Raw genomic sequence first — 111,557 nt, forward strand, 5'->3', positions numbered from 1 at the left:
CTACTGCATTCTCGCTGAAATCCGCATCGTTTGCGGATAACGACGCTACGATCTGCTGTTTGGTCACGACCTTACCTACTTTACCCATTAACATTTCCAGAACGGAAAGCTCTCGCACGGATAAGGCCAAACGCTGGTTATGTACGCGTAGTTCGCGACTTACCATATCAAACACCAACGGCCCTACTTCTAGCACCGACTGCGCTTGGCCTACGCTGCGTCTAGCAAAAGCACGTATACGCGCAGCCAATTCAGCCAGCTCAAAGGGTTTGACTACATAATCATCAGCACCTGCATCTAAACCGGCTACCCTATCCTCCAACTCATCACGTGCAGTCAGAATCAATACCGGCACTGTCATGCCTTGTTGACGTATGTTGCGCAACCAATCCAAACCACTAATGTCTGGCAAATTTAGATCCAGAATCACCAGCTCGTACTCTACCGCAGACAATGCACTCAAACCACCTGCGCCATCCGCATGCAAATCGACGGCATAACCTTGGCTCATCAAGTACTCCTGCAAGGCAGGCCCCAAACTGACATCATCTTCTATAAGTAATAGACGCATACGCAGATTTCACAGTGATTCGTTGGTGCAAAAAAAGAAAACCCCGCTGAGGCGTAAGCTTCAACGGGGTGAATGCTGCCGCTGCTCTGCGGCTTAACAGCATAACGGATTTTACGGCGCAGCGGTATTACCTGCTGGCTTATCCGTGGCATCTGCAGGTGCTGGTGTAGCGGCACCTTGCTCTGCACCAGGACGAGTCACAAAGCCCAAACGCACCATACCAGCGGCTTTGGCTTTACTCATCACCTGAGCCAAAATTTCATAACGTGTTTCTTGATCAGCACGAATACGAATTTCTGGCTGAGGCTTTTCTTGAGCATAAATAGCTAAGGTTTGCGTCAGGTCTTCCATTGCCACAGGGTCATTGTTTAAGAACAATGCACCATCTAACGTGACCGCTAAATCTAGGGATTTAGCGTCTTTTTCCACGGGCTGAGCAGTAGCCTGAGGCAATTGCACTTTGATGCTATGCGTTAGCAACGGTGCGGTAATCAGAAAAATCACCAGCAGCACCAACATCACGTCGATCAGCGGCACCATGTTAATTTCGGCTGCTGTCTGTGATGAGGAACGGCTATCAAAGCTTCCAAAAGACATGATTACTCACCCCCTGCAGGTACAGGTGCTACCGATGCCCCTACGCCTACAGGTTCATCAACGCGTGGAGCTGTACCGATTGGACCACGACCATTACCATTTGAATCAGGTACTTGTTGACCTGTAGTCAAGAAAGTAAACAAGTCATGAGCAAAGGCATCCAGCTTAGCTAAGTACACACGGTTTGTACGCACAAACGCGTTATACGCCAATACCGCAGGAATCGCTACAGCCAGACCCAAACCGGTCATGATCAGCGCCTCACCCACTGGGCCAGCAATTTTATTCAATGCCACTTCTTCGGACAGACCGATATTGATCAGTGCATGGTATACCCCCCACACTGTACCGAACAGACCCACAAATGGTGCCGTAGAACCCACGGACGCCAACAGCGTTAAGCCATTTTCCAAGCGAGCGGTTTCTTCATCGATGACTTTACGCATAATGCGCATCACAAATGAGTCTGTGGAGCCTTTTTCTTCCAGCTTCAACGCGCCATAACGGGCATGATGATTGCGGGAGTGAATAGCGTGGCTAGCTAGGTGAGCGAACGGCTCATTCGCGCCATGTGTAGCGATTTCGTTCTCTACTTGCTCTAACGAACTTGCTGCCCAGAACTCGCGCAGGAAATTGTTAGAACGACGCTTCAAGCGATAAGACACAAAGGCTTTGGCAAAAATCAAATACCAACTCGCCAATGACATCACCAGCAAAATCACAAATAGGCTTTTACCTACCATGTCACTTTGCGCGATGAAGTGCAGCATACCGGTAGAAGCGGCTTCTTGCGTCATCACGGGAACGTCACCAGCACCAGCCAAAGCGGGGGCAAGCATTTCTGTTGTTTGAGACAACTCCACAGCCGCACCAATCAGCGGTTGTGCAGCCTGGGCTGCAGCATCTACTGCAGGCTGGGCTACATTCTGGGTCTGTATTGCCGCATCAACAAGGGGTTGAGCATCTGCTGTCGCTGCGCTCACCTGCGCCAGTCCTAGCAGAGCAGCCTCAAGAAGCTCCTGCATCATATTTACGTCCTATAAAACAAAGTCAAATGGGATATCGGCCATAGCACGATATGCCACGCCATTTTCAGTATAAGGTTTGAATTTCGCACGACGTACCGCACTAATCGCGGCATCATCCAATCGGCTATGCCCCGATGATGTACGTACACTGACATCAATCACCGAACCTTCGGTAGAAATCAGTACGCGCACAATCACACGCCCCTGCTCACGCCTACGCTCTGATGCACGTGGGTATACAGGTTGTGGAGGCGGCCCTAAGTAATTCACTTGGCTAATTACTCTAGGTCTGTTCGGGTCTACACTCTGTGCCGCTTGCTGACCACCGGCTTGCGTTGTGCTGGGGTTTTCAGTTGCGACATTACGTGTAGCGGGTGCAGCTGGCTGCTCCGCAGGCTCGGGCCTTGGTGTAGGCTCAGGACGAGGCTGTGGTTTTGGTTTAGGTTTTGGCTTGGGTTTAGGCTGAACAACCGGCTCAGGAATCACTGGATCTTCTACCACTGGTTCTGGCTCAGGTTCCGGCTCGACTTCTTCTTCGGGCTCGGGCTCAGGTTCTTCCTCTACGATTTCTTCAGGCTCTGGCGGCTGTTCAATTTCCGCTTGTGCCAATTGAGGCTCGCCGGGATCAGGATCAGGAAACTCCAATAAATCCACACCAACGATTTGTTCCATGGCTGGCTCACCAACCATTTTAGGCTCATCACTCATGAAGACGGTGGCCAATACACCTGCATGTAAACCCAGTGCTATAGCGAGCGCTGTGCCTTTGAGGATCCAGCGTGAGCTACCGGTATAAGAGGTGTGAAGCTGCTGCATAATCAATTCAGGAAATGTTAGCCCACAAAATTGGGGGACCAGCTTAAAAGCAAAACGCCATAGTAACAGTAATGCTAATTATTCTCAATAACAGATTAAAGAAAAGCGAGATAAGAAATTACTCATCTCGCTTAACTAAAACTATTAGGCTGGGAACACTTTAAACTTCCGTGGTCTAGCCACGGCTTGCATACCTTCTTTCAATGCCAAGCCAGCCCACGTTAATTGATCAAACTCGGCTTCCCATGATTGATCTTGATGTGGCAACTTTAATTCTGCTCGCACCATACCACCTAAAGGAATCACGCGATCTATCTGTACCGATACCCCTGGTGCAGAAGTGGTATTTAATAAATCAATATCATGCGGACGCACAAAGCCAATCACATTACCTTCTTTCTGAGCAGAACCAAAATCCATAGAGAACTGCCCCAGATCAGGATTCGCTTTAAAGGTACCGGATTGCACAATGCCAGGCAGACGGTTAGCAGCGCCTAAGAATTCATAAACAAATGGCGAGGCAGGATGCTCATAAACATCTTGCGGATTACCTTGCTGTTCTACATGACCTTTATTCAGCACCACGATACGATCAGCAACCTCTATGGCCTCTTCCTGATCGTGCGTCACAAATAAGGTACTAATGTGTAACTCATCGTGTAATCGTCGTAACCAACTGCGCAGCTCTTTACGAACTTTGGCATCCAAAGCGCCAAAAGGCTCATCCAGTAAAAGCACCTTAGGCTCAACCGCTAGTGCTCTAGCCAAGGCGATACGCTGACGTTGCCCACCCGACAATGCCGCCGGGTAACGATCACCCAACCAGTCCAGTTGCACCAGCTCAAGCAATGCCTTTACGCGACGTTTAATTTCAGCTTCATCCAGACGTTCTTTACGCGGTTTAACACGCAACCCAAACGCCACATTATCAAACACCGTCATATGCCTGAACAACGCATAGTGCTGGAATACAAAACCCACTTGGCGTTCACGCGTGCCCACAGAAGCCATATTCTGACCATTGATGACCACCTGCCCTGCATCGGCGTGTTCCAAACCCGCCACAATGCGCAACAAGGTAGTTTTGCCGCAACCAGAGGGGCCCAACAAAGCCACTAATTCGCCATCAGGAAAATCCAGCGTTACGTCATGTAGCGCCGTAAATGAACCAAACTGTTTGCGTAAATTCCGTACTTCTATACTCATGAGTACATCTCGGTGAGCGTGATGAAAAGCCAAGTCTATCAAGCCGCTTCATATACAAGAACGAATAAATAAATTTTTGCTTATTACTTTTGATTATTTAAGAATATACAAAACAGTCTTTTACAAAGAAAAAAAACCTTAACACAACAAAGCGAATTGCAAGTCGCTTTGCTGTATAAAACACGGTAAGATAAGGCCACTACGATCAGGGCGCGGCAACCCTATAGGCATGCCCCCTGTCCATATTCATTGACCGTATTCGTTATCTATCATGTCTGTACTCTCCTCTGCACGCAAAACTCTGCTGTGCTCTACCGCAGCAATTACCTTAGGTTTACTTTCAACGGGGCTATACGCCAAAAACACCATTGGTGTAGGTGTAGGTTTTATCCCTAAATACGAAGGCTCTGAAGACTACCGCGCCCTACCCTCCCCCATCATCAATTACAAAAGTGGCAATTTCTTTATCTCCCCTCGCGCTGGTCTTCCTAGCGCAGGCTGGGAGACTGAAATCACCCACGACTGGAGTGCTGGTGTATTTCTAGGTATGGGGCTTGGCCGTCGTTCCAGCATGTCTTCCCACCTAACAGGTACAGACCGCATCAAGTTTCATGGCAATGCTGGTGTATTCACTGAATGGCGTCCAGGCAACTGGGCTCTAGGCGCCGCTTATTACCAAGCCTTGCACAACGGTTACGGCGGTGTCGCTGAGTTCCGTGGCTCATACCAAGTATGGTCCGTGGCTGGTACGACTTTCCGCGTAGGCGCAAACACCGAATGGGCCAGTGGCGATTCCATGAAAACATTCTTTGGCGTGAAACAGCACGAAGCCAATGCTAGCGGTGGTCGCCTGACTCGCTACAACCCTTCATCCGGCTTCAAATCCGCCTCCTTGTTTGGCACATGGAACCAAGAGCTGAGCCAAAACTGGAATCTGGTTGGCGTATTGGGCTTTAAGCGCTTGCTAGGCGATGCTGCAGATAGCCCAATCGTAGAAGACAAAACCAGCGTGTTTGGTAGCGTAGGTGTGACCTATTCGTTCTAAGGCATTAGCTGCTTTTCTGTAGCACAGGGAAGTAGGTTAGGCAGCCAGAATAAAAAAGGGCCTCTTTATGAGGCTCTTTTTTTTGTGCCCTCGGTGACACAGAAGAATGGCTAGTACTCATACCGCTCTAATTATGGCAGCGATTGCCGCAAACCCTTGGGGATCACTCACCCTGCCCTTGTACGCACATCTTGTTGTTAAAGCATGTTGCATGCATCGATTGTTTGCCACTGTTGAGACGCCATATATTGAATCCCATTGATGGGACTCAGTTACAGACGTTCGTCACTCACACTGCTTATATCCCGAACCACAACTAGAAATGTGTATAACGACTCAGAAAAGCATGCCTATGAACGGGCCACCCACACCAAGGCTGAACGTCGGCTCGACGCAGGCGTATGATTCTGATGCTTTACATGGCGAGGTACTGTTCTTGTCATCTATAGCATCACCATGAATAGCTAGAGCCATCTCTTACACAAAAGAATGCTCAGGCAGATGAATAAGCGACAGAAAACAAAAAAGCCCTGACGCTTTCACGTTAGGGCTTCTTGCTGCAAGGTTTGTCACATCAAACAAATGGTGGGTGCTGAGGGGATCGAACCCCCGACCTACGCCTTGTAAGGGCGCCGCTCTACCAGCTGAGCTAAGCACCCATTTGGTTTGCTGTGTACCGAACCAAGAACATAAGTATAAGATGCTTTTGTAAATTCTGTCAACAGTTAATTGATAAATTTACTAACACTTATCTATGCGCTCGCGTTTTTAAGTGAGGCGGCAGATATCGTACGCGTTACAGTGATTTCAGAACCATCACCACCCTACACATAGGGCAACGATCAGCGAACCACGATAAGTACGCACGGATTTTATTGCTGGTTAAATGCAGAAAGCCGCGTTAACGCCTTTACATCACCCCAAAACCATAGAAAAAAAAGCCCTGACGCTTTCACGTTAGGGCTTCATTTTGCTTGGTTTTCACTTCAAATCAAATGGTGGGTGCTGAGGGGATCGAACCCCCGACCTACGCCTTGTAAGGGCGCCGCTCTACCAGCTGAGCTAAGCACCCATTTGGTTTTTTGTGTTCCGAACCAGAAACAGAAGTATAGGATCGTTTTTAAAACCTTGCAAGTACTTTCTGAAAGATTTATTAATTTACTGCATCTTTCAGTGCTTTACCTGGACGGAACTTAGGCACAACGGCTTTTTCGATCTCGATTGTTTCGCCTGTACGTGGGTTACGGCCTGTGCGAGCAGCGCGCTCGGACACAGCAAAAGTACCGAAACCTACCAGCGTTACGGTGTCCTTTTCTTTTAATGTGGTGGTAACCGCATCGATGAACGCATCCAATGCGCGTCCAGCATCTGCTTTGGACAGGTCAGCCTTGTTAGAAATGAAGTCGATAAGCTCGGTTTTGTTCATTTAAGGAATACCCCTGATATTTGTAATTGCCGCCCACAAAATTCGGAACAGCTTAAGCTAAAAAATAGCCACGCCTTTCAAGTGCACATAGCGCTCTAATTTATTGAGCGCTGTACCTGACGGTTCATGATGTGTCTCGTAGCGAGCTAAGCCGTATTAAGCCTTTGAATCAGTACCCTGTCAAGCAATTAATGCTCTGTAACCCGCATATTTACTGATGTTTTCACTTTTCTCATATTCATGGAACGATTTTTTAGCCTAACCCTTAACTCGCATCCAAAAATATGCTAAAAGCCCTATCGCTGCTCTAAAGCTTGTGAAAAATCACCCTCTAGATCAGCATAATCCTCAATACCAATGGAAATTCGCAAAAGATTATCGGCGATTCCCATCAAAGCACGTTGCTCTGCACCCATCTCATAATAGATAGTATGAGCCACAGGAAGGGTTAGACTACGCGTATCACCCAAGTGCGTAGCCAAGGCCACTACCTGCAAGCGATTCAAGAAATCGAATACATCGATGTCTGCCGCCAACTCTACTGCCAACAACGCACCAAACCGCCCATCAAAGAGCTGCTGAGCACGTTGATGTTGAGGATGCGAATTCAAACCAGGATACTTCACAGCCGTCACACGAGGATGCTGCGCTAAGAAGTGCGCCAAACGATTGGCGTTATCACAGGCCTTTTGCATACGTAATGGCAAGGTTTCTGCTCCCACAGAGATACGATGTGCAGCGTCTGAGGACAAGGTTGCCCCCATATCGCGCAAACCTTTTTTCTTGATCTGGGTAAGCCCCCAAGACTGCGGATTGCCCTGCCTATAGGCCGGAGAAATATTCGGATAATCAGACCAATCAAAAAGGCCCGTATCAGTCACCATACCGCCTAGCGCTTGCCCATGCCCTGCTATGTACTTAGACAGCGAATTCATCACCAGAGACGCCCCCACACGACGCCCAGTGAGCAGCCACGGCGTAGAGAGCGTGTTATCCAAGACATACAGCAAGCCCTCTTGGTTACACCACTCACCTATACCCTGCAGGTCAGCAATTTGCGTACCGGGATTAGCGATGGTTTCCGTAAATACCATGCGAGTGTTTGCTTGACGTGCCGCCCGAACATTTTCCACATCAGTAGCATCTACCAATGTAACTTCCACACCAAAGCCCTGTAGCGTAAGCAGCAAGCTGTTGGTATTACCGAAAATATATTTACTGGAAATCAGGTGATCGCCGGCTTTAAGCAGGGTCAAAAAAATGGCGCTAAGCGCAGCCATGCCAGACGCAAAACTGACGCTTGCCGTGCCCTGCTCCATTTTGGTGACTTGTTTTTCTAGCGCCGCTGTAGTGGGCGTGCCTTGGCGAGCATAACTAAACCCCGCCTTTCCTTGAAATACCGCCGCCAATTCTCGTGCATCAGAAAACGCATATTCGGTAGAGGGATGCAGCGGTTGATGTACTGCACCGCACTCACTTCCTTGGCGGCGATCGGAATGTATTACTTCGGTTGTAAACCCATTTGCAGACATATATGTACTCAACAAGTACATGTAGGCACACCCTATGCCTACATGTGGACGTCATCAAACTATTCATTATGACGGCTTATCTGCATAGGGGAGGTTAGTTACTTATACATTATGGCTATATATGTATATAACCGGTTAGGCTCCTACCTGACGCTGACGTACCGTCTCATACAAGCATACCGCACTGGCTACACTCACGTTTAAGCTCTCTACAGAACCTAACATAGGGATGGAAACCAGCTCGTCACAGGTCTCACGCACCAAGCGACGCATACCCTCGCCTTCCGCACCCATCACCCAAGCCATTGCGGCACGAGCATCAACAGCATGCAAACTGTGCGTAGCTTCGTCATCTGTACCCACCAACCAAATATCACGATCTTTAAGCTCACGCATGGTGCGCGCCAAGTTCGTCACAGTCAGATACGGTACTGTTTCCGCTGCCCCGCAGGCCACACGACGCACCGTAGCATTCAAGCCCACAGCGCGATCACGCGGCGCGATCACGGCATGACAACCTGCGGCGTCTGCCGTACGTAGGCAAGCACCCAAGTTATGCGGATCCGTTACGCCATCCAACAACAACAAAAAGGGCTTCTCTTTGCGGTCTTCTACTTGATCCAGCAACTCGTCTAGATCCAACGCCAGTGCTACTTCTTTGGCCAATGCCACAACGCCTTGATGGCGCACGCCCTGACTAATACCATCTAGGCGTTTTTTATCCACGAACATGACACGAATGCCACGCCCTTGAGCCTGATCTACAAAGGCCTGCATGCGTTTGTCACGCCTACCCTCTTCCACATAGAGTTCTTGAATAGACTCAAGCGCATGGCGCATGCGCGATTGTATGGCATGAAAACCCGCCAATACCTGCAATGACATACTGTTCCTTCAACTAGCGTTTAACCCGCTTTTTTGCTGCACGGGCTTTAATGTTTTTATCGCGCGCTGCCGCCTTGGCCGCTTTACGCGCTGTAGCACGTCGCTCACTGGACGTACCTTTTAAGGCTTTAGGTTTGGCTGGCGCTGCTTTCTTTTGCGGCTTACCACGTGCATTTTCGTTTGCTGGCGACATCAAGGCTTCATAGCCTGTGCCTTTTACCAAGCGGAAATCAATGCGGCGGGCCTCTAGATCCACACGCGCAACCTGCACTTGCACCGCATCTGTCAGCTTATAGCGAATACCTGTGCGCTCACCACGCAAATCATGGCTAGCCTCGTTAAAGACAAAGTAATCTGCCCCTAACTCAGAAATATGCACCAAACCTTCTACGTACAGAGAGTCCAGCGTGATAAACAAACCGAAGTTCGCCACACCGGTAATCTTGCCACTGAACTCTTCACCTATATGCTCTTTCACAAAGTAGCATTTCAGCCAAGCCTGCACATCGTAAGAGGCTTCATCAGCACGTCGCTCACGCGCAGAGAGCATTACGCCTAAGCGCTCCCACTTAGCAAGCTGACGTTTGCTTGCGCTGAGTGATGCATCGCCAGCTTCATCTGGCAAATCAGGCTCATATGGCTTGCCTTGCAAAATGCTTTTAATGACACGGTGTGTCAACAAGTCAGGGTAACGTCGAATGGGTGATGTGAAGTGAGTGTACGACTTATACGCCAACCCAAAGTGCCCCAATCGCTCAGGGCTATATACCGCCTGCTGCATAGAGCGCAAACACATAGTCTGAATGATTTCAAAATCACTGCGACCACGCACACTCTGTATGAGCTTGGCATAATCTTCGGTACCTGGCTCATCCCCACCTTCCAAGTACAAGCCTAAGGTGCGCAAGAAATCGCGCAGCTTTTGCAGTTTCTCGGGCGTAGGGCCTTCGTGTATGCGGTATAGACCTTGTCGGCGACTACGCCCCATGAAGTCAGCCGCACATGTGTTAGCCGCCAACATAAACTCTTCGATCAACTTATGCGCGTCATTACGCACCATAGGCTCAATACGTTCGATACGACCCAATGGGTTGCACACTATCTTGGTCTCTACCGTATCAAACTCGATGGCACCACGTACTCGGCGTTGCTCTGCCAGTTTGCGATACAGCTCATAAGCCGTATGCAACTGCGGCACAATCGCTGCCATTTCTTGCGCAGCAGGACCATCTGGCTGCTGTAATGCCCCCCACACGCCGGTGTACGTTGTACGCGCATGCGAGTGAATCACCGCTTCATAAAATTGATAAGCCGTAACCGTACCTGCTGTGGCACCTTCGGCTGGAATAATCATGTCGCACACCAGCACTAAACGGTCTACGCCAGGATTCAACGAACAAATACCGTTAGATAAGGACTCGGGCAACATGGGAATCACGCGGCGCGGAAAGTACACACTGGTACCACGCTCTAGCGCATCGCCATCCAAACCATCGCCGGGACGCACATAGTGGCTCACATCGGCAATAGCCACCAACAAACGCCACCCTGCACGCGGACGCTTACCTACGCCTATATCAATAGACTCGCAGTACACCGCATCATCAAAGTCGCGAGCATCTTCACCGTCAATCGTGATAAACGGCAGATCGCGTAAATCTACCCTACCTTTAAGGTCGTTAGGTCGCACATCATCAGGCAAGCGATCAGCTTGACGTTGCGCAGCATCGCTAAACTCAAAGGGCACATTGAACTTGCGCACTGCAATTTCAATTTCCATGCCGGGGTCATCCACGCCACCTAACACTTCCACCACTTTCGCCATAGGCTGTGTGTGGCGAGCAGGCTGCCTAGTGATTTCCACCACCACAACCTGCCCAGGCTTGGCGTTCGCCAAATCTGCAGGAGACACATAAATATCGTGCTTGATACGCTGATCTTCAGGCACGACGGTGTAATTACCGTGCTCCATGACCAAGCGCCCCACCAATCTATTGGTATGACGCTCTAGCACCTCAACAATCACAGCCTCAGGCTTGCCACGGTACTCACCATCGGCACGCACCAACACACGGTCGCCATGCAGCACACGCAGCATTTCTCGTTGCGACAAATAAAGATCCGGGCCGCCGTCGTCTCGAATGAGGAAACCAAAACCATCTCGATGCCCCTGTACTACGCCCTCAATAAACTGTGAGCGTGTATTCAGAGAAATATGACCTGAATCATCAATCATAATCTGCTCATCACGTTGCATAGCCGCCAAACGCCGCTCTGCACCTACAGGTAAAGGGAAAGACATGCCCAGTTTCTTTGCCAATGCATTGACAGCAATACCTTTGGGACATGTACGCAAGAACTGCAAGAATTGTTCCCGGCTGGGAATCTGGGGGTCGAAATCAGGCGGTGGCGCGTAGGCACCTTGCTCTGACACAGTCTCAGGGGCTTTGCCCCGTTGAGGAGTTTTTTGATTTTTTTTCAGCAAAAGGCTTCCCGTTCAAATTAAGCACTGGAAGGCGGATGCAGCGTATGACTCACCCAGCTTCCTCGCGTTGAAGTCGCTCATCAAAGTGATAGCATACAATGGTTACCCAGCCTAGTCGGTGAAATTTGCATGGCAATCACCCACCCACGGGATTTTAAATGCAAAAAAGCCGACTGTTATTTCAACAATCGGCTCTTTTTGGAATTTGGTGCCCAGAAGAGGACTCGAACCTCCACACCTTGCGGCACATGGACCTGAACCATGCGCGTCTACCAATTCCGCCACCTGGGCATTTTTACTACACTATCTCTTTGAAACTAAGCAAATAACATAACTATGTTATGCGGCCAAAAGATTACTCTTTTGATTGGTGCCCAGGAGAGGACTCGAACCTCCACACCTCGCGGCACATGGACCTGAACCATGCGCGTCTACCAATTCCGCCACCTGGGCTTATCTTTGCTTTCTCAAAGAAAAAAGATTATAGCAATGCAATCTAGCTAAAGCAAGAACTATCCGTGAGGGCATTCACAAATCTGTCACATCTTTTAAAATGGGGAATGCTTACAAAAGACCACCCTCTTGCTCAGGCTTTACTAACTCAAATAGAGCCCTTAGTACCCCAAAAGCCTATAAGGCCTGTCGTACTACATCACGGCGATATGACGTATGTCGTCAAATTTGCGCGCAAAGAACCTGGCCGTAAGCTGCGCGAAGTAAGTAGTGCTTTGTGCTGTTCACTACTCTTTAAAGTATGGATCAACCCACGCCAACTACGCTTGGGCGGCATTGCCTACGAAGCCAAACGCTTAATAACGCTGAAACAACACGGCATTGCTGTGCCTGAAGTCTTGTTACTAACCCCTGAGTATTTGGTGATGACACACACAGGCGAGTCCGTACAAAGCAGGCTGTCCCATTCACCTAAAAATGCTGAGCTATTACAAAGCGTGGTGGACTCTTTGGTTGAGTTACACACCCGCCATCAATGGCACGGTGGTGCACAAATACGCAACCTTACTGTTAAAGACAACACAATTTACCGCATCGATTTTGAGGAAAACACCGGCAATGCTATGCCGCTGCATCTAGCGCAAGCCTATGATGTGTTGCTTTGTTTTAACTCTTTACTGCACTACCTAAAAGACGATATAAAAATGGGCAGCGACTTATTAGCCTGTTATCTACGCAAAGCGCCAAACGCGCAGGTTTTGCAAGCACTACAACAAGTAAACCGCCACCTACAGCGATTACAACGCATCCTTCTACCACTTATGACGCGCAAACTGCGCCAAGGCAAAGACGTACGCCGCACTGTATTTTTCGCACAAATACTGCAACAAGCGCTATCCCTCTAGCCCCTCCTTCCTATACACTTAGCAGATCTTATTTATACTCAAAGTGAGTTTATATGTCTGTAGCGGCTTTTTTACGTTCACGGAACATTGAGTTCTCCCTGCAACGATACGGTATTCAAACCCTGAATTACATGACCCTAGGGTTGTTCAGTTCGCTAGTTATTGGGTTGATTTTAAAGACCGTAGGCAATTGGATGGATTTACCTTGGCTGATAGAAGTAGGTGCCATGGCTCAATCCGGTATGGGTGCTGCTATTGGTGTAGGGATCGCCTACGGCTTGCAAGCACCGCCTATGGTGTTATTTGCCAGCGCTATTGTTGGCACTTTAGCCGTCAAAGTGGGCGGCGGCCCCGTGGGATGTTTTGTTGCCGTAGCAATTAGCACCGAGCTCAGCAAGCTGGTACATAAAAGCACGCCCATAGATATTATTGCCACCCCAGCCAGTGCGCTGATCAGTGGCGCACTCATTGCATCATGGGTTGCTCCGTGGCTAGGCGATATGATGCGCACCACAGGCGAAACCATTGAATGGGCCATTACCCTGCAACCCTTCTTTATGAGCATCATTATTGCGGTAGTCATGGGCATTATCCTGACCAGCCCCATGTCTAGCGCCGCACTCGCTATCTCGCTACAGCTAGGGGGATTAGCTGGCGGCGCTGCCACCATTGGTTGCTGCGCCCAAATGATAGGCTTTGCCGCAATGAGCTATAAAGAAAACGGCACATCAGGCTTATTGGGTATTGGCTTAGGCACCAGCATGTTGCAGTTACCTAATATAGTACGCAACCCATTTATTTTGATCCCACCCGTTTTAGCATCGGCTATTCTGGCCCCAATAGGCGCATTAGTTTTTGACATGCGCAATATTCCCACTGGTTCAGGAATGGGCACCAGTGGCTTGGTAGGTCAGGTAGGTACATTAGAAGCAATGGGCTACAGCAGTTCGGTATGGGTATCCATCGCATTGCTGCACTTCATTTTACCTGCAGCGCTGTGCTTGTTGTTTGCCTGGGTAGGCAGGCGCTTAGGCTGGATTAAAGCAGGTGACTTAACACTGCACACAGATAAATAAGTCACCCACTCTAGGCTGGCGTTGCGTTATTCGTCGCGACGCCAGTAGCTAGACACTTTTACTCGGGATGCATCCAAACCAAAGTGCTGCATCAAGGCCTCACGCACTGGCCCAACTTGGGAATACTCCACAGCACCCCACGCAAAACCTTCGCCTTGATTAGCTGCTGTCAACGATTGCACGGTAGAAAGTACTTTTTGACGCACAGCATCACCGTTAGGCTCCACTACCCAATGCACATCAATATCCGCTGCACTAGATAAAGGCATACGGGCGTCATCATGATTGATCGCCACCACAACACTCACCTTGGTACCTTGCTTAAGCTCGCGTAGTCGGCGAGTGATGGCTGGCAAAGCGGTCTCATCACCAACTAAAACCTGCCAATCAAAAACAGTAGGGATCAACATAGAGCCACGCGGCCCTGCCATCAACAATCTATCGCCCTCTTTGGCCTGCTCTGCCCAAGTAGAAGCTACGCCTGTGCCATGCAACACAAAATCAATCACCATTTCGCAGCTTTGATTGTCATATGCCAGCGGCGTGTAATCGCGCATAACAGGCTTAGCTTGCCCTTCTTCAAACACCAAACCGCGCTCGCCCACATGCGGCACCGCCAACTCTTGCCCGGCTTGCTCTGAAAACAGCAATTTGACGTGATCATCAAAGCCTGGGGAGTAAAAATCTTGCAGGTCATCACCCTTCAATGTGATACGCGCCATATGCGGTGTAGGTCTAGTAATAGACTTTACCCATGCACTGCGTACCTTAATAGGATGGATCTGTTTTTCTATGTGATACGATGATTCTTGCACAATAACTTTCCTTACAAATCGCAGCACACACAATCTGCATGCTGCTGTCTCTTTCTAGTCCTTGATCGTGATCACAAATAGTAAACTATTCTCATTCTCGACTCAAACTTACCCCTACTTTGCGGAGACTCACTCATGCTAGCGCTGGTACAACGCGTTAAGTCGGCCAGCGTCACTATCTCTGATACCGAGGTAGCCCGCATTCAAGCAGGCATGATGGTGTTAGTTTGCGCTGAACCCTCTGACACCCCAGAAACCGCAGATAACTTGCTCAATAAACTACTCAAATTGCGCATCTTCGATGACGAGGATGGCAAAATGAATCTTAGCTTGCAGCAAACTCAAGGCGGTCTCTTATTAGTGAGTCAGTTTACGCTTGCCGCAGACACGAGCCGAGGGAATCGCCCTAGCTTTATGCGCGCAGCGCCACCTGAATTAGGACGCTTCCTTTTTACCTACTTGGTAGACAAAGCCAAAACCATGCATCACACCGTAGGTGCAGGCGTCTTTGGTGCCGACATGCAGGTAGCATTAGTCAATAACGGTCCCGTCACCCTTCCTTTGCATATTCAATAGGGCTTCCATTCATGTTTACGTTACACCCCACACTGGCCGCAGACACACTAGAAATTGGAGACCTGCCGCTGTGCAAAGTACTGCTCATGAATGATCAACACTACCCTTGGGTCATTCTGGTACCTAGGCAAGCTGATATACGCGAGACCTTTGATCTTTCTAGCGCTGATCAACAACGCCTATGGGAAGAGACCAATCGCGTCGCGCAGCGTATGCACACCTACTACCAAGCCAGCAAAATGAATGTGGCCACGCTGGGCAACATGGTCCCCCAACTGCACATGCATGTTATTGCTAGACACCACCAGGATCCTGCTTGGCCTAGCCCTGTGTGGGGCAAACAGCCTGCCCTGCCTTACCCACCCTCGAATCACCAAACCTTACTCGACACGCTGCGCAATCTTTTACTGAAATCATAATTTTTTGCTGCATCGCAATAATAGATTCTGTAATTATTTTTATAATCTCATAACTTTTTTTCCTGATTAGAGAAAAGAGCCACTTTATAAAAATTGCACAGAACCAGTGTCGTTTTAACGCTCTTCATACAGCGTAAGGACGCCTCACAACCGTAGAAGTTTGCTTGGCTTTCACAAAACCCATAAAATTCATTGATAACAACTAGTTATACAGGAAGCCTGCAACTTATCCGCATCGCTTTTGTCTATGCTTTACGTTGTACCGGCATTGCCAAGGGTAGACCCGCTGTCTTCCCTTAATCATTCCTGTATATACTTTATTTTCTGTACTTTAGTCTCACCAAAACCGCTGTAAATTTACTAGGAAGCTTGGAGCTTTTTTCATGCATCGCTTACTGACGCGCTACACCGCCCTTTACGTCGTATTCCTGGGCACCGTCGTGTTCACTATTTTGTCTATCACCAATACGGCATGGTGGCTTATTTTGGCCCTGCCTTTTATTGGTCTATCTATCCTAGGTCTAGTCGACCTAAAACAAACGCGTCACGCCATCCGCAGAAACTATCCTGTGATTGGTAACTTGCGCTTCCTATTCGAATTCATCCGTCCAGAAATCCGCCAGTACTTTATTGAGGGTGACAACCAAGAGTCACCTTTCTCTCGTGCTGAACGCTCTCTGGTGTACCAACGTGCCAAGCAACAAGAAGATAAGTTGCCCTTTGGTACGCAACAAGAAATCTACGGCAGCGGCTACGAGTGGATTAACCACTCCATGCAACCCTGTCAGATCGCAGACAGCAACTTCCGCACACTGGTGGGCGGCCCTGATTGCACCAAACCCTACTCCATGTCGGTATTTAATATCTCTGCCATGAGTTTTGGGGCGCTATCTGCCAACGCCGTGATGGCACTGAACAAAGGTGCCGTGATTGGTAACTTTGCTCACGACACAGGTGAAGGTGGTATCAGCCGTTACCACACCATGTACGGCGGTGACTTAGTATGGAACATTGGTTCTGGCTACTTTGGCTGTAGGGACGACAAAGGCAATTTCTCGCCAGAGCGTTTTGCCGAGCGTGCTCGCCAAGACAACGTCAAAATGATTGAGATTAAGCTGTCTCAAGGTGCTAAACCTGGTCAAGGCGGTATTTTGCCTGGCGCTAAGGTTACCCCCGAGATTGCTGCTGCACGTGAAGTACCGGTATGGCAAGATTGCTTGTCACCAGCCAAACATAGCGCCTTCTCTACACCTATTGAACTGCTAGAGTTCGTCGCTAAACTGCGCGAACTGTCAGGCGGTAAACCTGTGGGCTTTAAGCTGACGATTGGCCACCCATGGGAATGGTTTGCTATTGCTAAAGCCATGCTAAAAACAGGCATCACCCCTGACTTCATCGTGGTTGACGGAGCAGAAGGCGGTACAGGTGCTGCACCCGTAGAGTTTATTGACCACGTAGGTACGCCGCTGCGCGAATCCCTGCGTTTGGTACACAACACGCTGGTAGGTATTGGTCTGCGTGAACGTATCCGTATTGGTGCATCCGGCAAGATCATCAGTGCCTTTGATATGGCTCGTATCATGTCCCTGGGTGCTGACTGGTGTAACAGTGCCCGTGGCTTTATGTTTGCGATTGGCTGTATCCAAGCCCTAACCTGCCACACTGGTCGTTGCCCAGTGGGTGTGACTACCCAAGATCCACGCAGACAAGAAGCGCTGGTGGTATCTGATAAATCACGCCGTGCCGCTAACTACCATAACAACACACTGAAAGCGTTGGCAGACTTGCTGAAAGCCGCTGGTTTGCACCACCCTAACGAACTACGCCCGCACCACATTGCTAAGCGTATTCCTAACGGTGAGATTCGCGTGTTGTCCGCCATGTTCCCGGACCTAGAAAAAGGCGAGCTGCTAGAAGGCAATTACCGACAAACTATTTTCCGTGTGGGTTGGCCTATGGCCCAAGCCGAGTCCTTTGAGCCCCTGTACAGCTTGAGTGCTGCATTGTCCGGCCTAGGTACAAAGCACCGCCCTGCTAGCATGAATAGCAACGCAGAAGGCCCAACAGTAAAGCCTAGAGATGTAGACGATAGCGCTAAAACTGAACAAGCCTAAGCAGTCAAAAAGCCCCTTCACCTAATCGAAGGGGCTTTTTTTATATCTTTTTTCATCTTTTGTAATATTTCTTCAAAAAGTGCTTGCCAAGATGAAAGTCATGGTGCTATATTAACGTTCTTGGCTCATTAGCTCAGCCGGTTAGAGCGACGGAATCATAATCCGCAGGTCCCCTGTTCGAATCAGGGATGAGCCACCAAGATTACCCTGTTAAATCAGGACATTAAAGCCACCCTTGAGGTGGCTTTTTTGTTTTCTGCACTTTGAGTGTCAACTAAACGTCAACATATGATTGAATAACAGTTAAGTAGGGAAATATACCTCTCAGCATCCCTGATCCCCGAGCTCCTTAACGCCATGAGAGGAATACTCCATAAGGCCTGTCAATTATTACGGCTCTGTCGTATCATCAATCTTACTGACTTGCTCAAAATCTTATTTAAATGGAAAGGCATATGGATAACAGCTTTGTAGTTGGTGATATCGTAAAGTTAAAGTCTGGCGGTCCTGAAATGACAGTTAAAATCGTGTCAGAAGAACATCAGATTTACACTTGCCAATGGTTTGCAGGAAAAAAACTTGAACAAGGCCAATTCCCCGGTGATTCACTTGTAGAAGTAACGACCACATGACACCCGAGAAAGTTGCTTTCTGGATGTTGTCCGAGGCTGAAAAGCACGGCTGTATCTACCAAGACGACGTTGTTGATTACCTAGTTAAATCTAACGCTACAACATTACTTCGTGAAAATAGCGAAGGAAATTTAGTTCTTGGGCTAGCCACATTGAATGCTTTTAAAAAAATAACTGAGACAACAGTTGTCTGGGTAAAGCCTGATCGTTATTGGCGATTTCGTGTTGCTGAAGATGAACCAGGTAGAGAAGCTCGCGGATAGTCAGCTATAAAGCACAAACCAGAGGGTTGAGCACTCTAACTGAATCCAAGTGATCTGGCGCAAGGTGCGCATACCTCATCGTAGTCTTTAAGTCCTGATGACCCAAGATTCGCTGTAGTGTCAAAATATTGCCTCCATTGATCATGAAATGGCTAGCAAAGGTATGACGCAACACATGAGTCAACTGCCCTAGAGGCAACTGAATATTAGCCCTCTCTATCGCTTCCTTGAATGCCCCTGTACACCTCATAAAAATAGCACCCATATTTCGGTACTCTGCATGATGAGCAAAAATCTCGTCCTGCATTTCCTGACTAATAGGAACTGCTCTTGCTTTACCTGTTTTCGTCCGTGCAAACTGAATTAATCTCTGTCGGACTTGCTGCGGTTGCAGTTGCTCTGACTCGCTCCACCTCGCACCAGTAGCAAGACAAATACGTGACACTAGATCGACATGCGGGTTAGTAGATTTTCTCAACTCAACGAGGAGCACTGCTATCTGCTCTCTAGTCAAGTAAGATAGTTCATTTTCTTGTACTTTGAACTGTCGCAAGTCTTTCAACGGGTTATCTCGTTTCCAGACCTTAAGCCTTATCAACTCGTTGAACATAGCTCTCACATAGGCATGTTCACGGTTCACAGTATTCAACGAAATACCCGCATCTAAGCGCTGCGTACGGTAAGCAGCAAAACTCTGCGCATTGAACTCACTAGCGACAGGATTCTTTAGAGCAACAATTGCAGCTTTGATTCGCTTATAAGTATCTTCTGCCGCACGCAGCTCTTTACCATGATGATCAAACCAAATAGTGGCCAACTCATCCAATCGCCTCAAGTCTTTCTTTTCAGGCATCCAATCTGCCTGACTATTGGCGTTAGACTTAACCCATACCTCCCAATTTTTGGCCTCTGCCTGAGTGCGGAACGTCTTTCGCATACGCCTCGCACCTCGGCCACCTGGTTGGATATCAACCAACCATCCTCCTTCAGTCTTTCGTATCGCCATTCTGTATTTCATAGAAAAGATAAAACGGATTTTGGTGAGCTGTCCTTGGGTCTTCCCCCAAGACAGGATCACCTCTTTTCGCTGACTTCTCCTGCCTCATGAGTAATTTTTTATGTTGCTCGCGGTGGCTTTCACGTTCATTCCAAAGCTCCATTAATAAGCGGTATGACTCAGTATCCGAGTGCTTATAGGCCAAACCAGCAATGGCTCCCTCCCAGTAATGAGTAAACGGCCGCGTACGCTCAATAAGATCAATCGGGTCATCAAACCCAATTTTCTCGACCCCTTCGTCGTTAAACAATTGTTCATTTAAAGCGATAGATGCTCGAAAGTAATTTATGGAGCATTGATCTCTCACATGAGCTCTTTCTGGGTATGTTGTTGCTGTATCAGGAGCTACGTGCCCATTTGCTGCATCCGTTACACCTGTCATCACCCAAAACGCATGATGCGGCCATTGCTGCCCGATTGCCCCCAAAATATCTGTGGTCGGTCGCTGTTTGCGCTCAAAAACTTTTCGCCAACGATCTGCTGAAATTCCTGTTTGCTCAGCCAGAACCTTCCAAAACCCCCTGCTTCCCTGTAAGACACTCAGCATCTCCTCTGCACTATTGCTAGCTGGCAATAGCCTTTCCAGCAACGAGGATCTCACTTCACGCGCCTTTACGGACTCTCGGCGAGTCATTTGGTCTTTGATCAGTAACACAACGCGATCATCAATAGTCGAACTTGACATATGCAGTAAACCTACCGATAATTTTCCTTGTTGGATATATTTTCCAATAAGGAATAAATAGTAAACGAAACCCAACCCTTGACCAACCCACAATCCAAAACGGACAAAAAAGCCAAGAGGGAAAATATGAACAGTTTACCTGTCTCGAATCGCATTGCCATAGCAATGGCTATGCCTTTAATGACACCAGCAGCGTTTTCGCATGCTCTTGGCATTGAACTTTCTGTCTTTCAAGCGCAGTGCAACCGTGGCTATTGGCCCACGATTAAGGTTGGTAAGCGTGTGTTTATCAATGTTGAAGTTGTACGCATCAAAGCTGCGGAGCGCGCAGCAGAGTTTGCATTATGAGAAAGCAATACAGCTCACGCCGAGAACTCATACACCGCGTGATCTGTCCACAAACTCTACCAGGGCTTCAAGCCTTCGCCGCAGCCCCCGCAGCGGTGCGAGGAGGTGCGGCGAAGGCTTGGAGTGTCGAAGCGCTTTACGTACCAGCCTCACGTAAAGTTAGTCTCGCTGAAGCTGTATCGGAGTCCGCAGTATGACGACCTCACATGCTTCCCCCCGTCCGGTAATACGGGGGGAAAGTCTCCCAAAACAACAAGCACGAGTTGACTGGCTCAACGTTACATTTTTGCCCAATGAAATCACTCAAGATCAAGTGATTTTTCAACTATCGGAAATTATGCGCCGTCCTGTTTCAGGGCTAGATGAAGGCAAAGGGATCAGGGGTTATGCCAGTTCTGTCGCTTTGTTTGCTCATGTGGGGTCTCGTAAGCAGGCAATGGGATTTCTTGGCTATGGTGGGGAAGCACAACGTGGCACATGGATGCTCTCAATTTCTGGTGTTGGCTGCGCCCTTATTGATGCTTGGTGCAAGATGCGTCGCTGGCTGGAATCCCTTAAAGCGAAAATCACACGCTTGGATTTGTGCGTGGATTTCTTGCACGGCGAATATACGGTAGATGATGCAGTGTCATTCTATGAGTCAGGCCGTTTCAACTGCTCAGGTCGTCAGCCTTCGACAGACTGTGCCGGTGACTGGCTAAACGGCAAGTCGCGCACTTTATACGTTGGAAAAGCAAAAAATGGAAAGCTCTTACGAGCGTATGAAAAAGGTCATCAGCTAGGGCATGTAGACAGTCCATGGACACGATATGAAGTGCAGTTTGGAAGCCGTGATCGTGTCATTCCCCTAGAGGCCCTGACCGAGAGAGACAAGTATTTCGCTGGAGCATATCCGGTCCTAGCTGACCTGCTTGACAACGAATGTGGAGCCAAGAAGATTCCCACGACACGTACCGAAGGAGAGGTGACGCTGTCGCATCTACTCACTCATTTGCGCCGCACATACGGCAAGGCAATTGATGCAATGAGTGCAACAGAAGGTTTTGAAATCGCAAGCCTCGTCGAGGAAGTTCGAGTATTCGGCATACCTCGACGGGTCAATATCTCCGCACTTGCGAGCGGCCCCAATTGGTCGGGGGTTTGTGACCTTTCCAAGCAAGAGAGAAAACATGTCAGTTGATCGTAAAGAAGTCTGCGGCTTTGAAATTACTGAAGGCGTAAGCAAGAAAAGCGGCGCAGCTTACAGCATCGGTACATTACACACTTTAACCAAACTTGCACCGCCTATGGGCGCTGACAACATCGCTAGCGGTTATATGGGCGATCAATATCGTGTAGACGCCGAGGTATTGCGCCGCATAGCCCATCTACCTACTCCCTTTATTGCGGATGTAGTGACCGAAGATCTGATGCGTTTTGGCAAACGCGAAACCATTGTGACTGATGTACGCCCGGTTGAGTCCGCGAAGAAAACAGCTTAACCCTCACCCTCCTAATGACACATATCTATATCCAATACTGCGACATTAGCACTGAAGCTGGATCAGATTGCCCTGTACAGCATCGCCAGAAAATCGCGATTGAACGCGAAATCCTAGAGGCATCAGGCAATCCCATTCCGACACTCAACTCTGCCGAGCTTGCCCAGGTGTTCAGCCTAGGTTTTTCAGTAGTGTTGCTGTTCTTTCTGTTGGGACGTGGCGTTGGAACAGTATTGAACCTGATCCGCAGGGGTTAGGTACATCCGACAGGCAGGCGGCTTCCTGCCTAACTTACGAAAAGGAAATTTACATGAAAAAGCTGAAACTGAGCTTCAAGCCTGTGACTGCTGCTGTAGGTGCTACAGCCTTGAGCCTGACATCTGGTGCCGCCATGGCTCAGGAAGCCGGGATTGACCTTACTGCAATTACTGGTGCGTTTAACGCTTCCGACATCATCACGGCTGTGATGGCTGTTGCTGCTGTACTGGCAGCTATCTACGCCACCATGACCGCAGCCAAGATGGCGCTGCGCTGGATTCGTGGTGGTTGATCCCGCCGAATAACGGACCTAGGCAGGACTGGCCATCCTGCCTTTTTCTTTAGAGGGAAAACCATGTCAACTGGAAATCTTGTCTATCTGATCTATTTAGCGCTGTTTGGCTCTTTTGGAATATATGAGCTTATGCGTACCCGTCGCTCCTCAGTCGTTAAGTCTCATGACAAGTACAAAAAACCTTGGCTTTGGAAAGTAACGGAGTCCTTTTTGTTATGCACCAATGCGGCTTGCATCATTTTATTTATCGTGTGTTTTTTCTGCCTTTTCTTGTATTTCTCATCTCTAAATAACGTCTCCTACTCATATGAGCTAATAGCACTCTGTGGTGATGCACTCTTTTTCAGCATGGGCCTTTTTGCTGTAGCTATGGTCTCTGAATTTACATTTATCTCTGCGTTACGAGTGTTTTGGATGACATGCCCAAACAGTAAGGATCTGCAATGATCAGTCTCTGGTACTTGATTACATTTTTTTGGGGCATCACCTGCGCTTGGGCCTTGATCAAGGGGTTAGAGTAATGAGCCTCTACCGTTTCATGATCGCGTTTTTTGCATGGCTGCTGATTTCCACTCAGCCGGTCTTTGCCCAGGCTCTCCCAAATCCCATACCAGAGCCGGAACGAGTAACCCGTGCGATATCTGGAACGTTACAGTTGGGGATGCAGCGACGCGGCTTTGCTGCAAATGATCATCGTTTTATGAACACGGTAGCTAGAGTCGGCCCCAAGCTATCTAGTGCAGCAATAGGCGGTACTGCGGCAGCGGTAACGCTAGGAGCAGTAACAGCTCCAGCGTGGGCCACTGTGGCTATTGTTGCTGGTATCGGCACTGTCGTCACTTATGCCGTGAGTCTAGGTATAGATGCTTTGGTCGATTGGTGGTTTCGTGATGATGGCCTAATTGACCAATCAAGTGCTGAAAACAGTGCCTACCCATCCCACGCATTCAACGCAGGGGATCGAGTCTGGACATACAAGGATTGGCAAGGTGAGTGGCACTATGGCGCAAATGCTGATGCTCTAGCGCGTGAATACCGTTATACCGACATGAAGAGGCTCGGTTATACCGACATTTCTGAGCCGACTTGCTTTGCTGACGGAACAACAAACTATTGGTGCGGGAACTACAAGGTCTCATTGTCCGGAACAGCTCCGGTAAGTTGTGGTGCTGGCATGCAGGCCATAGGCAGTAACTGTGCATCGTTCTCCTACCCTTTGCCTTCCTCGTTTCCTGATATGGATGGTTTGACGGCGCAGCAGGCAATCAGCAACCTAAGCGATGAGGAACTGAATAAACCATTGAATCCGGTTTTGGTGGCTGCCTTGGCAAATTTGGCGTGGCAGCAAGCCGCACAAGATCCTGATTATGACGGCTTACCATATCCACAAGCCGACCCAATCACAAAAGCAGAAGCATCGACCTGGACACAAGCTAATCCAGAGTTTACACCTACCGTGCGTGATTTCGTAGCTCCTAACCCTACCACCAATTCTGTATCGAACCCTTGGTCGCTGCCATCCAACCCAATCGCACCTGACTTCAACCCAGCAACACCGAACACAGGAACAACCAATCCAGCCACTGATCAGCCATTGCAAAACTTAGGGCCTGATCCTGGCATCGGTGCTCCGACGCTTGAGGCCATCCCTACAGCACAGCAAATAATGCAGCCTATTCTCGATCTGATGTCTGACTTCCGAGGGTATACGCCATCCCCACATGCTGGAGAATGCCCACGCCCGACTATCGAGCTATACGGCACGCATGTGCTTGATGCGCACTGCATCTTGATCGACGACAACAAAGCCATCATCCAAGCCGCCATGCTGCTGGCTTGGGCGCTGATCGCGCTGTTCATCATCCTATCAGCGTGAGGTCGCCATGTTTGGAATTCTACTCTCTGCGCTGAACAGTGTTCTGGCCTGGGTGTTCCGTTCCCTCCTTGTCAAGTTCGTGTTGTTCTTCGCTCTGTACTTCATTACTTCGGAGTTCGTTGGTTTCATCGTGGCATTGCTGCCAGGAACAGGAGCCGTCGATAGCGCACTGTCTGGCATTAGTACCGCCACTTGGTACTTTCTAGACGTATTCCAAATCCAGACTGGTATCGCAATGGTTGTGTCGGCCTACGCCACCCGCTTTGCTATCCGGCGTCTGCCAATCTTAGGATAAAAATTATGCCAATAAATGTCTATACCGGCTTAATGGGGTCGGGCAAAAGCTATGAGTGCGTGTCCTCGGTCATCGTGCCAGCAGTTAAAGCAGGTCGTCGTGTTGTCACGAATGTAGACGGCATCGACAATGATGCCATTCGTGCATATTGCCAAGACAAGTACGATATCGCACCAGAACAACTGGGATCGGTTGTGCATTGTAAGAACGAGGACGTAGGCAAAGCCGACTTCCTACCTCACGGCGAGAATGTCGATACTTTTTGTCAGCCAGGTGACATCATCTGCATTGATGAGGCATGGCGCTTCTGGGGTACTGACTGCAAGCTCCTGACTGAACACAAGGTTTTCTTCCGTGAGCATCGTCACTTCGTTCATCCCGATACTAAGGTGTGCTGCGACCTAGTGTTGATGGTGCAGGATATTTCCGACCTGCACCGCATCCTCAAGGTTGTGGTGGAGGTCACTTTCAAAACCACCAAGATCAAGACGTTGGGATTGAACAAGACCTACCGCGTCGAAATGTGGGAGAGCTACAAACTGACGCTGAAAGGCCGTGTAGCTGTAGAGAATAAGCGATATGACCCGCAAATCTTCCCGCTCTACAGCAGCTATACCGGCGGTGCAGGCAAAGAGCTACAAGTCGATGGTCGCCAAAACATCCTAAAAAACCCCTGGCTTTGGATTAAGGTGTTGTTTTTCTTAGGTTTGGCCACCTTTGGTATCTATAATTCGCTTTCCTTTTTCAGCAGTAAGGCCATATCAAAAAAACCAGCAAATTCAATTACTTACACCGATTTCAAGACAAATTCAGCGTTACCAGATTCTGCATCAGTAGCACTTCCCCAACCCCGACAAACTGTATCCACTTCTTGGAGGCTAGTCGGAACCATGCAATCAGGCAAAACCGCCTACACAGTCATCCAATCTAATGATGGTCGTATGCGACTTGAGCACCCTTCCAATTTCCAAAATAGCGGCTCAACAGCAATTGGGGAGGTTGATGGCGAACGTATCACCTCCTGGAGCGGTCACAAACCTACATCTAAAGGCAAATAAATGAAACTTCGAATCCTAGCTTCTATCTTATCTTTAGCTGTAACAGGAACAGCTCAGGCTAAGCTGGTTAATCTCGATTTGCAAGGCGCAAGCATAGCTGAAACAGTACAGCTTATTTACAGGGAATCTACTAATACCCCATATGTACTGGCCCCCGATGTTCTTGAGGATGAGCGATTAATCTCATTCAGGTACAAGGATAGTCAGGGTAAATTCCCACTTTTCATGCAGTATTTTTTAGATAGCTTGGGCTATACAGTAGAGCGTAAGTCTGGGGTGGATTTTGTGCGTAAACGTGTCGACGGTGAGCCTCCAATTCAGGCCGAACACATCTACATTTATCAACCACGTTACCGCGAAGTATCTTACCTATCTCGTACCCTGACACCTTTATTCAAGGGGTCATTTGTTACAAACCGCACTGTCCGGGCCACACCTGGAGCAAGCCCCAAAAGTGATGTCCCTGTTTCCTCGGCAGCCTCATTGATTGATCAATCTTCGGACGTATTAGTGTTTGCAGGTGCAGAAGAAGAAATTCAACGTTTGCGTGAACTATTGCCCCAAGTTGATCAACGAATTGGAGAAGTAGCAGTACGTGGGCTGGTATATGAAGTGAGCAACACAGACCGTCAAGGGTCAGCCTTTGGACTATTGGCAAACTTACTAGGAGGAAATGTAGGCATTGGTATAGGTTCTACTGCTACAAACCTAGGTAACTTCATCCAAATCAAAAATACCAGTCTGGATGCTGTTTACTCTGTTCTATCAAGTGATAGTCGTTTCAAGGTAGTGTCATCACCCGCCCTTCGTATCCAGTCAGGTTCACAAGGCATTTTCTCGGTTGGTCAGGAGGTCCCTGTACTTGGAGCCCTATCGTATCCACAAGGCGCAGGTCAAGCCGTTCAGTCTGTTGAGTACCGGAGTTCCGGCGTGATATTTGATGTCCGACCTGTAGTGAAGGAAAGCATTATTGATTTAGATATCACACAGCAGCTTTCCAACTTTGTAAAAACAACGACTGGGGTCAATAACTCGCCAACATTAACCAAACGAGAACTAAAGACAAAAGTAGGTATGGAGGATGGTGATGTCATTGTTTTAGGTGGACTCACTGAAAGCAAAGACTCTAATACCCGTGACGGCCTCAGTTTTCTTCCTAGGTTCCTGCACACCACTGGATATGAGCAATCCAGTAGTGAAATTCTTTTAGTGCTTCAGGTGCAGAGAGTACCTGGACCTAACTCATAGCCCTTGGTCATGACCAAGGTTTTGATGCGAGTTGACCATATAAGCTGAAGCAAGGAGAATTGTTCTTAAATTAATTAAACATATTCTGGAACGGCGGCTTTTTGAAATGAAAAAATCACTAATTTCTGCGTTGTTGTTTTCTGTGACAGTTCTCGCTGGCTGTGGCGAGAGTGAAGTAACACAAACTGTTGACTACTATAAAACTCACGATGTTGAGCGTAAAGAAATGCTTGAAAAATGCAGAAATGAAATGGGTGCAAAAGCCGCCACATCCAACAACTGCATCAATGCAACCAAAGCCAATACCGCACTTGAAGTTAGTCCCAGCAGAAACACTTATACTGAACTGGAGGTTCTTAAGCCTTCTGATTTGAGTGACCTAGGAAAATAATCAAAAATATACAGGTGATTTATGAGCTCAAACCAGATCGAACGTAGAGCTGCTGCTGAGTCTGCCCTGGCCTCAGTACGACTTGAGGGGTTTTCTGTTCCAGAGGACACGTTAGTTGAGTCTGAAAGATATATTTCTGGCGAAATTGATTTTCAAGAGTTTATAAATCGACTCTACCAACAAGCCAAAAAAGAGGGTTAATTAGGTTTTTTACAATTTAGCCTGTGCTTTAACTTAAATGGTGACAGGTCCTCTACCTGGTCAGCTGATCTGTGTCACCAAACCTGCACTCTGAGGCTATGTTGCCATGTCAAGGACGGGCACGGAAGCCGCAGCCCGGAATGCCCGGGACCGGGTGAGTACCCGGCGTAGCGAATCCTTGACACAATCCTGATAAAACACGCTTTAGGTTGGGTTGCTGGGTGCTTTTTTGCCCTGCAACCCTGCCTAGCGGCGAGCGTGAGACGTGTGGTAATGCTCCATTTATTTACATTTAGTACCGGAAATGTTACCTTTCAGCATTCCACAAGTGCTAGTTAATACATTTGCATAGATATGGTGGTGTATGGATATAAATATTGAAAATATAGCTAAGCTTCTAGCGCCGATTCTCACCGCTATTATTGGTTTTATTCTAAAAAAATATTTTGAAGCTCGTCCAAAGCTAATAAATTTTTTAATACATGCCTCTGCAATTCCACTTGGGGATGGAACAGGAAATGAGGTTAATACTCATAGTATTGTTATAAGGAATGCGGGAAAGAAAACAGCTCATAATGTCCGCTTGGGCCATAATTTCCTTCCGGCGTTTAACGTTTTCCCAGCAGTGGCATATAGCACAGTGCCTGGACCAAACAATTCGGTGGAGTTGATTTTTCCTACGCTAGTTCCTTCTGAACAAATTTTTATTTCATATTTGTATTTTCCACCAAATTTGTGGAGCCATGTGAATACTTATTGCAAGTCTGATGAAATGAATTCCAAGTATGTGAATGTAACCCCAACCATACAGCCAAGTAAAATTCAGTTATTTGTTTTTTGGGCTCTTATTTTTATTGGGGCATCAACGCTAGCATATTGGCTGATTTTTCTTTTTTTGGCATGGGTCGGTGCTTAGTCCTGTAAAAAATGTCAACATACTGTCAACCGCATAGCAAAACACAGAGTACCTATAGCAACGGATTAATTATCTAACCACTTGATTGCAAAGACAAAGCAACATCAATGCTTTGCCGTAAAACTGAATCATAATCCGCAGGTCCCCTGTTCGAATCAGGGATGAGCCACCAAGATAAAGAAAAACGGCCTACAGCAATGTAGGCCGTTTTTTTATGCCTGTTTAGTATTACTAGAACAATGAAGCCACCCAAACCACAGGGTGGCTTTTTTGTTTTCTGCAGCATGGGGAAAAAACTTCATTGGCAACGCAAAGCCGTAGCAGATTAGAATCTGCCTACAGCACCAGCGGCCTTCGCACAAAAGCCCTGCATCATCACACATACAAAACCAAACTTATCCAGCACAACCACCATGCCCCTCTCATTCAAACAACGATTCTGCGCCGGACTGCCGCAGATGCCGCCAGAGTTAGATCTTCAACTTGATGCGTTTATTGTTTTCGAGAGCGAGTCTTTGCCGGATGATATGGGTGCCGATGCCAAACAACTACTGTTAGCCGAAGGCTTACCGGAAAGTGCCCCACCCTTTCTGAGTTTTTCTACCTACTCTACTGACGACATAGAAAGTCTGCGCGCATTTGGCGATATCCCTGCATCATTCTTCCCACTTGGGCAAACGGCCTATGGTGACCTGCTAGGCATAGATACTGACACCAAAGAGATCGTCTACTTCAATCATGACAACAATAATCAGCGGGTTTTTATTAACACCAGCTTGGCACAATTTTTAGAATGCTTGTGCGTCTATCAGGAACACCTGCATGCTGAAACGCAAACCTCCCCACTGAATGCCATTGAACAAGTCGACCCGCCCGCCGTACAACCAGACACTATGTGGCATACCGAGGCGCTATCTGATTAACAACTTAGAAATGCAGCCCTCTAACCAATACCATCACAACACACTATGCTCAAAATCGTGTTGAAGTTTATTCCCTACTTGGTAGCGCTACTCTGTGGCCTGCTTATTATTCCTTGGGTACTAGGCGTGCCAGGCAATTTCACGCCTAGAACGCAGTTAGGGTGGACGACGGGATTAATTGCGATGGTCGTCTATTTAGTGCTATACCAAATCGCCAAATCCACCGCCAAGTTTTCCTCGCCCAACAAAACAAAACCAGGTACAAAAATAGATAGCTTATTGGTCATTGCCGCCTGCTGCGTACTTCCTGTTATGGCATTTGCTGCAGTGCTTTTAGTGTGTGAGTAGGCGCAGCGGCTTTTACTTATCCCCTTACAAGCACTCACACCCGCAACGAACCTCCGCTCATAACCACCCTACACATCTACGCTAGGTAAACAGCTCAGCTCCCACCATCGCCATTTGCGATAGCACGTTGACCGAATGGCGCTTTACCCCTCTGCCCCACCCTCGCAAAATAGATGCATAACTATTCATCTAGTCGAGGACACAACATGAAAACCTACCGCATTGGACAAGTCGTTCCCAGTTCTAACACCACCATGGAAACTGAAATTCCAGCTATGCTGCAAGCACGCTATGCTGAGTTTCCTGACGAGCGTTTTACTTTCCACTCATCGCGTATGCGCATGATGAAAGTAACACCTGAAGAACTCAAAGCCATGGACATTGCCAGCGACCGCTGCGTGTTAGAGCTTAGCGATGCCCGCATGGATGTGATGGCCTACGCGTGCTTGGTTGCCATCATGGCTCAAGGTGATGGTTACCACCGCGTATCCCAAGAGCGTCTACAAAAAGTCGTTACCGACAACGGCGTGGATATTCCTGTGCTGAGTTCTGCGGGCGCCTTGGTTGAAACCTTGAAAGAATTCAACTTCAACAAAGTGTCCATCATCACCCCTTACATGAAACCCCTGACGCAGCGTGTAGCGGACTACATCCGCGCGGAAGGCGTTGAAGTGCTAGACACCATCAGCCTAGAAGTTGCAGATAACCTGGAAGTTGGTTTGCTGAACCCTGAAAATCTGCTGGAACACGTTAAACGCTTGGATTACAAAGATGCAGATGCCGTCGTGTTATCAGCTTGCGTACAAATGCCATCACTAGCAGCCATTCAACGTGCGCAAGATATGATTGGCAAACCTGTACTGTCAGCCGCGGTATGTACGGTTTACCAAATGCTGAAAACACTAGGTCTGGAAACACGTGTACCTAATGCTGGCCACATTTTGTCTGGCGTTAAACCCTAATCTCTGCCACTGAATACGGCGAAAAAACGCTATGATGTCATGCATGAAACTGGACTTGCTGACATTAAAGCTATTCGTTCGTGTTTTAGAGGAAGGGACCATCAGTAAGGCGGCAGAGCTGGAACATATAGCCAGCGCCGCTGTTAGTCGCCGTCTTGCTGATCTTGAGCATCACCTAGATACTCCCCTGCTTCATCGCACCAACAAAGGTATTAGCCCCACCCCTGCCGGGGTAGAGCTGTTGTACCGTGCGCGTGCGTTACTGAACAATGCTTATGATCTGGAAACGCGCTTACACGCCTACGCCAAGGGCCAACACGGCCAAGTACACATCATGGCGAACACCTCGGCGGTCACGCAATTTCTACCTGCTGTTCTGGGGAAATTTGCGCAGCAGTTTCCTCAAGTGCAATTGCAGCTAGAAGAAAAAAGTAGCCTGGATATTATCAATGCGCTGTCTGAAGGTAAAACCGAGATAGGCATCTTCACACGCCTACCCTTTCAGGCCAGCATTGAAACTTTCACCTTTAGGCATGACGAGCTGGTAGCACTGGTGCCGCAATCGCACCCATTGGCTCAGTTCACTGAAATAGACTTTATCCAAACGCTGGATTATGCCCATATTTCGCTGTTCGCCGGCACACACATTCATTATCAAATCAGTAAGATTGCGATGGAACACAATCGTGCGTTGTCCATCCAAACCGAAGTGTCTGGCTACGATGCCATGTGCTTGCTGATTAATGCCGGTATAGGGATTGGAATTTTGCCGCGTGAAAGTACGCAGATCTACCATATACCCAATACCCGCACCATTGCGTTACGCGATACTTGGCGCTCACGTGAGTTACTTGTAGGCGTACGTAAACAAAGTGAGCTATCGCCCAGCGCGGCCAGTCTTCTGGCGCTACTCTTAGCTGAAGCGCCCACTCAAGCGCAGTAACCTGACGCAGCAGCACGTCTTGTAAATAATTCCAACACCTTTGTTTCTTATCAACGATTAGTCACACCTTCAGCTTGTCCGCTTATTTCCTCAATACAACGGATCAATCTATACTGTAGGTATTGTTAAATAAATCATCGTTTTGGAGCGTATATGCAAGGCCACCCGGAAATCATCGCATGTTTGAATGAGCTGCTGCGTGGCGAGCTAGCTGCTCGCGATCAGTATTTTGTGCACTCTCGTCAGTACGAGGATCAGGGTTTCCTGAAGCTCTACGAGCGTATTAACCACGAAATGGAAGAAGAAACGCAACACGCCGATGCGATTTTGCGCCGTATTCTGTTCCTGGGTGGCAAAGCCGACATGCGCCCTCACGCTTTCACTCCTGGTGATACCGTAGAGCAGATGCTACAAAAGGATCTGGACACCGAATACAGCGTGCGTGACAACCTGAAAGCCGCCATGGCTCTGTGCGAAAGCCTAGGTGACTTCAACAGCCGCGACATTTTGTTGGCTCAATTGCGTGACACTGAAGAAGACCACACCTACTGGTTGGAAAAACAACTGAACCTGATCAAGCAAGTAGGTTTGCAAAACTACCTGCAAGCCAAAATGGGAACAGATGACGCACAAGGCTAACTGCCACATGGGGCTTGTATACCAAGCCCCTACGCGCTCACAGGCCACACCCACTTAAGTTGCGTGTGGCCTAGTTTTTTGTCCCTTCCACACTAATGAGTTCGTCGCTGCTTTGTGGTGCACGACCATATTCGTAACCACCTGAAACCACGACGTTGACGAAGCCTGCCAGTTTCAGTGCCATGCTGATTTCGCTAGGACTCCACCAACGCAATACAAACTCTTCCAACTCGGTGCGTTGTAACTGACCATTTTCCCATAGTTCGTAACGGTGTAGCTCTGTGCTGCGTTGATTGGCATAGTCCATGCTCAACGGCGTGCTAGCCAGTGTCACCATGCTGTGCTCACCCACCTGCCATTTGCGCAAAGATGGCTGGCTAGTGAAGATAGCTTGAGCCGCATCCAGATCCAGCATCAATCTACCGCCTACATTCAATTGCTGGTAGAAGTTGCTCAACACGGTACATGCCGTCTCAAAAGAGTCTATAAGCTGAAACGTGCCTGCAGGGATAACGATGGCATCAAATCGCGGCTCAGACTGATAGCTGGCAAAATCACTCTGTACTAGCTCGGCTTGCAATTGATGTTCTTGCAATGCCAAACGAGCCACCTCTAACATGTGCGGCGACGCATCGTAGCCCACCACCGTTTTATTCGCTCTCAACAAAGGAATAAGGAACCTGCCGTTACCTACACCAGGCTCCAAGATAGGGCCATTCACATCACGTAACCGCTCTAGGTAATATTCCACATCACCAAAAGACACGCCTACTGGTTTATCCGTTTCATAGACTAGCGTAGACAACTGACCGTACTTGTTCTTCATTGTTTTTTACACCTAAAGCTCACGCCGACATCACTGCCGACGTGATCGCTACTTCATAGAAAGCGGGGATTATATCCCTTCTGCGTTTTATCGCCCACGCATCAACGATCTGCCAATGAGCATGCGTTGGATATCGTTTGCCCCTTCGTAAATCTGCGATACCCGTACATCACGGTAGATTCTCTCTACAGCGTAGCTCTTGGTGTAACCACTACCACCATGAATTTGTATTGCGTCCGAACAGATTTTGGCGGCAGCCTCTGATGCAAACACTTTTGCCATGGAAGCCTCTGTTAAACATGGCCTACCGGCGTCTTTCAACTGAGCGGCTCGCCACACCATTAAGCGCGCCGCATCCAGCTGGATAGCCATATCAGCCAGACGAAAGTTCACGGCTTGATGTTCGATGATAGGTTTGCCAAAAGTGATACGTTCGCGTGCGTAAGCCGTGGCGGCATCAAGCGCAGCACGGGCCATACCGACGGATTGTGCTGCAATCCCTATTCTGCCCTCTTCCAAATTCGACAATGCAATGCGATAACCATCACCTTCTTTACCTACTAAGGCATCTACAGGCACGCGGCAGTTCTCTAAGACTATCTGCGCCGTATCGGATGCGTTTTGGCCCATCTTTTCTTCAATGCTAGACACAATATAGCCAGGCGTAGAAGTAGGCACTAAAAAGCAGGAAATACCTTTTTTACCCGCAGCTTTATCTGTCACCGCAAAGACAATTGCCACATCGGCATTTTTCCCCGAGGTAATAAACTGCTTCACGCCGTTCAATACCCAGCTATCACCTTCTTTGACTGCTGTAGTCAGCAGTGCCGAGGCATCTGAACCGGCTTGCGGTTCGGTCAAACAAAAGCAACCTAGTTTTTGTCCGCTGGCTAAAGGCCTGAGCCACGTTCTTTTTTGTTCGTCTGAACCATACTTATACGGTATGCCGCACACCAGCGAATTCTGTACAGACACAATGGTAGAAGTAGAACCATCGCCCGCTGCTATTTCTTCTAACACCAGCACTAAGGTCATGTAGTCCATACCCGCACCGCCCAGCTCTTCAGGAATAGCTACCCCAAATGCCCCTAATGCTCCTAATCCCTCCAGAGCAGATTTGGGAAACGTATGATCACGATCCCACTGTGCTGCAAACGGGGTGATTTTCTGGTGTACAAACTCACGAATAGAATCTCGAACCATTTCATGTTCGGGCGTTAGAAGCATAATTTAACCTTTACTCTGTATTCAAAATTAAAAAACACCGGCGCAATTTCTTGCTGAACAACGTCATAGTGTTGCATTAACAAAGTAACGAATCTAGCTAGTAGATACCACAAGGTTATCCACTGCTACTGTTGATAAGGTTGGGGATACCGTTTGCACAGCCAGCGGCAAGCCCCTATCCATAAGGCTTTTCACTAACCTGAGCAGTTTTTATACACATCTAAGACTGCTACCAGCGTTTCGCTTGGTAACACTTCAGGCACCTCCATAGACAAAAAAAGAGGACAAGGAAATTTCTTCCTTGCCCTCACAGCCCGCCATGCACTCGTCGTTACGCGGTCACTTGCAAAGCGGTTTGCTCTAAATGCTCTTTCAACCCTGGTTCTAGTTGCAGTTGTTTGGATAATTCATCCAAATACGCTTTTTCCATAAATGAATCAGCTTCGGTGATTAATACACTGACCAAGTACACCTCGGCTTTTTCTTCAGGGGTAGTCGCTAACTTAGCAATCGCTGAAGGGTCTGCCGGGCCTTCCAACTGAGCCGTAATCCATTGTTGCTCTGCTGCCCCTGCTGGTAATTTTGAAAACTCCGCATCTAATAATGCTTGCTCTTCTTGATTGATATGGCCATCAGCTTTAGCCGCAGAAATCATCGCTGCCAACACTAAACGGCTTTGATGCTCCAACACGGGAGCGGGCAACTGCGCAAACTGACTTGGTGTAGTTGGCGTTGATGCGGCAGCAGGCTGACCACCTTTTTGCTTCCAATCGCCATAGGCACGGTACGCTAATGCGCCAATAGCAGCCACACCACCATACATAGCCACTTTACCACCTACTTTTCTAAACTTCTTATTGCCCAATAGCAGCGCCAATGCACCGCCTGACAATGCACCGCCCGCAAAGCTCTTTACTGAGAAAGAATTAGAAGACGCCTCTTCATTCTTCGGGGTAGTGGCTGATTTGGTATAAGCCTGAGCGGATTGCATCAACTGCTGCAAAACATTCTGTAGCGACATGAGGCTTGTACTCCAAAAAAATCGTAAGAAGTAGTTGGATAAACATTGCTAACTTTAGTTCAACCAGCACTCGTCATTTCTACGTGTTGAGTCCTAGTGATTTTAAGACTTAGGCCCGGTTACGCTATGATCGATGCTAGGCTTTAACAAGACTCCCACATCAATAAATACCAAGAGACAAGCATGCACACACGTTTAGAACGCAGCATTATTGTGACCGGAGGCTCACGTGGTATTGGCGCAGAAATCGTTAAGCTCTGCACGCAAGCAGGCTATGACGTGTGCTTCACGTACAAACAACACAGTGATAAGGCCGCTGTCTTAATAGAGCACTGCCACGCTCACGCCGGCAAAGCTGTTGCCATACAAGTCGATAGCAATGAGCCTAAAGGTATGGCGCGTGTATTTCAGAGCGCGCAGCAGCTTTCCCCCTTGTATGGGTTAGTCAACAATGTAGGGATCACGAGCCACATACAGCCCTTCCATCTCACTGATGAGGCCACACTACGTCATGTGTTTGATGTGAACGTCATCAGCACCATGTTGATGAGCCAACACGCTATACGCTACTGGCTACAGCATCAGTTGGCCGGCACTATTGTGAATATTTCGTCCATTGCCGCCAAAACCGGATCGCCGAACGAGTATGTGCACTACGCCGCATCCAAAGCAGCCATTGAGACCTTCACGGTAGGGTTGGCTAAAGAAGTTGCTACACAAAGCATCCGCGTGAACGCCGTTTCACCCGGTATTACCCATACGGATATTCATGCCTTATCCGGTGAGCCAGATAGAGCGCATCGGCTTGCTTCTAGAATACCTATGCAGCGTGCCGCCCAAGCCTCTGAGATCGCTGAAGCGGTATTGTGGCTGCTATTGCCCGCATCGTCGTATGTGACGGGGGCGGTGATTCCGGTGGCGGGTGGGTTATAAGTATTTATCCCCATAAACTGTGCATAAGGTTGGGGATTGTTGGGTAACAGCTTGCTGCGACCCAACAGATACGTGCCCCTTAGGTACATGGAGCAATTTTTATACAGCTACACGTTACGCATTCATCATGCCTTCGCACGGCAACAAAACAGGGCCGTTGACATGGTGAAGCTCCCCTCTTCCTCGTAGAACAAGGCCTCGTGCACTTGTTTAGGAGCCCCTTGCTGTAAGGCACGTATGGCTTGCACATTCAGTTCTGGCGTACGCATACGAGTCACCCAACTGCTGAACTCTAAACGCACTGGCCATGCTTGCTTGTCTTGCACCTCAAAGCCAGCATCTGCCAACATACGTCGCCATTCTGTTTCTGCGTAATCACGCACGTGCGAGGTGTCGCGCAGCACCTCAATGGTCTGGAAGTGTGTATCCACTAATGGGTTTTCGTAACCCAATACATCAATCACTAGCAGTACACCACCAGGTTTCAGAACGCGTCTAGCTTCGGACAACGCTGCGGGTACATCTCCCCAATGATGCGCACTGTAACGTGTGGCCACCACATCAAACGAAGCATCGGCAAAGGGTAAACGCTCTACCAAGGTTTGTAAGGTTTCAATGTTATTGAAGTTTCGCTGCTTTGCAGCCTCTGCTACGACTTCCAACATACTGGGGGAAGCATCAGCCGCCACCACTTTAGAGAGCACAGGAGCCAACGCAAAACTCAAATGCCCTGCTCCACAGCCCAGATCCAACCCCACGCTAGAGGCTGGCATATGTTGTGCTACATACGCAGCGGCGGTTTTCAGATCGTCGCCTTGTGCATGTACGGCACTACTCAAGTAAGCACTAGCCTGCGAGTCGAACTGGTTAACGACAGATTCACTATGGGTACGCATATTCATTCTCCTGATAAACAGTGTCTACCCTAACAGCTCTGTAAACCAGTACAAGACCATTGCTGATACTGGTATAAAAAACACCTGTAAAGCCTTTATCAGTTTTCGCCCTAGCCGTAGTACCACGGGGTACACTCTCGCTGTTTATATCGGTATTTTCTTGGAGAGTATGGCGATGTATGAGAAAAAAGGGAGCCCTCTTTTAACCAGAAAGGACTTTCTAAAACGCATGTTCTTGCACACACTTGCTGCGCTGCTATTAATTTTCTTAGTGTTTATATTTGGCGTATTAGGGCAAGTAGCTGTAGAAGATATCTCACTACACGACGCTTTTCTGAATACTGCGCTTTTACTTGGCGGTATAGGTACGCACAGCATGCCCCAGAGCATTGCAGGAAAGCTATTTATTGCCGTTTACGGCTTTATCACCGGGTTACTTTTCCTTGCTTCTATAGGTGTGATTCTAGCCCCAGTGGCGCATAGAATTATGCATAAATTTCATCTAGATGAAGATTAAGACGCCTCTGCAGTCGCTGCGCGTCATTTTAATTTTCATTTAAGAATCACTTTTACTCTACTCTTCAGGATCCCACTATGAATGCGCAATTCAGCCCTTTGCAATTAAAGTCCGAACTCACCATCACAGAAATCATTGGCCACGGCATTATCTGGATCTTGCTGAGTATTGTGACTTTTGGCTTGGCACTGTTTGTGTTTCCCTACTACATGCAGAAATTCATTATTAGCCAAACCTATGCGTATGATCAGCAAGGCAATTGCGTGGGTAGATTGGTCTGCACCATCGATCTAGCCAGCATTATTGGCAATATTGTGTTGTGGGCCATCATTAGTGTACTGACACTGGGCTTAGGCTATTTGATTTTCATGTACAAAATCAATGCACACTGCATGAGCCACACCAAACTGGTGGATAGCAATCTGGTGCGTTAAGCGCTACCTACAGTACCCTATAGCGTTAAACCCTTTTACTGTTGAGGTAGCCGCTTATGAGTCTAGCCCCTGTATATTTTGACAACGCCATGTTGGAAGACTGGCTTCAGGAAGACATAGGCTACCTAGACCTCACCAGCACCTTGCTGCAATTGGGAAACAAGCCTGCCCGCATAACGTGGCGTACTCGTGGCGCTACGGTCAGCGCTTGCACCGAAGAAGTAGTACGCCTACTGCAATCGCGTCAGGTTACACACATCAAACACTTACCCAGCGGTCAACATGCCGCTGATGGTGACATACTGGTAGAAGCAGAAGGCCCTGCTCAAGCCTTGTTAGATGTTTGGAAAGTTGGTCAAAACCTGCTGGAATACGCTTGCTCGGTTGCTCTGCGTACCCATCAACTGGTGGAAGCCGTTAAACAACTTAACCCCCATGTAGGCATACTGACTACCCGCAAACACCCACCGGGTTTGCGACGCATCGCTGTTAAATCCACGATGGCTGGCGGTGCCTGGCCGCACCGCTTAGGGCTATCTGAAACCATCTTAGTGTTCCCCCAACACCGTGCGCTCTTGGCTGAAAATGGTTGGACAGAAGTCAAAGAAAGACTACGCCAAAACGCCAACGGCTTAGCAGAAAAGAAAGTGGTGATAGAAGCAGCCACGCTGGAAGAAACACTACTGGCTGTAGAGGCGGGTGCTGATGTCATCCAGTTCGATAAGGTCGCGCCTGCACAATTACGCGAATGGTGCGCCCCGCTACGTGAACGCTACCCGTCGTTAAAACTATTGGCGGCCGGCGGCATCAACAAAACGAATGCAGCAGACTATGCCAACTGTGGTGTTGATGGGCTGGTGACCAGTAGCTTGTACTACGGCCCACCCGCCGATATTAGTGTGAGTATTCAGAAAATCTAATCGGTCTCTCGTGAGGTTGCCGTCCACACCAGTACTCTAAAATTCACGCATGCAACATGCGTAGCTGATGCGATACCTCACACATAAAAAAGGGCTGTCACTGACAGCCCTTTTCAGCATTTATAGTTTGCTTAATGCTTCTTGGAAACGCTGACGTGCTGCTTGCCATTGCTGATTCTGCTCTTCTGACAACTTACGCAGTTCAGCAATGCGGTCTTCTAGACTCTCTAGCTGTTGAGCAAAACGTTGTCCCAAATTGCTTTGGTCACTCACCGCCCCAAGGTTCTCACGCACACGAGCTTGTTCTTCAACTTGCTCGTCCAGCAGCGACTGCGTGTGCTGCCAATCTTGCTGTGCAAGGCTTTGTTTCTCGCGCAATGCTAACAGCTCAGGCATTGCCGCTTTCCATTTCGCATTCAACCCGCCTTGGTTCCAGTTGTACAACACACTTTCACTCACATCATCCAGTCGCAACTCTTCCGCATCTAAACGACTAAAGGTGGCTTGTACTTGCAGGGTTTTACCGGCTGGTACAGTCAATCGCAGTCTATAGCTCTGGCTAGTTTGCTCGGTTTGGGCTGCACTGGTGAACTCCCAACCTTCCTGACGTGGGATGTCGATAATAATCTGGCGCTCTTCTTGTGCTGCACCCTGTACGTTATACGTCCATAGCTGGCTTTGCTTCCATGTACTTAAGGCTACGCCATTCGCCACTTGTGTCTGTGTGATCTCACGAGCGGTTGTGTGCTCTTGCTGAATTTGTACTTTGTTATCTCTAGCAAAATAAATCAGCCGTGCTTCACCACTAGGCAAACCGCTAAGTTGCGCATCGCCTATGTGACCTAGCTGACGATCAAACACTGTGATGATCCCTGGAGGCAAGCTGCTATCTAGCGTGTTCTTCAGATAAATAGCGGCACTAGGATGAGGACTACTTTGATTCTGAAAGTAAACAGACACATCCTCGGCTTGTACCTGCTGATCTTGGAAAGGTACTGAAATAGTTTGCCCACTGGCCGCAGTGACGGGATCCGGAATAGTAAAACGCACTACCGTTTGGCCTTCATCCGTAATCGCTGCTGTACCACCGGCAATCCCAGCAGAACCTCCTCTACCCCGTTCCTGCATTCTTTCTTCCCTCACCACCGCTGACTGTACCGCCCGCTTCGCCATCATGGGTGCCGCAACAGGTGCAGGCGCATAATCCGCAAAGTTCGCTGCATAATTATCCGGTTCGGGGGCGGTACTACTGCCTACCGCGATGGGCAGCTCTGGACGTGTATGCCAGTACTGCTGCAACAATGCCTGCTGATACACCACTGGAGAACCAGAGCTAAGGGTTAGGCTGATATTGTCCCAATTCTCGCCCGTTGTATTCTCCACCACTGCCCAGGCCTGAAGTCTGGCTTTATTATCTTTATCTAACAAAAGCCTATATGTGGTTTTCCAAATAGGGGCAGCAATCAAGTAGCGCAGCTCTAGCTCTTTAGCTTTGGTAGGAGCCAAAGACAGGTGCAATTCGCGACTGTTATCGTTGGTCTGCCGTGCCAGAATTTGGCTGGCTTGCTGCAATTGCTCTTGAATGCGAGCATCCAATACCTGCAAGCTGCTGTCTGGGCCTAGCTCTACCGTTTGCACTTGCCCTTCGGTACTAAGCAACGATAAGGAATATACCGTTTTCTTCTCTTGTTCTTGCGCATCTACACCTAGCAAGGTGCCTCGAATGCTGCGCCCTTGTGAATAGGCTTGCACCTCTACACCACGCAAACTACTGGCCAACGCATGAATAGAGCTAAGGCTATATTCGTTAAACGGTAGCCCCGCCAAACTGCTGTCTAGAGGCGCTTGGCCCGCTAGCGTTAGGCTTTGAATGCGTTGCTCTGCATCCGTAATCAGCAGAGTTTTGAGCACATCATCAACTTGGCTCAGGGGCACGGTTAAGCTGACTGGACCTTGTTCAGGAATAGCGACTTGTCTCACTACCTCGGCAATACCTGCCGTAGACAAACTGATTTCACGTATGGAGTCTGCCCATGTTGCGCCACCCCACAAGCAAAGGCTAAGAGTAAGGCTAAGACGAGTAGTAACACCAAGCCTAGCAACAGACAAAGGTAGAGCAGACATAAACATATTCCTAGTAAAAACAGTACGAGAATTATGTAGTATTGACCTGCCTTGCGTAGCATTGCAAGGTAAGCAAAGCTAACAAAACAAAAAGGGCACACTTTTCAGTGTGCCCTTCTGTTTACTGGTGGAGCCGGCGGGAATTGAACCCGCGTCCAGCGCGTTTAGCCGTTAGGAATTGCGCTTGAACTTCAACGGCTTACAACTGCGAGTTTGCATGCATTATGCTGTCCGTGTGAAATCGGTGTGATTTGGAGCAACCGACTAAGAGAAGTGGGTGCATTGCGCATGCTCCACGCGCGCACACTTAGTAACGTCTGCTCTCTTTGGATGCCTTAAAATCCTGTTTTTATAATCAGTATTCAAAACCATGCCAAACCACCCCACACTGATTACTGAAGCCACAGTGCAATGCGGTTGCTCATTTCCGGGGGAAAGCGCCAGTGCATGACTGCTTGAAATCACGTATCGTATAACCGCACTCCAACCAGATGAGTCTTATAGATATGCTACCAATAACCCAACATCGCCGTATCCCATTCACCTTGGTTTAAACTATCGATACTACCCAGCACACTCACGGAAAGACGTATAATAAAGCTTTCTCTTAGAGTACTAAGTCTTAAAAAATGGCAGATAAAAAAACAAAAATAGAAAACTCCACAAAATTAATAATATACCTAATATTATGGTATTTTTATGCCTATCTTTTTTATGTAGGATATTTTGACTACTTCAATATTCCTATTTCATTATTAAATATTGACTTAAGTGACTTAATCCCTCTTGGGATAAGCCTGGCATTTATAGGGCCTTTATTTTGTTTTTTTCTCATTACCCTGGCAAAGGACTATCTAAAATTCCTAAATAAAAAATCACCATACATTTCTTACTGCATAGTTATTCTATTTATACCTCTATTATTCATACACCTAACAAACTACGCAAGGCCTTACTTACTCATATGGAGTTTTGTTGAGGCCTTACTTATATTTATTCCAATCTTAGCGTTAGAAAAAAACAAAACAAAAACCGAAGAAAAGACAAAAATAGAAAAAACACTATCTGATATATATTTATCTGTTGTTTTATTAGCAATAGTATCACCAACCTTAGGATACATATACGCAAGCAATAAAACCCTAAACACAGCAGTAAACGGATACACAATAATAAAAACAAATGGATTTACCGCAATAGCAAAAAAAGACCCAAAAAACAAAAAAGAATATATCAGAATTATAAATCTAGAAGATAAACATATAAAAACAATAAAAAACAAAACTACCAATTAGAAAGAACATCATTTTTGCTAGCGCAAGCAAGATACTGAAACACCAACTCAATATAAGCTTTGCTCAACACATCCCACGAGTCAGTATCTAGCTCAGGGATAGTCGGGCAAGGCTCTGACAAGTTAGCGGGAAGCGTTGGCCTCACGTATCCCTTCGTTGATGCGCTGCAACCGCTCAGAATCAATACGGCAATCAGCAGGCAAAGGCTTTTCAATTTCAACACGGGTATACCTCTCTATAACTGTAGGTTTGACAGCATTCAGAGCGTTTATCCGCTCCTGTAGCTCGATGGAGATAAGTGCTAGGCGCTCCGACTCATCACGGAACGCCTCCAGATCGGCAACGTACTGGGCGTTTTGGCAATCAACCTGCCCAGCCCTGTACTGGATACCCCCATACAGCCAAACACCCACAAAAAAAGCCGCTGCAATAGCGGCCCCTGTCATTGTGCGTCCAAGCATTTCTGATTCCTTTCTAGCTGTCGCTCCCATACACCCCAGCACTGTCTATTCCCCGGAGTAGAGCAATCAAAGCCCGCTGCGTACTTATATAAAAGCAATGAACCGCATGCCTTCAGATAATCACCATTCAGCAAGTGACGACGCATAGACGATTTACGCCACGTTCCAATCCCGTACTGCCCAACAAAATCCAGATACAGGTCGTACTCTTCCTGGTGCAACTTAACGTCAGGCAAGCTTGCATGAAACATCCGCTCATCACCGCTCATGAGATTACGCGCCAGTTGCTCTGCGCGTTCGCGTGTAATCGGCGGGTCTGTCATCTTCACCGACGTACCATCTTCATAGCGCGTAGAGCCGTGACCAATGGTAGGCACATCGCCTTTCGTTGGAATGTGCGGAGCCAGCAAAGTCTGACCATCGGCTGCGCGTACAGGCGTACTCTCACCTTCATTTGCCACCCAGCCCGCAAAGCCTGCAGCGCTCACAGTTAGCAGCGCCACAGCTATTCGTTGTCTTAATGCACTCATAGCTCGCACTTGTCCTTTAGCGCGGCCAGCTGCGCTTGATGCATTTCCTTCTCTCGCTTATCGCGCCGGTGCTGAAAGTAGAGGTTTGCAAACAAACCAATCACAGCCACCAACACACCCGTCAATCCCAGCCAGTTCACCTCTGCCCACCAACCAGTCGCCCCAACACCAGCACCTATAGCCATTGTTTTGTTGGCCGCTGATATCCCAGTTGCCTCTACTGCAACCTCTCTCAAATTCATGGTTTTAATCCTTTGGGGCTGCATAGTGGCCTCCAATAAAAAAGCCCCGACAAAAGTCAGGGCGTAAAAAAACCGCTGTTACGCGGCCGGCACATCTTGTTCTGGCATTTCAGGCTTCGGATAAAGTGACGGATCCTCCGCAAACCTCAAGCTAACAAAGCGCCCTTCCAAAATATCCACTGGCTCACCATTTGTGGCAGGGCCTGTACTGTAGTCGGGCGTGTACGTGCGAATCGTGAGGACACCATCGGCTTCTTCATAGTCGAGCGTGAAGTAGATGTTCCCGTTCCGGTCTTTGGGAGTTTCGATGTACCAGCCATCACGCGACAGAAGCGGGGCGTTGCTGAGCTCATATACACCTACGGAAATGCGCTTAAATCCTATCTGCTCAATTTCTTTGTGATCTGTTTTTTCGATGCTCTTGCAGGAAAGATGAACTATAGGGGATGCTCGTTTGATGAACCCATTACTATCTATTGTTGTATTCCCTGAATGCCACAACTTACCGCGGACAACAAGCCAACCTTCAGTCGGCGATTTTGCTGTATGCACAAAGAAATCCCCAGTATACGGTGCTGCAGAAATCCTAAAACCAGCCACCTCTTTCGTATATGGGACATTTAAGAAGAATTGCCCTCCCGAACTTGCTGCGTTGGTCACAGTATTGTCATAGTAAAAACCGCACATTTCTCGTGAATCTGCGTTTTGCTTGTAGACCAAATACCCGCCCAGACCAAAACCACCAACCTGTAGAAGCCTTCCCCCTGTGCTATCAAGTTGAGAAGCTTGAACTTCACGTACAGATGCGTTTCCTAAGCCAAGGTTGTTTCTAGCAGTAGGGATGTCTTTCAGGCCTGCTAGGTTGCCTAGCTTGGTCAACATATCCTGTTCCGCATTTGCAATGCGACGCTCATTTGACTCTACTTCGCCCGGCAAAAGACCTACCGAACGCACCAGACCTGCCGCTTCATCCGCTAGTTTTTTGAGGTAGCCATGCACTGGAATAATCCAATACGCCTGCCCAGATGCTGTTGCCCCCATGTATGCCGGCTCAATGGCTAAGGCTGTATCGCTTGATACGTTAGTGATTTCATACAACCGACCGTCAGGCCCCTGCAGGCCATCACCTACGCGAATATTCTGCACCCATGCGGTACCTACGCCAGTTACCGCCTTGTTGCCCTTCGTGACTGTTATCGTCCCTGCTCTATGCCACATATCAACTTTCCTCCTGCTGCTCTGGATCCACAGCAGGCTCTATGGACTGCTCTACGCCTAATTTCTCGCGCAACTCATCACGCTCAGCTTCCACCGCCAGCAATTGCGCATGAACCTTGTCAAACTCAGCCTTGATTGCGTGATTCATCCCATTGAGCAACTCAATTGTCATGCGCTGATTAACATTGTTCATCAGCATTTGTGTAATGACTTGCATATTTCTTCCATAAAAAAACCCGCTTTCGCGGGCTTGTTATAAATTCGTGACATCTACTTCTATTAGTATTGGATGCATAGATCCTTGGGGCCCCGTGTTCGGAAAATAGGTAGGGGTCGCATAACCTATGTAAGTGCTATAACTAAAAAAATCCACGATCAACCGATTGCCAAACCAACCCAAGCCCTCCGATCCTACAAAAACGTCTGACTCGTTTCTTCCGTAAACTCCAGTAAATCCCCTCCCACCACATAAGATATATGCTCGATTAGTGATGCTGGTTATTGGGGTATTGCACCTCCACGACCACCACCCCTCATAATGAGATGGCGAAGCCCTAGATGACGTAATAAGGAAATTTGTAACTCGAAGGCTATTACTCTGCGAACTAAAGACCAGCGTTTTATTTGGCGTGTAGTTGTATATCTCCATCCCACTACTAGCAACAGAACGATAATCATCATTGCTAACAAACAAATACCCAGTAAAGCTCACCCTGTAGAAAATGGTTTTCATTTCCTTGTTGTCTAGCGCTATGGGAGAAACTACTTGGATAGTTATAGTTGTGGGATTAGGCTTGCTGGCAAGGATAATGGCCCGAAAACAGAGATTGCTACTTTGCTCGGGCCTAACCGCTAAGATCAGCCGCCGAGGATCAATTCCAGCAGGAACCGTTACGTTCACGCGATTGTTTCTTGTGTCTCGTACCCCCACCTTGTCGTAAGTGAATTTAGCCAAAAACTTTAGATTCACACCCTGACTATCATCTATCTGTGTAATGAAGTCATCATTCAGGACCTGAAATGCGGCGCGCATTACATAACCCCCACAAGAACAGTCATAGCAGGACTACCTTCCGCAAGCTTATGCACACGAACCGTCGTGTTATTTACTGTTGAAAAGGTAATCGTGTAAGCGACAGAGGCAAATGGATCTGATGTATTGAAATCACCAGACCCAAGCACCACAAAGAAAAACTCCTGCTTCGGGTGCTTTTCTTTCACAGTGAAGTCGAATGTTCTGACCGGCCATCCACCAGCATAAGGAGTAGCTGGAACTGTGATAGTCTCCACAAATATACCCAGCCGATCATTTGTATCGAAAACAAGCTTTAGGTTTTCATCCCATATCTGCAGCCCGCCTTGCATTACCAAAACCCAAATCGCATACGTAAACGATTCAGTTCGTCAAAAAACTGAATTAGTTGGTTGTTCATTGTTAACCTGCCTTGGCCCGGCACAGAGCCGTTAAATTCGATATCCCCGCCTTTCCCCAGCCTCCACCCTCGCTGACCTGGTATGTAGTCCACAGATTGAACATCATCACCGATTTGTAGGAAGGAGATTGTCCCCCTCCCAATCAGAGCTGTGTTCATAGAGACCACACCATTTTGGATTGTGAAGACCGCTTGTGGCGTCCCATTCGGTGCATGCATAACCGCAAAGTTATCTGCCAACACCACAAACTGCGACTGCGTTACCCCAGACTCATTCGACATACCTATGCCGTAACCAGCGGTGTAAATAATGCCGTTATCATTTACAGCCAAACGCACTGACTGGGTAGCATTGAACTTGCCCTCAATGTCTAAGACTGACTGGCTGATTTCCTCAACAGTAGCCACGACACCCGCTAGCTGTGCGCCTACCTGCTGCTGCACAATGGCTTCAGCCTGCTCAGCTGTAACGCGAGTCCTGCGTAGGTCGCTAATCCACGCCCGAGAATCCCACTCGTTCAATACATCAGAAAGTAGGCCCTCGCCGTCGTCATTGTCACGATAAGCCGCCATCAGCGTAGAAGTGCTGGTGGCAGTCGCCGTAACAACGCCTTCGATTTCCTCTATCTGCTGCGTGTTTTCGCGGGTTTGCAAAGCCAGTGCTGCAATAGCAGCATTGATCGACTCATAATCGCCAATGTGCTGCCAGTACGCCTCGTTGGTAATGGGGATACCCTTGGGCACGTCCTTCTTTGCCCGGTACATCTTCCCGTTATCAACGACTACGCTGCCAGACAAATACGCCAGAGCTGGGTCGTGTTGATCAGCCTTACTTAATTCATCCAGTTTTTGCTGAATGTCCGGCAACGATTGAATACCGTTCCAAATCTGGTCGCCAAGCGCTGACTCTAGGATCTGCTGGGTTATGAGTTCGTTGTATCCCTCAGCATCAGCTGACACCATCCCCCTGATACCGGGCGCACTAACATCTGGAAACCATGGGCCATCAGTGCCGTTCGCATCTACCAAACGCGCCCAAAAAAACTCTACCCGCCCCGGTGGCAGGAAAGCCCTAGTGTGCATATTCGTTGGATAGGCGAAATCACCAAGAGGCACAGAGTCAGCAAACTTGTTAGTAATGCCGTGCCTGATTTCCGTATGGCGCAATGCGTTCTTTGTGCCAGGGAATGACCATGCCAGATCAATACCGTACAGAATCCCCTTAGCGGTCAAAGACGTTATAGCTGGCGGCGGTGGACGTACCCCATCGTAATCAATCCAGTTGTCCGTCCAATTTGAGGCCGCACCTACACCATTAACTGCACGCGCTTGAAATTGGTACTCAAGCCCATTTTCTAGAGCGGCCGTAAAAGATGTGCCTGTTTCGCTGCCAAGAGCAGGCGGCACGGAAATCCAATCACCTGAAGGAATGCGATACCTAACCTCAATCCGGCCACCCTCTCTAACATAGGGTTGAGAATGTAGGTCCCATGTCAGATCAATTCTGATAACTGCTGTGCCATCCGCTAACGACTGAGGCTGCTGCGCACCAACAATGAAATTGGTGATGGGTGCCACGTTCCACAAATAGCTAGTGTCTGGCACCGGCGCTGGATCCGTTGGCAGGAAAGTATCAGGATCAAGCGACCACACATTAGCGCGAATTTCCTGAATCGTTAGGCTGAACGTACCGTCCCAATTATCAACGCGATTAACAATCTGGAAGGTTTTACCCGCGTATTCAGGTCTATTGGACAAATCCAACTGAACCGTGTCCATGACGGCCAGATCCTCACCAACACCAAGCACTGGAATCTCACCTGCCATAGACGGACGTGCCGACTCTAACGCTACCCCCATCAAGTACGCTGCTTGACGCTCATCCGTCGTTGCTGGCAGAGATAAATCTAAAGGTGACTCTGCACCATCAGCAAGGACATACGCCTCATTTCGCACAGGCCGCGGACTGGACTCAAGCCAATTACGGCTCTCATTGACGAACGTAGAGGTAACTACGTTTGCCGGCGCGTCATCTTGCCCAGACTTATCTAGCGAAATATCTTTATCACCAACAATATCGTCATCAGTGATGACCACCATTGCTGGACGGAATGCGCCCGCAAAAATGCGGTACCGCCCTGCTGTAAATACATAATCACCCGCCATGGACGATAGGATGATGTTCAAGTTATCGACAGGCGGGCTTCCAGTGTCTATAAGCGTGTTGCACTCGTAGCGCTTGATACTCTCATGGCCGCTACCATCCAGCTTTTTGACCGTTATCAGTTCATCACAAATGTTTGCAGCGGCAGAAACATAAGGCCAATCAACCCACTCATCAGGAATACCCATGCCGCCTTTACTGCGTGGCAATGTCATATACCAAGCAGCTAGAATTGCAGGGTTCGTCGTGTACTGTGGATTACTGCCGGTTCGAGGGTCGAAATACGGATGGCCATCAACCCAACCACCTTTAAGGACTGCACCAATTTGTGGCGCTCCAGAGTGATAGATATCCTCGTCCCACAAGTTCAGCATGCGCAGGTACGCTACACCACGCAGCCTATGCTCACTCGTCCACAACGGTGTTTCCACATCTGCCCAACCATCCGTAAGCTGGTTTGGGTCACCGTCTTTAAAGATCATCCGGATTTTGTGCGGCCCGAAATACTTATACGTAATAATGACGATGGTTTTTGACGTGCCTTTATGATTGATGGTGACGGTATCACCATTAACCGACACATCACCTGTAGGGTACGGAACGCCAAAGAGCTGCGATACTCGCACAGAGGCCGCATTAACAGGCATATGCGTCAGTGTGATTTTGTTTGTGCCAGGCACAACCTCAACCGACTGTCGAAAATCAATCTGTTTTTGATTACCGTACTTATCCCCGGGGAAGGCGCTAACAGCAACAAACTCATCACCCAAGTAATAACCATCTAGCGCGCACTGATTGCACGCCATTGCTAATATCGAATCCAAAGCTGTATTGTGCTTGCCGTTGGATTCAATATGCATCAGCGTCCCGCCAACGCGAACACGGCCAAGCACATACTTACGCGTAGAAACGCCAGACCGCACTGTGACGTGCCTGTCCTTGAGGCTACGGTTATAGGCATCACGCTGCGCACGTTCAGCCTCGCGGGCCTTTTTACGCGCACGACTCTGCTGATACGACCCCAGCGCCAACGACAGCGCCATTGTCGCGACGAACTTGCCAACAGCCGTCGAAAGGGCTGCAGCAATAACAGGAACAACTGCTGGCATGCCTACACCTCAAAAGCTGCTACCACATCCGACATAGGCCGGAACACTAAACCATCCACACCCGGACCACACCAAACCCCAGCGCCAGCAACAAGACCAAATGACTCACGCCCATCCACATCAGCCAAAACTAAATCGCCTCGCTGAGCAAGACCCACAGGCTTTTCAGGAAAGGATGCGGCCAACTCCCGCATACCACCCGCCTGCTTAATCCGCTTTGCTGCACCACTCGCAGACCGATAACCCCGCAGGCCTTCCGCTGGATCAACTCCGGTCATCACCAAAATGCCGTCAGCGGCAAACAATGCACAATCTTGCTGCCCCCACGAAAAAGCCCGCTTGCGGCGGGCTTCTATAAATTCGGCCAACTTCTCAGGCCAATCGCTATGTCGTTTCATCATTTCATCAATGCCTCTCGCGCTGGCCACACCACAACCTTGTCCTCTAGCAGATCAGCGTATTCAGCCCCTTTGTCACCCGGGTACAAACGCTCCTGATCTGCATTGTTCAAGCGCAATGGAGCAGGACGCTGCAGCTCGGCCTCGTAATGTTCAGCACGTAGTGAAACTGTGCACTCGTCATTGTTCTCAGTAATCGGCATAGAACGGACACGACCAATAAACTGCACCTTTGGGTCACCGATAAGATCGCCATTCTCTGGATTCACATATGCTTTCAACACGCGAACCAGCCTGCCACGGTAAGGCTCATTTGCCGCAAGCGCCATGATTGAAGAATCAAGCCCTGACATTGAAATAACGATGCCCTCAAAAGATTTTGAGGATTCATGAGCTGCCTCGATCTTCATTAAAGGCCCTGTACGGTGATACGTAACACCGCTATGGCTCACATCCCAAGGTGAAAGTGCCAGTGCCAGTCTTCCAGATGAAAAATGGACATCCACAAGGGCTATCACCATCCTATGCGGTGCCTTCGCTGCTATTCGCTGCTCCGTTGTTAGCCCCCTGCTCATGACCAGTCCTCAATCAAATCAATGGCAAAACTTGGCCGGTACATTCCAGATCTGTATGGAAACTTCACCGGATCCTCATCTTCTTTTAAAACCCAGAGAATATGCGGCCGGTCCCATACTATTGGAGTCCCAACAGGCTGCGGCAACCGCACTGCCGGATTTACTTGAACAACCATGCTCCCACTAACGGGAGCAACATCGCTCTCAACCATCAGTAGTTGCCCGCCCAAACCAATAAAGTCACCTGCCCTCAACGTCCCATTGCAGTTCTTTAGCGATAACGTGCCATTACCTGCCTTCACAGCAGATGCTAGAACAGGGACCCCGCTTAGTGTTCCATTCGGATAAGGTCTGCCAAAATGCGGAGCAGACAACCGATTCGCACCGCCCCGCAAACTTGTAATCAGCGCCTCTAGGCGCGGCCTACCCGACCACTCCGATGAATCTGGAAATGTAAGCGTCATCACCCACGTAGCACCCGGCATTTCAAATGTGGAGGTCTTGCCAGAACGTGACCGATTACGCTGCACGTCTTGCTTTAGACCCACATCCGCAGACTCTGGGGCAATGCTGGTCGGCCAAGTTTTTATTGCCATAACTCACCAACAAAAAACCCCGGATGCACCGAGGTCTGATAATAAAAAACCACCCGCAGGTGGCGCTATACCTCAACTCGGCCGCGCAGAATCTCTTCGTAAATCTGGTAACGAAGCTGCTTATCACGCTGATCCAGCATGGCGCTTAGCTCTGCCGCGTTAGTGCCAGGCGCAGCGTGTATTGTTGAGTAGATGTTTATAGGTTGCTGTGGCTGCTGCTTTGGTGCCATTAACTGAGGCGTGGCAACCGGCTTGCTTGCCATTCCGCCCATTGAGTGCCCAATGCCACGTATGCTTTGACGTAAGGCATTAAACCCCGCCTCACCACCAATGGCCCTGATCTCATCGGCATTTAAAACGCCTTCCCCTTTGTGCACTATGCCCGCCGGATCATACTTGCCACCGTCACCGGTATAGCCGCCACTCCAAAGCTTGGCCAACCCAGATAACCCATTACCACCTACAGCCGGGGTGCCAAACCACGTAGCCCCTGATAGGCTGCCGCCAGTCAGGTTCCCTGTACCAGCGCCGCCGTCAAACAACCCACCAAACATACTGGCTAGCGGTCCCATGACAGATTGCTGGATCATGATGCGCATCAAGTCACGAATAACTGAATCCGCCAAATCAGAAAAACTTAGCTTGCCGGTGCGGGCGAACTCAACTAACGAGTCCTCCATCGACTTGAAGGACTTGTTAACCAGATTGCTCGTATTCAGAAAAGCGTTAGCTGCCTCGTCCGCGTAATTGGCAAGACCATGATTCGCACCCAACAGCCAACTGCCCTGCATTTCATCAATCGTTGCGTAGTAGTTCTGCTGCATCAATAGGCGACGCTGCAGCTCTGCCTCGATCTTGGCTGTTTCTTCAGCGTACTGCGCTGCCGCACCTGCCTTTGAGAAATCCGTAGCGTTTGCTAACTGGCGCTGGTACCGCTCAAACTCCTTGTAGATCGAACGCTGGTCTTGCAGGCGTTGCATGGCTTTATCGCCCATGCCATACGCATCTAGTTCCCGTTGATATTGAGAATTGGTGTTATCGCGGCTGGAAGCCATCTGCTCGATAATCTGAGCTGAGCGCTCCTGCACCTTAACAATGGCCTGATGAGTTTCCTGCTCCTGCTCCAATGAGGCATTGATTTTCAGTTGCGCACGCAACTTACCTTCATTTAGAAGCAAGGAGCGTTCGTCAGCAGTGAGGGTTTTCTTCGTTTTCAGATCAACAATCTGCTGCTCAAACTCAACCAAACGTTTTTGGTGGGTGCCGAGTTTGTCATTGACCTGAAGCTGCGCTCTTAGCGAGGCCTCCTGCTGCTGGTAAGACTGGAGCAAACGGGTAGCTTCATCATTTTTTGGGCCACTACCGCCCCCCGTTTTGCGATCCTTATACTTCTCATTAATCTGGGAAATACGTTTAGCTAGATCTTCTTCAGTAGCACCAATGTCAGCAGCCCATTTTTTAGCATCAGCAATTTCTTTTTCACGCTGTTGCTGGCGTGAACGAACCTGCTCGCCTTGTTTTCTCCAAGACTCAGAAGCTTCAATCTTACGTTGTGCATCGGCAGCATTACGGCCTTGAGCATCAGCGGTAAATTCTGAACCAGCTAACTCAGCCATGCTTTGAGCCAGCGCTGCTCTCGCCTCTCCCAGCGCCCCAAGTGTTTCTTTGAGGCCAGCCTTAGTGGAGTTGTCTACCCCCCTCAAAGCATCTACATCTTTGCTGCTCATCCCCTCCCAAGCGCCAAAGCGACTGTGGTTAGCTATCTCACTAAGATAACTTTCTATTTGCTTCTCTTGAGAAGAGATAATCTCCCTTGCCGTACTCTCTCTACCAAGTCCTTTAAACTTGTCCCACGCATCACTGGCCATCCTGCCCGCTGCATTCCAAGCCCGCTCAACAAAACCAAGCGACTGCTCAACCTCGTTTAGCCGCTCTTTTGTTACGCGAGTTAATGCTTCCTGTGCAAGACTGGCAGCTTCCTGCGCACGACCCTGCTGTTCTAAAGCGCGGATTTGCTCATACAACTCAAGAGTCAGAAAATTATGCTGCTTATTTAGCTTTGCTGCGCTCTCGGTTGGTGAATCACCTAACTTTGCGAACTCGTTAATAGTCACGGCTACTTCACGGCCTAGAATCTGATTTGCACGCAATGCCGTCTCTGCTACAGCCTCAATCTGATCTTTTGCAATTTTCCCGTTGCTTATTGCTTGGGTAAGAGCCTCAGCGGCAGCACCACGCGTAATGCCTTTAAGGTCATCAAGTCGGGCAGCCATGGTGGAAACCTGGTCAACGGTAAACCCAGCAGAGTTTCCCGTCATGATTAAGTGCGTATTTAACTCTTTAAGCTCACTCGCCCCCTGCGCCGCCGCAATGCCCATAGCCGCTATTGCCCCTGCTCCTGCAGCAATCGGGACAGGCAATCCCTTTAGTGCATCGAACAGTACGTCGCTTGCTGACTTCGTCCCCCTTAGCGCGTCACGCAAGCTTTGCCCTTGACGCATAAGGGCATCAACGCGCTTACGCTCAACCTCAGATAAAGAACGGTACTCAGCACGGGCCGAGCGATTCATCTCACGAATGCTCTCGCTAGCCCTTGCTGTTGCAGCTTCAATACCTTTGGAGTCTCCCGTTATATCTATCCGCGCGGTTCCAATTTTCTCTTCACTCATTCACTCACCACCTTGGGTAGTCATGAAAAAGCCCCGCTTATGCGGGGCTTTTTCAGAGACAATTGCGACTCATGACCTATCTAGAATACCTACTATGATGATTCATGCAATTCGCATATATCTGGCGTCTAAAACCGTTAACAGCAGACAGCTTCTCTTCTTCGGTATCAAACACTGGGGATTCTTTAGCTTTGTTGAGAATTTCCATAATTTCTAAATCACTATCAGCAGCAGAAACTATCATGGCATCTTGTTCCTCACCTAGCTGATGAGCTGTCATTATGTACGTGGCAATTTCAACATGTAGCGTACAGTACTCACGCTCACCTTCTTGAATTTGCTCAACAAGATCTGACGCCCACAACTGAAGCGGCATTAGTGCCAACAAACCAAAAATCAATCTCAACATACCCACCTCCCAAAATAGTCAGTGGATAATAACAGTTCAGGAATAGAAGTGTTCCAGCATCGCCGACTCAATCACTCTGACCCCATCCATAACTTCATCAATCCCTTCTTGATCTAAGCCCTGCCTAATCAAGTCATCAATGAATATCTGATAGTTAAGTCCGGTTGGGCCAGTACCCTGCAGCCATTGCGTCTGGTACCGCAAGTACAGCGAAAATGCAGGCCAGTTTTCTGGGAAAACATCTACATTAGGCTCTTTGTAGTGCTTTGGTAGCATCCCGGTGCCTTTAAGCTGCTCGGCTGTCGGAGCCTTCCAGACAAAAGCTGCGACAGCCTCTTTTAGTTTCCCTGCAGTTTTGTCCTGCGAGTCTGGTGAAACCCAGCAATAATTGCATCGCAGATACCAGGGCGCTCGTCCTCCATTTCCATAATGCCCTCAAGTGAAAGGGAGTAATCAGCCTCCATGTCTTTCACTAGATACACCACCATGGAAGGCATAAAGGGAGCACTAGACCCCTCTAAGTCCTTGAGCCAGTTCTCAAGCTCACTTGGCTTGCGGTTGTGGTATGTCAGCTTGAGCTTGATGCTTTCGCCACCACCAACCAACTCTAGCTCAGCAGGAAACGACTTTGGCGCATTACCTTTTTTAATCGCCATTACGCACCCGCTTCAATCAAGGTACCGCGAGAACTGCGCAAGTAGAAATTCGCTGCGTTCTTCATAGGTTGACCAGAGTTCAAGCCCATGCTGGGGTTAAAGTGGAGATATCCGCTTTCATAAATCGTATCCCCATCAGGCAATTTAATACGAAACACCGTCAACAAGCGCTTCACCGATACTGCCTCTGCTGCTGCATACCAAGGCAACTTAGAGTCATGATCCAAGCTTAGAGAAAGCTGTCTAGCAGTCTGGCCCACTGGAACTTGAAACTCTTGCCCCTGAGGGTCTTCGAGATACTTCCCTGTGTAGGTCTGCGGTTCACCACCAGAACTGGTCAGTTCACCTTGCTGACTAAAATCCACGAACTCAGTAGCAATCAGAACAGCCCCTGCACCACGGCCTTCAACAAACATTGTTGTGTCGGTCGTATCAATGCCAAGTAATTCTGTGCCAGCTGTCGCATCCGCTTTCCCCGCGACAGATACACGGTTCGCAATCCCACCCCACGGCGATTCGATCAAAAGGATATCGCCTTTATTAATTTTTCCAGCAGCATGTTTAATGATGGCTGGCTTTGCATTGGAAATCTCAGTAAACGGAATAGCAACACCAACCTTTGTCGCGAACCCCACTACCGAGCCATCAGGAAATTTTAGAGACATTTAAGATTCCTTAAATAAAAAAACCACCTACATGGTGGTTGTGGTTTTAACGTTCTTTAATCCAGACACTGAAATCCTGTCTGGTGCCATAGAGCTTTAATGCATCCTCATACTGAGATACACGCTGTCCAACAGTTGATGCTGATGGGAACTTGTCCTTACCCTGCTCTATGATTTGCTGTCGGACCTTCAACGCCAAAGCGCTTGCCTCAGCCCTGCTTTTAGACCAGCAAAAAACCTGCACTCGGTAATGCTCACAATCAGGCAATCGACGCTCAAGATAGTCTTTGGCCTCACCGCCGACAACTTGGTAAACAATTAATGGAAAGGTAGGCTTTTCTGGTGTCACGTCTGGATAACAACGCTGACCAACCAAAGTCCCCAGCAGAGAAAAAATAGCGGCTTCTACCGTCATGCGTATTTCTCCAACTCCGATGGATTAGCCAGTAACTCCGCCAAACGTTCCTTACCCCTAGCAATCCCCATTTCAATAGCCACAGTGCTATGCGCGTCAAACCCAGGGCGAAGAAATGGCTTTGCGGCTACCCACTCAGGTTCCGGCAACTCTTCTTTGCGTGGCATATCCCAAATAATTTTGTTGTAACGCCAGTGCCCAAACTCAAGAAGGTGACCGTGTGGTGCGGTCTTCGCGTTCCACGAAACAGAATAAACAAAACGACCTTGCGCGGTGTCTGACCTGTCATCAGAAAAGGCTAGATAAATAGAGTCGCGCAGCAGGCCTTCAGTGGGCGCCTTAATTGCATTAGCCCCGCCTTTTAGCCCCGTAGAGCCGTCATACACTGGAGCAAATGACTTAGCCGCATCACGCAGAATCTTTCCTGCAGCTACGGCCATTGAACGTGGTAAGTGCGTTTTAGCAGCCACGCCTAAACCCTCTAAACGCTTCTCTACTTCGGCAACATCAAAAACAAAAGTGGTTTCAACCATCCATGCCTCCTTGCCGGCAGACAAGATCAGTCCACACTTTATTGGCTACGTCATGACGCACCTGCTTGATGTCAAACACCATACCGTCACACTCAATGCACATGGCATCAGTGATACCCTTGCGGTACCGGATTCGGAACGAGTAAGCATCAATGGAGGCTGACACATTCCCTGCGTTACGTGTCACCCCCATACCCGTTTGCGTTTTAATCCACGCCCACGGCTTCGCCACTATCGCCCCTTTCCCTGTAGGCTGTCCGGTTTCATCCTGACCAGCATCTTTGTGCCGAATAACAATGCGCCGGTTTAAGTTACCCGCTGGCAGTCCGTCTTTATCAGTCATAGCGCTTAGAACCCACTTGGAACAGTAAAAGACGAAAGCAGGAAATCCAGATTACGAATTTTCGTGTCTTTAGAAGTCAGATCGCGGTCTTTATACATAAAGCCAATCACCATCAGCAACCAAGACCGCAGCTGCGCGGGGCATGTATCGCGGTCAAGCCCTGCCTCAAACCTCACCTCTAGCAGTGCTGTTGAGGATGCCCGATCTGTAACGATGACCGAACGTTTTGCCACCCGCCTATGTTGAAATGGCACCGGCACACCACCAGATAACACCGATTCAATTTTGGTAATGCCCCCCTTTGAAAGCGATTGGCCAGAAACAATGGTTTCTTCGTAAATGCCCTTACGTAAAATTGAGCCGGTGATTTCTTCGGCTATACCACGGGCTCCGGGAATCAACACCTTTTCAATATGGGTGTTTTCTTCCTCAATATCGCCATCAGCCTTGACCTGCGCGACCGCTTCCTCAAGGCTGATCAGTTCATCACCTATCAGCTCAATTAGCCGCAGCATTACCACCCTGCTTGCCAGTTGTGCCCTTACCTCTTTCTGGCACATGCTTTTCAGCAATATTTCGCTTAATCAGTAAATCGGCCTTTGCTTCTTCAAAGCCAGCCACATCACCAACCGTGTAGGCACCGCAGTTTTTCAAGAATTTCACTTGAACCATGACAACTCCAAAATAAAAAGGGTGCACTAGGCACCCTGTGTTAACGCGGGATTAAGCGCCCCACTGAACGTCGATCAGAACAGCAACAGACTCAACGTGACGTGGGCCAAAGTCATGCTTGGCAATAACACGAATCAATGTCTGATTACGTTGGAAGGCAGATACTGTTTTGCCTTCACCATCTATGTAGGTAGCTTCTTTGGAGAAGTCGATAACCAAGCGGCTATCTTCACCAATGAAACAATCACCGAAGTCGGCTAAGTAAATCTCAGACCCATTAGAGTCAGAATTCACGGCTAGGTTGATCGGGATTTGAGTGGTTGTACCTACTGGATAGCCCATCAAGAAGCCTTGATCCAACTCTGGGTAAACTTTGTTGCCGTTACCATCACGCAATGCCTGTAGGAATCGCTTTGTACGCGGTGCCATCACCCAGCCTACTGCTGTCATATTGGCGTCTGCCGACTCAAGCATCAGCACCAATTTGTTCAGCTCAATTGAAACCTGCTCAATTGTTGGCTTAGCCTGCGCAGCTGCATACACGTTTTGGGTAGATGCCCAATAACGCAGGCCCTTGGGAGTATCATCGTTACCGTTATCACGGATGAATGCCTTATCTTCACGCGTACCCATCGCTGACGTAACGTCACCCACCACGATCTGATCCACATTTGGGTTCGCACTTGAGTTTGCGATCAGATCGTTAGAAATCGGCACTAGACCAGTCAAGTTTTTACCAGACAGTTTTAAGTCACCAAACTCTTGCTGGCTCGTAGGAATATCGGAATCTGTACCGGTATAGCCAACCACCGCACCACCCTTCAAACGCGGAATAGTCAGATTGCCGTTATTAAGCTGAATAGAACGAGCACCCAACTTACGCACTACTGATTTCGGGCGTAGCAGCTCGATCACTTCTGTTGAAAGGTTCTCTGGTACGAGTACACCGCCAGCACCGGGGGTTAGCGTATTGAGTGACGCGGCAATGTGGTCACCATAGCCTCGGTCCATTGCAATTTGTGCTGCTAACTGGCTATTACCCTGCGCTGCAGTCAAAGCCAAAACCATGCGTGCCATGCCAGTGCCTTTAGCCTCTGGCTCACGCGGCACCGCTGGTACGGTATTAGTCTTGCGCACATGGCTTTCAACAGGCGTTGCTGATTGTGCGGCCATACGCTCTGCCGTTTCTAAACGCTCGATAGATGCGGTCAGATCGTTAAATTTTGCTGATAGCGTGGAAAAATCAGACAACTGCTCCGCACTCAGGTTCCCGCTTTCTTTTTCTGCGGTGGCCAGAGCTTGGATTTGATCGTTAATTTTTGCGCGTTCAGCACGAAGTTCATGCACTTTAGGCATTGTTTTCCCCATAAAAAAAGCCACCCGTAGGTGGCAAGACATCATTTAGTCGCGAACGCGCCTAAATACGATTTTGGATTTCCATAGCCGCCGCACGGGTGGCCACACTGCTTCTCTTTGGAGCGCTTGCACGCTTTTGTGCAACCTCTGCTGCAATACGGTTTACAGCAACCTGTGGTGACTCAACAGAATCGGCAAAGCCCATCTCTATGGCCTTCTGACCAAAGAACACACCAGCCTCTGTTTCCTTTACTGATGCAGCCGACATACCACGGTTCCGAGCAACTGTTTCTGTGAATACCTCGTAATGGCTATTCACTAAGTCAGTAAGCCACTGACCAGCCTCCTCAGTTAGAGGCGCATGGCTGGCTAAGTCATCTTTACGCGCACCGGCAAAGATCGAGGTGATCTTTACTCCTTGCTGCTCATGGCGTTTGCTTAGGTCAATATGGCGGGCAATGACCCCCACCGACCCCACTCCAGAGCTGCGAGAGACGATAAGATTTGTCGCAGCAGAAGCAATGGCAAAACCCGCTGAGTACGCACCAAAGTTTGAAATGGCGGTAATTGGCTTAATGGCTCGTGCCGCATAAATATCGTCAACTAGCTCAAAACACCCTAGCGTCGAACCACCCGGACTATCTATGTCCAGAACAATATGCTCGATGCTTGGATCATTCAGCGCAGCGTTCAACATGCCGCGTATTTCTTCGTAGCTTGTCATGGAGTAGCACGGGTCTAGGTGCGTGTTGCGCGACACTAGAACGCCATGAACAGGTAACACATAAACGCCTGTATCTCGCGCTGCCTGCAAGCGCCGCTCAGATGGTGAAACAGCCTGTGTTTCCGCACCGTCATGCTGAGCAGTTGCCCCATGAACATTGACAATATTCAGGCTCATAGCCTGATTTGCCCAATGCACAGCCATATCCAGCACATCCTCTCGGATAAGCTGCGGCGTATTAAATATCAAGCCGATTAAACGGTGATGATTTTTCATTGAAGTGCCTTGTGAATTTCGGCCAAAGCCTTAGCTTCGTCTTTGTTAGTTGGAATCCCTGTGGCTGCATCGACCATGTTTAATGGCTGCAAGTACACATCCCCACCAGGTATAGGAGGAAGATTTTCAAGCTTGCGAATATCGTTTACAGACAGCCACCCCCACTGCCGTGCAATTGCATACGCTTTGTAGCGGGCCTCTTGATTGCCCCGGAGCAAGCCGCCAATGTTGAACTCAATGTAGAGCTCATCCATTTCATCCAAGCGGAGAAAATCGCGCTGCATCGCGCTTTCATGGCGCTTAATCCATGGCAATAGCCCATAGATAACAAACTGGATTTGAAGGTTCTCAACGTTGTTAAGAGTCGCCCCCTCCATCACTGCCAGCATTGGTAATGGAATCTTCCAGATTCGCGCCACATCCACACCAGTCAACGTCAGCGCCTTAATTAGATCAGCGTCGACGTTGCTCATTGAGAGAGGCTTAAAGGTCATCCCCTCCTGCAGAAACGCTACTTTGTTGCTGTTAGGAGAACCACCAAAGCGGGCTTGCCAAGACGTAGTTATGTCATCAATTATTTTTTGGTCTTTGATGGCCCCCGAATCTTTTGGCCGCTCTAAAACCCCCGATAACGCGGTCCCATTAACAAATGACTTTGCCGCGTACTCAGACAAGGCCAACGAGTAACCGATAGCGTTGGCATGCAATGCTATCGGCGATGCCCCCACGTAATTATCAAATGACATCCAGCGCACATGATGGAAATAGCGCTGTGGCAGCCTTTCATCACTTCCCGCAATTTGATAGTAGGGGCACAGGTCTGATCCCTTCCAGACCGTAATGTTGTCGGGATCCATCGGGTATAGCCCAGTGATAACTCCACCACCATCTCGTTCTATATAGCTGTATGAGTTACCCCGTAAACCTGCTGACATCTGACTAAACTCTCGGTACTCGAACGAGGTCTGCCAAGGGTTCGGCCTGTATTTCAGAATTTTGTATAAAGGGTGATCTGTAGCAGCTTCCCTGCCGCCGTTGGGCAGTCGGCGGTAGAGTTCAACAGGCAGCTGCGCAATGCTTTCTGCAAGCAAAGACACACAGTTCTGCAACACAGGAATTGCCATTGCACTCTTGGCATTTACATCCTGTCCCGCCGCTGAACGAACGCCACCCAAAAAACCAGAAAGCCAACCTGAGCCACCCTGTCCACTATCGGTAGCTCTTCTAAACAGCATTTCGGTCTAGTCCTATACCAAAGAGAATTAATAAAACACCGCCTACTATGGCAGCCCCTGCCGGCGAGACTTGAGCAATACCACTCACTAAAGCAATGAAGCCCACAAGCATGCACACCAGTGCGATTTTTTCCTGACGATTCAAATCCCTACTCCTTGCTCATAAACGCTGGCTTCTTCTTTAGCAATAGGCAGCATGACGCGACCAATAGCCATAATTAGCGCTACAGCTCCGTCAATTTTGTTATCCGTGTGTTGTTTGGTAGGACGCACAATATCATCGCTACCAGGCAAGTGACGCCCCACTACGTTTGAAATACACCAGCTCATAATGGGGTTGCCATCATGGTGAAAGCGCCCAGACAAAATAGCCGCCTCAAGTTCTTTCATTGGGTCGGACATATTCGTGAAGTTCTGGACAATCGTGATTGGGCTTAGCCCTTCATCATCCAATTGGTGCGACAGGTTAGCTGCACCGTGTGGATCTAAAGGCGTTGCGATGACCGGCGACTGAGCATTGATTTCTAATGCCTCTGCCAGAATGTCACGGTAATCAATCTCCGCACCATGAGTCTGTATCAAGTGACCAGAAGCTACCCAGCTCTGGTAGCGATCTGCCATGCGCCTGTTATCGCTACTGGTTACTGTGTCCTCTGGTACCCAAAATGTAGGCGAGACACAGTAGTAGTGAATCTTCCCGTCGATCACCTCATGAAATAGCGGCACCATTGCGGTAAGGTCGATCTTGGACGCCAAGTCCGCCCCTATTACGCAATCCCAACCAGCAAAACGCTCTAACGTCAGGGTTCGGTCAATACATGGATCAGCCACATACCTCGCCATGTTGAAGTAACCACTCTTAGCGGCCGTCCACACATTTAAGTGCTTATTCTTAAAGGTGGTGGAAAAACGTGCCCGACGTATGGCCTGCTGTTGCTGAGAAACTAGGTAGTCCTCATTAACCGATACCCCCATGTTGGGATTGGCCTTGGCCAACACCTTGGGGTCGGTCCAGTCGTCGCCCTCGTCGATTGTCCAAATCCAGCCAAACAGCTCATGATTGGGGACAATGCCCTCAAGCATTTCAATAACTTCTTGCCGCTTGTCGTAACACGGGCCGGAGATATTCGCCCCCGCAGTCGTGATGATGAACATAAGCGGCTGCTCACGCGCACCCATACCCGTTTGCATAGTGACGTATAGATCGTCAGCCATATGCTCGTGATACTCATCGACAATGGAGCATGAAGGCGATGCACCATCACCCGGATTACCAATAACAGGCTCAAACCGGCTCCCATCCTCTGGGCGATTCATGTTGCCGGCATTAACCTCAATCCCGAGCAACGCCTTTAACTCTGGTGTACGCATGACCATCAAACGTGCTGGCCTAAATACCTCCCACGCTTGCTTTTCAGTAGTAGCACCGCTGTACACCTCTGCGCCAAACTCACCATCAGCGCAAAACATGGCAAGCCCCACACCGGCAGCAATTACGCTCTTACCGTTTTTACGTGGCACTTCCCAATACGATTCTCTGAACCGGCGTAACCCGTCCTTTTTTCTTAGCCAGCCAAAGGTGCAAGCCATGCCAAATAACTGCCATGGCTCTAGAATGATTTTCTTTTTTTCCCTCGCCCACTTGCCTTTTGTGTGCGGCATGTATTCGATGAGTTTGATTTTTTTCTCAGCCTGAGCCGGATCAAACTTATAAGGGAAGTCTCGCTTTTTGCTTTTTACTATTTCGTCTAAATGACGCTGGCAGGCTAGAGTTATATATCGGCAACATGGTATTTTGCCGCGCACGACATCGCGGGCGAACTGCGTTGCTGCAGCCACCCGTGGGAACTTCGCTTTTGACATTTCACATGTTTAAGATGCCGGCTAGCTCAGCAGTAGGGTCCTGTTTCTTGGGACCCAACAGTCTCTGTCGACTGGATGGGTCGAGGCCAAGCAAAGATCCAAAGGTTGCCATTTGCCTTGTAGCCTCGTTGATGATTGTCGCTGCTGGATTCTTAACGATCCCGCCTTGCGCCCCTTCGACAGTAATGCCGTTCCTAGCAATATCTTCTTCAGCTAATCGGAATCTACCGTAAGCCGCACAATAAAATTCTAGGTTCTGAATATCGGTTGCCTGTAGCACCTTCTCTGCGCAGAGAAGTGGTGCTAAGTGCTCCCACAAATTACGGCCCGGCCCTTGCAGCCAGTCCGGTGCATCAATATTGACTACACCGCCAAACTCAGGCGCATCTTTGTTCAGTGCGCGCTTACCAGGGTTGCCCGCAGCAACCTTGCGCTCGGTCGGTTTTGGTCTACGACCTGAACGCCCCGGAACACCCGCCATACCCCCTCCCACTAAATTTCATTTTACGCGGGGATAAAAATCTGCCTAGACGGGCGGTCTACGAAATGAAAAGATTTTTGGTTTTATACCCCCCCTACCCTGCGCCTGCTCGATTCCTTGAGCGTTTTCTCTTTATGGCAGTCGCCACAAATGGTTTGCAGGTTCTCTAGAGCGTCCGTGCCGCCCTCCGCTTTTGGAATGATGTGGTCAACTTCATTGCCATACGTAACCGAACCCTTAGCTGCGCACGGCCTGCATTGGTGACCATCACGCCTCAGCACAAACTTACGCTTACGTTGCCACTCAGCACCGTAGCCGCGCTGTGAAGACGATCCGCGCTCAGGGGCATTCCACCCAGACTCCTGGTCTAGATGCTCATCGCAGTAACCACCAGCATTCCTATGGGGGCGTCTGCACGTTTTAACCCTGCACGGTTTTTGTATTCTTCTAGTCATGCTGCAAACTATGGCTGCCTTTAGCCATCTCGTTACAGCAGACAAGAGCTAGGCCGCTAATCATATGTATGTCATTCATAAGACCAACCCTAGCGTCACGGCGAAGCCTGACAGACTCTTTGCGAACATACTTACCAGACGGAGAGTCTTTGCCCGCATCTTCTGCAATTTTTTTAATCCGGAAATCATAACGACGCAGCGATCTCAATAATTGCCTATGCATTGAAATCGCTACCAGAGGATCCAGCCCCATCCTAACCGCTGCCCTTATTGATCTTCTACAGGCATCCAGTTGCGCATTAACGCTCATAACAAGCCTCTATTACTCCGCCCCGGCAACACTACAGACGTAAAAAACCAGCGCTAATGGGCTGGTTTATGGCGTGAGGCGCTACTTACCGAGAGATCCATAAATATTAGGGAAAACCCCTATGAAAATTAGGGGTTTTATGAATCGCAACTCTTAATTTGATATTAGCGATGCAACTTCGCACCGCTTTTAATTTTTTAGGAGTCAGAACATGACACAGAAAAAAACACACACCCACTGCACTGTTCCATACATCCTGTTTGTAGGAGGCATACTTCATGGTGAGCAAAGCACAACCCAAAGCTCCTCAAAAAGTGCTCAATGCCTTTTCCACGTGGATGGTGGTTATATCCTGAAAGAAAGAAGATTACACATCTACCAAAAGACTGATTTCAGAATCCGTGTAGGGAGCACCAAGTATTCATGCACAGTATTTTTGTATGAACACAGCACCATCGCTCTAGCCAAAAAAACCCTTAGAGATCGCCTAGTCAATACAACATTTAGATAGGCCTAACCAAAGAAAAGCCCGGCAATCTTTCGACTGTCGGGCTTTTTTTTCACCATTGCACTTTCAATAGACGTGACTTCTCGACCTCTATGTTACCGTTTGCGTTACCGAATGTGCGATGCGATGTTATCGTTCGGTAACATTTGCCCTGACGGACGCCAAATATACATATCTCCATAGCGCCCCGGCTCTGGCTTAACTATCTCTACCAACCCGTGCTCCTCTAATGCACGCATTGCCCGCTGAATTCCTCTCTCATACTTGGCACGCTCTCCTTTAGGCAATACACGTCCTTTAGATACGTGACGGACCAACTCATACATCCGAAACTCGCGACCAGGATAGCAAGACAGCAAATCACCAGCATTGGCATAAATACTCATTTAAACGCCCCCCAAACTTTTTTCCTAAAACTCAACAGCGCCAACCTGTAGTAGTCCACTGTTATCCCTATCTTCCGGCTGGCCACCTCTGCCCTAATGTGGTCGGGCATGTTGCCGTACTCTTTGACCCTTGTGTACTCAGCGTGTAGTACCCTGCGGTCATCGTGGTGCAGCTTTAGGTAGATCCCTTCTACACGCTGCGCACGCTCATAGTTCACCGGTGTGTTGTCTTGCTCGTCCCCATCAACCTCTTGGAATGGATATAGGCACTGACGATGCTCCTGTGCGATGCGGCGCGGCCCCGGCATACTGCCCTGCCAATGCATACGTGCCCAGTTCTGAATCTCGTACTCGACCCAAGTAGGTATTTGCATCACACCTCCTGTACTTCAATTCCATGTACCTGCAACATCAGAGCGCTTTTAAGCACGAACACATCAGTACGCACCCCTTTCACATCCTCTACAACCTGTACGCCATCACGCATATAAACGAAGTCAGCGTAGTAGGTGACAACTCGCACGGCAGTACCGTCTGACTTACGCTGCGTAGGTATCAGCTCGTAGCGTTTCTGTAGTTCAAGATCAGTAATCTGCCCTGCCTGAAGCAATAGTTTTAGTGCCTGGTACCGTCGTGCTTCTTTCTTGCTATCGAACTTATGACCGTCCACCACGGTTTTGACGTTCTTGTACTTGGATATTTTCTTGCGCCCCCGCGCTGTTATGACTGCTACCATCACAGCCTCCACAGCATTGGCTTGGTGCTTTTGAAAGCATTGAACACCTGCGGCACACCGCGCTTTAACCCAAAGTGGTGCAGCGTATTGCTATATCCCGACTTACGCACCAGTTCTAGGTATTTGTCAGCTATAGCTGTTCTGGACGACTTATCCCACCAGCAAGCAATTACCGGCTGGCACTGCTCAAGCTGCTCTAATGCCCACTCGCTTACCTCTGGCCAATAGGCATCACGGGCTATATTTGGGTCCAAGAACAACAGATCAACGCCGCCCCCGCCCATTGCTTTAGCTTTCATTTCACAGTTGCCCACTGACACGCGATCAATGCTCAGTGGCTCACGCAAGAACACAAACCCAACTGATGGCACAGAAGCATCCCACTGATTACGGTATCCAATGGTGCAGCGATGATCTTTTGACCTGATATACCCCCCACTCATGCCGCCTCCAATTGCGCCAGCACGATGCCAAACGGTGCGCCTATCTCTTTTGCTCTTGCAATAATCACAGCCAGAGAGTCGCCTTTGGCTTCATACAGTGTCAGCGGCTTTCTAAATCCACCAAGCTCTACGCTTCCTGCCTTCTTCACCAGGGACTCAGCTATAAGCGAATAAATAGACCAATAGGCCGTGTGCTTTGGCAGACCCGATAACTCAGCAATATCAGCCGCACTCAATGCACCGCCATGCTTTAACATTGCCTCGTAGACCACCTGCTTACTACTTTTCTTGCTCACGCTGCCGCCTTTGCCCTGTGGCTATCCCAGTTAAACACCACGGCCTTGCCGCCCCCTTCGCGCAAACGGTCAAACACACGCTCGCCCAAATACTCTTTCAATGGCCCCATAGCTAAATTACTGATAATGATGGTGGGCTTCATCTGCTCATAGCGACCGTTGATAATCTCGAAAAGGATCATTTCTTCAGTGGCACTACCAAACTGCACCCCAACCTCGTCAATGATCAGCAGGTCTGGTGCGATCAACGCATTAATGGCTTGGCGTTCCGTCTGTGTAGCGCCATGGCCATAGGTTTCTTTAACACTGCGTACAGCCGACAGCACCGAGGTGAAAACTGCCGTGTATCCCTGAGCGATCAAAGCATGCGCTGCAGATGCCGCTAAATGGGTTTTCCCCGTGCCTACCGTTCCCATCAAAATCAGGCTACGACCAGCGGCAAGGCTATCCGCAAAGTTTTCTGCATACTCACGCACCGTTTCCAAAGCCTTGGCAGAGTTAGGGCATGTCGCACGATAGTTTGCAAAGCGTCGATCCATGAAGCGCGGGGGAATGGCAGCACGCTGCATAGTGTTATTCATCACTGCTTGACGTCGCCCTGCGTTGATATCGTCAATGATCTTCTGCTCATCACCCTTGTTGTCCTTGTCTGCACATTGCGGGCAAGTAGTCCAAAACTGAGTGCTGCGAAGTTTTACATGCTGTGATTGGTATTCCCCATGCTGGTCGCAGTTATGCGTGGCTGTGTCCAGATCCTGAATCACCTTAGAAACTTCCATCATCGCTCACCCCTTTGCTGTAATCCTGATCCGAAAAACTCCCGCCCTGCCCGCCGTTACTTGATGGCTCTGGCGACTCCACAGGCAAGCCATCCTCCCAACGATCTTGGTTTAGGTACGTCAGCGATGACGGTTCATACCCACGAATCCAGTCTCTAGTCTTTTTCATCGCCTCCAAGTGCGTTAAGACCTGATCCGCTATCTCATCAAGGTTTTTGGCCTTCCAAGCCTTGGCGCATTTTGACTTCGCTGTCCTGCGGTTGTTTTTGCTCGGGTAAGCATCCCAAAATTCTTGGAATCCAATTTTGGGTTCAGGCACGGAGCTTGGTTCACCAGAACCAGACGAAGTAGGTATTACTTCTGTTTCTTTATCTGCATCTGTTTCTTTATCTGTACCCGTTACGGTTGCGTTACGTAACGCGTTACCATCACCAGAGGGGACGCTTTCCTGCTTTGGCTCTGGATTTTCAGGTGCTGCAGGTTCAGCTTTTTTCTTCTGGCTTTCACGATAACGACGCTGACGCTCGGCATTGGTAGGGTCTACATCACTACGCATCTGGCGCTTATCCCATGCCAAGGGCTGCCAGTCAGCATCAATCAGGCCCGCTGCCACCAGACGCTTCTTAACGTCACGGATAACGGCATGATCAATCCACAAACGCTGAGCAACAATGCGATCCAACAAATCAGGCTCACATGCCTGATCTAGCGCACCATCCGATTTCAGGGCGAGAATGCCCATAAAGTGACGCTGATCCTCAAACGCCAAAGAAATCATCTTTGGGTCATTCAGGAAGTCCGTGTACATACGGAACCAAGGCATTTTCTGGATACTCATACCGCCCTCACATACGTTCTAACTGAATGACCCTTGGTGTAGCGGCAGATCGAAGGCATAGAGCCTGTGATGCGCACTAAACCGCGTCTTTGAGCTAAACGACCAACCGCCCCCCAAGCGTTTGAGCTTGGCGGTACCAGATCAGGATGATGCTCCGCTACGTATAGACGGAAGTGTGTAATCGTGAATTGCTCGTCCTGCTTGCGCACCCATGCTTCAAACAGCGACATAATCCGTTCGCCCCAATTAGGCGTTACAAACTCAGCATGGCTTTGTGCCAGCGCTATTCCTTCATCTGCCAATTGCTTGCCAGTGAGTTTTGTTGGTATCATTTGAGTCATTCAATAGACCTCCGTGTAACGTTGAATCGCCCCCAGAACTGTTGCTGCAGTTGCTGGGTTTTCTTTTTTCATGCCTGCAGCTTCTATCGCTGCCTCCGGCACATCTACACCACGCTCTAGCAGCATTCGTATGCACTCGCGTAGTAAATCCATTTGCTTGCCGTAACGAGCCTCAAACTGGCCTTTGTTTGGGTGCACTGCGATACGACCAGGTGCGCCGGTACCGTGCTGATGATTCCCTGCAGATAGCGGCAACACTAACCAGTGCGCGGTCGGCTTTGTTCTGCCATCAATGTGATGAATACTCACCATCGGATCGAAGAAACCGTCTTTGAGGCTGGCAATACAACCCAAGCTAGCCATCTGATCGTGAAAACGCTTTTGCGCTGCCGTAACTGGACGACCTTTCATGCCACGCGAGCTCATAGGCTTCTTCTTGCTGGTCGTGGGCTTTTGGGGGCGGTTCATGCCTCCCTTTGATTCCCACGGCTTTTTAGCGCGTAGCGGCGTCTTGCTGGCCCGTAGAGTGCTGTTCCATACTTTCATCGCCGTACTCCCGCATTTACAATTTCGGAAGTTATTACTCGCCATGCAAGAATAGAAAAATATCGCTCACACTCCTTATTGATTACAGCCAACCTAGGAAAGAACATAATGCTGAAAAGTAGAGTCATCGCACACTGCCTCGTGAACTTACGCACAGGTTTCACTCTGGAACAGGGTGAAGACATCGTGTACCAAACATTCCGAAACGAGTTTCCTAAAGAACGATTTGAAAAATGGAATACAGAACTTCCCGAAGAGGTTGCTCTACATATAATTAAAGCGGTTGGTGAACCATCATGGATTAGAGTTGATGGCATGATTCGGGACCTTTGGTAGCTAACAGTTCGTTAAGCTGTGTAGCTCTAGCTCGCGGTAATACGCCCACACTCCTCGAGAGCCCGTGATCAAGAGTTGCGTCATCAAGCTCTGCTAGCTCTTTTGCTAAAACCTCACTTACTGCCGATAAAAAAGAAGCCGCACTAGCTGGCGTTACAGCACCTAGATTTAAAACAAGCACTGGGATGCTCCGTTCCTCTAATTGAAGACTCACAGTCATGCTACGCATCACCACCTCCTATATTTCCGTTATTCGCAGCAGCTTTCAAAGACGTTGGCAATGTGAACACCAGCCCTTTACTCGCAATCAAACGCACAAAGTCAGCCGGCGGCAGCTTCGCTAAGCTATCGACACCTGTTGCCTTATAAATTGCAGCCTTGATCGCAAAAGTACGAGATATCCTGTCTTGGTCGTGCTCTACATCAAACGCTTTCGCTACACGAGGGTTGTTAAACCAGCCAAATTTAAATAGGTCTGTGTAGTCGGTACCGTAGGGCGGCTTTGCGCCCCCAATGAAGCTAGATTTAGTCATTTGGTATCACCAGCCCTCTCATAAGCATCACTTGCTCTATCGCTGCTCTGGCACCTCTAGCTGTACCGATGGACTCACATAGCTCTTTATGTGCCACGAAATGCGCCTCGTCAGAAGCGTTCTCACTCAAAGCAATAAGAGCCAGCGTCGCCTCGGTGTTTTCTTTCAGTACAACCTGAGCTTTCTTGCTCGGATCAAACTCACCATCAGGACACGCCACCATCATTCGTGGCGAATAGCCGAATGGACGCAAGATTTCACATACATAGCCGTAACGCAGGTCGTTAGGCATTGCCGCCAGCACAGACTGCTCAAAGTTCATCGGCATAAAGTTGGACTCTTTAGTTTTGTCATCCAGCCAACGGAAAATACGATCTGCAGCGTTCTTGGCTAACGTGAAGGGATCACCATTAGTTTCAAAACGAATGCCTGTCACCTCGGCCATGCCAAACTTCTGGTGGGCCTCCACAATTGCCAGCGCTACAGCCTCCCTACTTCCCACACGAACACGCCATAGATCCACGTAGTGCATCAGCGTTGCTAATTTCGAGCGGTGCGATTCATTTCGCATGACCATGATTCCTGTGTTGAGTAAAGTGCTTTCATGCACGTAAATGAATAGATAAGGGGCTAACCCATGACCCAGACCGAACGACTACCGCAACAAGCCAAATCAATCTGCGCCGGCGTCACTGAAAACTCAGAAATCAGTGACCAACTGCTGTGCTCTGTGTTTGAGCGTCTATGCGTAGAGCAAGACATGCGAGAACCTACTGAACCACTTCAACACTCGCATGACCTGCATTAATGGGCGGTCAATCCCAGTCGGGTATATTCAGAGATTCCAATAACCAAATTTTTCCTAAAAGGAATTGACCGTGGACAACAGAAAACCTCAAATCGTATTTACCTTTACCTCTAAAGAAAGGCCCGCTTTTGTGCCTGAGAATTTAACGCTACCGCCAAACAGCGAGCTTCAATTACATGACGCTATTCGATTTGAAGGGGGTGAAAAGGTATGGGTAGTAGCCGGACGGCTACTTGAGATAGCTAGAGATGGATCCAGCACAATGACCATCACTCTTTCCGATTTACCAAATACAGCAACGCTCCAGAACGCTTAACCGAAACCTTGATCCGCCCCCCTTTCTGTTCGAGCGATATTGCGGGGCGGATCAACCACAGAACAAAACGAGCATATAAATTACGCATGGACACCACCTATGAAAAACAAACCTGAAGAACAAAAACCACTCGAACATGAAAAATCGAAACCCGCTCTGTGTTGATCGGGGTTATGAGCCTTGAGCTGCTACCCTCTTTCGCGACGAGGCCCGCTTTCTCAGCACAGACCAATCAACCGAGAAGCACAGGGACTCACAAAGAACCCCCGTCAGGCGCTCAATTTCAGGAGCATGTCGAGCAGGAACCTCCCTGCCCGGACGCTTCCACTGATTGAAAGCCCCTCTCGTAACCCCTAAAGCGCGTGCCAAAGCCGCCTCCGAGCCGAAGGCGTTTGCCGCTTTTTCTAATGACTTTTCGATAGATTCTTGTTTCATTACTAGAGTCTAGTTTTTCTATACCAATAAGTCAAGAATATATAGACCATGAGCGTGCAGATTTTCTATACACTACGAAGCATGGATATCAAAGATTGGATTCTTGCTGCTCGTAACCACGCCAAAATCACCCAAACTCAATTGGGCGATAGGCTAGGTGTTAGCAAAGGAAATGTGTCTGCATGGGAAAATGGCAGACATGAGGCTAGCTACGACCAGTTAATCAAGATCGCTGAAATCACAGCCTACTCAGAGCCGCTGCCAGGTCTGGAGCAAGGCATCAAAGTCGTCCCTACTAGCGTGTGGCCATTTCAAAAGGTCAGCGAATCCAAGATTAAAAGCCTTCAGAGCGATGAGCGTATCCAACTGGAGACCGCCATACTGCTCTCCGCAGCACAGCTCGGCTTAGATATTAAAGCCTGAACACCACCGCATACTCAGCCTTCCATACTTATGGCGGGCTAAAGTCATGCTAACAAGTAGCACCCGTAGCAGTAACACCGCGCACAAGGCCGTATCGCTGCGGTCTTGTATAGAACTTGAGCGACGCACCCAAACCTTTAGGAAATTTAATGAGCGATCAAGAGGATCAAAATAGCCCCGATTTTGACTTGGGACAAGCAACGGCGGATCTTTCGCTTGAAGATATAATTGAGTTTTTCAACGCAAAGCTTAAAAACCATAATTGCCCTGCTTGCTTAGAGAACAGTTGGACTGATGTTCGTGCGGCAGACTCTATTCATGGCCTTATCGCTCAACCCTTAAATGGGCCTGTAACAGTACCAGCGCCAATGTATCCTCTTGTGAGCGTTAGTTGCAATAATTGTGGATTTATTAGATCCCACATGGCTGCTTTCGTTTTATCATGGAAAGAGAGCAATGGGAAAAAATAATGACAGTCAATACCAAGACTCCACATCTTCTCATTTACGACTTCTTGTCTCTAACGGTGGAAAATCGAGTAACATCAGATCTACACTAGATGCTGTAGTGACAACCACTCAAAATTACAGTAAAAATAGCGTGGAAAACCAAATATCTCGGCCTGAGCTCGACGCCAAACTCGAAACCATCGAAGCAAGGATGGATGGGAGGCTTGCGCGTATTGAGGATCGTTTTGCTTCGATGGAAAAAACCATGGAGCAGATTAACCAGTCACTAGAAAAGCAGAGAAACACGCCGTGGAAAGCAGCGTCCGCCACTATCGCCGTGATGCTTGCTACGATTATTGCCGTTGGAGCCCTTGCGTTTACTGCGTTCGACTCCGGCAGAGAGACAGCCCAAGTTGCCGCTGACGCTAAAGCTGATATTGCCGCCAGTGCCGCGGAAGTCAAAGAAATGATTAAGAGCCTACAACAAGCGCAACAGGCTCCTGCTCAAGCCGCACCACAGCCTGCGACCCAGCAAGAAAAGTAACCCTGCTTTGTTCAAGATACGCCGCCTCTATAGGCGGCTTTTTTATGGGCGGTCATATTTCTAGGTAAACCTTATAATAGCTGCTATCGGCCAGAAGCAGTCTTTCGTTCATTGATCTATAAGATCTACCCAAAACTGAGATCAAAATTTTTAGGGGTGACTTAATACAGCCGTTAGCATTCATCAGGAAGCATTATGGAAAAACTATTCGAATACATAAATAATGAGTGGTCGGTAGTCTCACAAGCTCCGTTTACGTTTCTTATTCTTTGTACAATTATGTTCGGCTCGGCTTACTTCGTTGTGAAATGGCAGTTTACTGCTGTCATCGAGCATACAAGGGCTTCGAACGAAGTTTTGAAAGAGCGCCTACTTCTAAAATCCGAGCAGGCTGAGTCTTATAAGGATAGAGCTCTAAAGTTTGATGATAAAGTACAGCAGGTCGTCGATTCAGATTCTGTAGCCTTGAAGGAAAGAACATTAGAGATGGTGAAAAACCTACGGGCGTTTATTGAGAGGCATAAACGAGAAGATGACCGTATAAGCGCTATTGCGCATTCCGCGATGCGCTCGGCTCAAACTGAAGAAGAACGTGATGCAGCTTGGGAGCGAAACACAAACGAAATCATGTGGCTCTCAAGTGAACGAAACGCAGAATATGATCGTCGTTTTCGGGTCGATGCCATCATGCTGCGAGATGAGCTTAGGTCTCGGCTCCCCAGTTACGAAACACTAGAAAGACATCACGACATGATGTATGAACATCCGACAAACTACTTCGGGCTCAATGATGTTGCTAGCGACTTAGAGCGTATGGCAAAAATGCTAACAAGTGCGTCAAACTGACGCACTTACGCGTCGCTTCATTACGCAATTTACACAAGTGTTAGCTGCCACTTACAGCTTCTCGCTACTCGTCACTGGATCCTTTGAGCTTCAGAGTCTTTTAACTTCTCTGTTAGTAATTTAGCTGTCTACTCTGGGTCGATAGCAGATATACACAACAAGCTAAAAGCTGATCAACCAGACTAGCCAAGCCAACGCTCTCACACCCAAGCCCTCCTCCGAGGGCTTTTTTGCGTCTGTAGCTATGGCTTGCATCACCGCCCAGTCGAAACAAAGTTTGACTATACACTGTGTTTTTATACAGCTAATATAGCATTTGGCAGATTTGCCTAATTCCCTTTCACCCTTACCGGCGTCAGCCTGAAGGCCAGCAGCATCTGCCCTCCCGCTGATTTTATTAACTTACTTTCCCTTTTGATAACGCAAGCGCATGGACGCTGATAAAACATAGAAGGAAGTCAGGATGGCAACAACACCAGCAAATCGCCAGCCAGCATGGGATGAAGCGCAAGAATCCCTATCAATGTCGATTTCTGTGGTCAGAGCTTGGGCTGTATGCCCCGAGCAGTTTGATCAAATCAGCCGTGAAGATCGAGCAAACTTGTTTTTGTTGTTATTACAAATGCTCGAAACAGCACATCAAAAGTTAGGCTGATACCACTACCTACGAGACTTACAGCCCTACTCAAGGGCTTTTTTTAAATCTCATAAGTCTAGATATCCTAAACCCATGTATAGAAATAATTGACTTTAATGTCTAGCTTTTCTATACTTCATTTAACAACTCACCAAAGCCTAGCCCAGAGGGCAGCCAAACAGAGTTGTAAACGATCTTTAAAAACTCAACGTGTGGACCACACCGCCCTAGCAACATCGGGGGCGGCGAATAACGGCGCACAAAGACGCTACGTGCCTCGCTGTGAAGCGATTGGTGCGGAAGGGAAACGGCTGCGCCCAAGCACAAAGAAAAGCAAAAAACCGAATAGATGCATTCCTGCGATTGGCGTGAGGCCTTCAACATGCGCAGGGTTCGGCGCCCCCCTGATGATTTTGGTAGGGGGCGGTCAGGAAACCGTACCGCAGCATTTACGGAACCACGTAGTACCAACGGCTTGGAAACAGGCCGCTTTGGTGGATGGCTTCAACAGAGGCCAGCAACTGAAGCTAGGAGCGGATATGAGCCATTTTGCAGTATTAGTGATTGGGCCGAATGTTAAAGAACAATTGCAGCCCTACCATGAGTTTGAATGTACTGGCGAAGACGATCAGTACGTACAAGATGTGGATATTACGGAAGAATGCCGTTCGGGGGGGCTAGATGGGTATGGTCTTGAAGATGAAACCGTTGCCTCTGAATCGGAAGTAAACCTAAACGATACCCACAAGTACGGCTTCGCAGTTGTTGATGGCGAGGGCAACATCATCAAGGCAGTGAAACGCACAAACCCAAACAAGAAATGGGACTGGTGGGTTGTTGGTGGTCGCTGGTCTGGTTTCCTCAAGCTCAAGGCTGGCGCTACAGGTGATCGTGGTCGCCCAGGCTTGATGGGATCGCAGGCGAACAGCGGTGATGGTTACGCTGATGTAGCACTCAAGGGTGATGTTGACTTTGACGGTATGCGTGATGAAGCAGGCCGCGAAGCCGCTGTACGTTGGGACAAAGCTAACACGGCCCGTGACGGTAAGACTTGGGAAACTTGGGAGCACCTCCGCGACGTTGTTCACGCTGGCAACATCGGCGCTGCACGTGATGCCTACCATGTTCAAGAGGCGAAAGATGCTGTCGCCAAAGCAATGGGGCATCCATGGGACGGAGTGGACGAGTACCTAACGCCACGAGATCAGTACATTCAACAGGCACGTGACAGTGCAACCGTGCTCTATGCCTTCGTTAAAGATGGTCAGTGGATAGCCAAGGGCACCATGGGCTGGTTCGGTATGTCTGATGAAGATGGTACCCAAGAAGACTGGAACAAAAAGGTGAATGAAATGCTGGACGCCTTACCAGATGACACGCTGATTACCGTGGTCGATTGTCATATTTAACACTTATGGGATGGGAAGCTGCCTGTATATGCAGGGGCTAGAAACCCTATCCCCTTCCTTGATATTAAATAACGCCCCCTCTAAGCCCTATACGTAGGGCTTTTTGGCAGGCGCTCTGCGGGGGGATCGGTTCCCCATTGCTTACGTAGGCTTTGCAGAGCGTCTACCAAAACGCACGTTTGAGTAGGACAATAAAACTCCTACTCTTGATGCGACTCGCTGGCAGACGAGAGATAAAGACTTTGCCCGCATTACCCGCGATGCCGAGGAGCTAGGGGGCTGCGTGTCTGCGTAAACGACACGGTGGGGGAATTTGGGAATCCCTCATGAGATAGGCGGACGGCTGACCCAGCAGCGCCGGAGACGTAACCGGCACAAATTAAAACACCTTGCCACATGGTCCCTTCATCTATGAGGGTACCAAATACACATATAGATCAGCATAGATCTACCTACCCCCTCTCATGGGCATACCGCCCACAACTCAACAGGAAATCATCATGAGCATGCTTGCTAGCCTGTTCCTGTGGACGCTCGCCTTTGCTGTTGGCGGTACCGGCACATGGATTTGGCAACACCACATCCGACCACCCATCGACCCCAGCGAAGTAATACCTACCCAAGCCTACTTTTGGAGCTGGCTGGTCTGCATCACCATTTATGTAATCTTGGCCTTCACTGGCCCCTACCCCGGACACTAATCCATGGCTTCAGTTAACAAAGTAATTCTGGTGGGCAACCTAGGCCGTGACCCAGAAGTACGCTACGGCGCGGAAGGTAACGCCATCTGCAATATCTCAATCGCCACCACCTCCAACTGGAAGGACCGTAACAGCGGTGAACGCAAAGAAGAAACTGAATGGCATAGGGTCGTGTTCTACAACCGCCTAGCCGAAATCGCTGGCGAGTACCTGAAAAAAGGTCGCTCCGTTTACGTAGAAGGTCGCCTGCGCACACGCAAATGGCAGGGCCAAGACGGTAAAGACAACTACACCACAGAAATCATCGCTGACCAAATGCAAATGCTTGGCGGTCGTGATGGTGGCAATGACGGTGAGTACAGTGCGCCACCACAACAGCGAGCGCCCAACCAAAGCCCAAAAAACAACCCGTACCAAGCTGCGAGCCAAGGCGGTGGTGGCATCACCGACATGGACGATGACATCCCGTTCGCACCGCTTCTTGCGCGCTGTGAGTACGTGATTTAAGAAACAAACCACCCTGCCACACACCCCAACAACAGCCGCTTATCCTGCGGCTTTTTTAATCCGAGGAAATCATGAGCAATAAAACCTTTGGTGAGGTTCTTCAAGACCTCCGTTATGGAACCCTCCATGACGAACTAACCGAAAAAATGCAGGAAGTCGTGAACGCTTGCATTAATACAGGGAAGGTTGGATCACTTACCCTGCAAATCAAACTCAAGCCGGGAAAGAGCGGCGAACTGGAAATCACAGACGCCATTAAATCCACGGTGCCTGAGCTCGAAAAAGGCGGCTCCATCATGTGGGCCACGCCCGAAGGCAACCTCCAGCGCGAGGATCCACGCCAAATGACCATAGAAGGCTTGAAGTCTATTGGTTCCGAAAAACCCCAAACCCTTAAAACCGTATAAGGACAAAACAAGTTATGGAAAAAATCGTTTCTGATTCACTAGCCGCCGGCGCAGCACTTGGAAAGCCCGTTGCTATACCAGGCGCACCCAGTACATATGCTGTCGTACCAGAGGGCTACGAACTCATTGAACTTGAAGAGCATTTACCATCCCCCAATCGTGCAACCGGCACAGTGGTTATGGATGACGCTGATAGCTTTATCCAATACTTCAACAAATATGCAAATGACTCTAGCCAAATCTACGCAAAGCTGAACCCTCCTAGCTTCACTGGCGTGCTGAACGATCACACCTTTGAAAGTGCTGGCTGGAAAGACCACTGCGTTAAGTATGCCTGCCCATTCTCTGCTGAGTGGCTGGAATGGTCCAAGAGCGATGGCAAGGCGATGAAACAAGCTGAGTTTGCTGATTTCATTGAGCGCAACCTGCCTGACATTGTGGAACCAGTAGGTGCCGATATGCTTGAAATCTCCCGCAGCCTACAAGCCAAAAAGAAAGTGAACTTCGCTTCTGGTATCCGCCTCCAGAATGGGCAGACAGAGCTTACATACGAAGAAGAGATTCAAGGTACAGCCTCAAAAGGGAAGCTGCAAATTCCTGAAATCTTCTCCATTGGCATTGCTGTTCTTGACGGTGGCGAGGCCTATAAGGTCGAGTGCCGCTTGCGCTACCGCATCAACGACGCCCTCTTAGTGATGTGGTACGAAATGGTACGCCCCCACAAAATCATTGAAGATGCTGCGCGTGATGTGTTCACCAAAATCGCGACAGAAACCGAACAGCAGATTCTACGTGGCACTCCTTAATCCTATAGCAAACAAACCCCGCGCAAGCGGGGTTCTATGGAGAAGTAAACGTGTGGTGTAAGAAGTGTGCAGGCTGGTCCATCTTAGTAATTGCTCTATGTTTAGCAGCTGCTGGTGCACTGGCCTATTTCAATGAAGTGGTATTACGTGGTGGCCTATGAGCGAACCCGAAAAGAAAACAACATCCGATGGATACAAGCCTAAGCCCCGCATTCAGCATATTGAACCGGGGCAATTTTTTACCCTGCTCGCAGTAGATGGCGGTCACACATACAAAATGCTCAGCTGCTGCAAAACATACTGCTATCACTCAACAGGAAAAATCGCCCTCGGTACCGAAATCACTCCGACTGGTTTGGTGTTCGGCGAAGGCGGATGGAAGAATCTATGAAACGAACAAAGAAAGCTGTTACCCCTACCCTATCGCCGCTTGCCCAATACAACCTGCAGCGGGCGGAGGAAGCACAGACAGCGCATGGTGGCAAGTCAGTGCAGGCCATAAGCACCCGCGCTAGATATAACGAGCATCGAGAAAGTCAGTATATTTACTAGCCTCTAAAGCCACTTGAAATAGACCCAGTTGAGCCTATCTCACAGAAACTCAGGTATGAGGTAGTGCAAACCAGGCTTTGGTATATCTTTCAATACTGGATCGCCATAAGCTGTTTTGCGATATTGTTCTGCTGTTTTTGCTTCTTCTATAAAACCGTCCAGATTTTCGAGGGCTACTTTATTATCAACAACATGCATGACGCTAGTTCTGGCAACTCTAAGTTGTGAAATTACTGGATTCAGCACCTTGTGGTAGTTACAGTACGGCCATTCATAGAACGGTATTTGACCTATAGCGTCCACAGAAGTTTGGAAATTTCTAAAATTTGCCACCGAGAAACTCTCGTAAACATTTTTATGGTAGCTGGCATGTGAGGCCAACCAATAAAGAGACTGAACTGCCTCACTGATTAATGAGAGCACTCCAGTTATTTTTTTTCTATTCTCATCTTCCTTAAGTCTCGAAAGTTTTCGTGCCTGCCATAGAGCAACAACCACCGCCCCTGTTGTGCCTATCGCTGTCATGACCTCCCACCACTTGGCGCCAAAGAATAGAGGAACCCCTTTGGGGTCGTAAGTAATCATTGCCCCGATAGCAACCATTATTACAGCCCCTAGAGCCACTCCAGCCAATAAGCTAGCGACCATTAGCCCATCACAACTACATTTTTCTTTTCGCATACCCCCTCCATCCCATAGACGCACAAGTTTAGCTTAGTGCGTTTCTTTTTGCGCCTATACATAGGAGCTATTTACATGACACACCTTGTGCTAGATCCCTGCTGCGGTGGCCGCATGATGTGGTTTAACCCACAAGACCAACGCTGTTTATTTGGCGACATGCGGCACGAATCCCTAATCGTTACCGACCGCACTCACAAAGATGACGGCACAAGAGCCATTCATGTGCACCCTGACATGCAAATGGACTTCCGTGCGCTGCCCTTTCCCGATAACACCTTTTATCACGTTGCCTTTGACCCGCCTCACCTGGTACGGGCTGGCAAGCGTAGTTGGATGGCAGCCAAGTACGGAAAACTCGGGGACGACTGGCGCGAAGATTTACGCCTTGGGTTTGCTGAATGCTTCCGCGTACTGCGCCCACACGGCACGCTGAATTTCAAATGGAACGAAACACAGATACCAGTGCGTGATGTTCTGGCCTGCACCGACGTACTCCCCCTATATGGCCACCGCTCAGGTCGGCTGAACAAAACCCACTGGATCACCTTTATTAAGCCATGAGGCACACATGACACAGATACAAGCATACGAAGACATGAGCAAAGAAGCTCTGATAGAGCATCACCTCCACACACTACAGCAGCATGCAGATGATATGGAGATGCTGTCTAAAGAGTTGGCTGAGCGCCCCCACGCTAAGATTGATCGACCCATGGCTATTGGATGCGGTCGCTTTGGCATCGGCGTAAAAACATGCACTGTTCTAGATGCAGCGGCTCGCCATTACGATTTTGTGACTAGCGACGCTCAAGAGAAAAAACGACAAGAGCACGCCAAGCGTTTCATTGAGAACATCGCGAAATGCAGTCATGAATCAGCAGAAGGTACCGATCAAGCATGCCCATCATGCGCCGGTAGCGGACATAAAGACGATGTAAAGATGGTTTGGTGCGGCTGCGGTGACGGTTACCCAGAAAATAGCTATGACGCAGGGTTTATGGCAGCCACAGGGCATTGTGAGAACTGCGACACCACACCACAAGTACCCCCCGAACTTATCGAGCTAGCTAAAAAATTTAGCTTTAGGCCAGCCCCACCCTCAAATCCACCCATCACCCCATACTCAGAGGAAAAGCCCGATCAAGCTCTATTGATTAGTATGGCCTGCTGCCTTCATCACGGATTCGGGCTACTAAGTAAAAGCCAGCAAGACTCCATGCTCAACGATATGCGCAAGCTATGGGATGAGGTCATGGGACGTGGCTATTACTCTCCTTCTACCCGTGACCGCTATATAGCAATGCTCAATACTGGAGTCCAAGGCTCAAGTATATTTAAAGTGCTTACCGACCGGTTTAAAGTCAGCGCCGAACTACTGGGAACCACTGCTATGGTGGATACAACCACCGTTACTGCTGTTCCACCTGACGCCCCCACATACAACTTAGGCTTAGCCGCCGCAGCGGGTGTGCTAGGACCTGTGGTCACGTTCGCCATGAATGCGGCACGCTTAGCCGATGAAGCCGCAGTTATAGACAAACTGAACGGAGCCTCACCGACAACCGCACAGCTTTGGGCGATGAGTTGCGGCTATCCCGTATTGCCAGAGACATTCGTTCAGATTGCGCGTGACGTGCTTGGGCGTTATGGAACAAGTAAGAGCACCGAAAAAACAGGTGGTCTACAAGAGTTTCTGCATGAAGCTAAACGCGCTGGCATTACCCACCTCAACCCGAAACGCGCCTGCGGCAACCCGCAGTGTGGCTGGCAAGGCTTCACAGACAGGCTATGCGGCTCTGTCGGCCCTCTATGTCCCGAATGCGGCGAAACCACGGAGCCCATTTGCACCTGCCCATCCGGAGACGGATCACTGCGATGGCCTTGCCCTGTGCATCCGCCTGAGGAGTGAATGACCTAAAGCTGCAACACCCTATGCATCTAAGGATGTTTCCTTAGCGTTTGATCTAGTTTTCAAAACATCTGGAAGCGCCACTGTAATAAGCTCGCTATCGCTATGACCAAGCCTATCTAAAACGACAGAATGAATAGCCTCTTTGTGCACGGCATAGGCCTCTAAGCACATTTCGCCATTACGTAGCTCTTTCCCGACAATTCTTTCCAGAGCGTAAAGCGATATTTGTACTGTGACTTTTTGATGCTCTGCCGTATGAAAAGCAAAGACGATACGAGCTGGGCTTATTTGGTACTTAACAAACTCGTCCTCAATCATGAGGTCCTCCTTTTCAATACACAGAGTCTCGTACATTATGAATTTCGCCAGCAGATGAATAGTCTACAACATTACCCTCACGGCTTGTCAGACGTGGTGTTTCCCCTAGTCCCTTCTTTTTCTCCACTTCTTCAATAGGAAGAAAATAAACAGAACGAAAAAATAGAACACAAACACCACTACAAAAAGTGGCAAAAACTCTTAACCAAAAAAACAACCACTGACTGAGATGGAACATAAAGCCCCCTGCAACTCAAGGTCTCAAAGTCAAATCTTAATACCAACCTAACAATATGTTACCCACACTTTATGCCTACAAGTGAAACATTGGTGCTTTCGTCATAAAAAAAAGCATCAAAATATGATGCCTTTAAACGAGAAAATCTACGTTTTCTCCACCTATAAAAAGTGACGTTTAGAGATACCAGTCCTTGCTTTTTTATCGCCAATCTTCCATAAGCCTTTTATTAGCCTAGACATCAGGCTTTCTCTGTGCGACTCCTGTTGTGACTTTTGTTGCAACACGAATCGTTGGATTTGTTCTTTATGGGCGTAGTACGTATCTATGCAACCCTGAATACTCAATGGCTTTCCAGCCAATACCTCCAATCTTTCGCGGGCCACCCACCCCCATAACTTCTCACCTGAAACAAGGAATGTAAACACCACCCCGGGAGGATCATCCTCATATTTCGCTACTAACGTCTGCATACTCACCTCTTGCAACCAAATATTTGCCCTGAGTACATATCCGGGCAGCAGCATAAATGAAGGGGTTATTTTGATTTAAATGCGCGACTTAAAACCTCAACTGTAAGGTTCATGAATAGTCTACCTAGCAGCTTTTTGTACACCGCACACCAAATGTAACGAAATACAAACCCTTCCCCAGCACGGACACAGACTAACACCCCGCAAATGCGGGGTTTTTACTGGAAATAATATGAACAAACCAACAATCATTGAAGCACGCATCACTGATCCTGCAACAAAAGTATCCCTAGATGCAGTAATGGCACTAGTTAAACAGGGTATTCCATTTGTTGCCGTGCCATGCGTAACAACAGAGCAAGTAGATGCAGCGGTGACTCTAGGAGAAAAGCACTGGCAAGAGATTATGTCCACGCCCCACGTGAGGCAACCAGGAGCTTGCTCGCATTAGAAGCAATGGCTATTACCTCCCCCACTACAGACGCAACTACACACCCGGCATAAGCCGGGTTTTTGTTGGAGATAACAATGATTAATAGCGCCCTTGCCCCGGCGACGCAGGAGCCTGTTAACCCACCAATCCAGATCAAGTGGGTCAAGCTCGACAAATACTGCGAGCTTTCAGGTGATACAAAACAGGCCGTATACTTCCGTCGCAAAACTCGCGTATGGAAAGAAGGCGTTCATCTACGGAAAGACCCGCAAAACAGGCTGTGGGTGAACTTAGAAGAGGTAGAAAATTGGCTACTGCAAAGCACAAATACAAGCTGCCAAAAGGGGTCACAATACGTTCACTTGTAACGGGTGAGCGGCTTCAAATTGCATTCACCTATAACGGCGTTCAGTGCAGAGAGCTTCTGCCTGAACAGAACATCACCAAAGCATATATAGACTATGCAAATGGTATCCGCTTAGAAATAAACCGGAAGATCACTGACGGTTCCTTCAACTATGAGGATTTTTTCCCTGAATCAGCACGCGTTGAAGAATTCTCACCTGAGCGGAAAAAGCATCTAATGGCCACACTTTTTGAAAAGCAGCTCAGCCATTACGGGCAGCAAGCTTTAAACGGTACTATTTCCCCATCCACCCATCTTGGCTACAAAAAAATAATAGATGGCAGGCTCGCCCCCAAATGGGGTGGGCACTTCATTACAGAAATTACGCCATCTGAACTCAGGCAATGGATTGCGGGACTCAGCGTAACCGCTAAAACCGCTAGAAATATTCTATCCCCCCTGCGCTCAATCTTTGATGATGCGGTGAATGATGAAATTATCGACTTCAACCCGCTGGATAGGATTGCCCTGTCCAAAATCCTACGTCAAACATCGAAGAAATCCGAGTATGAGGTGGATCCGTTCGACATCAACGAAACAGAAGCACTGATTAAACATGCGCGCCTAGACGAAAGGCCATTTATCCAATTCTGGCTAGCCACAGGTTTGCGTACAGGTGAAATGCTGGCCTTACCATGGAGAAATGTTGACTGGATCAATAAGACAATGCGGATTGATACAAACATCGTCACTGGCATTGTTGATGGAAAGACAGCGCAAGTCGAGAAAGCACCAAAGACCGCAGCCGGTATTCGTGACGTGATGCTGTCCGAAAGCGCTTTACAGGCTCTTCGTAATCAAAAGCCCGCGAGCTTTCTTGCTGATGATCGAGTGTGGATTAACCCGAGAACCGGCGAGCCATGGACTACTGAATCACAAATCCGTAAAACCCTATGGGCACCACTTTGCAAACGTGCCGGCGTTCGATACCGAAACGCCTACCAAATGCGGCACACGTTCGCCAGCACCCTGCTCACAAACGGAGCCAACCCGTTTTGGCTTGCCAGCCAAATGGGGCATGAAGATGTTGAAATGGTGTTCCGTGTTTACGGCAAATGGATAGACTCAAACTATCAGAAAACCATTGCCCAAACTGATCGGTGTGAAATCGGTGTGAAATCGGTGTGAAACGCTACACTACACTGCACTAAAAAAGCCGGGTTATTAGCCCGGCTTTCTTAGCCTTCCCCTAGTGTGGGGTAGTGTGTTGTGGTGGAGCCGGCGGGAATTGAACCCGCGTCCGCAAGCCCTCTACAGGCAGTTCTACATGTTTAGTTGATATATTTTAGAATTTAACCTCGGATTATGCCCATCAACAGGCCTTTCCTTAGCGATTCGCTTAGATTTAAAACTTGATTGAGCGAACCAACCAAATTCGATTTCTTGTAAGTGACGCTGCTGTTAGTTGCCTAACCTAACCCAAGAACAAATTAGTGCAGCGGCAAAGCCGCTTAAGCGGCTAGTGCGAAACGCTCTTCGTTTGCGTTTAAAGTTTTCCAGTGGATTTACGAGCTTACTGGTGCTCGACATGCCCTGCTCTGCTTCGCGACCCACGTCGAAGCCAGATCGGCCCCAAATGTTCGTTTATGCAGTACTTCCTAGTATACATGCTTAGCCCCATTGGCGCCAAACTCTGCAACAATATTTTTACTCTGTTGCCGCACCACTCTCTTGCCAATCCAAACTCATCATTTCCCATGCATCGTCGTCTTTGCGGTAACGCACATTGGCGGTAAATACGGCTTTGTCGCTACGGCCTGTTTCTATGATGACGCGGTCTGCGGGCGCTTGAATGATGAACTCACACTCTCTGACCATTTTGGAATCATGCGTAGGCACAAACGCAAACGATAAGGTCATGGTGGATTTGCTAGCATCACGCACCAATATCTGTGTCGCTTTATACGCTTCCAATACATCAGTACAGCGTGTTTCTTGTACAGCTAAGGCGCGTTCTTGTTGTGCTTCTGGGCTGTCGTAATACATGTTGTACCAAAACACACACAACAATAATGCCACCGCTGCAACGCCACCGTGCATCCAAGCACGTTTACGTTGTTCAGCATTTATATCGGCCACACCGAACAGGATACCGCCGGAGCGTATCAAAACATAGATAGAGTACAACCCTATCGCACCCGCCACTATTAGACCAATCATAAATCACCAAAATTCAAAAAAGGAATCGTAGCAAGTAGTTTACCTGTGTCTCTGCCCGTACCACCACCATCCCTGTTTTTTCTCGCGTTTCTTGCGCGAACGCAAATAGTCTTACCGAATATAGGGGTGATTGTTGCGATAATACTTAAAAATAGTTACAACTCTTTTAGATGTCAAACGTTAACGAAAGCAAAGTTTTCTGATGTAATACAAACATCTACTAATGCAACGTTATGTAGACATTTGTAGCCACTGAAGACCCTATGTAGCACCTAGTATTTATTGCTCCACCTTGGAAACATTGTTAAATATTTGGGGGAACATCATGATGGATCTTATTCACCTAAGCACAGATCTGCTCCCTGCTATTCTGATTGCTTCAGGTTCCACAATTGTGCTGGTCTTACTGCTCAGCCGGGATTACTGACCTATAGGTCAACTGCGCATTTTACTTACGCGCATAAACGAGCATCGGCTACTTGGACTGCAACATTTGCTTGTACCATTGCATCAGCTAGCCACTCTGGTAAGGCTTCATTACAAATGAAGCCAGTAAACGCTATAGCTTTGCATACCCTGATATTTGCTTTAGCGTTGTGCCGCACTTGAGAAGATAAAGCAATGACTTTATCCGTCAGCTCTATTACCCCCTGCTTTAACGCTACGTCGCTGAGATCCTCTTGCATGACGGTGCCCTCGTCATCAAAGGCTTGCACACTCATAAAAGCGATATCGTAGTGAAACATGCGCACAATACTCATGACCAAATCGCCTTGGGCAATAAACATGCCGCGTTTGGCGATGCGCTTTACAGAGCCACCAGGAATAATCGCTTCGATCACAGGACTCGCACTGAGACGCTGTGCAATGTCTAGGTTATTACTGACTACCCTGCAACGCTTCTGACTAGCCAATAAGGCCGAGGCCACCGCATTGCTTTCTTCGCCAGAGTCTAAATAGACCGTCATGCCCGGCTGTATATGATTGACAGCCAATTCTGCCAAATGACGTAACGAGCTATCCCGCTCAGCCGGTAACTGCTGAAAGGTTTTGGCAGCCATCATGGCTCCGCCATGGCAACGCTCTACCAACCCTCGCTCGGCCAAGTAGCTGAAATCACGGCGAATGGTTTGCTGTGACGTATTAAAATGCGCAGCCAATGCCTCTATCGTTACGTAACCGCGATGCTGGATCATCTCCAAGATGCTGGTACGACGAAGATTTAACGAAGGAGGAACAGCAGGCAGCATAACAAACCCAGATCTTCAAAATTAGTAGGCCTATCACAACCTACCTCTTGGCTTAATTCTCTACAGAATAGCACCTGAGTTTTACGTTAACTTCATCAATCAAACGCCAACATCCCGCACTCTTTATGTAAATGCCCTCAGAATCAGTGCCTTGAACGCAAATAGCGGCTCTGAGCAAACCTACATACTCAGAGCCGCTATAAGTTGGTTGCTACGCCAACGAAGGCTAGCTCTTAACGATCATCAGGAAAAGTCTGCTGGTCTACTGCAAGGATACTGTGCATGAGCACTTTTAGGCCTGCCTCTAGCTCGTCTAGCTTTATGGCCTCTTCTGGGCAATGGCTACGGCCATTTAAGCAAGGAATGAACACCATGCCCGCTGGTGCAATCGCCGCCAAATACACAGCATCATGGCCCGCACCGCTGGGTAAGCGTAGCGAGTCATAGCCCAACGCTTTTGCTGAGTGCTCAATGACATCTACCACCTGTGGCGTAAACTGCGTAGGCTTACCATAGCTTACCGATTCGGCCTGCAACCCTAGCCCCAATGCCTGCAAAGCTGGCTGCACCTCAGCAAACAATTGCTCGCCATATTGCACTAAAACTTCGGCATCATTACTACGTATTTCCAGCATGAGCTCCACCTTCCCGGGTACAGCATTTGAGGAGTTCGGCGTGACGGATAAGTACCCCACGGTAGAAACCACGTAGCGCTGATCTGAGTTCATCTGGCTTGCTTTATGGTAGGTAGCCTGTATCAGCATCGCCGCCCCCACCAACGCATCTTTACGGTGTGTCATGGGAGTGGTGCCAGAGTGGTCTGGCTGCCCCGTAACCATCACTCTAAAGCGTCGTATACCTACTAGATCCGTCACGACACCAATAGGAATCTGCTGCCTTTCTAATACTGGCCCTTGCTCTATATGCAGCTCTACAAACGCATGTAGATCACCTGTTTGATACAGTGGCACAGTTAGTTTGTCTGGCGCTCCGCCCACTAAGGCGATTGCTTCTGCTAACGTACCGCCAGCCGGGGCACGCTGTGCCAGCATATCGGCACTCAACGCCCCCACCATTGCACGACTGCCTACGCATGACACCCCAAAATCACTGGGCTCCTCAGACAAGAAGTCCACCACCTCAAACGGGTGGTCTAGCTGTTCCCCACTGTCATGCAAGGCTTTCGCGACTTCAATGCCTGCCAACACACCAATGATGCCGTCATACCTACCACCATCAAACACAGTATCAGAATGTGAGCCCGTCATAATCGCTTTAGCATGAGGCTGCTTGCCTTCTAAGCGTCCGATCAAGTTTCCACCGCTGTCTATACGCACAGACAATCCAGCCTGTTGCATTTGTTCGGTCAGCCATTGTCGTGAAGCAATAAAGCGGGGACTAAATGCTCGACGTGTCCACGGGCGCTCTGGGTCGGTAAAGGTAGATAGCGTCTCTAAGCGTTGCCATAACCGTTGGCTGCTTAGCACTTGCAAGGCGACATGTTGACTGCTCATGACACGACTCCAGCACGGTGTGGTCGTATGAACTGACCATCACCTGCTTGATTACAAATGTTGCGACCATCCCAGACCAGTTGTCCACGCAAGAACGTCGCTGCCACTTTCACCATAAACTCACGGCCCTCAAACGAGCTCCACGTCACAGCCGATAAGCTTGTCGATGGATCAAAGGCATAACGCTCTTGATCAAGAATCACGAAGTCTGCATCGGCACCAGGGTTCAAATGCCCTTTACGATGCTCTAACAAGAAATGCTTCGCAGGCCCTTCGCACAACAATTGCACCACCATCGTGGGGGATAAACCGTGCTCTATACACCCCGTCCACAACGCCGGCAGCAAGGTTTCCAAACCTGGACCACCTGAGGAATTCTTAAACACATTAGGGTTGGACTTACGCTCTAAGCCCCAACTCACGTGATCGGACGACACAAATGTACATTCGCCATTTCCAATGTGCGTCCACAGTTTTTCTACCTCAGCTTTAGGCCGTATAGGCGGGTAATGCTTAGTCAATGCACCAAAGCGCTTGGTATGTTCTTCATGGTTCAGCATTAAATACTGCACGCAGGTTTCTATACTGGCTGCTGTACCCGCACGCTTATACATGTTGCACAGCTCAAAGCCTCGTGACAACGATACGTGTACCGCATGAGCGCGTGCCCCCGTCAACGCACCCAACTCATAAATCGTTGCCGTGGCCAAGTTCTCTACCAATGGTGGGTGCGCACGTAAAAACGCATCCCAACCGGTATCACCTTCTTCGGTCATACGCAGGATATTTTTACGGGTAATTTCCTGATTTTGATTATGCACCCCGCAGGCCAAGCCTGACGGAGCAATCAACCGGAAGGCCTCATAGAGCACGTCTTCCTCTACACGAGGGAATCGATTGGGGCTGGCCTCAAAGGTAGAGAACTTAAACGCGCATGCTCCACCTTCAATCAGCCCTGGAATAGCCTCTAACCCATGCTCATTATTTAAGGTGGCGTATGCCGCCACATCCACATGACTGTCTTGTTCAATCAGCTGTATTTTTCTATCTAGCTGAGGGCGTGAGGCCACGGGCTCTGGATCGTCATACGGCATTTCCACCATTGTCGTCACACCACCCGCCGCCGCTGCTCTAGAAGCCATACCTATGCCTTCTTGATTCGCTTGGCTGCCGGAATGCACCTGACCATCTAACACACCGGGGATTACCCACCTGCCACGCGCATCGATAAAATCGCGTGCAGACGGCACATTATTAGCCTCGCCAATAGCCTCTACTTTGCCCTCACGTATCGCAAACCAGCCATCAAAACGAATGCGATCCGCCCCCACAATATTGCCCTGTACTACTACATCAAAATCACTCATGTCTGTCTCCTGATTAGTGTGTTTGGCTTAGCGTGGTGCGCGTAATGAAGGCAAAGCAGCATTGCTGGCGAGCAAGCGCTCCCATGCTTGTGCAGTCGCTTGTTCAGCCTGTTCTAATACGTCTGACTCATTCATGCTCAAGACCTTTCCGTCACGCATCAGGAACTTCCCACCCACCATGACCGAATCCACCACACCGGGGTCGGCATAGTGCACGATGTTGGAGACGATTTGATTCACTGGTCGCATACGTGCATGTTCCAAACTAATAAAGGTCAGGTCTGCCAACTTGCCTTCCTCTATAGAACCTAGCTCGTTCAAACGACCTAAAGCCTTTGCCCCATTACGCGTGGCGCAATCGAGGATTTCTTGTGGTTGAGGTGTCACGCCACCGCCTGCACTACCCCTATGCACCACAATGCCGAACTGCATCGCTTTGAACATGTCTTCGGTCATGTTGTCAGTACCAAAGGCGATATTCACCCCCTGTTTCATGGCATACCCCACCTTCACTTGGTGTGGACCACGTCGGGATGAGTTAGCAGGGCAATGCGCCATGTGCACGCCTTGGCGAGCCAAAACATCGATGTCTTCTTCTGTGCAATGTGACCAGTGCGCTGCTGTTAGATCGGTGTCCAGCCATCCGTTATCCAACAAATACCCCACCGACGTTTTTCCAGTCAGTTGATGTATTTGTTTAAGCTCGGCACGTGATTGAGCCAAATGCACATTGCGTTTTACGTCATGCTTATGTGCAATGGCCAACAACTCTTTCAGCATCCATGGCGAACAATTATCGGGCGCATGCGACGCCACCTGACAATGAATGCGCCCACCCTCTGCACCGTGATAACGCTCAATCAGTGCTTCGGTTCTGTCTAAATATTGCTGTCCCCAATCTCGATCGTAGTGATACTCGCCTGTCGCCATTTTGAGATTATGTGCATCGGCTCCCAGCTCACTAAACACCACACGCAATCCAGTATTCACAACCTCATCCGCATAACTGCCTACAAATCGGCTGGAATCGCTCACCGTTGTGGTGCCAGAGCGCAAAGCTTCCAATGCCCCTAACTTCGCCATAGCGGCACGTTCCTCGGGGGTCATGATGAAGGTAATAGGCCCCATATAGCCATAAATCACCTCCCCCATGTAGTCCTCGATCGTGCCGCGCATCACCGTCAACACCAAGTGTGTGTGCGAGTTAATAAACCCTGGCAACAGGGCTTTACCTGTGGCGTCCACACGTTCTAGGTTGGGATAGCGCGCCAAAATATCGTCAGACGTCCCTACTGCAGCGATCTTGCCATCTACCACGGCTACCGCGCCGTCATTGATAATGCTGCCCTGCTGATCACACTGGACTAAGGTTGCCCCATGAATTACGTATGCCATGTCTGTCTCCTTTTTTTAGGGCGCAAAACGCCCTCCCGCCTTTTTTGGGATATCTATGCTTCAAAAAAATCAGTACCGCTAGGAAAGATTAGGAAGGGGGATGTACCGCCATCCAATGTCGTGCAATGTCTGCACGCCTACATACCCACACATCAGGTTTAGTGGCGATGTAATCCAGAAAGCGCGCCAAACCCGCTGCACGACCTGCATGTCCGGCCACACGCAAGTGCAGCCCTACCGACATCATGCGTGGCGTGTGTGCAGATTCTTCATACAGAAAATCAAACGCATCACGTAACGCTGTATAAAAATCCGACCCCGATGCTAAGGCCCCGCGCATGAACTTGGTATCGTTATTCACCAAGCTATACGGCACCACCAGATGCGGTTGTTGCTGCACCGTTACCCAATAGGGCAAATCATCGTTATAGGCATCGGAGTCATATATCAACCCACCCTGTTCTACAACAAGGCGTCTGGTATTTGGACTGGGACCATAACGGCAATACCACCCCTCGGCATCCCTACCCAAACTTTGCTGTATTAACACCAAGGCCTGCTGAATACGAGCACGCTCATCTTCCGCCGATAAGCCTTGATGATGTTCCCAGCGCAAGCCATGCGCACATACGTCGTAGCCACGTTCATTGATACGCTCACACGCTTGAGGATGCCTGGCCAACGCTTGTGCACAGGCCATTACCGTAGCTGTCATGCCGCGATCTGCCAGTATCCTATCCAAACGCCAAAACCCTACACGGCTGCCATACTCAAACATGGATTCAGCGGCTAAATCACGCTGACCTGCCACACCTGCACCACCTTCCGTTAATGCAGACTCCGTAATGTTGTCGCCATCCAGAACGGAAAGCTCCGCCCCTTCTTCGAAGTTCAAACAAAAATTAATCGCTAACCGTGCGCCGCCTGGCCACTGTGCTTGCGGTGGCTGCGCGCCATAGCCTATAAAGTCCCGAACTGCCTCATGCTCGTTCATGTACCTTTGCCTCCCGCAACAAACCTGACTGGTCATGGATTTCTATAGGCTGCGCCAAGTCCATAAACACATCGTCCTCACCTTTGCCGGTCAGGCTCATCACCACGATAAAGTCAGCTTCATCATCCAAAATAGTCAGGCCGTGATGCCACACATTGCGGGCATAACACACCCCCTGGCCGGGGCCTGCCGCAAATACTTTCAAGGTAGATAAATCTGGGCTGCCATCCCCTTGTGCCGCACACACCACCACCAAATGGCGAAATTCTCGTGTAGGCAAAAAGGTTTGCGCAGAATACGGATGGCGCTCTAAGTGACGCACCAACATCGGTAAATCTCTACGCCCTTTCACTCGACGCAACCATAAGCTAGGCGAGGTTAAATCGCAGGCTCGGTCAAATGCCTCTGGCACATAATGCCTGCCCGGTACGCCGCCGTATTCAATCACCCGACCATAAGGGCGAAACAGCTCTGCGGATAAGGGCTCTACTTGTACTGCTCGCAATTTATCTGTCATGTTGTACGCCCACTCCAAAAGCAGCTAAAAACCCATCCCGTATATTGTCCAAGTGCTTCAGCACACTGGTATGTACGGCTTCGCGATTGCGATCAATCATGGCCTGTACGATGCTCAAGTGCTCATCATCGGCATGATCACCACGCCCAGGCACACGTTCAATGTTGGACACGCGTATACGTTTTCTGGCCTGCTCCAGCACATCAGCCAATGAACGATTACTGCAAAACTCGGTGATCAGATCATGCACGTCATCCCCCTTGCGCCAACTTTCTGGACCACCTTGATCCATCACATGTGGGTTGCTTAGCTCTTCCTTCAAGTTATGTAAGCGTTGTTGCGGAATACGCTCTACGGCCAGCATGGCGGCTTCGGGCTCTAGTAAACGTCTGATATACAGCAGCTCTAGAACTTCGCCCACACCAATTTCCCGCACCACCATTGCACCATTGGCCAAACGCACCAGATAGCCCTCCCCTAACAGTCGACTCAATGCGCTGCGTAGTGGAGTGCGTGACACACTCAATGCCTCAGACAACCGGCGCTCATCCAACACATCACCCGGAACGAGTTCGCGATTTTCAATCCAGTTCAACACATCGCGATAAGTACGTTCCGTAGCGCTTACGGTTGCCGTCGGCACAATTTTGGTTTTTTCACTCACTACTTTCTCTCTTTTTCTTGAGGTCCCATCTACACTGGGAAATTATTCTGATCTGTCTCTGTCAGCCCCACGTGCCTTGATTCTCCTACTCAATCAATGGCTCGATAAGGCCAGTGTTTTTTTCCACAATCCGCACAGTAGTGCGCATAAAACGTCTGCACATGCGGCAACAACGCCTCGGACAACGCATGACGCTCTTGTTCTGCCTGCGTGAGCGGTTGCTTGAGTTGCTCAGCCAAGGTCTGCAACACGGCTTGCTGATCCACATTCACGAAACGCTTACCCGCGTAAATCACCTGACCATTCACCACCACAGTGTCCACCGCTTCACGCTGTGCTCGATGAATAACAGCATCCACCACACTCGTTACCGGGTCCAAATACGGATAGCGCAACATCGCATCGTTAATAAGCACCACATCAGCCGCCATCCCTACTGCCAACACACCGATTTCTGATGCAAACGGTGTGCTGTTTGCACCCCCTTGCGTTGCCATCTGCAAGACATCTTCCGCGCTAGGTACATCGTTGTTATCCATGCCAGCCACTCGGTGCAAATGCTTCACCAACCGCATTTCTTGCAGCATGTCACGGTCTTCGTTGATGCCCGCTTCGTCTATACCCAAGGCAACCGAAATACCCCGTTTGTGGAATTGTCTCCAAGGGGCAATGCCACTGCGCAAACGCAAGTTAGAACTAGCATTGGTGCAGATGCCCACACCACGCTCAGCGAGTAAGTCTAGCTCGTCTTCCTCTAGCCATACGCCATGACCCAACGTCATCCGTGGATTCAGCAAACCGAACTTATCCAGATACTTGACGGCTGAGCCTCCGGTGCGGCGTCGAGCATACTCCCACTGATAGCGGGTTTCCAACAAGTGCATATGCATACCTGCCTGGTGTGTTTCCGAGCAGGCAGCAACACGTTCCAACGCCTGATCTGAACACCAATGCAAGTTTACTGGCGCTAGCTGTATACGTGCCAAAGGATGTTGTTTATAACGCTGAAGCAGGGTTTCAAAAAGCCTGAAGTTGTCTTCCAATGGCATTTGCTGCGCGTGCGACCACTGTCGGAATGAATCCGCCAACCCTGCTGGTAGCCGTTGTGCAAATTGCTCGTCAGCCTCATACACCAAACGGTTTTGATCCCGTATGCCATAGGAGTATGACACTCGCATACCCAGCTTGGCATACGCCCCTATCACTTTGTCGGCATACTCTCCTATCTGGCTAATGGGCGGCAACACCCGACCATGCAAGTGCTGCACAGTCGTCACGCCAGATGCCACCAACTCAAAGGCGGAATACAAGGTATCCAGTTCAATATCTACGGTACGAGCCCGTATACGATGCGCCAGCCATAACTCTAGCGGCAGATCAGGCGACCCTAGCTGAAAAGGCGTCATACCCACATGATGATGCCCATTCACAAGCCCAGGAATCACCACATAGCTACCATCGCCCACCACTGGAACCTCTGGATAACGTGCGCGTAATTGCTCCCAAGAGCCCAGGGCGACAATGCGCCCTGACTCTTGATACAGCGCAGCATTTTCCAGTAGCTCCACCTGATTGCGACCCGTTACCTTACAAATAATGTAACGTCCGCGCACCAATGAGGCTGATGAAAAAGTCTGTGCAGTCGTCATTTTTTCTTAACCGTTTCCAAATGCCATGCCAACCCGAAAGAGGAAGGAGTCCAGCTTTTCACTCTCGGCCCCACTGCGGTCACTTCGTAACGCAGTGCCACGGGATAACTATTGAATTCACCATATAGCTGATGGTTCAACTGCTTAAGCTCGGCATCCAGTTCTTCTAACGTGGTCAATGAGATGAGCTTGTCCCATTCCGCATCTATCTTCGGTAAGTTCCAGTACCCCTGAATCAAACCACCCTTTTCTTGGCTAATAATCCCCACACGTAGTGCTGGAATCACTGAAGGACGTGGCGCGCCTGCATCTAAGTACAAGTGCGCACCGTAATTGGTTTCCCACTGCTGCGGACTAGAGGCATAACGCGGTCTAAACGCACCAAACTCCATGGGGGTGACTTCTGTTTTGAAACCCGCCGCACGCAAGTAACCATCCACTAAATCCATGATTTCCGGTGCTTCTGGCATCGCATTGGTACGTACCGACCACAACTTCACAGGCGTACCGTCGTAGCCGATTTTCTTGAGTAGCTCGGCAGCACGTTGCGGATCGTATTTGTAAGGTTCAAGCGCAGGGTCATAGCCTAGTGAGCCTTCTGTCCAGTACGCTGTAGCCAAGCGCTCTGCCGTGCCTTCTGGATAGATGCTTTTCATGATGGCATCCATGTCGATGGCTCGTACCAACGCCTCGCGGAAGTCTTGCTGATGGCACAGCATTTCTTCTTGCCAGCATCCATAGAACGACAACCCTCCTTTGGATGAACCACGATTGGTCAGAATATCCAGCTTGGCTGCTTTGGCATCAATCACCTGACGAGGGTCGATAAACGCCATATCTGCTTCACCGGCACGCACCATAGACAAACGTGTGCTGGCCTGACTACGAGGAATCAAGCGCAATTCGGCAAACTCAGGAATGCGCTCTGGGTCCCAGTACGACTCATTAGCGGTCAACAGCATATCCACGCCGCGATTGAACTCGGCGAACTTCCATGGCCCAGTACCTATAGGCCCCTCTATCATCTCAAACCCCTCTGCGGTGGGCTTATAGTTGTGGCGAGGTAGTATGCGGATGTCGCCATCACGCGCGCTGAGCACAGCCATAAACGACGGGTCTGGCTCTTTTAAAACAATCTTGACGGTGTGATCATCTACCGCCGTCACACTGTCTATGACTTGCAGCAAACGGCAGAACGTACAAATGGCATCTTTGGCCACATAACGTTCGCCCAAACTAAAGACCACGTCGTCTGCCGTAAAAGGTTTGCCATCATGCCACTGCACATTAGGGCGCAAGTGAATGGTGAACACTTTGGCACCGTCTTCCATTTCCCACGACTCAGCCAAACCGCGCTCGGCAGCCAACTGCCCATTTGGAGCAGTACCAATTAGTGGCTCATTGGTATGGCCGGTATATTGCAAATCCTGGGTAGAGGTTTTGCCCATATCCAGCATTTCTCTACCAAAGTTGGGGACCACTACCGTCAGCGTACCTTCTGGAGCAGCCACGACTGGCGAGGCTTGCATCAAGGCACCTAGCGTTAAGACCGTCGCCCCTAAGAGCTTGCTCAACATAGTTAGATGTGTATTCATTTGTCTCTTCCGTATCGTTGATTTTGATTTATTTCGCATCATTGCGACGTACGGTTTCAAGGTGCCAAGCAAATCCATAAGGCGTAGGCGCCCAGCTCTGTACTCGCGGTCCGGCTACGGCTACTTGGTTACGCATCACAACAGGATGGAAGCTGTATTCACTGTACACCTGACGATTCAGATCGCGTAAGGCTGTGTCTAGTTCTTCCAATGAGGTCAACGTGGTTAAGTGATCCCATTGCTGATCCATCCACGGCATATTCCAGTAGCTTTGGATTAACCCTCCTTTTTCATGGCTAATCATGCCCACTTTCAGGTTAGGCATAATGGTGGGGCGCGGGCCTGCACCGTTCAAATACAGGTGAGCCGCATAGTTGGTTTCCCAACGTTGTGGGCTAGACGCATAACGCGGTCTAAATGCACCAAACTCCATCGGTGTGACTTCGGTTTTGAACCCTGCTGCACGTAGATAACCATCCACCAACTCGATGATCTCTGGTGCTTCAGGCATGGCATTGGTACGCACTGACCACAACTTTACGGGCGTACCGGTATAACCAATTTCTTTGAGTAGTTCGGCCGCGCGTGCTGGGTCATAGGCATAGGGTTTAAGATCAGGGTCCTCGCCCAACGAGCCTTCAGTCCAATACACCGTCGTTAACCTTTCTCCGGTGCCTTCGGGGTAAATGCTCTTGATGATGGCATCCATATCAATGGCCTTCACCATGGCCTCCCTAAAGGCTTGTTGGTGGCACAGCATTTGTTCTTGCCAACAGCCGTAGAAAGATAAGGTCCCCAATGCCGAGCCTTTGGCAACAAGCACATTAAGCCCTGCATTTTTAGCCTCTATCACCTGACGCGGATCCACAAAGGCCATATCGGCCTCACCTGCTCGCACCATGGCTAAACGGGTGCTAGGCTGACTACGAGGCACCAGCAGCAAGGTTTCAAAATCAGGCACACGCTCTGCGTCCCAATAGTCGGTATTGGCTGTCAGTTGCATTTCCATACCGCGCTCAAAAGACTTGAACTTCCACGGCCCCGTGCCTATAGGTTGGCCTACCATCTCGTAGCCACCCTCTACTTTCTGATAGCCATGACGCGGCAGCATACGTATGTCACCATCACGCGCCGTTAACACCGCCAGAAAAGCCGGGTCTGACTCTTTAAGTGTGATTTTTACCGTGTGGTCATCTACGGCTTCTACGGTCTCGATTTGCTCTAGCTGTTTGCAAAACGTGCACACCGCATCGTTGGCGACAAAACGCTCGCCCAAGCTAAACACTACGTCATCAGCCGTAAAAAGTTTGCCATCATGCCATGTCACCCCTTCACGTAAATTCAACGTGTAGGTGCGAGCGTCTTCACTCATGGACCAGCTTTTTGCCAAGCCACGTTCTGCCGATAACTTCCCTTCTACATCAGCCCCAATCAACGGCTCATGTATATGGCCGGTATATTGCAAATCTTGGGTAGAGGTTTTACCCAGGTCTAGCACTTCACGGCCAAAGTTGGGCACCACAACCGTCAAGGTACCTTCGGGTGCAGCCTGCACACCTGCTGCTGCACTCAACGAAAGGCCCGCAAAGAACAGCGCTGTAGATAGTTTTTTAAGTTTCATTGTCATGTTGTCTCCTACACCATACTGATTAGGACAATGCCTTGTCCTGCGCACCACAACGGTGGCAAGCCACCTCGTAACCTGTAGCAAGAGGCAACAGTTCTGGGCGCTCTTCCCAGCACTTTGGCATTACTACTGAACATCGCTCTGCAAACATGCATCCTGCTTTAGCCACACCTGGGGGTGGGGTGTTGTGTAGGGGTGCTGCCGAGGTGATATCCCCCGGTTTACGTATACGAGCCGCTTCAATCAATCGTGCGGTATAGGGGTGTTGCGGCGCCTTAAAGATGGCTTCGGACTCCCCCTGTTCTACGATCCGCCCCTTGTACATCACCACCACACGTGTCGCCAGAAAACGCACTGTCGCTAAATCGTGCGAGATCAGCACATACCCCATGCCTAATGACTGTTGCAGGTCTTTAAGCAAATTCATGATCTGGGCTCGTACGGATACATCCAGCGCAGACACTGGCTCATCCAGAACAATGGCACGCGGCCGCAGCGCCACGGCACGAGCAATGGCAATACGCTGACGCTGACCACCACTGAACTCATGCGGAAAGTTGTTAGCTGCCGCTTTTTCTAGCCCTACTTCATCCAAGCTCTGAAATATCGCTTTATCAATGTGCTCCTTATCAAAACCATTGATACGCATAGGCTCAGCGATGATGTCGTACACCCGCATACGAGGGTTCAACGAACTCCATGGGTCTTGAAAAACAGCTTGCACTCCAGAGCGATAACGTCGACGTAACTCGGCATTAGCACCGGCTAGGTTTTCACCTTCGAAATACACGTCTCCAGCACTGAGGTCCTCCAACCCCAATAGCATTTTGGCCGTCGTACTTTTACCGCAACCCGACTCACCTACTACTGCCACGGTTTCTTTACTGGCCACCGAAAGCGACATCTCTTCTACCGCACGGATTTCTGCCCCCTTCGTAAACACCCCTTTTCGACGGTAGGTTTTTTGTAGTTTTCTACCTTCTAGCAACGCGACTTGAGTCATAGCGCCTCCTCGTACAACCAGCAACTTACTTTTCTATTCCCAATTTGCACCTGCTCTGGCCGTTCTTTACGACAACGATCTGTCGCCTGCGGACAGCGTGGTGCAAAGGCACACCCTGGTAATGGAGCAAACACCGATGGCGGCTGCCCTTCAATAGAGAACAAGCGCTCTTCACGGCTAGAGACATCCGGCACCGATTTCAACAAGGCTTGGGTATAGGGATGCAAAGGCTTATCAAACAACTCGCCGGTTTCCGCCAGCTCAACAATGCGCCCGGCATACATCACGGCCACTTTGTCGCACATGCGGGTCACCACCCCAAAGTCGTGCGTGACCAGCAGCACACCCAATCCGGCCTCATTCTGTAGTTGCTTTAATAAGGCCAAAAACTCTTCTTGAACGGTCACATCCAGCGCTGTGGTAGGTTCATCCGCAATGATGACTTGCGGATTACCGGCCATCGCCATCGCCCCCACCACACGCTGTCGCATCCCGCCACTAAAATGGTGCGGATAAGCTCTTAGCCCTTGCGCAGGGTTAGGAATGCGCACTTTTTCTAGTAGCTCACACGCCGCTGTATGTAGTGCCTCTCCTTGCAATTGTCGGTGCAGAATCAGTGCCTCATTCATTTGCTCACCAATAGTGAGCACCGGATTTAAGGCACGCATAGGGTCCTGCAAAATCATGGCTATATGTTTGCCACGATAGGAACGCAGTTCGTCATCGCTCATTTTCAGCAAGTCATTGCCATTGAACAGTGCCTTACCGCCCGTGACTTTAGATGCAGGCTGCGGGTTCAAACGCAGCACCGACAAACAGGTCAAACTTTTACCTGAGCCAGACTCCCCCACCAGCCCTAAGGTCTGGCCGGCGTACAGCTCAAAACTCACGTCGTTTACCGCATAGCCCACACCACGTTTGCTATAGAGTCTGGTCTGCAAGTTTTCTACCGCCAATACTGGCGCTGATTTATGTTGTGTAGTCATGTCAGATATTCCGCAATTGAGGATCAAGCACGTCACGCACCCAATCGCCTACGATGTTGTAGGAGAACACCACAAACAAAATGGCTAACCCAGGCATTGTGGAAATCCACCATGCTGACTCTACGTAATCCAAACCTTCAGCAACCATCCCACCCCATGTAGGTGTAGGGGGTGGCACACCAGCGCCCAAGAAGGTCAGCGATGCTTCCACGATAATGGCCCAACCCACCTGCAGCGTCGCCAACACCAGTAAGGTGTTTGCCACGTTAGGCAAGATATGTTTGAACACAATACGGAAACCACCCGCACCCGCTACTCTGGCCAAGAGCACAAAGTCTCTGTCTTTCAGTGCTAGCACATCGCCACGTACCAATCGTGCAAAACGTGCCCACAACACCAAGGCCAATACAATCACCACCACCCAGAAGCTAGGGCCTACGGTAACGGCCAACACCAGCGCCAACAAAATGCTAGGAAAAGCCAAGAAACCATCGGCAGTACGCATAATCAAGGCATCTATCCAACCACCGCGATAACCCGCTAATAACCCCAAGCCAGTTCCCAATGCACCACCCAAAATAATGGTGACGATGGCAATACTAAGAGAGACCTGCGTACCTAAAATGATGCGGCTCAATACGTCACGCCCTAAGCGATCAGTACCCAAGGGGTAGGTCCAATCGCCCCCTTCCAAAAACACCGGTGCACGTAATGCAGCAGCGGGATTAATAGCCAATGGATCATGCAACACCAAATGGTCTGCAAAAATAGCCACCAGCATGGTGATCAACACCATCAGCAACCCTATCCACGGCGCTTTGCTTTGTCGTACCTGCATTACCATCTTGCGCAGACGGCCCACAGATGCAGTTTTTTGAGTCATAGAGGCTTGCACAATCAGCTCCTTACGCGGGGATCAATCAGGCCATAAGCCATATCCACCAGAAAGTTGATACCCACAATTAAAACGGTGTAGACCAGAACGGAAAGCTGCAACACAGGGAAATCGCGCCACAACGTAGACTCATAGGCCAAATACCCCAGCCCAGGCCACCCAAACACCACCTCAATTACCACGCCTGATGCAATGATGACGCCGTACATAAAGCCAATAAACGTCACCACAGGAATCAACGCATTACGTAAGGCGTGCTTCCACACCACTTTGTTTTCTTTCAAGCCTTTGGCTCGCGCCAACTTCACAAACTCAGCACCCAATACTTCCAGCATGGAGGAACGTAACAAGCGCACAATCCCCGCACTGATACTCCACCCCAAAACTAAGCTAGGCAGCACAAAGTGTTTCCACGACCCAGCCCCCGAACTGGGTAACCACCTCAAGTGCACGGCAAAAATCAGGATCAACATCACACTGAGCCAGAATGCCGGTGTGGATTGCCCTAACAAGGCAAAACTCATGCTGAACTTATCCCACCCTTTGCCTCTATTCGTCGCTGCTAACACCCCTAACGGGATACTGATAACAATGGCTACCACCAACCCTGCTGTTGCTAGAATAAGCGTGCGTCCTATACGTTCAAACACCAGCTCAGTAGCAGGAGCACCGGTACGGATGGAGCGACCAAAGTCCCCTTGTAAGGCATCTCCCAAAAAGATGAGATACTGCTGCGCTAGCGGTTTATCCAACCCCATGCGCTCTATGTACTCTGTACGCTCGGCTGGCGTAGAATCCGCCGGCAGCACCAAGTCAGCGGGGCTACCTGATGATCTCGCCAACACAAAAATAATGAGGCTGGTCATCAATACCGTCATGAACGCCTGAAACAGACGAACCAGAATCAACTTAATCATTGTCGCTCCCCTTCTGTCGTGAAGCTTGAAGGTGACACATTCGCATCGCGTATCTGTACACCGCTTAGATCTATGCCACCGCTAGGATGGGGTGTGAACCCGGTCACACGAGGCGACCAGCCCACCATGTTGTCCATGGCAAACAATGAGAAAAACGGTAGCTCGGCCTGCACTTTATGTTGAATACGGGCATAGGCTTGCTGCCGTTTCTGCACATCCAGCTCGCCTCGTGCACCATCAATCAAACTATCCATTTCTGAACAGGCATAGCCACCCGCATTAAAGCCACCTTGGCTGTGCAGTTCGCGCACCAACAACGTATCCAGATGCGGTCTGGCTGGTGTGCCTTGCAGGCAGATATCCCAACCACCACGCAAGTACATATACGGCCACCATGGCGGGTCGTCATAACCGGTAAATTGCACCGTCAGACCTATCGCACGCAGGTCCTTGCCTACCTGCTCCGCTACCTGTGAAAACGGTGCAGTATTGGTGGTCACCATACGAAATACGTGTTTGCTACTGACACCTGCTTCTTGCAACAACTGACGAGCTCGGTCTGGGTCATAAGCAATCGTTGGTGTAGTGACAAAAGCAGGATCGGAAGCTGCCAACATGCCATCCACTACTTCGCCTGTACCGCCTGTCACCGCGTGCATCAGCGCTTCACGGTTAATGGCGTGTGCTAATGCCAGACGTACTTTAGGAGTAGTCAGCGCACCCTTTTTGCAGTTGAAATACATCACACTGCGATGCTTGGAAGCTGTCAAAGCGGAATGCAGTAAGCCCTCGGCTGCTAACGCTTCGGCAGCCGACGATGGAACGCTTTCTACAATATCAATATCACCCTGACGGATTCTGGCTACACGCTGTTCTATACCGGGTGCAAACTCTAAGCGCACCTCATCCACGTCAGGAGCAGCGTGCACACCTTGATAGCCTTCAAAGCGGCTAAGTAGCACATGACTACCACGTTGCCATGTTTGTAGACGCAAAGGTCCTGTGCCACAGGGCTGATCATAGGTGTCGTCCACGATGTAGGTTCGCCATGCCAGATTGGGCAAAAACGCCGCATTGGGTCGTTTAAGCACAAACTCCAGCTCATGCTCGCTCAGTACATTGACGGCCTCAATGTCTTGATAATCACGAGTGAGCAAACTATCCGTGCCACCGTTAAACAAACGCGTGAAATTCCACGCCACCTTATGTGCATTGCACGCATTGCCATTGTGAAATGTCAGCCCTTTGCGCAACTGAAATGTATAGCGACGCAAGTCATCCGACACGCTCCAGCTTTGCGCGAGGTCGGGCACCAACTTGCCATCAAAATCCTGCTTCAATAAACCTTGGCAGGTGAGGCGCAAAATAGCCGTAGAACTACTTGAGTCTGAGTTAAACCCATTGGGTACCAACGCTATGGTTTCGTGCTTTAGCAATACCCTCAAACGGCGTGCTTTTTTGTCTCTTTCCATCCTTACTCCCCATCGCACCTTTATGTATTTTCTTGGTATACCAAGATTACACCAAAAAAATTTGGACAGGAAAACAAAACGGATCAGGAAAACCCTTATCGCCTATACAGCATTGATAAATAAGAAACTTCCGCAAAACAAAACAGCACAACACTCGTAAAAAATGCGCACAAAAAAACGCCTGAAACGGCATTACCGTCTTCAGGCGTTTCTTAACTACTGTATTTTTTAGATATGACTGCCTATCACAAGATAGTCACTCAACCTACTGCTTACTACTCGCTTACCACCAATTCTGGAAGCAGATTTTTGTAGTAGTTAGGCAAAGCAAACAACGCACCATGAATCTCGCTGTTGTAGTACTGCAGATCAGTGATATCACGATCGACCAAACGTTGCTCAATCACCTCTGCTGCTACCGCTTTAGGTGCCAAACTGTCTGACACAACGACTAACCCCCAGTACGAACCGTACAGCGGGATATGCAAACCAAAGGGGCTAACCTGCTCGAACACATTACCCAGTTGGCTAAGCATGCTGCGGATTTGCTCGGGTTCGTAGAATGGCGCACCGATGTGTAGCACGACTGCACCACCGGGTTTCAGAACCGCCTTGCAGGACTCGAAGAACTCTGTGGTATACAGCGGGCCTGCGGGAGTTTCTGGATCGGTAAGATCCAACAGCACCACGTCAAAACGCTGGTCTGTAGTACGCACGAACTCAGCACCATCACCCACCAATATATGGGCACGTGGGCTGTCTAAAGAACCACGGTTAATGTTGCGTAGGTGTTTGCGAGCTACCTCGATGACATCACTGTCTAAGTCCACAAGCGTTGCTTGTTGCACCGTGTCATGCTTTAAGACCTCTTCTAGTGCGCCGCCATCACCACCACCGATAATCAGTACAGAGCGTGGATCTGGGTGGCTAAGCATTGCTGGGTGCACCAGTGCTTCGTGATAGAAGAACTCGTCTTTTTCTGAGGTCATCAAACAGCCATCCAAACGCAGGGTGGTACCCAGCTCAGGAGACTGCAACAGCTCTAAATATTGGTATTGGGTTTGTTTGGCTAATAAGCGCTCTGGAAAACGGAAACCATACACCGCGTGTTGGTTCAGGTTTTCTAGCAACAACTCACCACTACCGACCGGGCCATGCTCGTCGCCACGCAAGAGATTATTGCGTTGCACTTGGCCAGGTTTGAAGGCTTCGATTAAGCCATCAATCAACATTTGCGCTTTAGCGGAGTTATCAGCACTAAAGTTACAGACATACACATCCAATGTCACACCGGCACGTTCAGGCCATGTGTGTAAGGCTAGATGGGATTCTGCTAAGAGCAATGTTCCGGTTACACCACCAGGTTCGCCCTGATACTCAGGAAACGTTACCCATTTCTCACCCACAATGGTGAGCGTGGAAAGTTCTGTCAGTTGACGACACAAAGCGGCTAAAGCATTCTCATCTACGAAGAATGCGCGGTCACCAGCGCACTGGTACAAATCTGCTGTAAGGTGCAGGCCTTGCATAAGACAATCGCTCCTTGGGGAAAGGAATCCAACCCGAAGATTGGGTTGAAAAAAGGCCGAAGCCAGCCGCTAGATCGCTAACATTGGCTTCTCATGAAAAACACATCACTATACAACAACATATAGCGAAATAAATATAAGTTTATTCAAAAAAAACAGCTTAACAGCAATTACATTCTTTTCCGTTGGAAATAGGATTCAATAACCGCAAATAAGCCTCAGATATCGCAAGATAGGGGGAGCAATTCCCCCATCTTTTTTAAGGTTGTTTTACCCCTGTATCGCACTGTATAGGGCGATTACACCCAAAATCAAAAACACACAGGCCGCTATGGCATGCACCAGTTTGACGGGTAAACGCTCAGCCAATTTTTGGCCAATAAAAATAGCGGGCACGTTAGCAATCATCATGCCTAACGTCGTTCCAATCACGACAGACCAAAAGGCTTCGTACTGAGCCGCCAACGCAACGGTGGCCAGTTGGGTTTTGTCACCCATTTCAGCCAAAAAGAAGGTACAGACAGTGGTGATGAATACGCCGTGCTTGGCAGTAATGCGAGTGTCGTCATCCAGCTTGTCCGGTATCAGCATCCAACCTGCCATCAGCAAGAATGAAATAGCCAAAATCCATGTCAGAACATGAGGATTCAATGCATCGGATAACCATGCGCCCAAAGCACCAGCTAAACCATGGTTCAGCAGTGTGGCTACCAGCACACCGGCAATAATAGGAAGAGGTCGTTTGAATCGTGCGGCAAGAATGAATGCCAGGAGTTGGGTTTTATCACCGATTTCGGCCAAGGCCACAATACCGGTAGAGACAAGAAAAGCCTGCATGATACATATTCCTGGCCGGATTTAGGACGATTGACTACGCCACCCCTCCGGCCATTCCGGGGATGATGTAGTCAAAGGTCTTGCCAGGCTATATGCTGCACATGCCATGCAAGTGAACTTGCAAGTGTGTTGACATGTACCTCTAGAAGAAGAGCGGCTACTCCCCAATGACGAGCGTCATCATAGCAGCTATTTCCAATAAAGGCCAACCGCTATCAAGCGCTTTTACTGTTGCATTTAAAGCAATTTCCAATTGCCATTGCAGACATAAATCATCACTTATAAAAATTGCATAATGAAGTCATTGATCCTTTTTTGGTTATCTACATCATGCAAACACTGCTCCACATCGATTCCAGCATCAACGGCGAAAAATCTGTATCACGCCAACTGAGTGCCTTTATCGTTCAACAATGGCTAGAGCGTCACCCCGATACTCGCGTGGATTACGTAGACCTCGCCGTATCCGCTCCTAATCATTTAAGCCAAATTGCAACAGGCTTCCGTACACCTGATATGCCCGCCTCGCTGTTAGAAGAAGCCGTACGTGAAGACGCCGTGTCAGAGCAGCTAGTTAGCCAATTCTTAGCGGCTGATGTGATTGTGATAGGCGCACCGTTTTATAACTTCACTATCGCTAGCCAACTCAAAGCCTGGGTAGATAGAATTTTGCAGCCTAGACGCACCTTCCACTACACAGCAAACGGCCCCGAAGGTTTGGCGGGCGGGAAGAAAGTGATTGTGGCCTCTTCGCGAGGTGGCGTGTATTCCACCTCTGAGCAAGGCATGGCAATGGAGCACCAAGAAAGCTTCTTGCGCGTTATTTTCGGTTTCGTAGGCATTACCGATGTGCAGTTCGTACACGCGGAAGGCACCGCAATGGGCTCTGATGCAGCCGCTAACGCGTTGCAAGCCGCTAAAGAGCAAAGCCTGTTCGTCTTGGACAGCATGGCTACCGCATAATACGCCTGCCCTTCTGCCATCAAAAAAGCCTTGGGTTTACACCTAAGGCTTTTTTATACACCACACACAGTGCTAACCTTCTTATGCAGATTAGCGACGATGCCCTCTACGCATGGCCACTGCAGCCAGCAGCATCGCTGTAAACACTAGACTCAGTCCTATGACAAAGAGCGTAGACAAGGTATTCCCCAGTAGCAGCACCGACGCCACAATCCCAATGATCGGTACTCCTAACGTAAAGTTGGACATCCCAAATGTACTGATGCGCCGCCCGTATTCAGCAGAAATCACAAAGCAGGCAGATGTGGCGATAGGGCCTATAAAAAACAGCAACTCTACTAACCGTTGATCAAATGTGATGGTAGTAGGTGCCCCTTCTAGCACAAAGGCAAACGCCGCTAAGGGGACTGTTGCCAACAGCATCTGCCAAGGTGCCAATGCCAGAGGTGAAGCTGACCAACTATGTTGCTTCACATGCAAGATCACTACAGCCCAACAAATCGCCCCTATCAACAAGAATGCAGAGCCCATCACCGCACCTGGCGCCTGCCAATCCATTTCCCAAGGGGAACAAATGGCGGCAATACCTACCAGCCCCACGATCAATGCCAACAATTGCAACCGTGTGGGAGCGTGTTTGAACAACAACCAACTGGCCAATACGCCCCACAAGGGTGTGGTGTAGGCCAACAGCACTGCCCTGCTCGTATCCACATGCGTCATTGCAATCATGCCTAAGCCCGTGAAGGTCATCATCTGCAATAAGCCCACACTGGCGACTATTGGCCAATCAGCGCGAGTAGGCAGCCTAAAAACACCTCGCACTATAGCCACGGCAAACAAACACACGGCCGCACTACCAAAACGCAAAGCCGCCAACCACAAGGGCGGCACCACATCCAACGCCAACTTGGTGGCTGGCCAACTTAGCCCCCATAAAACCACCATTAGCAATAGCCATGCTACGGTTCCTGCCCCAGCTAATGGGGTAGCAGTTTTGGAAGATAAAAGACTAGGATGTACGGTGCTCATGACTACAACTAAACAGTTGATTAACAAGGTGATAAACCAGCGAATAGTCTACCCATAAGCATGCGAAATTAATCTTCTCATTTTCTGTAATTAGCCTTAATATCGGTATACTTATCCTTTTTAAAACCAAATCCAGGAACAGTTAACCTTGAATGATATAGTGCTAGACAAAGCCAGCCTGCGCATACTGGATGAGCTACAAAAAAATGCCGAATTAAGTAATGCTGAATTAGCCGAGCGTGTAGGGTTATCGGCCTCGCCATGCTGGCGTCGTGTGGCAGACCTTAAGCAAGCGGGTGTGCTTAGAGGCTCTGTATCGTTGGTAGACCCACTAAAGCTTGGGCTTGCAGTAAACGTATTTGTGCACGTCACCCTTAAAAACCAAGATAAAAAGTCACTGGAAGTCTTTACGGATGCGATCAGCGAACGCCCCGAGGTGATGGAGTGCTACTTAATGAGTGGTGATGCTGACTTCATGCTGCGTGTGGTCATTCAAGATTTGCAGCGTTTCCAAGCGCTATTGCTAGAGTGCTTGACGCAAATACCTAGCGTCGCCAGCATCCGTTCTAGCTTTGCTTTAAGTCAGGTGAAATACACCACTGCCTTGCCTACTGAGCACTTGCGTGGCTAAGCTTCAGCCGCATAGCACTGCAACGCTTTGGGAATACGCATCACCCATAAAAAAGCCCTCTACATAGAGAGGGCTTTTTAAGTAATGCAGGCACTGCTTATTCTGTGGTCGCATCAGACGCCAGCAAGTGGCCTAATTTTTCAGCCTTAGTTTGCAAGTACCCACTATTAAACGGGTTACTCACGATCTGATGCGGTACGCGCTCAACCACGTTATAACCCAGCTCTTCCAAGGCTTTGGTTTTGCGAGGGTTATTGGTCATCACGCGTAGATCTTTAATGCCGAAGTGGTCCAGCATAGGTTTGCAAATATCGTAGCGACGCATGTCGGCTTCAAAGCCCAACTGCTCGTTCGCTTGTACGGTGTCAGCCCCTTGATCTTGCAACTGGTAGGCACGGATTTTGTTCACCAAACCAATACCCCTACCCTCTTGGCGCAAATACAGCACCGCGCCACGACCGGCTTCGGCTACGCGTTCTAGCGCTTTACGCAACTGAGGGCCACAATCACAGCGTTGGCTAAACAAGGCATCGCCTGTCAAACACTCAGAATGCACACGCACCAATACGGGTTCTGGTGTACTAATGTCACCAAAAGCGATCAACAAGTGTTCTTTATTCGTTTGATCATCAACAAAAACATGCAGATCAAACACGCCCCACGGCATGGGTAATTTACTGGAAGTAATATGGTTCAACAAAACAGGAAACCCGCAAAAAGACGTGTAGGCGAACTATTCTACCCAGCCCTACGTCATAGAAATGCCAAGCTATAAGAATACCATTCTTACCCTATCATCGCACTGTACGATTACCTCTTCGCGTCTTTAGAGCGTGCATTCACACTTTTTTGCGGTTATAGACTTGGCGCGCCTGCAACGTACTGCGTATCATACGCCTCAACCATTCTTTTTACGGAGCATGCTCTGATGAAACTACTGCCCTTATGCGTGGCTGGCACCGCATTATTGCTAAGTGCCTGCTCTACCACTAAACCCGATATTATCGATCCTCGTACCTTTAGGGCACAGGGCAACGAGCCCGGTTGGCATATAGATCTGCAGAACGGCCATGCAAATATTGCATTGAATTACGGTGACACACGCTACTCTAGCTCTGCTGCCCAAACACTTATTGGCTCTACCCAAACTCGCTACACTGGCCAAGGCCCTAATGGCGATTGGACACTGACAGTGATCAAGCAAGAATGTGCTGACACCATGAGCGACCAACACTACGAATACACCAGCATTCTTAAAACAGAGGGCATGACCTTACGCGGCTGCGGTAATTACATACAGCCCTAAATGCAATAAGCCCTGTACTAGACAGGGCTTATTTTTTGGCCTTGGCAACATTCTATGCTGCAACAAGGCTGATACTCGACCTTAAGCCAGTTTTGCCAACTTCTCGGCAATACCGATGTAGGTACGCGGAGTCAGTGCCAACAACTGCTGTTTAGGCTCGTCGGGCAACTCTAGACCTTCAATGAAAGCACGCAATGCGGCTTCAGTAATACCAGCACCGCGAGTCAGCTCTTTCAAGCGCTCGTAAGGCTGTGGCAAACCAAATCTACGCATCACAGTTTGCACAGGCTCAGCCAATACTTCCCAACATGCATCGATGTCAGCATCAATGGCTTTGGCATTCAGCTCCAATTTACCCAAACCACGCAAGCATGAATCGTACGCTACGATGCTGTAACCCAAGCCTACACCCAAGTTACGCAATACGGTGGAGTCGGTCAGGTCACGCTGCCAACGGGAGACCGGTAGCTTTTCGGACAAGTGACGCAACACCGCATTTGCCAAGCCCAAGTTACCTTCGGAGTTTTCAAAGTCTATAGGGTTAACTTTGTGCGGCATGGTGGAAGAACCAATCTCACCCGCTTTCAGTTTCTGTTTGAAGTAACCCAGCGAGATATAACCCCAAATATCGCGGTTGAAATCCAGCAAGATGGTGTTCGCACGGCCAATAGCATCAAACAACGCTGCCATCCAATCGTGAGGCTCAATCTGAATGGTCAGTGGATTTTGTGTCAGGCCCAACGATGCCAATACCTTGGCACTGAACGCTGCCCAGTCTGTCTCGGGGTAAGCAGACAAGTGAGCGTTGTAGTTGCCAGTCGCGCCGTTCATTTTCGCTAAAGGCTCAACAGCTTCTATGGCAGTAATTGCACGTTGCAGACGGTAAGCGACGTTGGCAAATTCTTTACCCATGGTAGATGGGCTAGCTGGCTGACCATGCGTGCGCGACAACATAGGCTGGTCAGCAAACTGGTGCGCATAGCCGCTAATAGAAGCGTGCACTTGCTTCAGTGTAGGCACAATCACCTGCTCACGAGCGCGTGTCAGCATCAACGCATGCGAGGTGTTGTTAATGTCTTCAGACGTGCAAGCAAAGTGGATGAATTCCGCTGCTTTTTCCAAGTTAGCGTCACCCGCCACTTGCTCTTTCAGCCAGTACTCTACCGCTTTCACGTCGTGGTTAGTGGTGCGCTCGATTTCTTTAATGCGAGTGGCATCCGCCTCTGAGAAATCACGCACCAACTTCAGCAGTTTTTCTTGTGTTTCAGCACTAAAGGCTGGCAGTTCGGCAAAGCCAGCTTGTGATAACGCGATCAACCACGCAATCTCTACCTCAACACGGTGCGCCATGAAAGCCGCTTCGGACAACAAGCCACGTAAAGCATTACAGCGAGAGCCGTAGCGCCCATCCAAAGGAGAAAGCGCATTCAGCGCAGAAAGATGATCAGCAATTTGCATG

Annotated in this window: 130 protein-coding genes, 5 tRNA genes, 1 other RNA gene and 1 riboswitch (1 of these 137 only partly in view); of the genes, 52 read left to right on the forward strand and 84 right to left on the reverse strand. The window is 49.2% G+C overall.

What is annotated here, in order from left to right:
- The 5 genes from ACLPHM_RS05530 to ACLPHM_RS05550 all read right to left on the reverse strand — a co-directional run.
- On the reverse strand, positions 1–571 hold the 5' portion of the coding sequence (locus ACLPHM_RS05530) for a response regulator (RefSeq protein ID WP_430220258.1). It extends 101 nt beyond the left edge of the window; only the first 571 of its 672 coding nucleotides appear in the window; its start codon is at positions 569–571; the stop codon falls past the left edge of the window.
- A 111-nt stretch (positions 572–682) separates the two neighbouring features.
- Positions 683–1,168 (reverse strand): ExbD/TolR family protein, encoded by a 486-nt coding sequence (locus ACLPHM_RS05535; RefSeq protein WP_430220259.1) that lies wholly within the window; start codon positions 1,166–1,168, stop codon positions 683–685.
- Between the two features lie 2 nt (positions 1,169–1,170).
- Positions 1,171–2,193, reverse strand: coding sequence for a MotA/TolQ/ExbB proton channel family protein (locus ACLPHM_RS05540; RefSeq protein WP_430220754.1), 1,023 nt, complete (start codon positions 2,191–2,193; stop codon positions 1,171–1,173).
- A gap of 12 nt (positions 2,194–2,205) precedes the next feature.
- On the reverse strand, positions 2,206–3,012 hold the full coding sequence (locus ACLPHM_RS05545; protein ID WP_430220260.1) for an energy transducer TonB: 807 nt from the start codon (positions 3,010–3,012) through the stop codon (positions 2,206–2,208).
- A gap of 144 nt (positions 3,013–3,156) precedes the next feature.
- Positions 3,157–4,218 carry a sulfate/molybdate ABC transporter ATP-binding protein gene (locus ACLPHM_RS05550; RefSeq protein WP_430220261.1) on the reverse strand — a complete coding sequence of 354 codons (1,062 nt, stop codon included), beginning with the start codon at positions 4,216–4,218 and terminating at the stop codon, positions 3,157–3,159.
- A gap of 271 nt (positions 4,219–4,489) precedes the next feature.
- Here ACLPHM_RS05550 and ACLPHM_RS05555 point away from each other — a divergent pair, with 271 nt between their 5' ends.
- Positions 4,490–5,263, forward strand: a complete 774-nt coding sequence (locus ACLPHM_RS05555; protein WP_430220262.1) for a MipA/OmpV family protein — start codon at positions 4,490–4,492, stop codon at positions 5,261–5,263.
- A gap of 583 nt (positions 5,264–5,846) precedes the next feature.
- Here ACLPHM_RS05555 and ACLPHM_RS05560 read toward each other — a convergent pair.
- The 8 genes from ACLPHM_RS05560 to ACLPHM_RS05595 all read right to left on the reverse strand — a co-directional run bounded on the left by ACLPHM_RS05560 (position 5,847) and on the right by ACLPHM_RS05595 (position 12,044).
- A tRNA-Val gene (locus ACLPHM_RS05560) sits at positions 5,847–5,922 on the reverse strand.
- A 337-nt stretch (positions 5,923–6,259) separates the two neighbouring features.
- Positions 6,260–6,335: transfer RNA gene (locus ACLPHM_RS05565), tRNA-Val, on the reverse strand.
- 81 nt (positions 6,336–6,416) lie between these two features.
- Entirely contained in the window at positions 6,417–6,689 is a 273-nt protein-coding gene (locus ACLPHM_RS05570; RefSeq protein ID WP_135864891.1) for an HU family DNA-binding protein, read from the reverse strand.
- Positions 6,690–6,985: 296 nt separating this feature from the next.
- On the reverse strand, positions 6,986–8,221 hold the full coding sequence (locus ACLPHM_RS05575; RefSeq protein WP_430220263.1) for a cystathionine gamma-synthase family protein: 1,236 nt from the start codon (positions 8,219–8,221) through the stop codon (positions 6,986–6,988).
- Between the two features lie 135 nt (positions 8,222–8,356).
- Positions 8,357–9,106: a 23S rRNA (guanosine(2251)-2'-O)-methyltransferase RlmB gene (gene rlmB / locus ACLPHM_RS05580; RefSeq protein ID WP_430220264.1), complete on the reverse strand. Its 750-nt coding sequence runs from the start codon at positions 9,104–9,106 to the stop codon at positions 8,357–8,359.
- Between the two features lie 13 nt (positions 9,107–9,119).
- Entirely contained in the window at positions 9,120–11,540 is a 2,421-nt protein-coding gene (gene rnr / locus ACLPHM_RS05585) for a ribonuclease R (protein WP_430220755.1), read from the reverse strand.
- A gap of 257 nt (positions 11,541–11,797) precedes the next feature.
- Positions 11,798–11,882 (reverse strand) — tRNA-Leu (locus ACLPHM_RS05590).
- A 77-nt stretch (positions 11,883–11,959) separates the two neighbouring features.
- Positions 11,960–12,044 (reverse strand) — tRNA-Leu (locus ACLPHM_RS05595).
- Positions 12,045–12,253: 209 nt separating this feature from the next.
- Between ACLPHM_RS05595 and ACLPHM_RS05600 the strand changes: the two genes are divergently transcribed.
- A complete protein-coding gene (locus ACLPHM_RS05600) occupies positions 12,254–12,949 on the forward strand; it encodes a BUD32 family EKC/KEOPS complex subunit (RefSeq protein WP_430220265.1) in 696 nt (231 codons plus the stop codon).
- A gap of 53 nt (positions 12,950–13,002) precedes the next feature.
- A complete protein-coding gene (locus ACLPHM_RS05605) occupies positions 13,003–14,025 on the forward strand; it encodes a PTS transporter subunit IIC (RefSeq protein WP_430220266.1) in 1,023 nt (340 codons plus the stop codon).
- Positions 14,026–14,051: 26 nt separating this feature from the next.
- Here the strand turns inward: ACLPHM_RS05605 and ACLPHM_RS05610 are convergent, their stop codons facing one another.
- Positions 14,052–14,840, reverse strand: coding sequence for a siderophore-interacting protein (locus tag ACLPHM_RS05610; protein WP_430220267.1), 789 nt, complete (start codon positions 14,838–14,840; stop codon positions 14,052–14,054).
- Positions 14,841–14,975: 135 nt separating this feature from the next.
- Between ACLPHM_RS05610 and dtd the strand changes: the two genes are divergently transcribed.
- The 6 genes from dtd to ACLPHM_RS05640 all read left to right on the forward strand — a co-directional run bounded on the left by dtd (position 14,976) and on the right by ACLPHM_RS05640 (position 18,844).
- The gene (gene dtd / locus ACLPHM_RS05615) at positions 14,976–15,416 is read left to right on the forward strand and encodes a D-aminoacyl-tRNA deacylase (protein WP_430220268.1); all 441 of its coding nucleotides are present in this window, start codon (positions 14,976–14,978) and stop codon (positions 15,414–15,416) included.
- 11 nt (positions 15,417–15,427) lie between these two features.
- Positions 15,428–15,835 (forward strand): HIT domain-containing protein, encoded by a 408-nt coding sequence (locus tag ACLPHM_RS05620; protein ID WP_430220269.1) that lies wholly within the window; start codon positions 15,428–15,430, stop codon positions 15,833–15,835.
- 383 nt (positions 15,836–16,218) lie between these two features.
- Positions 16,219–17,949: an FMN-binding glutamate synthase family protein gene (locus tag ACLPHM_RS05625; protein ID WP_430220270.1), complete on the forward strand. Its 1,731-nt coding sequence runs from the start codon at positions 16,219–16,221 to the stop codon at positions 17,947–17,949.
- A gap of 122 nt (positions 17,950–18,071) precedes the next feature.
- Positions 18,072–18,148: transfer RNA gene (locus ACLPHM_RS05630), tRNA-Met, on the forward strand.
- Positions 18,149–18,404: 256 nt separating this feature from the next.
- A complete protein-coding gene (locus tag ACLPHM_RS05635) occupies positions 18,405–18,581 on the forward strand; it encodes a YodC family protein (protein WP_430220271.1) in 177 nt (58 codons plus the stop codon).
- Positions 18,578–18,844, forward strand: coding sequence for a DUF6953 family protein (locus ACLPHM_RS05640; protein ID WP_430220272.1), 267 nt, complete (start codon positions 18,578–18,580; stop codon positions 18,842–18,844). The genes ACLPHM_RS05635 and ACLPHM_RS05640 overlap by 4 nt, the downstream gene beginning before the upstream one ends.
- 4 nt (positions 18,845–18,848) lie before the next feature.
- Here ACLPHM_RS05640 and ACLPHM_RS05645 read toward each other — a convergent pair whose 3' ends face one another.
- The gene (locus tag ACLPHM_RS05645; RefSeq protein ID WP_430220273.1) at positions 18,849–19,781 is read right to left on the reverse strand and encodes a phage integrase; all 933 of its coding nucleotides are present in this window, start codon (positions 19,779–19,781) and stop codon (positions 18,849–18,851) included.
- Positions 19,782–19,830: 49 nt separating this feature from the next.
- Positions 19,831–20,586 (reverse strand): hypothetical protein, encoded by a 756-nt coding sequence (locus ACLPHM_RS05650; RefSeq protein ID WP_430220274.1) that lies wholly within the window; start codon positions 20,584–20,586, stop codon positions 19,831–19,833.
- Between the two features lie 126 nt (positions 20,587–20,712).
- Here ACLPHM_RS05650 and ACLPHM_RS05655 point away from each other — a divergent pair, with 126 nt between their 5' ends.
- The 17 genes from ACLPHM_RS05655 to bfr all read left to right on the forward strand — a co-directional run bounded on the left by ACLPHM_RS05655 (position 20,713) and on the right by bfr (position 32,768).
- Complete coding sequence (locus ACLPHM_RS05655; protein WP_430220275.1) at positions 20,713–20,934, forward strand: hypothetical protein; 222 nt, start codon at positions 20,713–20,715, stop codon at positions 20,932–20,934.
- A 193-nt stretch (positions 20,935–21,127) separates the two neighbouring features.
- Positions 21,128–22,114: a replication initiation factor domain-containing protein gene (locus tag ACLPHM_RS05660; protein ID WP_430220276.1), complete on the forward strand. Its 987-nt coding sequence runs from the start codon at positions 21,128–21,130 to the stop codon at positions 22,112–22,114.
- Positions 22,104–22,415 carry a hypothetical protein gene (locus ACLPHM_RS05665; RefSeq protein WP_430220277.1) on the forward strand — a complete coding sequence of 104 codons (312 nt, stop codon included), beginning with the start codon at positions 22,104–22,106 and terminating at the stop codon, positions 22,413–22,415. The genes ACLPHM_RS05660 and ACLPHM_RS05665 overlap by 11 nt, the downstream gene beginning before the upstream one ends.
- A gap of 14 nt (positions 22,416–22,429) precedes the next feature.
- Positions 22,430–22,672, forward strand: coding sequence for a hypothetical protein (locus ACLPHM_RS05670; protein ID WP_430220278.1), 243 nt, complete (start codon positions 22,430–22,432; stop codon positions 22,670–22,672).
- A 53-nt stretch (positions 22,673–22,725) separates the two neighbouring features.
- Entirely contained in the window at positions 22,726–22,965 is a 240-nt protein-coding gene (locus ACLPHM_RS05675) for a hypothetical protein (RefSeq protein WP_430220279.1), read from the forward strand.
- 523 nt (positions 22,966–23,488) lie between these two features.
- Complete coding sequence (locus tag ACLPHM_RS05680; protein WP_430220280.1) at positions 23,489–24,844, forward strand: hypothetical protein; 1,356 nt, start codon at positions 23,489–23,491, stop codon at positions 24,842–24,844.
- 7 nt (positions 24,845–24,851) lie between these two features.
- A complete protein-coding gene (locus tag ACLPHM_RS05685; RefSeq protein ID WP_430220281.1) occupies positions 24,852–25,139 on the forward strand; it encodes a DUF2523 family protein in 288 nt (95 codons plus the stop codon).
- A gap of 5 nt (positions 25,140–25,144) precedes the next feature.
- Positions 25,145–26,197: a zonular occludens toxin domain-containing protein gene (locus ACLPHM_RS05690; protein ID WP_430220282.1), complete on the forward strand. Its 1,053-nt coding sequence runs from the start codon at positions 25,145–25,147 to the stop codon at positions 26,195–26,197.
- On the forward strand, positions 26,198–27,445 hold the full coding sequence (locus tag ACLPHM_RS05695; protein ID WP_430220283.1) for a type II secretion system protein GspD: 1,248 nt from the start codon (positions 26,198–26,200) through the stop codon (positions 27,443–27,445). It abuts the gene before it with no gap.
- Positions 27,446–27,551: 106 nt separating this feature from the next.
- Positions 27,552–27,836 carry an EexN family lipoprotein gene (locus tag ACLPHM_RS05700; protein ID WP_430220284.1) on the forward strand — a complete coding sequence of 95 codons (285 nt, stop codon included), beginning with the start codon at positions 27,552–27,554 and terminating at the stop codon, positions 27,834–27,836.
- A gap of 21 nt (positions 27,837–27,857) precedes the next feature.
- Entirely contained in the window at positions 27,858–28,037 is a 180-nt protein-coding gene (locus tag ACLPHM_RS05705) for an antitoxin VbhA family protein (RefSeq protein ID WP_430220285.1), read from the forward strand.
- A 364-nt stretch (positions 28,038–28,401) separates the two neighbouring features.
- Positions 28,402–28,953, forward strand: a complete 552-nt coding sequence (locus tag ACLPHM_RS05710) for a hypothetical protein (RefSeq protein WP_430220286.1) — start codon at positions 28,402–28,404, stop codon at positions 28,951–28,953.
- 413 nt (positions 28,954–29,366) lie between these two features.
- Positions 29,367–29,876, forward strand: a complete 510-nt coding sequence (locus ACLPHM_RS05715) for an SUKH-4 family immunity protein (protein WP_430220287.1) — start codon at positions 29,367–29,369, stop codon at positions 29,874–29,876.
- A gap of 45 nt (positions 29,877–29,921) precedes the next feature.
- Positions 29,922–30,224, forward strand: coding sequence for a hypothetical protein (locus tag ACLPHM_RS05720; RefSeq protein ID WP_430220288.1), 303 nt, complete (start codon positions 29,922–29,924; stop codon positions 30,222–30,224).
- Between the two features lie 206 nt (positions 30,225–30,430).
- Positions 30,431–31,186, forward strand: coding sequence for a maleate cis-trans isomerase family protein (locus ACLPHM_RS05725; protein WP_166407652.1), 756 nt, complete (start codon positions 30,431–30,433; stop codon positions 31,184–31,186).
- Positions 31,187–31,229: 43 nt separating this feature from the next.
- Entirely contained in the window at positions 31,230–32,129 is a 900-nt protein-coding gene (locus tag ACLPHM_RS05730; protein ID WP_430220289.1) for a LysR substrate-binding domain-containing protein, read from the forward strand.
- Between the two features lie 153 nt (positions 32,130–32,282).
- Positions 32,283–32,768 (forward strand): bacterioferritin, encoded by a 486-nt coding sequence (gene bfr, locus ACLPHM_RS05735; protein WP_430220290.1) that lies wholly within the window; start codon positions 32,283–32,285, stop codon positions 32,766–32,768.
- Positions 32,769–32,838: 70 nt separating this feature from the next.
- Here the strand turns inward: bfr and ACLPHM_RS05740 are convergent, their stop codons facing one another.
- The 3 genes from ACLPHM_RS05740 to ACLPHM_RS05750 all read right to left on the reverse strand — a co-directional run bounded on the left by ACLPHM_RS05740 (position 32,839) and on the right by ACLPHM_RS05750 (position 35,842).
- On the reverse strand, positions 32,839–33,594 hold the full coding sequence (locus ACLPHM_RS05740; RefSeq protein ID WP_430220291.1) for a class I SAM-dependent methyltransferase: 756 nt from the start codon (positions 33,592–33,594) through the stop codon (positions 32,839–32,841).
- Between the two features lie 87 nt (positions 33,595–33,681).
- Entirely contained in the window at positions 33,682–34,821 is a 1,140-nt protein-coding gene (locus tag ACLPHM_RS05745) for an acyl-CoA dehydrogenase family protein (protein WP_430220292.1), read from the reverse strand.
- Between the two features lie 331 nt (positions 34,822–35,152).
- On the reverse strand, positions 35,153–35,842 hold the full coding sequence (locus tag ACLPHM_RS05750) for a tellurite resistance TerB family protein (protein ID WP_430220293.1): 690 nt from the start codon (positions 35,840–35,842) through the stop codon (positions 35,153–35,155).
- A 183-nt stretch (positions 35,843–36,025) separates the two neighbouring features.
- On the opposite strand from ACLPHM_RS05750, the gene ACLPHM_RS05755 reads away from it, so the two are divergent.
- A complete protein-coding gene (locus ACLPHM_RS05755) occupies positions 36,026–36,775 on the forward strand; it encodes an SDR family oxidoreductase (RefSeq protein ID WP_430220294.1) in 750 nt (249 codons plus the stop codon).
- 125 nt (positions 36,776–36,900) lie between these two features.
- Here the strand turns inward: ACLPHM_RS05755 and ACLPHM_RS05760 are convergent, their stop codons facing one another.
- A complete protein-coding gene (locus ACLPHM_RS05760) occupies positions 36,901–37,671 on the reverse strand; it encodes a class I SAM-dependent methyltransferase (protein ID WP_430220295.1) in 771 nt (256 codons plus the stop codon).
- A gap of 175 nt (positions 37,672–37,846) precedes the next feature.
- On the opposite strand from ACLPHM_RS05760, the gene ACLPHM_RS05765 reads away from it, so the two are divergent.
- The 3 genes from ACLPHM_RS05765 to modD all read left to right on the forward strand — a co-directional run bounded on the left by ACLPHM_RS05765 (position 37,847) and on the right by modD (position 39,542).
- Positions 37,847–38,188, forward strand: a complete 342-nt coding sequence (locus tag ACLPHM_RS05765) for a two pore domain potassium channel family protein (RefSeq protein ID WP_430220296.1) — start codon at positions 37,847–37,849, stop codon at positions 38,186–38,188.
- A gap of 77 nt (positions 38,189–38,265) precedes the next feature.
- The gene (locus ACLPHM_RS05770) at positions 38,266–38,622 is read left to right on the forward strand and encodes a DUF6693 family protein (protein WP_430220297.1); all 357 of its coding nucleotides are present in this window, start codon (positions 38,266–38,268) and stop codon (positions 38,620–38,622) included.
- Between the two features lie 56 nt (positions 38,623–38,678).
- Positions 38,679–39,542: a ModD protein gene (gene modD / locus ACLPHM_RS05775; protein ID WP_430220298.1), complete on the forward strand. Its 864-nt coding sequence runs from the start codon at positions 38,679–38,681 to the stop codon at positions 39,540–39,542.
- Between the two features lie 120 nt (positions 39,543–39,662).
- On the opposite strand, the gene ACLPHM_RS05780 is transcribed toward modD, so the two are convergent.
- Positions 39,663–41,666: a DUF4139 domain-containing protein gene (locus ACLPHM_RS05780; RefSeq protein ID WP_430220299.1), complete on the reverse strand. Its 2,004-nt coding sequence runs from the start codon at positions 41,664–41,666 to the stop codon at positions 39,663–39,665.
- 629 nt (positions 41,667–42,295) lie between these two features.
- On the opposite strand from ACLPHM_RS05780, the gene ACLPHM_RS05785 reads away from it, so the two are divergent.
- Positions 42,296–42,961: a hypothetical protein gene (locus tag ACLPHM_RS05785; RefSeq protein ID WP_430220300.1), complete on the forward strand. Its 666-nt coding sequence runs from the start codon at positions 42,296–42,298 to the stop codon at positions 42,959–42,961.
- Here ACLPHM_RS05785 and lysC read toward each other — a convergent pair.
- The 35 genes from lysC to ACLPHM_RS05960 form a co-directional block, all read right to left on the reverse strand.
- Positions 42,951–43,184 carry an Rz1-like lysis system protein LysC gene (gene lysC / locus ACLPHM_RS05790; protein ID WP_430220301.1) on the reverse strand — a complete coding sequence of 78 codons (234 nt, stop codon included), beginning with the start codon at positions 43,182–43,184 and terminating at the stop codon, positions 42,951–42,953. The genes ACLPHM_RS05785 and lysC overlap by 11 nt on opposite strands.
- Complete coding sequence (locus tag ACLPHM_RS05795; RefSeq protein WP_430220775.1) at positions 43,084–43,422, reverse strand: hypothetical protein; 339 nt, start codon at positions 43,420–43,422, stop codon at positions 43,084–43,086. Before ACLPHM_RS05795 ends, lysC begins: the two co-directional genes overlap by 101 nt.
- Positions 43,404–43,952, reverse strand: a complete 549-nt coding sequence (locus tag ACLPHM_RS05800; RefSeq protein WP_430220302.1) for a glycoside hydrolase family protein — start codon at positions 43,950–43,952, stop codon at positions 43,404–43,406. Before ACLPHM_RS05800 ends, ACLPHM_RS05795 begins: the two co-directional genes overlap by 19 nt.
- Positions 43,949–44,194: a holin gene (locus ACLPHM_RS05805; protein WP_430220303.1), complete on the reverse strand. Its 246-nt coding sequence runs from the start codon at positions 44,192–44,194 to the stop codon at positions 43,949–43,951. The genes ACLPHM_RS05800 and ACLPHM_RS05805 overlap by 4 nt, the downstream gene beginning before the upstream one ends.
- A gap of 78 nt (positions 44,195–44,272) precedes the next feature.
- Positions 44,273–45,340 (reverse strand): phage tail fiber protein, encoded by a 1,068-nt coding sequence (locus tag ACLPHM_RS05810; protein WP_430220304.1) that lies wholly within the window; start codon positions 45,338–45,340, stop codon positions 44,273–44,275.
- 73 nt (positions 45,341–45,413) lie between these two features.
- Positions 45,414–45,629 carry a hypothetical protein gene (locus ACLPHM_RS05815; RefSeq protein ID WP_430220305.1) on the reverse strand — a complete coding sequence of 72 codons (216 nt, stop codon included), beginning with the start codon at positions 45,627–45,629 and terminating at the stop codon, positions 45,414–45,416.
- 815 nt (positions 45,630–46,444) lie between these two features.
- Positions 46,445–46,777, reverse strand: coding sequence for a hypothetical protein (locus ACLPHM_RS05820; protein WP_430220306.1), 333 nt, complete (start codon positions 46,775–46,777; stop codon positions 46,445–46,447).
- Positions 46,777–50,118 carry a phage tail tip fiber protein gene (locus ACLPHM_RS05825; protein WP_430220307.1) on the reverse strand — a complete coding sequence of 1,114 codons (3,342 nt, stop codon included), beginning with the start codon at positions 50,116–50,118 and terminating at the stop codon, positions 46,777–46,779. Before ACLPHM_RS05825 ends, ACLPHM_RS05820 begins: the two co-directional genes overlap by 1 nt.
- A 2-nt stretch (positions 50,119–50,120) precedes the next feature.
- The gene (locus tag ACLPHM_RS05830) at positions 50,121–50,519 is read right to left on the reverse strand and encodes a DUF6950 family protein (RefSeq protein WP_166409754.1); all 399 of its coding nucleotides are present in this window, start codon (positions 50,517–50,519) and stop codon (positions 50,121–50,123) included.
- Entirely contained in the window at positions 50,516–50,845 is a 330-nt protein-coding gene (locus ACLPHM_RS05835) for a hypothetical protein (RefSeq protein ID WP_430220308.1), read from the reverse strand. Before ACLPHM_RS05835 ends, ACLPHM_RS05830 begins: the two co-directional genes overlap by 4 nt.
- A gap of 907 nt (positions 50,846–51,752) precedes the next feature.
- Complete coding sequence (locus ACLPHM_RS05840; RefSeq protein ID WP_430220309.1) at positions 51,753–54,356, reverse strand: phage tail tape measure protein; 2,604 nt, start codon at positions 54,354–54,356, stop codon at positions 51,753–51,755.
- Between the two features lie 76 nt (positions 54,357–54,432).
- Positions 54,433–54,765: a hypothetical protein gene (locus ACLPHM_RS05845; protein WP_430220310.1), complete on the reverse strand. Its 333-nt coding sequence runs from the start codon at positions 54,763–54,765 to the stop codon at positions 54,433–54,435.
- A gap of 36 nt (positions 54,766–54,801) precedes the next feature.
- Complete coding sequence (locus ACLPHM_RS05850; RefSeq protein ID WP_430220311.1) at positions 54,802–55,041, reverse strand: DUF1799 domain-containing protein; 240 nt, start codon at positions 55,039–55,041, stop codon at positions 54,802–54,804.
- A gap of 62 nt (positions 55,042–55,103) precedes the next feature.
- Entirely contained in the window at positions 55,104–55,421 is a 318-nt protein-coding gene (locus ACLPHM_RS05855) for a hypothetical protein (RefSeq protein ID WP_430220312.1), read from the reverse strand.
- Positions 55,421–56,086, reverse strand: coding sequence for a phage tail tube protein (locus ACLPHM_RS05860; RefSeq protein ID WP_430220313.1), 666 nt, complete (start codon positions 56,084–56,086; stop codon positions 55,421–55,423). The genes ACLPHM_RS05855 and ACLPHM_RS05860 overlap by 1 nt, the downstream gene beginning before the upstream one ends.
- A gap of 46 nt (positions 56,087–56,132) precedes the next feature.
- A complete protein-coding gene (gene gp17 / locus ACLPHM_RS05865) occupies positions 56,133–56,501 on the reverse strand; it encodes a tail completion protein gp17 (protein ID WP_430220314.1) in 369 nt (122 codons plus the stop codon).
- A complete protein-coding gene (locus ACLPHM_RS05870) occupies positions 56,498–57,034 on the reverse strand; it encodes an HK97 gp10 family phage protein (protein WP_430220315.1) in 537 nt (178 codons plus the stop codon). Before ACLPHM_RS05870 ends, gp17 begins: the two co-directional genes overlap by 4 nt.
- Complete coding sequence (locus ACLPHM_RS05875) at positions 57,027–57,377, reverse strand: phage head closure protein (protein ID WP_430220316.1); 351 nt, start codon at positions 57,375–57,377, stop codon at positions 57,027–57,029. Before ACLPHM_RS05875 ends, ACLPHM_RS05870 begins: the two co-directional genes overlap by 8 nt.
- A 5-nt stretch (positions 57,378–57,382) precedes the next feature.
- Positions 57,383–57,892, reverse strand: coding sequence for a hypothetical protein (locus ACLPHM_RS05880; RefSeq protein WP_430220317.1), 510 nt, complete (start codon positions 57,890–57,892; stop codon positions 57,383–57,385).
- Positions 57,876–58,049, reverse strand: a complete 174-nt coding sequence (locus ACLPHM_RS05885) for a hypothetical protein (protein ID WP_430220318.1) — start codon at positions 58,047–58,049, stop codon at positions 57,876–57,878. Before ACLPHM_RS05885 ends, ACLPHM_RS05880 begins: the two co-directional genes overlap by 17 nt.
- Before the next feature lie 51 nt (positions 58,050–58,100).
- Complete coding sequence (locus ACLPHM_RS05890) at positions 58,101–59,405, reverse strand: phage major capsid protein (RefSeq protein WP_430220319.1); 1,305 nt, start codon at positions 59,403–59,405, stop codon at positions 58,101–58,103.
- A 61-nt stretch (positions 59,406–59,466) separates the two neighbouring features.
- Positions 59,467–60,405: a S49 family peptidase gene (locus ACLPHM_RS05895; RefSeq protein ID WP_430220320.1), complete on the reverse strand. Its 939-nt coding sequence runs from the start codon at positions 60,403–60,405 to the stop codon at positions 59,467–59,469.
- A complete protein-coding gene (locus ACLPHM_RS05900; protein ID WP_430220321.1) occupies positions 60,402–61,640 on the reverse strand; it encodes a phage portal protein in 1,239 nt (412 codons plus the stop codon). The genes ACLPHM_RS05895 and ACLPHM_RS05900 overlap by 4 nt, the downstream gene beginning before the upstream one ends.
- The gene (locus ACLPHM_RS05905) at positions 61,630–61,785 is read right to left on the reverse strand and encodes a hypothetical protein (protein WP_430220322.1); all 156 of its coding nucleotides are present in this window, start codon (positions 61,783–61,785) and stop codon (positions 61,630–61,632) included. The genes ACLPHM_RS05900 and ACLPHM_RS05905 overlap by 11 nt, the downstream gene beginning before the upstream one ends.
- The gene (locus tag ACLPHM_RS05910; RefSeq protein WP_430220323.1) at positions 61,782–63,503 is read right to left on the reverse strand and encodes a terminase large subunit; all 1,722 of its coding nucleotides are present in this window, start codon (positions 63,501–63,503) and stop codon (positions 61,782–61,784) included. Before ACLPHM_RS05910 ends, ACLPHM_RS05905 begins: the two co-directional genes overlap by 4 nt.
- Position 63,504: 1 nt before the next feature.
- On the reverse strand, positions 63,505–63,984 hold the full coding sequence (locus ACLPHM_RS05915) for a phage terminase small subunit P27 family (protein ID WP_430220324.1): 480 nt from the start codon (positions 63,982–63,984) through the stop codon (positions 63,505–63,507).
- An 83-nt stretch (positions 63,985–64,067) separates the two neighbouring features.
- Entirely contained in the window at positions 64,068–64,439 is a 372-nt protein-coding gene (locus ACLPHM_RS05920; RefSeq protein ID WP_430220325.1) for an HNH endonuclease, read from the reverse strand.
- 1,200 nt (positions 64,440–65,639) lie between these two features.
- Positions 65,640–66,017, reverse strand: coding sequence for a hypothetical protein (locus ACLPHM_RS05925; RefSeq protein WP_430220326.1), 378 nt, complete (start codon positions 66,015–66,017; stop codon positions 65,640–65,642).
- Positions 66,017–66,379 carry a DUF1064 domain-containing protein gene (locus tag ACLPHM_RS05930; RefSeq protein ID WP_430220327.1) on the reverse strand — a complete coding sequence of 121 codons (363 nt, stop codon included), beginning with the start codon at positions 66,377–66,379 and terminating at the stop codon, positions 66,017–66,019. Before ACLPHM_RS05930 ends, ACLPHM_RS05925 begins: the two co-directional genes overlap by 1 nt.
- The gene (locus ACLPHM_RS05935; protein ID WP_430220328.1) at positions 66,379–66,822 is read right to left on the reverse strand and encodes a hypothetical protein; all 444 of its coding nucleotides are present in this window, start codon (positions 66,820–66,822) and stop codon (positions 66,379–66,381) included. Before ACLPHM_RS05935 ends, ACLPHM_RS05930 begins: the two co-directional genes overlap by 1 nt.
- A complete protein-coding gene (locus ACLPHM_RS05940) occupies positions 66,819–67,118 on the reverse strand; it encodes a hypothetical protein (protein WP_430220329.1) in 300 nt (99 codons plus the stop codon). The genes ACLPHM_RS05935 and ACLPHM_RS05940 overlap by 4 nt, the downstream gene beginning before the upstream one ends.
- Complete coding sequence (locus ACLPHM_RS05945) at positions 67,115–67,900, reverse strand: ATP-binding protein (RefSeq protein ID WP_430220330.1); 786 nt, start codon at positions 67,898–67,900, stop codon at positions 67,115–67,117. The genes ACLPHM_RS05940 and ACLPHM_RS05945 overlap by 4 nt, the downstream gene beginning before the upstream one ends.
- On the reverse strand, positions 67,884–68,735 hold the full coding sequence (locus ACLPHM_RS05950; protein ID WP_430220331.1) for a hypothetical protein: 852 nt from the start codon (positions 68,733–68,735) through the stop codon (positions 67,884–67,886). Before ACLPHM_RS05950 ends, ACLPHM_RS05945 begins: the two co-directional genes overlap by 17 nt.
- Entirely contained in the window at positions 68,732–69,076 is a 345-nt protein-coding gene (locus ACLPHM_RS05955; protein WP_430220332.1) for a hypothetical protein, read from the reverse strand. Before ACLPHM_RS05955 ends, ACLPHM_RS05950 begins: the two co-directional genes overlap by 4 nt.
- Positions 69,077–69,487, reverse strand: a complete 411-nt coding sequence (locus ACLPHM_RS05960) for a Ref family recombination enhancement nuclease (protein ID WP_430220333.1) — start codon at positions 69,485–69,487, stop codon at positions 69,077–69,079. It abuts the gene before it with no gap.
- Between ACLPHM_RS05960 and ACLPHM_RS05965 the strand changes: the two genes are divergently transcribed.
- Positions 69,486–69,677, forward strand: a complete 192-nt coding sequence (locus tag ACLPHM_RS05965) for a hypothetical protein (protein WP_430220334.1) — start codon at positions 69,486–69,488, stop codon at positions 69,675–69,677. The two genes, ACLPHM_RS05960 and ACLPHM_RS05965, sit on opposite strands and share 2 nt — an antisense overlap.
- Before the next feature lie 502 nt (positions 69,678–70,179).
- Here the strand turns inward: ACLPHM_RS05965 and ACLPHM_RS05970 are convergent.
- Both ACLPHM_RS05970 and ACLPHM_RS05975 read right to left on the reverse strand, forming a co-directional pair.
- Positions 70,180–70,491 carry a hypothetical protein gene (locus ACLPHM_RS05970; protein ID WP_430220335.1) on the reverse strand — a complete coding sequence of 104 codons (312 nt, stop codon included), beginning with the start codon at positions 70,489–70,491 and terminating at the stop codon, positions 70,180–70,182.
- Positions 70,484–71,062: a hypothetical protein gene (locus ACLPHM_RS05975; RefSeq protein WP_430220336.1), complete on the reverse strand. Its 579-nt coding sequence runs from the start codon at positions 71,060–71,062 to the stop codon at positions 70,484–70,486. The genes ACLPHM_RS05970 and ACLPHM_RS05975 overlap by 8 nt, the downstream gene beginning before the upstream one ends.
- A 66-nt stretch (positions 71,063–71,128) precedes the next feature.
- Here ACLPHM_RS05975 and ACLPHM_RS05980 point away from each other — a divergent pair, with 66 nt between their 5' ends.
- Complete coding sequence (locus ACLPHM_RS05980) at positions 71,129–71,299, forward strand: hypothetical protein (RefSeq protein ID WP_430220337.1); 171 nt, start codon at positions 71,129–71,131, stop codon at positions 71,297–71,299.
- Positions 71,300–71,369: 70 nt separating this feature from the next.
- A complete protein-coding gene (locus tag ACLPHM_RS05985) occupies positions 71,370–71,615 on the forward strand; it encodes a hypothetical protein (protein WP_430220338.1) in 246 nt (81 codons plus the stop codon).
- 171 nt (positions 71,616–71,786) lie between these two features.
- On the opposite strand, the gene ACLPHM_RS05990 is transcribed toward ACLPHM_RS05985, so the two are convergent.
- Positions 71,787–72,050 carry a transcriptional regulator gene (locus ACLPHM_RS05990; RefSeq protein WP_430220339.1) on the reverse strand — a complete coding sequence of 88 codons (264 nt, stop codon included), beginning with the start codon at positions 72,048–72,050 and terminating at the stop codon, positions 71,787–71,789.
- A 48-nt stretch (positions 72,051–72,098) separates the two neighbouring features.
- Between ACLPHM_RS05990 and ACLPHM_RS05995 the strand changes: the two genes are divergently transcribed.
- From ACLPHM_RS05995 to ACLPHM_RS06045, 11 genes are all read left to right on the forward strand, one after another.
- Positions 72,099–72,473, forward strand: coding sequence for a helix-turn-helix transcriptional regulator (locus ACLPHM_RS05995; protein WP_135866778.1), 375 nt, complete (start codon positions 72,099–72,101; stop codon positions 72,471–72,473).
- A gap of 149 nt (positions 72,474–72,622) precedes the next feature.
- Positions 72,623–72,943, forward strand: coding sequence for a hypothetical protein (locus tag ACLPHM_RS06000; RefSeq protein WP_430220340.1), 321 nt, complete (start codon positions 72,623–72,625; stop codon positions 72,941–72,943).
- Positions 72,930–73,466 (forward strand): hypothetical protein, encoded by a 537-nt coding sequence (locus ACLPHM_RS06005; RefSeq protein ID WP_430220341.1) that lies wholly within the window; start codon positions 72,930–72,932, stop codon positions 73,464–73,466. The genes ACLPHM_RS06000 and ACLPHM_RS06005 overlap by 14 nt, the downstream gene beginning before the upstream one ends.
- A gap of 195 nt (positions 73,467–73,661) precedes the next feature.
- On the forward strand, positions 73,662–74,312 hold the full coding sequence (locus ACLPHM_RS06010) for a hypothetical protein (protein WP_430220342.1): 651 nt from the start codon (positions 73,662–73,664) through the stop codon (positions 74,310–74,312).
- Positions 74,313–74,775: 463 nt separating this feature from the next.
- A complete protein-coding gene (locus ACLPHM_RS06015) occupies positions 74,776–74,967 on the forward strand; it encodes a hypothetical protein (protein WP_430220343.1) in 192 nt (63 codons plus the stop codon).
- Between the two features lie 389 nt (positions 74,968–75,356).
- Complete coding sequence (locus ACLPHM_RS06020) at positions 75,357–76,358, forward strand: hypothetical protein (RefSeq protein WP_430220344.1); 1,002 nt, start codon at positions 75,357–75,359, stop codon at positions 76,356–76,358.
- Between the two features lie 500 nt (positions 76,359–76,858).
- Entirely contained in the window at positions 76,859–77,059 is a 201-nt protein-coding gene (locus ACLPHM_RS06025; RefSeq protein ID WP_430220345.1) for a hypothetical protein, read from the forward strand.
- 3 nt (positions 77,060–77,062) lie between these two features.
- Complete coding sequence (ssb, locus tag ACLPHM_RS06030) at positions 77,063–77,566, forward strand: single-stranded DNA-binding protein (protein WP_430220346.1); 504 nt, start codon at positions 77,063–77,065, stop codon at positions 77,564–77,566.
- 71 nt (positions 77,567–77,637) lie between these two features.
- Positions 77,638–77,973 carry a hypothetical protein gene (locus ACLPHM_RS06035; protein ID WP_430220347.1) on the forward strand — a complete coding sequence of 112 codons (336 nt, stop codon included), beginning with the start codon at positions 77,638–77,640 and terminating at the stop codon, positions 77,971–77,973.
- Between the two features lie 14 nt (positions 77,974–77,987).
- Positions 77,988–78,779 carry a DUF2303 family protein gene (locus ACLPHM_RS06040; protein WP_430220348.1) on the forward strand — a complete coding sequence of 264 codons (792 nt, stop codon included), beginning with the start codon at positions 77,988–77,990 and terminating at the stop codon, positions 78,777–78,779.
- Positions 78,780–78,936: 157 nt separating this feature from the next.
- Positions 78,937–79,170, forward strand: coding sequence for a hypothetical protein (locus ACLPHM_RS06045; protein ID WP_430220349.1), 234 nt, complete (start codon positions 78,937–78,939; stop codon positions 79,168–79,170).
- Positions 79,171–79,370: 200 nt separating this feature from the next.
- Here the strand turns inward: ACLPHM_RS06045 and ACLPHM_RS06050 are convergent, their stop codons facing one another.
- The gene (locus tag ACLPHM_RS06050) at positions 79,371–80,012 is read right to left on the reverse strand and encodes a hypothetical protein (protein WP_430220350.1); all 642 of its coding nucleotides are present in this window, start codon (positions 80,010–80,012) and stop codon (positions 79,371–79,373) included.
- Positions 80,013–80,087: 75 nt separating this feature from the next.
- On the opposite strand from ACLPHM_RS06050, the gene ACLPHM_RS06055 reads away from it, so the two are divergent.
- Positions 80,088–80,576: a class I SAM-dependent methyltransferase gene (locus ACLPHM_RS06055; protein ID WP_430220351.1), complete on the forward strand. Its 489-nt coding sequence runs from the start codon at positions 80,088–80,090 to the stop codon at positions 80,574–80,576.
- Between the two features lie 7 nt (positions 80,577–80,583).
- On the forward strand, positions 80,584–81,924 hold the full coding sequence (locus tag ACLPHM_RS06060; protein ID WP_430220352.1) for a hypothetical protein: 1,341 nt from the start codon (positions 80,584–80,586) through the stop codon (positions 81,922–81,924).
- A 21-nt stretch (positions 81,925–81,945) separates the two neighbouring features.
- Here ACLPHM_RS06060 and ACLPHM_RS06065 read toward each other — a convergent pair whose 3' ends face one another.
- Both ACLPHM_RS06065 and ACLPHM_RS06070 read right to left on the reverse strand, forming a co-directional pair.
- Positions 81,946–82,245, reverse strand: coding sequence for a hypothetical protein (locus tag ACLPHM_RS06065; RefSeq protein ID WP_430220353.1), 300 nt, complete (start codon positions 82,243–82,245; stop codon positions 81,946–81,948).
- Positions 82,246–82,644: 399 nt separating this feature from the next.
- Entirely contained in the window at positions 82,645–82,956 is a 312-nt protein-coding gene (locus tag ACLPHM_RS06070) for a hypothetical protein (RefSeq protein WP_430220354.1), read from the reverse strand.
- Between the two features lie 232 nt (positions 82,957–83,188).
- Here ACLPHM_RS06070 and ACLPHM_RS06075 point away from each other — a divergent pair, with 232 nt between their 5' ends.
- Both ACLPHM_RS06075 and ACLPHM_RS06080 read left to right on the forward strand, forming a co-directional pair.
- Positions 83,189–83,407 (forward strand): hypothetical protein, encoded by a 219-nt coding sequence (locus ACLPHM_RS06075; protein WP_430220355.1) that lies wholly within the window; start codon positions 83,189–83,191, stop codon positions 83,405–83,407.
- A 262-nt stretch (positions 83,408–83,669) separates the two neighbouring features.
- The gene (locus ACLPHM_RS06080) at positions 83,670–84,923 is read left to right on the forward strand and encodes a tyrosine-type recombinase/integrase (protein WP_430220356.1); all 1,254 of its coding nucleotides are present in this window, start codon (positions 83,670–83,672) and stop codon (positions 84,921–84,923) included.
- 82 nt (positions 84,924–85,005) lie between these two features.
- Here the strand turns inward: ACLPHM_RS06080 and ssrA are convergent.
- The 19 genes from ssrA to ACLPHM_RS06175 all read right to left on the reverse strand — a co-directional run bounded on the left by ssrA (position 85,006) and on the right by ACLPHM_RS06175 (position 106,166).
- Positions 85,006–85,369, reverse strand: a transfer-messenger RNA (tmRNA) gene (gene ssrA, locus ACLPHM_RS06085).
- Between the two features lie 73 nt (positions 85,370–85,442).
- A complete protein-coding gene (locus tag ACLPHM_RS06090) occupies positions 85,443–85,955 on the reverse strand; it encodes a hypothetical protein (RefSeq protein WP_430220357.1) in 513 nt (170 codons plus the stop codon).
- A 452-nt stretch (positions 85,956–86,407) separates the two neighbouring features.
- Positions 86,408–87,205 carry a DeoR/GlpR family DNA-binding transcription regulator gene (locus ACLPHM_RS06095; protein WP_430220358.1) on the reverse strand — a complete coding sequence of 266 codons (798 nt, stop codon included), beginning with the start codon at positions 87,203–87,205 and terminating at the stop codon, positions 86,408–86,410.
- A gap of 233 nt (positions 87,206–87,438) precedes the next feature.
- Complete coding sequence (locus ACLPHM_RS06100) at positions 87,439–88,719, reverse strand: Zn-dependent hydrolase (RefSeq protein ID WP_430220359.1); 1,281 nt, start codon at positions 88,717–88,719, stop codon at positions 87,439–87,441.
- Complete coding sequence (locus tag ACLPHM_RS06105) at positions 88,716–90,086, reverse strand: dihydroorotase (RefSeq protein ID WP_430220360.1); 1,371 nt, start codon at positions 90,084–90,086, stop codon at positions 88,716–88,718. The genes ACLPHM_RS06100 and ACLPHM_RS06105 overlap by 4 nt, the downstream gene beginning before the upstream one ends.
- 27 nt (positions 90,087–90,113) lie before the next feature.
- Entirely contained in the window at positions 90,114–91,481 is a 1,368-nt protein-coding gene (locus ACLPHM_RS06110) for an amidohydrolase family protein (protein WP_430220361.1), read from the reverse strand.
- A gap of 88 nt (positions 91,482–91,569) precedes the next feature.
- Positions 91,570–92,475 (reverse strand): polysaccharide deacetylase family protein, encoded by a 906-nt coding sequence (locus ACLPHM_RS06115; RefSeq protein ID WP_430220362.1) that lies wholly within the window; start codon positions 92,473–92,475, stop codon positions 91,570–91,572.
- Positions 92,462–92,992, reverse strand: a complete 531-nt coding sequence (locus ACLPHM_RS06120) for an ureidoglycolate lyase (RefSeq protein WP_430220363.1) — start codon at positions 92,990–92,992, stop codon at positions 92,462–92,464. Before ACLPHM_RS06120 ends, ACLPHM_RS06115 begins: the two co-directional genes overlap by 14 nt.
- Positions 92,982–93,656: a GntR family transcriptional regulator gene (locus tag ACLPHM_RS06125; RefSeq protein WP_430220364.1), complete on the reverse strand. Its 675-nt coding sequence runs from the start codon at positions 93,654–93,656 to the stop codon at positions 92,982–92,984. The genes ACLPHM_RS06120 and ACLPHM_RS06125 overlap by 11 nt, the downstream gene beginning before the upstream one ends.
- An 89-nt stretch (positions 93,657–93,745) precedes the next feature.
- Positions 93,746–95,305 (reverse strand): amidohydrolase family protein, encoded by a 1,560-nt coding sequence (locus ACLPHM_RS06130; RefSeq protein WP_430220365.1) that lies wholly within the window; start codon positions 95,303–95,305, stop codon positions 93,746–93,748.
- Complete coding sequence (locus ACLPHM_RS06135) at positions 95,302–96,900, reverse strand: ABC transporter substrate-binding protein (protein ID WP_430220366.1); 1,599 nt, start codon at positions 96,898–96,900, stop codon at positions 95,302–95,304. Before ACLPHM_RS06135 ends, ACLPHM_RS06130 begins: the two co-directional genes overlap by 4 nt.
- A 28-nt stretch (positions 96,901–96,928) precedes the next feature.
- Positions 96,929–98,527, reverse strand: a complete 1,599-nt coding sequence (locus ACLPHM_RS06140; RefSeq protein WP_430220367.1) for an ABC transporter substrate-binding protein — start codon at positions 98,525–98,527, stop codon at positions 96,929–96,931.
- A gap of 22 nt (positions 98,528–98,549) precedes the next feature.
- Positions 98,550–99,530, reverse strand: a complete 981-nt coding sequence (locus ACLPHM_RS06145) for an oligopeptide/dipeptide ABC transporter ATP-binding protein (RefSeq protein ID WP_430220368.1) — start codon at positions 99,528–99,530, stop codon at positions 98,550–98,552.
- Positions 99,527–100,516, reverse strand: a complete 990-nt coding sequence (locus ACLPHM_RS06150) for an ABC transporter ATP-binding protein (protein ID WP_430220369.1) — start codon at positions 100,514–100,516, stop codon at positions 99,527–99,529. The genes ACLPHM_RS06145 and ACLPHM_RS06150 overlap by 4 nt, the downstream gene beginning before the upstream one ends.
- 1 nt (position 100,517) lies before the next feature.
- The gene (locus ACLPHM_RS06155; protein ID WP_430220370.1) at positions 100,518–101,399 is read right to left on the reverse strand and encodes an ABC transporter permease; all 882 of its coding nucleotides are present in this window, start codon (positions 101,397–101,399) and stop codon (positions 100,518–100,520) included.
- Between the two features lie 14 nt (positions 101,400–101,413).
- Positions 101,414–102,328, reverse strand: a complete 915-nt coding sequence (locus tag ACLPHM_RS06160) for an ABC transporter permease (protein WP_430220371.1) — start codon at positions 102,326–102,328, stop codon at positions 101,414–101,416.
- Positions 102,325–103,800: an ABC transporter substrate-binding protein gene (locus ACLPHM_RS06165; RefSeq protein WP_430220372.1), complete on the reverse strand. Its 1,476-nt coding sequence runs from the start codon at positions 103,798–103,800 to the stop codon at positions 102,325–102,327. Before ACLPHM_RS06165 ends, ACLPHM_RS06160 begins: the two co-directional genes overlap by 4 nt.
- A gap of 275 nt (positions 103,801–104,075) precedes the next feature.
- Positions 104,076–105,329 (reverse strand): polyamine aminopropyltransferase, encoded by a 1,254-nt coding sequence (speE, locus tag ACLPHM_RS06170; RefSeq protein WP_430220373.1) that lies wholly within the window; start codon positions 105,327–105,329, stop codon positions 104,076–104,078.
- A gap of 270 nt (positions 105,330–105,599) precedes the next feature.
- On the reverse strand, positions 105,600–106,166 hold the full coding sequence (locus ACLPHM_RS06175; RefSeq protein ID WP_430220374.1) for a TMEM165/GDT1 family protein: 567 nt from the start codon (positions 106,164–106,166) through the stop codon (positions 105,600–105,602).
- 7 nt (positions 106,167–106,173) lie between these two features.
- Positions 106,174–106,344, reverse strand: a riboswitch (yybP-ykoY riboswitch).
- Between the two features lie 152 nt (positions 106,345–106,496).
- Between ACLPHM_RS06175 and ACLPHM_RS06180 the strand changes: the two genes are divergently transcribed.
- Complete coding sequence (locus ACLPHM_RS06180; protein ID WP_430220375.1) at positions 106,497–107,129, forward strand: FMN-dependent NADH-azoreductase; 633 nt, start codon at positions 106,497–106,499, stop codon at positions 107,127–107,129.
- 90 nt (positions 107,130–107,219) lie between these two features.
- Here ACLPHM_RS06180 and ACLPHM_RS06185 read toward each other — a convergent pair whose 3' ends face one another.
- On the reverse strand, positions 107,220–108,161 hold the full coding sequence (locus ACLPHM_RS06185; RefSeq protein WP_430220376.1) for a DMT family transporter: 942 nt from the start codon (positions 108,159–108,161) through the stop codon (positions 107,220–107,222).
- A gap of 148 nt (positions 108,162–108,309) precedes the next feature.
- On the opposite strand from ACLPHM_RS06185, the gene ACLPHM_RS06190 reads away from it, so the two are divergent.
- The gene (locus ACLPHM_RS06190) at positions 108,310–108,792 is read left to right on the forward strand and encodes an Lrp/AsnC family transcriptional regulator (RefSeq protein WP_430220377.1); all 483 of its coding nucleotides are present in this window, start codon (positions 108,310–108,312) and stop codon (positions 108,790–108,792) included.
- A gap of 97 nt (positions 108,793–108,889) precedes the next feature.
- Here ACLPHM_RS06190 and ribA read toward each other — a convergent pair whose 3' ends face one another.
- Positions 108,890–109,489 (reverse strand): GTP cyclohydrolase II, encoded by a 600-nt coding sequence (ribA, locus tag ACLPHM_RS06195; RefSeq protein ID WP_430220378.1) that lies wholly within the window; start codon positions 109,487–109,489, stop codon positions 108,890–108,892.
- A gap of 231 nt (positions 109,490–109,720) precedes the next feature.
- On the opposite strand from ribA, the gene ACLPHM_RS06200 reads away from it, so the two are divergent.
- Positions 109,721–110,098 carry a hypothetical protein gene (locus ACLPHM_RS06200; RefSeq protein WP_430220379.1) on the forward strand — a complete coding sequence of 126 codons (378 nt, stop codon included), beginning with the start codon at positions 109,721–109,723 and terminating at the stop codon, positions 110,096–110,098.
- Between the two features lie 81 nt (positions 110,099–110,179).
- On the opposite strand, the gene purB is transcribed toward ACLPHM_RS06200, so the two are convergent.
- Entirely contained in the window at positions 110,180–111,556 is a 1,377-nt protein-coding gene (gene purB, locus ACLPHM_RS06205) for an adenylosuccinate lyase (RefSeq protein WP_430220380.1), read from the reverse strand.
- Position 111,557 lies beyond the last annotated feature (1 nt).

Source organism: Paenalcaligenes sp. Me131, assembly GCF_050487225.1.
Lineage (GTDB): Bacteria > Pseudomonadota > Gammaproteobacteria > Burkholderiales > Burkholderiaceae_B > Paenalcaligenes.

Bases quoted from the DNA above. Each gene is read 5' to 3' on its own strand.
- ACLPHM_RS05535 (WP_430220259.1), bottom strand. From the start codon at position 1,168: ATGTCTTTTGGAAGCTTTGATAGCCGTTCCTCATCACAGACAGCAGCC.
- ACLPHM_RS05540 (WP_430220754.1), bottom strand. From the start codon at position 2,193: ATGCAGGAGCTTCTTGAGGCTGCTCTGCTAGGACTGGCGCAGGTGAGC.
- ACLPHM_RS05545 (WP_430220260.1), bottom strand. From the start codon at position 3,012: ATGCAGCAGCTTCACACCTCTTATACCGGTAGCTCACGCTGGATCCTC.
- ACLPHM_RS05550 (WP_430220261.1), bottom strand. From the start codon at position 4,218: ATGAGTATAGAAGTACGGAATTTACGCAAACAGTTTGGTTCATTTACG.
- ACLPHM_RS05555 (WP_430220262.1), top strand. From the start codon at position 4,490: ATGTCTGTACTCTCCTCTGCACGCAAAACTCTGCTGTGCTCTACCGCA.
- ACLPHM_RS05570 (WP_135864891.1), bottom strand. From the start codon at position 6,689: ATGAACAAAACCGAGCTTATCGACTTCATTTCTAACAAGGCTGACCTG.
- ACLPHM_RS05575 (WP_430220263.1), bottom strand. From the start codon at position 8,221: ATGTCTGCAAATGGGTTTACAACCGAAGTAATACATTCCGATCGCCGC.
- rlmB (WP_430220264.1), bottom strand. From the start codon at position 9,106: ATGTCATTGCAGGTATTGGCGGGTTTTCATGCCATACAATCGCGCATG.
- ACLPHM_RS05600 (WP_430220265.1), top strand. From the start codon at position 12,254: ATGACGTATGTCGTCAAATTTGCGCGCAAAGAACCTGGCCGTAAGCTG.
- ACLPHM_RS05605 (WP_430220266.1), top strand. From the start codon at position 13,003: ATGTCTGTAGCGGCTTTTTTACGTTCACGGAACATTGAGTTCTCCCTG.
- dtd (WP_430220268.1), top strand. From the start codon at position 14,976: ATGCTAGCGCTGGTACAACGCGTTAAGTCGGCCAGCGTCACTATCTCT.
- ACLPHM_RS05620 (WP_430220269.1), top strand. From the start codon at position 15,428: ATGTTTACGTTACACCCCACACTGGCCGCAGACACACTAGAAATTGGA.
- ACLPHM_RS05625 (WP_430220270.1), top strand. From the start codon at position 16,219: ATGCATCGCTTACTGACGCGCTACACCGCCCTTTACGTCGTATTCCTG.
- ACLPHM_RS05635 (WP_430220271.1), top strand. From the start codon at position 18,405: ATGGATAACAGCTTTGTAGTTGGTGATATCGTAAAGTTAAAGTCTGGC.
- ACLPHM_RS05640 (WP_430220272.1), top strand. From the start codon at position 18,578: ATGACACCCGAGAAAGTTGCTTTCTGGATGTTGTCCGAGGCTGAAAAG.
- ACLPHM_RS05645 (WP_430220273.1), bottom strand. From the start codon at position 19,781: ATGCGAAAGACGTTCCGCACTCAGGCAGAGGCCAAAAATTGGGAGGTA.
- ACLPHM_RS05650 (WP_430220274.1), bottom strand. From the start codon at position 20,586: ATGTCAAGTTCGACTATTGATGATCGCGTTGTGTTACTGATCAAAGAC.
- ACLPHM_RS05655 (WP_430220275.1), top strand. From the start codon at position 20,713: ATGAACAGTTTACCTGTCTCGAATCGCATTGCCATAGCAATGGCTATG.
- ACLPHM_RS05660 (WP_430220276.1), top strand. From the start codon at position 21,128: ATGACGACCTCACATGCTTCCCCCCGTCCGGTAATACGGGGGGAAAGT.
- ACLPHM_RS05665 (WP_430220277.1), top strand. From the start codon at position 22,104: ATGTCAGTTGATCGTAAAGAAGTCTGCGGCTTTGAAATTACTGAAGGC.
- ACLPHM_RS05670 (WP_430220278.1), top strand. From the start codon at position 22,430: ATGACACATATCTATATCCAATACTGCGACATTAGCACTGAAGCTGGA.
- ACLPHM_RS05675 (WP_430220279.1), top strand. From the start codon at position 22,726: ATGAAAAAGCTGAAACTGAGCTTCAAGCCTGTGACTGCTGCTGTAGGT.
- ACLPHM_RS05680 (WP_430220280.1), top strand. From the start codon at position 23,489: ATGAGCCTCTACCGTTTCATGATCGCGTTTTTTGCATGGCTGCTGATT.
- ACLPHM_RS05685 (WP_430220281.1), top strand. From the start codon at position 24,852: ATGTTTGGAATTCTACTCTCTGCGCTGAACAGTGTTCTGGCCTGGGTG.
- ACLPHM_RS05690 (WP_430220282.1), top strand. From the start codon at position 25,145: ATGCCAATAAATGTCTATACCGGCTTAATGGGGTCGGGCAAAAGCTAT.
- ACLPHM_RS05695 (WP_430220283.1), top strand. From the start codon at position 26,198: ATGAAACTTCGAATCCTAGCTTCTATCTTATCTTTAGCTGTAACAGGA.
- ACLPHM_RS05700 (WP_430220284.1), top strand. From the start codon at position 27,552: ATGAAAAAATCACTAATTTCTGCGTTGTTGTTTTCTGTGACAGTTCTC.
- ACLPHM_RS05705 (WP_430220285.1), top strand. From the start codon at position 27,858: ATGAGCTCAAACCAGATCGAACGTAGAGCTGCTGCTGAGTCTGCCCTG.
- ACLPHM_RS05710 (WP_430220286.1), top strand. From the start codon at position 28,402: ATGGATATAAATATTGAAAATATAGCTAAGCTTCTAGCGCCGATTCTC.
- ACLPHM_RS05715 (WP_430220287.1), top strand. From the start codon at position 29,367: ATGCCCCTCTCATTCAAACAACGATTCTGCGCCGGACTGCCGCAGATG.
- ACLPHM_RS05720 (WP_430220288.1), top strand. From the start codon at position 29,922: ATGCTCAAAATCGTGTTGAAGTTTATTCCCTACTTGGTAGCGCTACTC.
- ACLPHM_RS05725 (WP_166407652.1), top strand. From the start codon at position 30,431: ATGAAAACCTACCGCATTGGACAAGTCGTTCCCAGTTCTAACACCACC.
- ACLPHM_RS05730 (WP_430220289.1), top strand. From the start codon at position 31,230: ATGAAACTGGACTTGCTGACATTAAAGCTATTCGTTCGTGTTTTAGAG.
- bfr (WP_430220290.1), top strand. From the start codon at position 32,283: ATGCAAGGCCACCCGGAAATCATCGCATGTTTGAATGAGCTGCTGCGT.
- ACLPHM_RS05740 (WP_430220291.1), bottom strand. From the start codon at position 33,594: ATGAAGAACAAGTACGGTCAGTTGTCTACGCTAGTCTATGAAACGGAT.
- ACLPHM_RS05745 (WP_430220292.1), bottom strand. From the start codon at position 34,821: ATGCTTCTAACGCCCGAACATGAAATGGTTCGAGATTCTATTCGTGAG.
- ACLPHM_RS05750 (WP_430220293.1), bottom strand. From the start codon at position 35,842: ATGTCGCTACAGAATGTTTTGCAGCAGTTGATGCAATCCGCTCAGGCT.
- ACLPHM_RS05755 (WP_430220294.1), top strand. From the start codon at position 36,026: ATGCACACACGTTTAGAACGCAGCATTATTGTGACCGGAGGCTCACGT.
- ACLPHM_RS05760 (WP_430220295.1), bottom strand. From the start codon at position 37,671: ATGCGTACCCATAGTGAATCTGTCGTTAACCAGTTCGACTCGCAGGCT.
- ACLPHM_RS05765 (WP_430220296.1), top strand. From the start codon at position 37,847: ATGTATGAGAAAAAAGGGAGCCCTCTTTTAACCAGAAAGGACTTTCTA.
- ACLPHM_RS05770 (WP_430220297.1), top strand. From the start codon at position 38,266: ATGAATGCGCAATTCAGCCCTTTGCAATTAAAGTCCGAACTCACCATC.
- modD (WP_430220298.1), top strand. From the start codon at position 38,679: ATGAGTCTAGCCCCTGTATATTTTGACAACGCCATGTTGGAAGACTGG.
- ACLPHM_RS05780 (WP_430220299.1), bottom strand. From the start codon at position 41,666: ATGTCTGCTCTACCTTTGTCTGTTGCTAGGCTTGGTGTTACTACTCGT.
- ACLPHM_RS05785 (WP_430220300.1), top strand. From the start codon at position 42,296: ATGGCAGATAAAAAAACAAAAATAGAAAACTCCACAAAATTAATAATA.
- ACLPHM_RS05795 (WP_430220775.1), bottom strand. From the start codon at position 43,422: ATGCTTGGACGCACAATGACAGGGGCCGCTATTGCAGCGGCTTTTTTT.
- ACLPHM_RS05800 (WP_430220302.1), bottom strand. From the start codon at position 43,952: ATGAGTGCATTAAGACAACGAATAGCTGTGGCGCTGCTAACTGTGAGC.
- ACLPHM_RS05805 (WP_430220303.1), bottom strand. From the start codon at position 44,194: ATGAATTTGAGAGAGGTTGCAGTAGAGGCAACTGGGATATCAGCGGCC.
- ACLPHM_RS05815 (WP_430220305.1), bottom strand. From the start codon at position 45,629: ATGCAAGTCATTACACAAATGCTGATGAACAATGTTAATCAGCGCATG.
- ACLPHM_RS05820 (WP_430220306.1), bottom strand. From the start codon at position 46,777: ATGCAAGGCGGGCTGCAGATATGGGATGAAAACCTAAAGCTTGTTTTC.
- ACLPHM_RS05825 (WP_430220307.1), bottom strand. From the start codon at position 50,118: ATGCCAGCAGTTGTTCCTGTTATTGCTGCAGCCCTTTCGACGGCTGTT.
- ACLPHM_RS05830 (WP_166409754.1), bottom strand. From the start codon at position 50,519: ATGATGAAACGACATAGCGATTGGCCTGAGAAGTTGGCCGAATTTATA.
- ACLPHM_RS05835 (WP_430220308.1), bottom strand. From the start codon at position 50,845: ATGGCGCTTGCGGCAAATGAGCCTTACCGTGGCAGGCTGGTTCGCGTG.
- ACLPHM_RS05840 (WP_430220309.1), bottom strand. From the start codon at position 54,356: ATGAGTGAAGAGAAAATTGGAACCGCGCGGATAGATATAACGGGAGAC.
- ACLPHM_RS05845 (WP_430220310.1), bottom strand. From the start codon at position 54,765: ATGTTGAGATTGATTTTTGGTTTGTTGGCACTAATGCCGCTTCAGTTG.
- ACLPHM_RS05850 (WP_430220311.1), bottom strand. From the start codon at position 55,041: ATGCTACCAAAGCACTACAAAGAGCCTAATGTAGATGTTTTCCCAGAA.
- ACLPHM_RS05855 (WP_430220312.1), bottom strand. From the start codon at position 55,421: ATGGCGATTAAAAAAGGTAATGCGCCAAAGTCGTTTCCTGCTGAGCTA.
- ACLPHM_RS05860 (WP_430220313.1), bottom strand. From the start codon at position 56,086: ATGTCTCTAAAATTTCCTGATGGCTCGGTAGTGGGGTTCGCGACAAAG.
- gp17 (WP_430220314.1), bottom strand. From the start codon at position 56,501: ATGACGGTAGAAGCCGCTATTTTTTCTCTGCTGGGGACTTTGGTTGGT.
- ACLPHM_RS05870 (WP_430220315.1), bottom strand. From the start codon at position 57,034: ATGGTTGAAACCACTTTTGTTTTTGATGTTGCCGAAGTAGAGAAGCGT.
- ACLPHM_RS05875 (WP_430220316.1), bottom strand. From the start codon at position 57,377: ATGACTGATAAAGACGGACTGCCAGCGGGTAACTTAAACCGGCGCATT.
- ACLPHM_RS05880 (WP_430220317.1), bottom strand. From the start codon at position 57,892: ATGCTGCGGCTAATTGAGCTGATAGGTGATGAACTGATCAGCCTTGAG.
- ACLPHM_RS05885 (WP_430220318.1), bottom strand. From the start codon at position 58,049: ATGGTTCAAGTGAAATTCTTGAAAAACTGCGGTGCCTACACGGTTGGT.
- ACLPHM_RS05890 (WP_430220319.1), bottom strand. From the start codon at position 59,405: ATGCCTAAAGTGCATGAACTTCGTGCTGAACGCGCAAAAATTAACGAT.
- ACLPHM_RS05895 (WP_430220320.1), bottom strand. From the start codon at position 60,405: ATGAAAAATCATCACCGTTTAATCGGCTTGATATTTAATACGCCGCAG.
- ACLPHM_RS05900 (WP_430220321.1), bottom strand. From the start codon at position 61,640: ATGCTGTTTAGAAGAGCTACCGATAGTGGACAGGGTGGCTCAGGTTGG.
- ACLPHM_RS05910 (WP_430220323.1), bottom strand. From the start codon at position 63,503: ATGTCAAAAGCGAAGTTCCCACGGGTGGCTGCAGCAACGCAGTTCGCC.
- ACLPHM_RS05915 (WP_430220324.1), bottom strand. From the start codon at position 63,984: ATGGCGGGTGTTCCGGGGCGTTCAGGTCGTAGACCAAAACCGACCGAG.
- ACLPHM_RS05920 (WP_430220325.1), bottom strand. From the start codon at position 64,439: ATGACTAGAAGAATACAAAAACCGTGCAGGGTTAAAACGTGCAGACGC.
- ACLPHM_RS05925 (WP_430220326.1), bottom strand. From the start codon at position 66,017: ATGCAAATACCTACTTGGGTCGAGTACGAGATTCAGAACTGGGCACGT.
- ACLPHM_RS05930 (WP_430220327.1), bottom strand. From the start codon at position 66,379: ATGGTAGCAGTCATAACAGCGCGGGGGCGCAAGAAAATATCCAAGTAC.
- ACLPHM_RS05935 (WP_430220328.1), bottom strand. From the start codon at position 66,822: ATGAGTGGGGGGTATATCAGGTCAAAAGATCATCGCTGCACCATTGGA.
- ACLPHM_RS05945 (WP_430220330.1), bottom strand. From the start codon at position 67,900: ATGATGGAAGTTTCTAAGGTGATTCAGGATCTGGACACAGCCACGCAT.
- ACLPHM_RS05950 (WP_430220331.1), bottom strand. From the start codon at position 68,735: ATGAGTATCCAGAAAATGCCTTGGTTCCGTATGTACACGGACTTCCTG.
- ACLPHM_RS05955 (WP_430220332.1), bottom strand. From the start codon at position 69,076: ATGACTCAAATGATACCAACAAAACTCACTGGCAAGCAATTGGCAGAT.
- ACLPHM_RS05965 (WP_430220334.1), top strand. From the start codon at position 69,486: ATGCCACGCGAGCTCATAGGCTTCTTCTTGCTGGTCGTGGGCTTTTGG.
- ACLPHM_RS05960 (WP_430220333.1), bottom strand. From the start codon at position 69,487: ATGAAAGGTCGTCCAGTTACGGCAGCGCAAAAGCGTTTTCACGATCAG.
- ACLPHM_RS05970 (WP_430220335.1), bottom strand. From the start codon at position 70,491: ATGACTAAATCTAGCTTCATTGGGGGCGCAAAGCCGCCCTACGGTACC.
- ACLPHM_RS05975 (WP_430220336.1), bottom strand. From the start codon at position 71,062: ATGCGAAATGAATCGCACCGCTCGAAATTAGCAACGCTGATGCACTAC.
- ACLPHM_RS05980 (WP_430220337.1), top strand. From the start codon at position 71,129: ATGACCCAGACCGAACGACTACCGCAACAAGCCAAATCAATCTGCGCC.
- ACLPHM_RS05990 (WP_430220339.1), bottom strand. From the start codon at position 72,050: ATGAAACAAGAATCTATCGAAAAGTCATTAGAAAAAGCGGCAAACGCC.
- ACLPHM_RS05995 (WP_135866778.1), top strand. From the start codon at position 72,099: ATGAGCGTGCAGATTTTCTATACACTACGAAGCATGGATATCAAAGAT.
- ACLPHM_RS06000 (WP_430220340.1), top strand. From the start codon at position 72,623: ATGAGCGATCAAGAGGATCAAAATAGCCCCGATTTTGACTTGGGACAA.
- ACLPHM_RS06005 (WP_430220341.1), top strand. From the start codon at position 72,930: ATGGGAAAAAATAATGACAGTCAATACCAAGACTCCACATCTTCTCAT.
- ACLPHM_RS06010 (WP_430220342.1), top strand. From the start codon at position 73,662: ATGGAAAAACTATTCGAATACATAAATAATGAGTGGTCGGTAGTCTCA.
- ACLPHM_RS06015 (WP_430220343.1), top strand. From the start codon at position 74,776: ATGGCAACAACACCAGCAAATCGCCAGCCAGCATGGGATGAAGCGCAA.
- ACLPHM_RS06020 (WP_430220344.1), top strand. From the start codon at position 75,357: ATGATTTTGGTAGGGGGCGGTCAGGAAACCGTACCGCAGCATTTACGG.
- ACLPHM_RS06025 (WP_430220345.1), top strand. From the start codon at position 76,859: ATGAGCATGCTTGCTAGCCTGTTCCTGTGGACGCTCGCCTTTGCTGTT.
- ssb (WP_430220346.1), top strand. From the start codon at position 77,063: ATGGCTTCAGTTAACAAAGTAATTCTGGTGGGCAACCTAGGCCGTGAC.
- ACLPHM_RS06035 (WP_430220347.1), top strand. From the start codon at position 77,638: ATGAGCAATAAAACCTTTGGTGAGGTTCTTCAAGACCTCCGTTATGGA.
- ACLPHM_RS06040 (WP_430220348.1), top strand. From the start codon at position 77,988: ATGGAAAAAATCGTTTCTGATTCACTAGCCGCCGGCGCAGCACTTGGA.
- ACLPHM_RS06045 (WP_430220349.1), top strand. From the start codon at position 78,937: ATGAGCGAACCCGAAAAGAAAACAACATCCGATGGATACAAGCCTAAG.
- ACLPHM_RS06050 (WP_430220350.1), bottom strand. From the start codon at position 80,012: ATGCGAAAAGAAAAATGTAGTTGTGATGGGCTAATGGTCGCTAGCTTA.
- ACLPHM_RS06055 (WP_430220351.1), top strand. From the start codon at position 80,088: ATGACACACCTTGTGCTAGATCCCTGCTGCGGTGGCCGCATGATGTGG.
- ACLPHM_RS06060 (WP_430220352.1), top strand. From the start codon at position 80,584: ATGACACAGATACAAGCATACGAAGACATGAGCAAAGAAGCTCTGATA.
- ACLPHM_RS06065 (WP_430220353.1), bottom strand. From the start codon at position 82,245: ATGATTGAGGACGAGTTTGTTAAGTACCAAATAAGCCCAGCTCGTATC.
- ACLPHM_RS06070 (WP_430220354.1), bottom strand. From the start codon at position 82,956: ATGCAGACGTTAGTAGCGAAATATGAGGATGATCCTCCCGGGGTGGTG.
- ACLPHM_RS06075 (WP_430220355.1), top strand. From the start codon at position 83,189: ATGAACAAACCAACAATCATTGAAGCACGCATCACTGATCCTGCAACA.
- ACLPHM_RS06090 (WP_430220357.1), bottom strand. From the start codon at position 85,955: ATGATTGGTCTAATAGTGGCGGGTGCGATAGGGTTGTACTCTATCTAT.
- ACLPHM_RS06095 (WP_430220358.1), bottom strand. From the start codon at position 87,205: ATGCTGCCTGCTGTTCCTCCTTCGTTAAATCTTCGTCGTACCAGCATC.
- ACLPHM_RS06100 (WP_430220359.1), bottom strand. From the start codon at position 88,719: ATGAGCAGTCAACATGTCGCCTTGCAAGTGCTAAGCAGCCAACGGTTA.
- ACLPHM_RS06105 (WP_430220360.1), bottom strand. From the start codon at position 90,086: ATGAGTGATTTTGATGTAGTAGTACAGGGCAATATTGTGGGGGCGGAT.
- ACLPHM_RS06110 (WP_430220361.1), bottom strand. From the start codon at position 91,481: ATGGCATACGTAATTCATGGGGCAACCTTAGTCCAGTGTGATCAGCAG.
- ACLPHM_RS06115 (WP_430220362.1), bottom strand. From the start codon at position 92,475: ATGAACGAGCATGAGGCAGTTCGGGACTTTATAGGCTATGGCGCGCAG.
- ACLPHM_RS06120 (WP_430220363.1), bottom strand. From the start codon at position 92,992: ATGACAGATAAATTGCGAGCAGTACAAGTAGAGCCCTTATCCGCAGAG.
- ACLPHM_RS06130 (WP_430220365.1), bottom strand. From the start codon at position 95,305: ATGACGACTGCACAGACTTTTTCATCAGCCTCATTGGTGCGCGGACGT.
- ACLPHM_RS06135 (WP_430220366.1), bottom strand. From the start codon at position 96,900: ATGAATACACATCTAACTATGTTGAGCAAGCTCTTAGGGGCGACGGTC.
- ACLPHM_RS06140 (WP_430220367.1), bottom strand. From the start codon at position 98,527: ATGACAATGAAACTTAAAAAACTATCTACAGCGCTGTTCTTTGCGGGC.
- ACLPHM_RS06145 (WP_430220368.1), bottom strand. From the start codon at position 99,530: ATGACTCAAGTCGCGTTGCTAGAAGGTAGAAAACTACAAAAAACCTAC.
- ACLPHM_RS06150 (WP_430220369.1), bottom strand. From the start codon at position 100,516: ATGACTACACAACATAAATCAGCGCCAGTATTGGCGGTAGAAAACTTG.
- ACLPHM_RS06155 (WP_430220370.1), bottom strand. From the start codon at position 101,399: ATGACTCAAAAAACTGCATCTGTGGGCCGTCTGCGCAAGATGGTAATG.
- ACLPHM_RS06160 (WP_430220371.1), bottom strand. From the start codon at position 102,328: ATGATTAAGTTGATTCTGGTTCGTCTGTTTCAGGCGTTCATGACGGTA.
- ACLPHM_RS06165 (WP_430220372.1), bottom strand. From the start codon at position 103,800: ATGGAAAGAGACAAAAAAGCACGCCGTTTGAGGGTATTGCTAAAGCAC.
- speE (WP_430220373.1), bottom strand. From the start codon at position 105,329: ATGCAAGGCCTGCACCTTACAGCAGATTTGTACCAGTGCGCTGGTGAC.
- ACLPHM_RS06175 (WP_430220374.1), bottom strand. From the start codon at position 106,166: ATGCAGGCTTTTCTTGTCTCTACCGGTATTGTGGCCTTGGCCGAAATC.
- ACLPHM_RS06180 (WP_430220375.1), top strand. From the start codon at position 106,497: ATGCAAACACTGCTCCACATCGATTCCAGCATCAACGGCGAAAAATCT.
- ACLPHM_RS06185 (WP_430220376.1), bottom strand. From the start codon at position 108,161: ATGAGCACCGTACATCCTAGTCTTTTATCTTCCAAAACTGCTACCCCA.
- ACLPHM_RS06200 (WP_430220379.1), top strand. From the start codon at position 109,721: ATGAAACTACTGCCCTTATGCGTGGCTGGCACCGCATTATTGCTAAGT.
- purB (WP_430220380.1), bottom strand. From the start codon at position 111,556: ATGCAAATTGCTGATCATCTTTCTGCGCTGAATGCGCTTTCTCCTTTG.